The sequence below is a fragment of the Pyruvatibacter sp. genome, from assembly GCF_040219635.1.
GTDB lineage: Bacteria > Pseudomonadota > Alphaproteobacteria > CGMCC-115125 > CGMCC-115125 > Pyruvatibacter.
This window is the reverse complement of the sequence record NZ_JAVJSC010000002.1, coordinates 1-113,647: the sequence shown is the minus strand read 5'-3', so window position 1 is coordinate 113,647 and position 113,647 is coordinate 1. Positions and strand designations below refer to the sequence as shown.

Below are 113,647 nucleotides of genomic sequence, written 5' to 3'. Positions count from 1 at the left end.
CCACATCCATTGTCATGTCGCCGTCAACGAGCTTGCCGCCGATAAGCAGGTGATACTGATCGCTCATGTTTTACGTCTCCCTGTAGCGTGCCGGACTTTCCGCACGCAGTTTTTGTTGGCGGAAAGCCTATCGCGTATTTGAGATACGCAAAACTGTTTTAGAGGTTCGCTAATAGGTGCCGGAGACACCCGGACCAAGTGGCAGGCCAAAGGCCATCCAGCCGACAAACAACGTGGTGGAGGCAATGCCGAACGCAACGGCGAACGGCAGCATGGTGGCCACCAGCGTCCCGATGCCGAAATTGGGATCGTAGCGTTTGCCGACAATCAGGATCAGCGGGAAATACGGTAGCAGCGGCGTAATCATGTTGGTAGAGCTGTCACCAATGCGATAGGCCGCCTGGGTCGCTTCCGGTGACAGGCCAAGCAACATCAGCATTGGTACGAAGATGGGTGCCAGAAACGCCCATTTGGCTGACGCACTACCGACCAGAATGTTGATGGTTGCGGCCAGCATGATGAGAGATACCAGCAGCGGCGAGCCGTCAAACCCGATTGACCGCAGCGCGTCTGCCCCCACCACGGCACTGATGACGCCAAGATTGGACCAGTTGAACATGGCAATGAAATGCGCCGCGATGAACGCGAGCACGATATAGACACCAAGGTCTGACATGGCTTCGGCCATCATCTTCACCACATCCTTGTCGGACCTGATGACGCGGGTGGTGATGCCATAGGTGATGCCTGCAATCAGAAACGTCAAAAACATGATGGTGACGAGGCTGCGCATAAGCGGCAGAAACGAGCCGTCATCGCCACGCAAGGGAAAGCCGGGTGCCCAGGCGAGTGCCGCAACTGCGGCGATGATAGCCAGCAGCGATGCCACAGCGGCCTGTATGCCGCGACGTTCGACAGCACTTATGTCAGCGTCGGGAACATCCAGTTTGGTGTGTGTTGGCGTCCATTTGGGCAAACGTGGCTCAACTATTTTGTCTGTTACCCATGTGCCAACAATGACGAACACCGGCACCAGCGCCAGCATCAAATAGTAGTTGGCGGTCACATCCACCACATAGTCAGCAGCCACCAGGCGGGCGGCTTCCTGAGTTATGCCGGCCAGCAACGGGTCCAGCGGGGTCAGAATGAGGTTAGCGCTGAAGCCACCGGCAACACCGGCAAAGCCCGCAGCAAGACCCGCGACGGGATGGCGGCCTGCACCCATAAAAATCGCCGCACCAAGCGGAATGAGTACGACGTATCCGGCATCGGCGGCCAGTGACGACATGACACCGGCGAACACAAGCGCTGCGGTAATCAGCCGCGGACGCACACCCGCCACAAGCGAACGCAGGGCGACGGTCAGGAAGCCGGTTTTTTCGGCTACGCCGACGCCCAGCATCACCAGCAGCACATACCCAAGGGGCGCGAAGCTGGTGAAGGTTGTTGGCATTTCCACGAACAGGCGCTGTAGCTGTTCTGGTGCAAGCAGGTTTTGGGCTGCCACAACGTCGCCGGTGCCGGGGTGGGGAACGGCGACACCGGCTGCTGAGGCAATAACCGATGCGATGACGACAAACACGATCATCAACGCAAATAACGTGACGGGGTCCGGCAGAGCATTGCCGGTACGCTCCACGCTATCCAGGAAGCGGGTCAGCAGACTTCGGTTTGGCGGTGCGGTGGTCATGGCGTTTCGTCCCCCTGTGCCGTTTTGGCGACGGCTCCCAGATCGAATCCACCAAGTCTAACCTTTTCGCAGCCCCAAAGGCAGGAGGCTGACGGCAAAGATAAAGGCCGCTGCAATCACGATAGACGGGCCGGAGGGTGTGTCGAGATACAGCGACAGAAAAAGGCCGCCAATAGCTGAAGCGACGGCAAGCAGCCCGGCACCAATGGCCATATGTTCGGGCGATGACGCAAACCGGCGCGCAGAGGCCGCGGGAATGATGAGCAGTGCTGTCACCAGCAACACGCCGACAACTTTCATCGCTACCGCAATCATGATGGCCAGCAGCAACACGAGTGCAATCCGCTGGTATGCGGGGTTCACGCCCTCGGCGGCGGCCAGTTCTTCGTCCATGGTGGCTGCCACGAGCGGACGCCAGATATACATCAGGATGGCCAGCACAGCGGCGGCAAGGCCGAAGATAATGGCGAGGTCAGATGCTGTCACCGCCAGCACATCGCCAAACAGATATGCGGTGAGGTCAACGCGCAGACCAGGTGTGAGGGCGATGATGATGACGCCCAGAGCAAGCGATGCGTGTGCCAGAATGCCAAGCAGTGTATCCAGCGCCAGACCAACGCGGTTTTCCAGTGTCAGCAGCAACAGCGCGACTGTGACCGTTACCAGAGCAACACCCAAAGTAAGGTTGATGCCAAGCACGATGCCAAGACCGATACCAAGCAGCGCTGCGTGAGCCGTCGTGTCGCCAAAATAGGCCATGCGTCGCCACACCACGAAGCAGCCTAATGGCCCGGCCATAACGCCCACACCGACGGCGGCCAACATGGCGCGGACAAAAAAATCATCCAGCATGGGAATGATCCTTTGCGCCGTGGCCTTCGATGCTGTCGGAAAGGCCATGTTCATGGTCGTGGCGGTGTTCGTAGAAGGCCAGAGCATCAGCCGCCTTGGGTCCGAACAGGCGGACATATTCCGAGTGTTGCGACACCTCGTGGGGCTGGCCCGTGCAGCACACATGGCCGTTGAGGCATACAACGTTGTCGGTTGCAGCCATCACCACATGCAGATCGTGGGAAATCATCAGCACACCGCAGCCGCGCTCATCCCGGATGCGCTGGATCAACGCGTAGAGCGCCAACTCGCCCGCGTGATCGACGCCCGTCACCGGCTCGTCCAGCACCAGCAAATCTGGCTGACGGATGAGCGCGCGGGCCAGCAATACACGGCGGAACTCACCGCCTGAAAGTGTGTGGACGGAGGCATCTGTCAGGTGTGCCACGCCGGTTTCGGTCAGGGCATCATGCACCTGTGCCCGGCTGGCGCGCATGGTTGCGCTCATCAGGCGGGCGACGCTGACCGGCATCATCGGGTTGAGCGTGAGCTTTTGCGGCACGTAGCCCACAGTTAGGCCGGGCTTTTGCGTTACGGTGCCTGCGCTGAGCGGCACGAGGTTCAGGAGCGCGCGTACAAGGGTGGTCTTGCCACCGCCGTTAGGGCCAATGATCGTGACGATCTGGCCTGGCTCCACGCGCAGATCAATGTCGTGCAGCAGCGTACGCCCGCCGATCGTCACCCCGATTTTGTTCGCGGCAATCAAAGATGGGGGCGTCACGCGCACGCTCCACACAAACCGGAGACTTCAACCGTTGTCTGCACCGGCTTGAAATCACTGTCCTGCGCCACGCGGGTGACGGCCCGCGAAATGGCGGGAGCTTCGAACTCCGCAACCTGGCCACAGGACGTGCAGACCAGAATCATCGGCTTGTGCGCATGGCCGGCGCTTGGACAGGCCATAAACGCATTACGGCTTTCAACCTTGTGGGCCAGTCCGTTGCTGACAAGAAAATCCAGTGCTCTGTAAACAACCGAGGGGGCTGGGCGGCGGCCGCGCCAGTCGATCTGCCCCATAATATCGTAGGCACCAAGAGCCTGATGACCGGCCAGCAACACATTCAGAACGGCTTCCCGGTCGGCCGTGAGGCGGGCGCCGGTTTGCGCCAGTTGCTTTTTCGCACAGGCGAGCGCGCCGCTGCGGCAGCGGGTGTGATCATGGGATTCTGACGGAAAGCCCTGTGGCTGCATCCGGGTGGCCATTGATTGCTCACGGTTGTTTATCTTGCGAAAGACGGTGTGTGATAATATAACACATCCGAACTTAGGCAAGACTGTTGCCAGGAATGTTGCATGGAGAGTAGGCCAATGTTGCTACGGTGTGGGATTAAAACATTGAGTGCGGTTGTGGCCCTCACGGTGTTTTCGGGCGCGGCTGGAGCCGACACATCTGACACCAATGCGCAGAATGCGCCAGGGGTGGTTGCGACCATTCCGGCAGTTCATTCAATCGTCAGCGGTGTGCTTGGTGACAAATCTGAAGCGCATCTGCTGGTTCCCGGCAATGCATCACCACACTCCTACAACCTCAGACCCTCCGATGCGCGCGCGTTAAGCGAGGCAGAGCTGGTTGTCTGGGTAGGGCCTCAGCTTGAGACATTTCTGGACGGACGAATTGAGCAACTTGCGCCAGAGGCGCAGATTATCAGCATGACAAAACTTGAAGATGCCGTGCTGCTGCCGATCCGTGCCGGAGGGTTGTGGGATGCGCACGACCATGCGCACGGCCATTCGCACGATCACGGCGGACATGACCATGCGAAGCATGATGACCATGCTGATCACGATGACCATGCTCATGCAGATGACCATGGGCACAAAAAGCATGGCGATGAACATGACCATGCCAAACACGATGATCACGCACATGACGACCACGCTAAACACGACGACCATGCTAAACACGATGGCCATGCGGATGAGGATCATGCTGCGCTAGACGTTGACGGACATGTCTGGCTTGACCCTCGCAACGCTGTGGCTCTAAGCGCTGCTGTGGCTGATGCGCTGGGCGCAATTACACCCGCTGACGCAGACTATTATGCAGCCAACCATGCACGCCAGGCAGAGCGGCTGAATGCAATGGATGCCTCTCTCATGGAGGCGCTAGCGCCGATCCAGCAGGTGCCGTTCATTGTTTTTCATGACGCATATCAGTATTTCGAGACGCGGTATGATCTGGGGAGCGTTGGCTCTGTCACGGTGTCACCCGAAGTGGCCCCCGGTGCCCAAAGAGTACGCGCCATTCAAACGCGCATTGCCGAGCGTGGTGCAAAGTGTGTTTTTGCCGAGCCGCAGTTTCGGCCGGCAATCCTGGACGCCATCACCGAGGGAACGCCGACACGAACATCGGTACTGGACCCGGTGGGTGCTGATATCACGCCGGGCGCAGACCTGTATGAGCAACTGATGCGCGCGCTGGCAGACAACATGCTGACCTGCCTGAGCCCGGATGCTACGCAAACGCCCTAAAGGCAAACCAGTAACTTCCGGCAATGCACAATACGGTTGCCGCAGCCGTGCGAATGCTGATCGTTGTTGTGCCCGAAAGGCGCGGAGCGACGAGCATGGCGGCACTCCAAACCGCGATCACGAGCAATAGCTGCCCAAGTTCGACTCCCACATTGAAGCCGAACAACGCCAATGCCAGCCGCTCCGCTGGCAGGCCGAGTTCCAACAGTACGCCGGCAAACCCAAAGCCGTGAACCAGCCCAAACACGCCTGTGAGCCATGGCAATAGGCGTAGGGAGTGGTGTTGATCGCGGGTCAGAAAAGCATAGCCGCCTACCAGCAGTATGAGACCAACCCAGACAAGCGTTGGCAGGGCACCACCCATAACCATGCTGATACATGCCAATATCGCCAGCAGGCCAAGCGCCAATGCGGTGGCACCGGCTGCAAGCCCGCGCGGCGCGGCGAGACTTTCAACAGCCACCAGCATGATTGTGAAGGCGATGAGGGCTTCCACAACCGGCGGGTTGGGCACGGCGAGGCCAAGCACGGCCAGGCTGAGGGTAATGCTGTGACCAATGGTGAATCCGGTCACGACAAACACGACGTCGCGCAGGCGGCGGCACAGCAACAGCAGGCCTATCAGGAAGGCCACATGGTCAATCCCTTCCAGAATATGCTGGGTGCCAAGCGAGACATACCGCATGAGCGTTGCCGAAGCCGTTTCGATGATCGGGGCAACCGCACCGTCACTTGAAAACACAAATGTTGCCGTGCGGTTGGTCGCCGTCATCAACCGTTCTTCAAACGCGCCATCTGCAGCGCGGGCGCGGGCAAAGTGGATGTGGCGGCTGGCAACAGGAAAAAATGCATTGTTGGTGACACGCACAGGCGCCTGCGCCTGTGTGGCGGGACATTGAAACGTCAATTCAAAACGCAATTCAGCGGTGCTCGCCCGGCGTGGTGCAGGGGCCCTGGTCAACGCACACATGGCGTCGCCACGCTCAATGGTGACGGATTGCGCCAGGTGCGTGGCAAACAGCGAGGGCAGACTTACCGCCTGCGGGTCCAACACGCCCAGGCGTGTTACTTCGCGGGCGCTGGCCTGAAAGGTGATGGTAACGGTATCGCCCGCCAATGTGAGAGATGACATTGACTGGCTGCGGGTATGTGCCGAGGCAGGCCATGCCAGTGCTGTTGTTAAAGCAAGCAGGACACCAGCGGCGATGCCTCTCAGACGCGCGGCTGACCAGATCACCGGATGACCTGCGGATGTGCCTCAGGTTCGGCGGCATATCCGTCCGCGAAGTCTATTTCCGCGCGTGACCATAACCAGTCAAGGTAGTGGCGCAGAGCTGCGTCTCCGCGTCTGCGGATGAACTCGGCCTCGACCAGAGAACGGACATCAGCAAACGGACGTGGTGTGCCCGGAAGAGTGGCGACAACCTTAAAAACGCTTTGACCGCCGGGAACGGGGAGGGGATCGGATATCTCGCCCTTGCTCAGTGTACTGAGGGCTGTAGCCGCAGTGGGTCCCGTATAGTCTCGCAGCTTCGAATATGGCAGCGGCCCGTCAGGCACAGGCAGGGTTACAGGATCTGCGTATCGGGCTCGCACACTGCTGAAAGTTTCACCGGCGTTCAGCGCCTCACGTATGGCGGCCAGCGTTTGGTCTGATTGTGGACCGTTGCGCACGAATATCTGTTTGACCTGCACACGACCAACACCGGAAAAAAGCGCCGGACTTTCTTCATACAGTTGCCTCAAGTCGGCCTCTGTAGGCTCCATATTGGCAGCGTCATCAATCACTGACACGATCATGGCGTTGACAATGGCCTTGCGGACGGTGTTGTCGCTGTCCACAAGGCCAACCTCAACGCCGCGCTGAATAAGCAGCTCTTCATCAATCAGGCGACCCAAGATGCGCGCGCGGTCGGCCTGTGTCATTTCGTTGCGCTTGTCAGCGGCCACGGCTTCAATTGCGAGCGTCACATCATCTGCCGTTACGACGGCAGCGTTCACCGTCGCCGCAATGCCTTGTTCGCCTCCCCAGGGCGCAAAAGGGTTTTGTGCCAGGGCACCCCACAAACCAAGCACAAGGCCCAGTATGACAGCCGCCCCGGCGATACGTACCCGGCTTGCATCCTTCAGCAGCGTCACTAGCCGCGCCAGTTTACATAGATGGGCGACGACCACGCGCGGTGCCCCACATCCGCCAAACAGGCATCATCAGGGGCAGTGCGGAAGTCGGCGTAGCATGGGTTTACCTTTATGCAGTTGCCGTCGTCATCGTAGTCACACCGCAGATTGGCACCGTTGATGGCAGGCGTTTTTTCCTGCACGGCGCGTGCGTAGTAGAGCGTGTCGCGACCAAGCTCAGCATACTCAGGGTCCGTAAACGTGAATGAGCAACCGCTTTCATCCGCCTCGCACTGGTGGGTGATGAATGCATCATCCACCAGATCAGCAACGTCTTCGGTGCCATCAATCTGCGGACGTATACGGATGATCTCAATGCGATCTATCACGTTACGTGTGTCGGTAGGGTTGTAGCATTCACCCCGGCACAGCATCTCAAACCGGTCTTCAGGCAGCGCGGCCCCGGCATGATCAGGACAGCCGGGTTTTTGCTTGAAGGCACCAACGGCGCGAACGCGGAAAGTGGGGTTTACATCGCTTTCAACGGTTGCGCCCATAGAGGCCACAACAACAGGTTCGGAATCAAAAGCAAGAACTGCGGGCGCTGCAACGTCGGCATCCGGTGCTTCGCTGCCTGCTGTTGTCTCATCAACAGGGGCGGGCGCGGGTGCATTTGCGGGCTCAATCATATCGAACCAGAGCAACATGCGGGGGCCGGATGTGCCGTAGGTTTCCCTGCGCTTGAGGGCATCAAATATGGCGTCGCGATCGCGACCTTCAGAATGTACCGCGGCAAGGCCGCCGGCGGTCCAGAACGAGCCCTGACGCTCGAACTCCACAAGCTGGAAGCCAGGCACATCTGCAATGTCTTCCTGCGTCAGGGGAATGGATTGTGCCAACGGCTCTTCCTGTGGCAGACGCTGACGGTCCATCCACGCCTGACTGCGCGGACCCCGCGCATCTGACTGATTTTCACGGTCAACGGCCTTGTAGCCGGTGCCCGGGCGGGCGCGGTGGGTGTCGCTTGAGGCGATGAAGCCCCAGTTGAACCGCCTGGGGTTGTCGGGATCGTCCAGATTGCTGATCGCCATGCCGTATTGCACCGACGTGCCGGGGCGATGGTTGAACGGCGGCAGGAAGCAATCGCGGCACTGACCCGCATCCAGATACTCGGTGGAGTCTTCGCCGCTGATGGTCATGTGACCGGCGATGGAAAGCTGCGCGAAGTTCTGTCGGGCTTCACGCGCGCGGGTGTCGCATGTGGCATCGTCCTCACCCGCAGCTTCGCAGCGTGCACGGATGATTTCTCCCCCCCGCCAGCACGAGGGAACATAATTGTAGCTGGGTGCAGGGCAGGCAATGTTACCGTCGGCGTCAATGGTTGCGGCGCGCCAGGGGCGATACTCTTCAGAGTTGCCGTGGCCCGACATCACCTCAATCAGTTCCTGTTTTTCAGGGCGCATATCGGCCTTGAGCTGCTTGTCCAGCGTGGTGCCTGTGGGGGTGTAAAAGCCCCAGGCTGTGCCATGGGGAATAATCAGCGGATCAAGCTCAAGTTCGTCAAACAGCTTGCGGGCCAGATCGCCGGGCGTGTCTGCGCTTTCGTAACAGGCAGGGTCCAGTTCGTTGGACGGCACCCCTTCGTCGCACATGGGCACATCGCGGGTTTCGCGCATGTACTCACGGAAGTTCAAATACGGCTCACGGTTTGACCAGTCCACGATGGCAGTGGCCACCGGCAGATTACCTATCGAGCCGCGCAATGCATCGGTTGCCACACCGCCTGCGCCAATGGCGCGCGGCGATACTTCGTCGTCCTCCAGGCCACGGAAAATCACGTTCTTGTGGCCGAAGTGCTCGTCAGGCGTAGCTCCGACCTGCGTCCATTCGAAGCCCATGAACGACACCATGTCCGGGTCATCGGGGTCACCGGCGACCGCGTTGCACTGGCGGATTGTGTCTTTTGCTTCCTGCCAGCGGCGCGGCGTTGAGGCTTCCGCGTGATCGGTGATTGACCAGAAGTCGAGCGCTGAACAATGGCGGGCAAAGTCACAGGCATCTGCCAGCGGGTGCGCGCCGGGGCCGGAGTTCATCGGCAAGGCCCACAGGAAAGCATCTGTTGAAAATGTTGTGTGGACGTGCAGGTCGCCGAACAAAATCTGTTTGGGATCAGCAACGTCCAGAGCAGCGGCGGCCTGTGCCTGTGCAGCCTCGCGGGCTTCGACAACTTCCGGCGGGGTCTCGGTTCCCTCCGGCTCGCCTGCGTGCATGGTTTCACCGGCAAAATTGGCCAGATAATAATAGCCACCCGCAAGGGCAACGCCGATCACGACGACGCCTATCAACAGATACCGCATGTGCTTCATCTCCCCTCAGCCGCCTGTTCTTTGCTGCAGGCAGTTTTGTTTTTCAGGCGGTACGTCCGCCGAACTCGTCAGATAAGTGACGCTGTTCCCGTGAACAGGGCGGCACCAACCAGCAGCACAACAAGGCCGCCCAATCCGCTTATCAGTGTCAGTGTGCCGGACGCTGCGGGCGAAACGGTGCCGCGCGTCCAGATTGTAAGAAGGCCAACGGCTGCGAGCGTTACCCCCATGCCGATGGAGATGGCGGCTACTGTCAGCAGCCCGACAAGCCATGCACCGCTGGCAAGCGCAAACAACACCGCAATAAGTGCGCCGGTGCATGGCACGGCACCGACAGCGAAAGACAACAGCCCGCGCTCACGATTGACTGAGGCTTGTGTCTGGTGGGCGTGGTGCGCATGGGCGTGGTCATGGTTGTGGTCATGGTTGTGGTTGGGCGTGGTGTCGTGGGCATGTCCGCAGCCACATCCAAGTGCCTGCGCGCCGCCGGGCCAGGGCAGGTTGATGCCATCGGCAGCCAGCCAGATGGCGACGGCGCGATAGATCATGGCCAGACCGGCGACCGCGATCAGTGCGTAACTGACGAGTTTGACGACAGTAAAGGCTGTGCCGGAGGCATCGATAACACCGCCGAGCAAAACTGCGGCAACGATGGCAATCAGGGCTGCCGACCCAACATGCAGCGTGGCTATTTCGCTGGCCATGCGCAGGGCTTCGCGCGCGGGCGCAGGGCGACCTGCAAAGTAACCGGCCACCACCAGCTTGCCGTGGCCGGGGCCAAGCGCATGGAGCGCGCCGTAAGAAAAACCGATGCCCAAAGGCAGAAATGCTGCCTGCGAAAACTGTCCTGATTTGGCGGCTGCCTCAGCGTTTGCAAGTGCCACCATCAGGTAGCTGTGCAGATGCTCGACCTGATAGACGAGTTCGCCCATCAACGAAAAATTGCTGTACATTCCCGCGTGCATCGCGCACGCCGACGCTGTGCTCGTTGCCACAAGCAACCAGAACATGACCGATGATATACCGGCAACTGACGTTGCCACGGATTTGCGCATGTGTTGTCCCCACATGGTACATACTATGCCTATTGAATCGCCTAATGTCTCACATTATTTTTATGGCAATGCAGCAAAAACCTTCTTCCTCGCCCGGCAATACAAAAACCAAACTTATTCGCGCGGCTGAGCGGCTGTTTGCCGAAAACGGATTGGGCGCGGTGAGCGTACGCGACATCACGCGCGCTGCCGGGGCCCGCAACGAGTCTGCGCTCCACTATCATTTCGGCAGCAAGGAGGCGCTTATCCGCGCCGTTTTCGCGGATCGCATCCGGGCGATTGATGACCAGCGACTGGCAATCATTGCCTCGCATGATGAGATCGGGACCAGGGGCGATGTCACCAGCCTGATGCAAGCAGCTATCGCGCCGATGCTGGATGCCTGCGCGGAGGAGGGCGGACGACTCTACGCAACCTTCCTGATGCAAATTGCCGCCGATCCACGCTTCGATGTGGACAAGCTGATTGCTGACTTTGCGCCGGACGGCGTGCGCGAAGTGCGCGACAGGCTTGCGCCTGTGCTTGGGCATTTGCCGCGTGCGACCCGAAATGCGCGTATGCGCCGTCTGCCGACATTATGCATTACACTGATGGCTGACTATGCACGCGACATCACGGCAGGCGAGGCGGCACCGCCGCAATGGGCTATCGATGAAGCGGCGGCGTGCCTTGCGGGATTTCTGACGGCAGAACCGGGGCTTACGGCAGAACCGGAGCCGGGTGCCTGATACTGCCTGCATGATCTGCCGGCGGGTTCATCCCACCCACTTGATCACATACTCCAACGACTGACACAAAATAGGGAACACCCCCCATGGCTTTGATTGTTTACGGTGCAGGACCGTCACCCTTCGTGCGCAAGGTACGTGTTTTTCTGGCTGAGAAAGGCGCGGACTACCAGCACAAGAACGTCAATATTTTTCCGATGCCTGACTGGTTCAAGGACATGAGCCCGCTCAAGCGTATTCCGGTGCTGCAGGACACGGACCGCGCGGAACCAAACACAATTGCCGATTCCTCCGCCATTTGTGCGTATGCGGAACACGCATTCCCCGAGCCGTCGCTCTATCCCGCCGATGCCTGGGAACACGGCCGCGCGTGCTGGCTTGAAGAATATGCCGATACCGAAATGGCAAATGCCATCGGCATGGGTGTCTTTCGCCCTGTCGCGCTGGCGGCCCTCATGGGCAAGGAACAGGACAAGGCAAAAGCGGCTGAAACGATGAACGAACGTATGCCCGCCATGTTCGACTACCTGACCACGCAGATTGGCGATAATGAGTATTTTGCCGGCGGTGCGTTTTCAATCGCGGACATTGCCGTGGCAACGCAGTTTGTGAACCTGAAATATGCAGGCTTCACGCCGGACGATGCCAAATGGCCAGCCCTTGCCACCTACGTGGACCGCATACACGCGCGCGCCAGCTTCAAGGTGCTGATAGACGCAGACGCGCCGTTGTTTGCGGCAACGGCTGTGGCCTAGCGTCACTGCGAGCCTAACTGCGCAAATCCAGCCACGCGACCTCATCACTGCTCAGGCCGATGCTGAATACAGCGAGGGACGTGCGCAATTCTGACAGCGTGCGCGGGCCGACCAGTGCACAGGTCGGCATTTTCTGGGCCAGCACATAAGCAAGCGCGATGGTCATTGGCTCGACGCCTTTTTTCTCTGCCAGCTCGTAGGCGCGGCGGCGACGCTCGAAATTGTCGTCGCTGTAAAATGCGTAGACGAGGTCGGCGTCGGTCTTGATGTCGGGGCCGGCACGTTCCGTGAAGAAGCCGCGCGCCTGTGATGACCACGAGAACAGGGCAGTGTTGGTTTCCTCAAGCCACGCGCGGTAGTCATCGTCCGAACACGCCATAACGCCGGGCCAGATGGGGTTATTCATGCGCGCCAACGAGAAGTTGTTGGACAGAACGCCAAAGCCCTGCTTGTTGTTGGCGGCGGCATAGGCGTTGGCTTCGGCCATGCGTTCCTTGGTCCAGTTGGAGCCACCGAAAACGCTGATCCTGCCTTCGTCCTTCAGCTCGTTGAGCAAATCAACCCATTCGCCGATCGGCACCTGCGGGTCATCGCGGTGCAGAAAATAAATATCGGCGCGGTCGGTGCGCAGACGCTCCAGACTCTCTTCGAGTTGCGGGCGCACGGCATCCGGGCGGCAGTCAGGGGTATGGGCCCCCTTGCAGATCAGCACCAGGTCATCGCGGATGCCCCGGTCCTGCATCCAGCGGCCCAGAAGCTTTTCCATGATGCCGTCGCCATACAAATGGGCGGTATCAAAACAGTTGCCGCCCTGCGTGACAAAATCATCAAACTGCACTGCTGCGTGTGGCATGGATGTCTGGTTGTCGCAGCCCATGATGAGCGCCGACACCGGCTTTGCCACGCCCCTGATCGTGCGCATCTGCATGGGCGCATCCGGCGACACCTGCAGGGGCAGGCGGCTTGCCGTTGGCCAGCCCGATGTGATGGCTTCCGACGTATAGCGGAAGCGCGCAGTTTCGCGCCATGCATCAAGCGCGCGCATGTTGCCCAGTGTATCCGCTGTCGGCACCAGCGGGCTTTCGGTCAGGCCTTTTGAAATGCACTCGGCCACATGGTCGGCTTCAATTTCATACAGCCACTTGTCCTGTGTGACCTCAATGAACTCCGGAGCTTTGCCAAAGCGCCGCAACTCAATTTTGGACGTGCCGCCTTCCACGCCCGCAGCATGCCAGGGGCCTTGCAGATGGAGTGATCCGGTTTCGCCATAGACGTTGGCCGTGTTGGGCAACCAGGCTGAAACGCCGGTGGAAAGCTGCGCGATCACGTCGTAGTCAAACGTCATGAGGGCTGCGGCCCATTCGTCAACACCCGTTTCACCCAGACGTGCCGCACCCTTCACACTTGTTGGATTCATAAAGCCGGTCTTGGCATTGGCACCCGCCACAAGGCGGGCGAACGAAACGGGGTATAGCCCCACATCCATAATGCCGCCGCCGCCCAGATCATTGGCAAACAGTCGGCTTTGCGCATTGAACGGCGCATGGTAACCGAAGCTGGCCTCTATCGTCCGCACACTACCTATATCGCCATGCTCAATCATCTCCACCAGCGTGCGCGTTTGCGGAGCCAGCCGATACATGAAGGCTTCCATGAAAAAAACATTTGCCGCGCGGGCCGCTTCCACCATGGCCATTGTGTCGGCGTGATTGAGGGCTGCGGGTTTTTCCACCAGCACGTGTTTTCCGGCCTGGGCAGCGCGAATGGCCCATTGGGCATGGCTCGTATGGGGGGTGGCGATATAGACTGCATCTACCGCCGGGTCGGCCAGCAGTGCTTCATAACTACCGGATGAAGCGAACGCCTGTGCGCCCGCAGCCACACGCGGGTTATCGTCAGATTTCAGCTTCTCGACAAAGGCCTGCGCTGAGGTGCTGGCGCGGCTGCCGGTGCGCGCCAGAGTGCAGGTTTCGCTTTTGGCAACCGCGCGCGCGAATGCATGTGCAATCGAGCCGGTGCCAAGAATGCCCCAAGAGAGACCGGACATGCGCCCTCACTTCAATGTGTGTCTGATGGAAAAATGCCAGCCACTTGGGAGCCGCCAGCGGATGGCTCAATCGCACCTCTTTTGTGGCGCGTCAATTCAAATACGGGGCGGGACTGCAGATCAGGCGTCGCTGCTCAGGCGTAGCTACTGCGCGCGAGCATTGCCGGCTCGGGGAAAAAAAGCTGCGGAAGGCCTTTCAGCGGGCCAGGCACGTAGCTGCGTGCGTCAAAACCCTGCCAGTTATCGCGGTCAGCGACCAGACGGTCTGCAACCGCGAGCAGCACCAGCGGGTTTACGCCCATGCCGATATGCGAACAGACGATCTCGATGTTTTCGCGCGGCACACCGTCGTTGAGATCAAGATATTCCTTCGGAATGGACGTGGTGTCTGCATGGGCGATGCCATCATATGGGCTGAAAATCGCAACCAGCGGCACGCCCGGGGGCGGGCTGTGCAGCGACAGGTTTTCAAGCTCGGCTTCGTTCAGCAATTCTTCGACCGGGCGTCCGGTAAACCAGCGCATGGCGAACCCCACCCCCTTGTTGATGAGGTGCTGCTGATCTGCCTTCACGTGTGCCGGGCTTCCCAGCGTGATGACGCGGTCAACTTCGTCAGGGAACATGCGCGCCAGTTCGCGGGAGTAAATACCGCCGAGGCTCTGACCAATAAGGGACACGGCCTTGCCGTGTTCGTCCGCCATCATCTTGATCCGGTCACCCAGCAGACGACCAAGCGTGGCGATGTATTCCATGCTTTCAGGACCGCGGTTGATGCCCAGGCCCCAACTGTCAGCCACAAAACCGCGCTTGTTCAAAAACCGGTTGAGCGGGCGCAGCGATACTTCAGGGCCAGAGAAGCCCGGCAGCGTAAGAACAGGCGTACGCCCATCGCCGCGCGGGGCCATCTGATCCAGCAAAGGCTCAGTTAGTATTTTCGCGGCGAACTCGCCACCGGCCCACAGAGCGTCGCCCTGAAGGCGGAGAATGTCGATTGTGGTTTTGACTGGCATACGCCTGATCGCGAAAGCCGCGATTCCTTCATCATGGATACAATTCCACGCAAGTGTGACGCCTTTTATATGGGCATGTCATGCCTTTTTCGCAATCGCACTCTGCCTATTTTTTTAGCAGTTTATCGGCCGCCTAATCCTTGGACAAGCGCTGGAGTTGTGCCGCTGCAGAAAGTCTAATTTGTATGTGGAGTCATGTTATGTGGCGGTATTTACGAACATATTCTGCGCAGACGCACGGCGCGCGCTAGAGCGCATCGCCTGAAAAAGCGACAGTTTTGCAGTACACACCCTGCGTCGAGAGCGCGCGACACAGCCCATCAGCGGCGGTGCGCGAAGCAACAGGACCCGCGAGGAGTCTCTGAAATACACCACTTTCACCGGTGTCGATTCGCTGGATTCGCACGTTCAAACCGGACAATTCAGCGGGATGATTAGCCAGAAGTTCTGCCCAGCCGTCCGCCAAACGATCGCGCGACCGGTAAGACGCCAGGTGCAGGCCGATCGCCTCTGCGGTATCTGGCGCAGTTGGAGCAGGGCTCGCGGGCATTTCAGGTTGGGGCGCGGTTGCCGTGGGTGCCGGACGCGGTGGGGGTGGTGACGACGGGTCACTGGTGCGTGGAATTGAGGCGGTAATTGGCCCAAGCGCATCTTCCATGACGGCGAGACGCAGGTCCAAATCCTTCTCGCGGCTGACCAGCATTTCAAACGACGGGCGTACGATTGAATAATCCAGCTTGAGTTGCGCGAGATCGAACTCGAGGCGGGCAAGGCGCGCCTCAAGAGTTTCGCCGGGCACGCCAGGTGGCAGACCGCCGACAGTTGATCCGTTTGGTATCGACGCTGTGGTGATCGGATCAGCCCCGCCATCCGCGCAGCCAATAAGCGTGAGAGCTGAAAGTGAGGCGACAACAGCAACGCGAAGGGCGCCGCCACGGATGCCGGCGGGGGGAGTGACCGACGACCTCGCCATCACGTTACGTCGCCTCCCGATTGTCGCACTGTTCGCGGATATAAGGCTCCTACTCCACATGTAAGCGCGCCTCAAGATATGCGAATCAAGTCAAAAAAACTCTGCTTCGCTGGTAAACCTGCCACTGCGTCCCGTCAAACAGCATGGCAGGCTATTGTCCTCGTATGCCTCGGCCATTCTGGCTATTTTGCATCGCTGCGCGCCAAAATGATTAACAAATGGGCATTTTGGCCTTTTTGCAGCGTGCCAATGCTCCAAAATTAACCAAGAAAATCAATGTTCCTTCGGCATTTTTCCTTATGGCTTCATGGTTTAGGGGGGGTGTGTGCCAGATCGGGTCAGAACGGCCCGGATTGTGCAAACGCTGTAGGGAATTGAAATTGCCGTGCCGTGTCGGCGCGACTTAAGGTTGGGGTCTGGTCGGTGAGATCGGCAGACCTCTGGCTGTCTGGTGGGAAGGAAAGCCAACAATGTTTGAGGCACTACCAATTGAGGGGCTAATCGGCATCGGCGCATTTGTGGTGTCGATCATCCTGCTTGCCTTGATTCACGGGGTCAGCAGCGCCGTGCAAAGCGCGCAGGCATCTCGCCGGGAAGCGGCGAGACTGGTGGACCAGTTGAGTGCGCTGATGTCCGCCATCGACAGATCAGGGACGGACCCCAAAGGCCCCGCAGGTGCTCCTTCGCCGCGGCCGGTCAAACGTCGCCGCGCGGTGGCTGCGCGCCGCGCACCGGCAAATACCAAGAAGCGCTATGGCCCGCGCAGCATGGCCCAAGGTTGATCAAGGGTTGATCAGGGGCTAATCATTGCTCACCCCGCACTGATATTCGGTTTTTGTGTGCTGCCGACCTGCAACCATGTTTTGCAGCGCGAGGCTGGCTCTGCTACTTGGCTGATCAGGAAAGCGCAGTCGGCGACCGACGCGCTGTATCACCGGCCCGGCACCTGGCAGAAGCACCGCAAACCACCCCATGACACTGCTGACCCAAAAGTCCACGCGCCGCGCGGTAATCATTGCTCATGATTTGCTGGCGGCCACGCTTGCGTTTCCTGTCTCTGTTGTGCTGCGACTTGGGGACGAGGCAGTAACCAACGAGCTTTTGCAGCTCACTGAGGCGTGGCTTGTATTTGTGATTGTCGCCATGGGTGTGGTGGGAGCCTCCCGGCTTGACCGCGGGTCGTGGCGCTATGCATCGATAGACGATGCGCTTCGCATCGGGCGTGTGTCGGTCATTGCCAATCTCATTTTCCTGCTTGCGCTCTTTGTGCTGTTTCGCGCAGAGCTGATGCCGCGATCGGTTGTACTCATCAACATGTTTGTGTTCGCAGCGCTGCTGGCAGGCCCCCGCCTGATTTACCGAGCCTACCGCGATGGACGCATGGCGACGCTTCTGGAGCGCGGCACCCACTGGCGCGTGCCGGTGCTTATTGTCGGGGCGACAGACCAGGCCGAGGCGTTTCAGCGCCAGATGCTGCGCGATGCGGATTCTCCGTATCGGGTCATTGGCATTGTGGATGACGACCCGGCCCGTATCGGCACGACCATACGCGGTGTGCGGGTGCACGGACCATTGAACAAACTTCCCGACATCGTGGAGAAACTGGCCGGGCGGGGCGCACGACCAGAAAGGCTGGTGCTGACATCAGATGAGCCCAGCAAATTTAGCACCTCCCAACTGCTGCAGGTGGCTTCCGACCTTGATATGCGACTGGACCGCATTCCCGCGCAAAGCACGCTGCGCAAAGAAGATGGCTCGCGCCTTGAAGTTCAGCCGGTGGATGTGGAAGACCTGTTGAGCCGCCCGCAGGCGCAACTTGATAAAACGGCCATGCGCTCGCTTCTGGCAGGGCGACGGATTGTGGTGACCGGAGCGGGCGGATCCATAGGGTCTGAACTGGTGCGCCAGATTGCAGGCTTTGAGCCCGCGTCTGTCGCGCTGCTGGATTACGGCGAATACAATCTTTACGAAATCGACCGCGTAATGGGCGAGGACTTTCCCGACATTCCGCGTACGGCTTATCTGTGTGATGTGCGTGACGAAAAACGCATTGATGCTGTTTTTTGCGAGGTTAAGCCGCAGGTGGTGTTTCATGCTGCGGCCCTCAAGCATGTGCCGCTGCTGGAGCCGCAACCCGCTGAAGCCGTGCTGACCAACGTACTTGGCAGCCGCAACGTGGCTGATGCCTGCGTGCGCCACGGTGCTGACGTGATGGTGTTGATTTCCACCGACAAGGCGTCTGACCCCGTCAGCATCATGGGTGCGTCGAAGCGACTGGCGGAGGCCTATGCGCAGGCGCTTGATATTGACCAGCGAAACCACACGCACGGCACCCGGTTTGTAACGGTTCGCTTTGGCAACGTGCTGGGGTCGGCGGGCTCGGTGGTGCCGCTGTTTCAAAAGCAGCTTGCGAAGGGCGGACCGCTGACGGTAACCGACCCCGAAATGGTGCGCTACTTCATGACCATTCGCGAGGCTGTGCAACTGGTGCTGTATGCGAGTGCCCGCGAGCAGGGGCCGGAAGGCAATGTAGGGGCCATCGTCGTGCTGGATATGGGCGAGCCCGTGCGCATCATCGATATGGCACGGCAGATGATCAGGCTGGCGGGGCTTGAGCCGGACAAGGATATTGAAATCAGGATTACCGGCACACGACCCGGAGAGCGGTTGTCAGAACCCCTGTTTGACCGGCGCGAGGAACACCTGCCGTCGGGCCATCCGGGGCTGTTGCTGGCGCGGCCTGCCGTCGGGCCACTGGCGCAAATCGGCAATGCCGTTGATCAGATTGTGGCTCTGGCCCGCGACGGCGACCAGCCCGGCGTGCGCGCCTCGCTTGAGGCCCAGGTTGATTTGCAGTCAGCCGTTAGGGCGGCGGCGAAGGCAGGGGAAACCCTGCCTGCAGGCGGGCCATAAATCACGTGCCGGAATTACCTGCCGGTTTGGCTACGTAATGGTAACGCTCGGCAATCATACTTTATTTCGATTAACCGCAGCGCTGCCGTATGCAATGCGCCATAGACCGCCCTGCGCTTTGTTTGTTACCCAGCAGGACATGCAGGCCTGAAACCGGAGACCTAAGGAATGACTGCTGATACAGCGCGGAGCCGCCCCTTTGCCGTGATTATTCTCGCTGCGGGCAAGGGCACACGTATGCGCTCCGACATTCCCAAGGTGCTGCACAAGATTGCCGGCAAAACTGTGCTTGGTCACGCCGCGTCGGCCCCGCAGGCGCTTGACCCGGCCCACTTGGTGATCGTCGTTGGTCCGGGCATGGAGCATGTGGTTGAGGGCGTGCCCGGCGCCATAGCCGCAATACAGACTGAGCGCCTGGGCACCGCGCACGCCGTGCTTGCGGCCCGTGACGCGCTGGCCGGATTCGACGGCAACCTGATGATCCTCAACGGCGACGTGCCGCTGATCCGGACGGACACGCTGCGTGACCTGCAACACGGCCTTGATGGCGGCGCTGCTGTGTCAGTGCTTGGCTTTGAGTGTTCAGGCCCGCACGCCTATGGACGGCTGATTGTTGACGAGGCTGGCGCACTTGACCGCATTGTCGAGAACAAGGATGCGACGGCCGCTGAAAAAACTGCCACGCTGTGTAACTCCAATGCCATTTTCATGGATGGCGCACATGCGTGGGACATTCTCAGCGCAATCGACAATGACAATGCGCAGGGCGAATACTACCTGCCTGATGTTGTAAAGGTCGCCCGCGCGCGCGGTCTGGCGTGCTCTTTTGCTGTTGCACCGGAAGATGAAGTCCACGGCATTAACTCGCGCAGCGAGCTGGCCCGCGCAGAGGGGCTGTTGCAGGCGCGGCTGCGGGCCAGGGCCATGGATGAGGGGGCAACACTGATTGCTCCGGATACGGTCTTTTTCAGCCATGACACGCAGCTTGGCCGTGACGTTGTCGTTGAGCCGCATGTGGTGTTCGGACCCGGCGCTGTCGTGGAAGACGGCGCAACCATAAAAGCGTTTTCGCATGTTGAAGGGGCGCGGGTGGCGACGGGGGCAAGTGTTGGCCCCTTTGCGCGGCTGCGCCCCGGTGCCGATATTGGTTCCGGTGCCAAGATTGGAAACTTCGTTGAGGTCAAGAAGGCCACCATCGAGGCGGGCGCCAAGGTGAGCCACCTTTCCTATATTGGCGACGCACGTATCGGCGAAAACGCCAACGTGGGCGCGGGCACCATCACCTGCAACTATGATGGCTACGACAAGCACTTCACGGATATTGGAGCAGGGGCGTTTATCGGCTCGAACACGTCTTTGGTGGCACCCGTCATCATTGGCGACGGCGGGTTCACCGGCTCCGGCAGCGTCATTACCAAGGATGTAAGTGCGGATGCGCTGGCGGTTGAGCGTGCCCCGCAAAAAGAAGTTCCCGGCTGGGCGGCAAAGTTCCGTGCCCGCAAGGAAAAAGCCAAAAAGAAAGGCGCCTGACCCATGTGCGGCATTGTTGGTATAATCGGTAAAGGCGATGTGGCGCCGATCATTCTGGAGTCGCTGCGGCGGCTTGAATATCGCGGCTATGACAGTGCTGGCATTGCGACCCTGGTGGACGGTGCGATTGAGCGCCGTCGCGCGACGGGCAAGCTCAATGCACTGGCCGGGGAACTGGACGCCTCGCCGCTGGCAGGTCGTATCGGCATTGGCCATACGCGCTGGGCAACCCATGGCGCACCGACACAGGACAACGCCCATCCACATGCAACAGACCATGTGGCTGTTGTTCATAACGGGATCATCGAAAACTTCAAAGATCTGCGCGAGGAGCTTCAGGCGTCCGGTGCTGTATTTTCATCCGAAACGGACACCGAAGTCATTGCGCATCTGATAACCGGGTTTCTCACCAGCGGGATGGGGCCGCAAGATGCCGTGGCGGCCACGCTTGAAAAACTCGAAGGTGCGTTTGCCCTGGCGATTATTTTCAAGGGCGAACAATCCCTGATGATCGGCGCGCGTGAAGGCAGCCCGCTGGCTGTCGGCTATGGCGATGGGGAAATGTATCTGGGGTCAGACGCGTTTGCGCTTGCCCCCATGACCAATCGCGTGGCCTATCTGGACGATGGCGACCGGGTGGTGATTACCGACACCCGTGCGGATGTGTTCAATGCAGCCGGTGAGCCGGTGACGCGCGCCATACAGATTGTGCCTGTGTCTGCCGGACTAGTGGACAAAGGCAACCACCGCCATTTCATGGCCAAGGAAATACATGAGCAGCCTGAAGTGGCGGGCCATGTGCTGGGGCATTATGTGGACCCTACATCGCAGACCACCCGGCTGGCTGACCTGCCGTTTGATCTTGCGACTATTCCCAAAATCACCATCGTTGCCTGCGGCACGGCCTATTACGCCGGCGTGGTTGCCAAATACTGGTTTGAGCAACTGGCACGCGTGCCGGTTGAGGTGGATGTGGCGTCAGAGTTCCGGTACCGCGAAGGTGCAATGACGCCCGGCGGACTGGCTCTGTTCATCAGCCAGTCCGGCGAGACTGCGGATACGCTTGCGGCGCTGCGCTACTGTCGCGACAACGGTCAGCATGTTGCCAGCATCGTCAATGTTACCGAGAGCACGATCGCGCGGGAATCCGATCATATTTTCCCGACACTTGCAGGGCCTGAAATCGGCGTGGCCTCCACTAAAGCGTTTGTCTGCCAGTTGATGGTGCTGTCGGTGCTGGCCATTGCCACCGCGCGGGCGCGCGGCATGATTGATGCCGCCGAAGAAGCCCGGCTGACCGGCGAACTGACGGCAATGCCGCGCCACCTGTCAGAAGCGTTGCGTCTGGAGCCTGCAATTGAAAAACTGTCGCTTGAACTCTCCAACGCGCGTGACGTGCTGTATCTGGGGCGTGGCGTCAGCTACCCGCTGGCACTTGAGGGCGCGCTCAAACTCAAGGAGATTTCCTACATTCACGCCGAGGGGTACCCGGCGGGCGAACTCAAGCACGGACCGATTGCGCTGATTGATGAGGCGTTGCCGGTCATTGTAATTGCCCCCTACGACCGACTGTTTGAAAAGACTGTATCCAACATGCAGGAAGTAATGGCGCGGGGCGGGCGGATCATTTTGCTGTCCGACAAGCGCGGCGTTGAAATTGCCGGCGACGAAGCAAGCGCGCTGTTGCAGATGCCCGATGTTGACCCGTTTACGGCTCCTATTCTGTATGCAGTGCCGCTGCAGCTCATCGCCTACCATACGGCAGTACACAAAGGCACGGACGTGGATCAGCCGCGCAATCTGGCTAAATCCGTCACGGTTGAGTGAGCGGCACACGGGCGCGGATGTCCGCTTGCATTTGAGATATATTTCGACTCATTTGCACGAGAACACGGCTTAACTGCCCTGTTAATGCACCTTAAAACCGAATGCTGTTCCGCACGCTGACGTAACAATCCCATGCCAGGGTGTTCGCTCGAACAGGCAGGCGAACCGTTTCAACGGGCTGCGCGTCTGCTAGGTTCACTCAGCGACGTGGTGGAGCGATTCGTGACAAATATTTGCAACACAATACGCAGGCAGGCATCGGGCATTTTGCTGGCGGGCTTTGCTATGCTTTTTGTCGGCCTTATGCCTGCCGAAAGTCATGCGCAAACCGGCGCGTCTGACCGGCCTTCGGAGCAGGCGCTGGTTGCCGGCGTCAATGACGCCACGCAGGCGCTGATTGACGGGCGACTGGATGATGCGCTGCGGCTATTCAACGATGTGATTGCCACCAATGCGCTGGCACCACGGTTACTGGCGGCATCGCACTATCACCGAGGCATCATTCATCAGAAAAACGGTCGCTTTAACGACGCAGCGGCTGACTATACGACGGCTTTGTGGCTCGAAGAACTGCCGGACAACATGCGGGCGCGCGCGCATTACAATCGCGGTACGGCGCTGGACAATCTGGGCCAGCAGGAGCGCGCGAAGCAGGATTTTGATCTGGCGATTTCGCTAATGCCCGATATGGCCGCAGCCTACAACAACCGCGCCAATGTTCTTCGCCGCATGGGGCAGTATGAAGCGGCAATTGCGGATTACGACAAATCCATAGAGCTGGGCAACCCACTGCCGCATCTACCTCATTTCGGCAGGGCTGCCACGAAGGAAGCATTGGGCGACATCGAAGGCGCGCGGGCGGACCTCAAACAAGCAATGGCGCTTGCACCGGACTATGCCCCTGCGGCGGCGGCACTGGCAGCCTTACCAGCAGCCCCTTCTGCCTTGTTGACCGCGGCAGCACCCAGAGCGGTTGAAAGCGATGCGCCTGAGCCCGTCGCGCAGGTTGCCGAAACAACAGTAAAACCTGTTGAAACTGCAATGCTGCCGCCGCCCCCAGCGCAAGCCGGGTCAGCAGCGCGGGCAATTGAGGTCACTCCGACATTGAGTGCACTGCCACAGGCGGCACCTTCCCCCGTATCGCCAGTTTCCCCCGTATCGCCAGTGTTGCGGGCCGCAGCAGTGCCACAAGGCATGGATGAAGCACGGCGGATAACAACCGCCAGTTCAACTCTGGCGCAGCCCGAACCGCCAGTGCAGACTGCGGCCCCCATGCCGATGATGGGCACGTGGACAACCACCATTCTGCCCGCCGGTAGCCGGGAGGTGCTGACGCTGGACGATGCCTCGCCCGCGCTAACGGTGCCCTCCACGGGCAAAACGCAGGTTGCCGCAGCTACCGTTTCGCCGCGGGCATCAGCCCCCGTGCGCGTGAGTTCGGCGCAGTCAGGCGCGCAACCTCAAACAGGACTGTCGTTTCCAGGTATTTCAGCAGATGCATATCGTGAAGCCGTGCGTCCTGTCACGGCGGGGGTTGCCGTTTCGGTACCGGCCACTACGCCAACACCTGCCGCGCGCACCTATGCTGACTATGCAGGCATAGAGGCGACACCCCGCGCGGCTTCACGTCAACCCGCGCAACAGCAAGTTGCCCAGGGGGGCTTTGGCGTTCAGCTTGCGAGCTTCAGGTCTGAGGCAGAGGCACAGGCGGCATGGGCCGACATTATCGGTCGCCATGGCACAGTCCTGCAGGACCGTGAACATATGGTGCAGCGTGCGCAGGTGCCCGGCAAGGGCACGTATTTCAGGTTGCGGGTCGGACCGATGGCAGCCAAAGGCTCAGCCGCAGCACTGTGCAGTACGCTGAAGGCGCAGGGCCAGGATTGTTACGTCACCAAACTTTAGCGGTGTGCGCGCACGGACGTTTGCGCCGGGATGCTGCCGCGACTAACCTTTGCGATGAAACCAAACAGGGGTTAGTCAAATGGTTACAGCACTCAAGAGCCAGTTTCTGTTCACGATGTCGGCTGATCTGGAAGAGTCTATTCCTGTGGGTGCCGGGCCGCTTGGTATGCGTCTGGTCGCCTATGTGGCAGACGGCACCGTGAAAGGCGACAAGGTCAATGGCGTCATGCTGCCTGGCGGCGGGGACTGGGCGCTGATCCGCAGCGACGGCTGCCTTCAAATTGACGTGCGCGCCTGCATCAAGACCGATGACGGGGCAATCATTTACGCCACCTACGGCGGACGCATGGATATTCCCGCCGACCTTCAGCCGAAAGCCTTTAACCGCGCAACGGCTGAAACAATCGATCCTGGCGAATACTATTTCCGCACCTGCCCGCTGTTTGAAACAGGCGACGAGCGTTATGCGTGGCTGAACCGTATTCAGGCGGTTGGTGTTGGACGGCTCACATCTACCGGGGTGGCCTACGACGTCCATCAGATTTTATAGGTCAACTGGACCTGCCCGGCGCGTGGCCTAGATATCCATCCATGACAGTACGCGATGACACAAGCGACGAAGCGCAGGCCATATCAGCGGCACGCACCCTGATTGCGCAATATGGCGAGGATGCGCAGGTCATTGCCATGATGCGCGTGTCAGAGCTTGGCTTTGCCGGTGACATGGACGGCTATGCGCACTGGGAAATGGTGCTGGCGGCGGTTGAGGTGCTGAGCGAAGAGGGCGGGCCGCGTATTCTTGATTCCTAGGTGGCTTGTTCCTAGTCCGCAATCGCGTGGGACGAGGGGCGGGATGCCACATAGACGGCGCCCACGGCGCACAGGACGATGCCAAGCGCCGCAAGCGCCCAGTGCATCTGCGCCCCGAATGCCATCCATGCGGAGGCAAGCCCCATGCTGCTCAGCGCCAGCACCTTGGCGCGCGGCTTGATAACGCCGTAGGTTTCCCATTCAACAATGAACGGTCCAAACAGCCGGTTGGAAATCAGCCAGCGGTGCAGGGTGGGGGAACCTTTGGCGAAGGCCCATGCGGCCACAATCAGCGGACCCGTGGTGGGGATCAATGGCAGGAAAATGCCGATTGCACCCACCAGCAAAAATGTCACTCCGACCGCTATCCACATGCCGCGGCGGGACAGATGCAACCAGCCGTCCTCCTTGATCAGGGGATCGCTGTCATTATGCCGTAGGGGCATACTGGCCTCCACCTTTGCCAAAGCCTCGTGCGCGGCGGATGCTGCATTCGACATGTTGTGCGGCATTGCTCATTCCCCCTAAACTCCCGGTCAAACGACACTCAACAACACGGGATACGGGAAACGCATTGATGACCCAGGACATCGGTCTTACCTCGATTGGCGGATATATTCCGCGCCTTCGTCTTCAACGTAAGGCGGTTGCGACCGCACACCAATGGCTGGCACCCAATTTAATGGGCAAGGCCAGGGGTGAACGCTCGATGGCAAACTGGGACGAAGATGCCATAACCATGGCTGTTGAGGCGGCGCGCGACTGTCTGGGTCGCGATGATGACCGCAGCCACGTTGATGCCATCTATTTTGCCTCAACCACCATGCCGTTTGCCGACCGGCTGAACGCGGGCATGGTTGCGGCCGCATTAACGCTGGAAAGCGGCATTCAGTCCGCCGACATAACCTCCACAATGCGCGCGGGCACGACGGCGCTTATTCAGGCGCTCAATGCCGTGGGGGCGGGCACTGCTAAAAATGCGCTGGTGGCGACGGGTGAACACCGCCGCACGCGGGCTGCCAGCGCACAGGAAATGGATTTTGGCGATGCCGGTGCAGCACTCACTGTGGGCACGCAGAACGTCATCGCCAGGTTCATCGGCTCACACACTGAAACCGTGGATTTTGTGGATCACTTTCGCGGTGAGGGGGCTGAGTTTGATTACAACTGGGAAGAGCGCTGGATACGTGATGAGGGCTTTTCCAAGATCGTGCCCAAGGCGATTGCGGCAGCTTTGGAAAAGACCGGCGTCAGTGCGGACGATATCGATCATTTCGTGATGCCGTGCACGTTCCCGCGTCTGCCTGAAACGCTTGCCAAAAAGTCCGGCATTGACCCTGACAAGGTGAGGGACAACCTTGCCATGCAGTGCGGTGAGGCAGGGGCGGCGCACGGGCTGGTGATGCTGGTTCATGCGTTGCAGGAGGCAACGCCGGGCCAGAAGATTTTGCTTTTGCAGTTTGGTCAGGGCTGCGACGCGCTGATTTTTGAAACGACGGATCTGATCGGCTCAATCTCAGACAAACGCGGCATTGTCGGGTCGCTGGCTCAAGGTCGGCCTGAAGACAACTACATGAAGTTTCTTGTGTTCAACGGTCTGGTTGAATGGGAGCAGGGGATGCGCGCCGAGCAGGACAACAAGACTGCGCTCACCACGCTTTACCGCAACGAAGACATGATCATGGGTCTCGTCGGTGGCAAATGCTCCAAGACGGGGACGGTGCAGTTTCCCCGCTCGCGCATTTCGGTCAATCCGAACGATCACACAGTGGATACGCAGGAGCCGTACAAGTTTGCAGAGAAGCAGGCAAAAATCCTGTCGTGGTCGGCGGACTATCTGTCAGCTTCCAAGAGCCCGCCAAATCACTACGGCATGATTACCTTTGAAGAAGGCGGACGGATCATGATGTCGTTCACGGATGTTATTCCGGGTACGGTGGATTCAGGAATGGACGTTGATCTGGCGTTCCGCATTCACTCGAAAGATGACCGCCGCGGTTTCACCCGGTACTTCTGGAAGGCCGTGCCGCGCGTATCAGCCCAGGCTGGCGCAACAGCGCAGGCGGCCGAATAGTGGCAACCCTCGTTCTTGTGCACGGCGCATGGCATGGCGGCTGGTGCTGGGACACCCTTGTGCCGCTGCTTGAAGCGCAAGGCCACACAGTGATCGCGCCTGATTTGCCGGGTCATGACACGTCCGACGGGGCACCCGCCACGACAACGCTTGAAGACTATGGTCGCGCTGTTGCGGCTGTGGCGAATGCGCAAAGTGGGCCTGTGGTTCTGGTCGGCCACTCCATGGGTGGCGGCGTCATCACGCAGGCGGCCAGTTACTCAACCAACCTTGCGGGACTGGTGTACGTGGCGGCGTTCGTGCCGCAGCACGGCGACAGCATTGCAGCACTTGCAGGCAGTGGACCGGACTCCGAATTGAACGATTATGTTGACCTTGCCCCCACCGGAACGCACACGACCATTCGTGAAGGCGGCGCAGCGATAGTGTTTTACGGGCACTGCGCACCCGATGCGGCAGCTGCTGCGGCGGATCGGCTTATCCCTCAGGCGATCACGCCGCTGACGGATGCCCTGGAAGACCCGTACAACGCAGCGATGACACTCCCTGCATTTGGCATTATCTGCACTGATGACAAGGCTGTGCATCCCGACCTTCAGCGTGTGATGTGTGGTGAACGCGGGATGCCGACCTTTGATCTGGATACCGACCATTCGCCCTTCATGTCGATGCCGGAGACACTGGCTGACACACTCAGCACGGCCCTATCAGAAATGGACCTTTCATCATGACCCTTCTTGGCATTGTCGGCCGTGTATTGCTCGGCCTGTTTTTTCTTGTCCCCGGCATCATGAAAGCGCTTGATCCGGCGGCAGGCATGGAAATCATGGTGGCCCGCGAGGTGCCGTTCATGGTGCCGCTGTATTGGGCATCAGTCGTGATCGAGATCGTGTTCGGCGCTATGCTGATTATCGGCTACCGCGAAGTGATTGCAGCGCTTGTGCTGGCGGCTTTGACCATGGCCATCAATGTGGGCGTGCATAACTTCTGGGCGGTGCCCGAAGAAATTGTGATGACCGAACTTCAGCTTTTCATCAAGAATACAGCCATTCTAGGCGGGCTTTTGGTTGCCGCCGCATGGGGCTATTCTAAGCGCTGACAGCTATTGAAATCGAAACCGGCCCATCATGTATGTGGCCAACAGGAGGACACGGCAACATGGCAAGCGGCATCAAGGACAAAGTCGCCATTCTGGGCATGGGGTGCTCGAAGTTCGGTGAGCGGTGGGACAGCGACCCCGAAGACCTGATGGTGGAAGCGTATCTCGAAGCCATGCAGGATGCAGGCGTTGAGCCGACGCAACTGGATGCGGCGTGGTTCTCCACCCACATTGACGAAATCGGCACTGGCAAGGGTGGCACGCCGCTGTCCATCGCCCTCAAGCTGCCGAACATTGCGGTCACGCGCGTTGAAAACTTCTGCGCGTCAGGGTCCGAAGCCTTTCGCGGCGCGGTGTATGCCGTCGCGTCCGGTGCCTGCGACATTGCGCTGGCGCTTGGTGTTGAAAAGCTGAAAGATACGGGCTACGGTGGTCTGCCGACGGGGAATATGGGCACGCTCATTCCGCAGTGGGCCCCCACAGGTTCTGCGCCGGGCAACTTTGCGCAGCTTGCGTCTGCGTATCGCGCCAAGCACAACGTCTCCAAAGATGACCTCAAGCGCGCCATTGCGCATGTCTCCGTAAAGAGCCACGAGAACGGCGCGAAGAACGGCAAGGCGCATCTGCAAAAGGCCGTGACTGAGGAGCAGGTGCTGAATGCGCCGATGATTGCGGAGCCGCTTGGGCTGTTTGATTGCTGCGGCGTGTCGGACGGCGCGGCGGCTGCCATCGTCACCACACCTGAAATCGCCAAGGCCATGGGCAAACACGACATCGTAACGGTGAAGGCGTTGCAGCTTTCTGTATCCAACGGTCTGGAGAGCCAGCACAATTCGTGGGATGGCTCGTACTTCCACACAGCGCGCATTGCCGCCAGGAAGGCCTATCAGGAAGCTGGCATCGACAAGCCCCGCGAGCAGGTCTCGATGATGGAAGTGCATGACTGCTTCTCCGTAACCGAACTTGTGACCATGGAAGACCTGTTCATTTCGCCTGAAGGCGGTGCCGTCAAAGATGTGATGGATGGCTTTTATGATGCTGACGGTCAGGTGCCATGCCAGATTGATGGCGGTCTCAAATGCTTTGGCCACCCCATCGGCGCGTCAGGTCTGCGGATGCTCTATGAAATGTATCTGCAACTACAAGGTCGTGCCGATGCCCGGCAACTGGCAGACCCGAAAATCGGCCTGACTCACAATCTGGGTGGCTCGCCATCACAGAATGTGTGCTCGGTCTCGATTATTGGTGCCCACGGAGCCTAGCAACGGCAACCAGAGCCGCGACGATTGAAAAAGGCCGGGGCACGTTCCCGGCCTTTTACTTTGCTTATGCGTGGGAGTGGTGCGACGTCCGGGTCTCGGCATCCGCCAGTGCCTTGATGAACGCGGCGGGTGAGGCGATGTTGGGAAGCGAGATCAGGCCTTCGCCCTTGCCGCGAATATCGATGCGGCCGAAGTTGAAGATGCGGCCGATGAAGCCCTGGTTCAGGTTCACTTCCTCAACACTGTCAATCGCCAGTTCTTCAGTGCTGCGGCTGATCCAGCCGCGCTTGTAGATAACCCGCTCACTGGTAACAACCATTTCTGTGGTCCAGATACGGATCATGATTGACAGGAAGATGAGGATGCCAATGACGACGAGGCCCAGCAGCAGCAGGGAGCCCCAAGCAAAGGCATGGAGATACCAGGGAAATCGGGCCTCATACCGCAACGCTTCCCCGTCGCCCAGCACTTCCCTGACGTAGCTCATCACCAAGTCTCCTCAGACGCAGCCACTGTAGCAATGGAAATGGCCGGAGAAACGAAAAAAGCCGGTGTTTGCACACCGGCTTTACTCTTGTCGGAGTGAAACCGGATGCCCGGAACCACCGCCAACTGCTAGTTGATCTGCCGAATGGCAAAGCCTTCAAAGCTCTCAGCAACCTTGTCGTCCACCACATGGCTGTAGGCAAGTTCAAGGCCGTTATCGGTCAGGGTGCGCTTATACACGCGATAATTGGCTTCGTCGGCCCGCTGAAACGACAGCATGGTGATGGTGAGCGTATCACCGGCAATGCGGGCCCAGGCACAGCCTACGGTTGATACCGGATTACAGTCAGTCTGTGCTTCAAACACTCCCGGCTGGTCCGTTGGGTCAAACACCAGTGTCATTGAATGCTGTTCTTCCTCACCAGCGGACCACAAGACTTCGCGCTGCGAAACGATAAAGCCCGTCGCGCCCTTGGGATAAATCTGCACGTCCAGATCAGTGCCCCGGAAATCCACGTTTTCCATGGCTCCTGTTGAGGCTGTCACGCCTTCGCCCAGCCACTGGCCGAGAAAAGGCTCTATGCCGGTGAACGCATTTGCTGCCGGTGCGCCAAACATCGCTGCAATGGCTGCAAGCGCTGCGGCCAGACGGAGTCTGGCTGGTTTTTTCGTCATGGTTTGTCCTCCCCTTGGCCCGGATGCCTGGTGCACGGGCCGTCCTGCTTCCATCCCGGATGGTCCGTCATGTTTGTCGCGGACACGTTTCCTTGATGGCAAGCCTATCCCCGCTGCGCGGAAACGCCAACGGGGCAGGAGTGCGGTGCAGCAATCGCCATATGGTGGCTATTGGAGGGCCAGATATGCCGCCGCACGCAAGGCAGCGTTTTCACGGATCGAGCCGTAGAACAGGTTGTAGTCATAGACATGATAATCGTCGTTTTCGATGACCAGTTCGCCAAACTCATCAGGTGGCGAGGCATCCATATAGGCAATGCCATCGCGGCACTGGACGTTGAACGCAAGCATCTGCGGGTCTGCAAGGCGGGTGAGCGGCTCGTCGCTTTCAATGCCGGCATAGGGAATGGCACCCTTGTGCTGGTCGCCGCCTGCGGGCTCGCCATCGGTGCGCCAGCTTAGCGGGTTGGTGCAGTTCAGCGCCCGCCCGGCGACGGGCACAAGCTGCGAGCCTTCCCAGATGCGCTGCTGCTCGAACCACACCGTCGGGTTGCCGTCCGGGCCAAACGTGTTCCAGCTTACAAGGCACCCGGTCTGTTCCGGTGTCGCGCAGGGCGGGATGTGACTGAGGTAGGTGTCAAACAGACTTGCCGGAACCGACATGCCCGCAGGATACGCCGCGACCATGCGCGCCAGCAGGTCAGGTCGTTTCATGTAGTCCTGCAACAGCCGCAGCAGATGCAGCGAGCCCTGACTGTGCGCCGCGAGAATGAACGGACGCCCATTGTTGTAAAGGCGGATGTAGGTTTCAAATGCGCGCGCCACGTCCTGATAGGCCAGATCAAGCGCCAGTTGGCCCTGTGGTTCAGCCAGTTCGTCCCACGGCTCCATAAACGAATAGAGCGTGGCCTGGCGGTAGCGCGGCGCGTAGATGCGGCCTGCCAGATTATAGGCGCTGGCCTGATGGCCCATGACGCCAACCTGCATGATGCGCTGGGATTGTTCGTCATCGAGCGGCGCATTCCAGCTTGCACTGGAAAGGTAGGTTGTGGGGTGGACGAAAAACACGTCCACACGCGCAGCATCATCAGACACGGCAGGAGCCATGCCGGGCGGGCTTAAGTCTGCAAGGTCAGCGCGGCCGGGCAGGGCGGCCCAGGCATCGGGGTTTTCATAGTCGGGCGCGGAGGGCGGCGTCATGGCGGCAAACGGCTCACCGGGATTGAGGTAAAACGCCGTCAGTTGCTCGCGAAACAAGAACAGCACCAGCAGCGCCACGGCAATAACAGCAATGACGCCGGCAGCGCCCCAGGCCAGAAAACGCAGCATGATTATTCCTTGTACGTATTATTTTATGCGACCCTAGTCGCTGATTTGCAAAAGTTCGGTCTCAATGATGAGAGCCACGTCATCGGCCACAAAACCCGTGCCGAAGTCCATGCCGAAATCAGACCGCTTTATGGCACCCGTCGCTGAAAAACCCCAGCGTGTTTTTCGCGGCGAAAACGGGTCCGACGCCTTGCCGTTAAAGACCACGTTGAGCGCCACAGGGCGGGTTACACCCAGAAGTGTAAAGTCTCCGGTGAGTGTGCCGGTGGTGTCGTCGGTCGCCTCAAAATCTGTGGCTACGAAGGTCATGGTGGGGTGATCGTCTGCATCAAACCATGAACCGCCCATCAGGTTCTCGTCGCGCGCAGCAAGGCCGCTGTCGAGGCTGGCCACTTCAATGGTGAGTTCGAGAACCACATTTTGTGGGCGGTTGGTATCCAGCACCATACGCCCGTCGAACCTCTCAAACTCACCATAGGTGCGGGCAAGGCCCAAGTGCATCACGGTGAACATGATGTGGGTGTGGTCCGGGTCAAAATCGAGATCGACCGTTTCAGCGTGGGCGGGCAGGGCAAGTGCCAACAGCAAGCCAAGAGATGTCAAAAGCCGTGTCATGCGATTTCCCCGCCACCGGACACAAAATCGCGCATCCGCTGCATGGCTTCCTCATCATCCGCCAGCAGCCGCATGAACTCGGCCCGCTCGTTTGCCAGCCCCTCTGCAAGGGGGAACTGAGTTGCGCCTTTCACCAATTGTTTGGCAGCAGCCAGTGACCGCGGCGTTTTTTGTGCCAGTTCCTTGCCCAGCGCCACGGCTGCCGCAAGCACGTCACCTGAGATGTGCTCGTGAACTAAGCCCAGTTCCGCCGCTTCGCGCGGATCAGCGACACGGCCGCACAAAATCATTTCAAGGGCGCGCGCTTCACCTACAACGCGAGGCAGACGCTGCGTGCCGCCTGCGCCGGGGAAGATGCCGACATTGGTTTCGGGCAGGCCAATCGTGTAATCGCCTGCGCCTGCAAGCCGAATATCGCAACACAGCGCAAACTCGTATCCGCCCCCCATGCACATGCCGTTGATGGCAGCGATGGTTGGCTTGGCGCACTGGTCCACGCGATTGAACAGGTTGGAAATATCGGTTTCGGCTTTGGCGCTTGCCACTATGTCGTCAACGCTGCGTCCTGTGGACTGGACAAAATCTCCGGCAGCCACAATCTCGGCCACATCGTAGTGGCGGATAAACACGTTTGGCAGCCCACCGGTGAAGACGATGGCGCGCACATTGTCGTCGGTCTCATGGGCGGCGACTATGCGGTCCAGCTCCTTCACCATTTCCAGATTCATGTAACCCATGGGTGGGTTTTCAAACGTGACAATCGCGACGGGGCCGTCATCCGACATCATGATCATGACGCACTCTCCTGCATTGCGCGTTTGTAGGCAGCATAGCGTGGCTGATCTATGGCCAGCTTCGTGAGCGTTGTTTTCCAAAGATGGTCTGCAAGGCCGGGCGTTTCCAGCGTTATGTGTCCCTCACGGATTTCATTGCACAGGGCGTCGTTGAGCTCGCGAAGCGTGCCGAACCTGTCGAGCAAACCGTTAAGGCGCGCCGCTTCATGGGCGTCTTCCACCGGGGCGATGGCCAGTTCGCGCTCAACAATCGCCAGCGCGTTTGCAGCAACGCGGGCATGGAACCCCGCATGACCCTCAAGCTTGGGCATGGCGACTGTTTCAATGAACTCGCGCACGGCGGTTACAAGGTCTTTGGCGGCGGGTTGGTCCTGCATGGGTTCTGCCTTTCAGGGGAAGCCACTAGCGTGTGCGGGGAGCCAGCAAATTGAGAAGGTCGATTTCTGTTTCTGACGAGCGTCTGCCAATGGCCGCGCGCTCAACCGAGCGGTCCATGCCGCTGTCAAACGCCGACACCATAATCATGCACATGATGCCCCATTTGAGCGTGCCCAGAACCTCCCAGTATTTGACCCGGTCAGGGTCAACGGGCGCACCGCCTGCAGCTTCATAGCCCGCAAACATATCCTCTCGCGCGCCAAAGCCACCGACGGGATTGTCTATCTCGCCAAAGCGCCACGAGTTGACGCAGATCCAGCCCAGGTCTTCCATCGGGTCGCCGATATGGGCCAGTTCCCAATCAAGCACTGCGCGCACACCCTCCGCGCCGACCATGAGGTTGCCGTTGCGAAAGTCGCCATGCACGAGCGTCAGGTTTTCGTCTGACGGCAGATGATCTTCGAGGTAGCGGAAAGCCAGTTCAAACACCGGATGAGGGTGCTTCATGGATGTGTAGATATCGCGGTATTTTTTGATTTCAGAGGCAGCAGGCGATGTCTGGATATCGGGCAATGTGTCCCGCGGCACCGCGTGGATGCGCGCAAGTATCTCGCCGCACTGGCGGGCCATCTTGGGGCGGGCATCCGCAAACTCCGCGTCACGCAAAATCTTGCGGGCGATTGTTTCGCCGTCCACACGGCCCATCACAAAGCCGTCGCCCAACCCATCAGATGCCTCCAGCACCAGCGTGACCAGCGGCACGGGCACCTGCTGTTTTTCAGCAAGCTGAATGAGGGCTGCTTCGGTAGCAAGCGGCACAGCAGTGTCGCGCTTGGTGTTGGAGCCGCCACCCGGCGTCCGCCGCAATATGAGCGGGTGTGTTTTGTGATCGGCGAGTGCATCAAACGACCATGTTTCCTGGCTGGCACCACCGGACAACCGACGCACGCCGGTCACGCGGGAAATACCCGGCATTACCCGACGCAGGGCCACCGTCAGGCCATCGGTGATCACATCTCGTGGATCAATTTTCTCTGCGGCACTCATGCGGGAATGCTCACCGGCTTGCCGTCCACAATCTGGTCGAGATATTCGGACAGTCCATAGCCCACCTGACCGTTGCAGGTGTATTCGGTCATACCTTCGGTGATGCGGGTCAGCATTTCCTCGCCGTCGGGCGTCTTGCGGCGGTTGCGCAGGGGAATGAGCGACATGACCCTGCCGGTCACTTCATAGTCTGTACCGCTTTGCGTTTTGATGCGGGCGGTGAGGGCAGTCTGATACCAGTTCTCGTCCCAGTCGCTGTCAATTTCGGCATGTTCGATCAGGTCGTATTTGCCGTCTTTCAGCACCATGCCGCCCATGCGGCTTTGACCTTCCGCATTGGTGACGATGGAAATCATCATGGCGAAGTCAGCGCCGAAGTTCATTGGCAGCCAGCGATACCAGTGAATGGCCTGCCAGTAGCGCGGCCCCCATGACTTGTCGCGCAACCCGTGGCCGGAGACCTCAAAGCGTTCATTGCCGATAACGAAGTGACCAGACGCTGCCATGTGCTGCTCGTAGTGCGCCTTGGCAAAGCTCTTTTCCGGGTCGATTTCAAGCGAGGAGCCGTCCTCTTTTACAGTCTCGCCGCCAAACATGGGCGACACACCTTCGTAGTCCAGCACCACTTCACAATCGACAATGGGGTTGTTCTTGAAGGCAGCCGCAGGGTCCGCCATCTCGTTGGGGTCTGTCAGCACGCAGACCTTGCCTTTGTAAGTCACGCGGAGCTTTTTGAACGGCTCAATAACCTCAAAGTGCATTCCGCCGGCTTTGAGTTCGGCGTTGCCACTTATCTTCGGGCGGGCATACATGAAGGCCACGCGTCCGTCCGGCAGATACAGGCAATTTGTCATCTCGGCGTAGCCTTCGTTAGGGCGGTTGCCGAGGCGGAACCAGCCGCCAATTTTCTGGGCCGGGTCAAACATATTGAAGTACATGCTCTCGTTATAGTTCGAGGCGGCGTCGGGCTCGTGGCAGTATTCGTCTTCCGGCTCAAGGCGGATGCGGTATCCGGCAGGTACTTTCATCAGTGTTCCCTCAGTCGTATTTGCAGCAGGTGACGCAAGGTCAGGCTGTATTTTTTAGGTGGCGCAATGCTTTTTCGGTTATCATTCTAAGCCTCACTGCACGGATGACCACCCGGCCCGTTGCGCGCTAGACTTCATGCCTCGTTCCCCCAACAGAATCGCACCGCCATTATGAGCGACGACCCGCAACCGCACATCATTGAACCCGCGCAACGCTCCGGCATTCTGTCGCGGCTGCGCAACTACTTTCTGACCGGGCTTGTCGTTGCCGCGCCCGTCACCATCACAGTAGTGCTGGTGATGTGGTTTGTTGATTTCGTGGACGCATGGTTCACGCCGATGATCCCCGATCAGTACCGGCCGGAACAGTACCTGGGCCTCACGGTTCCCGGCCTCGGCGTCATCATGGCTGTGGTGTTGCTGACGCTGCTGGGGGCGCTGACGGCAAACCTGTTTGGCCGCACTCTGGTCAGCTATGGCGAGCGGCTGGTGGGGCGGATGCCGCTGGTTCGCAATATCTATGGCGCACTGAAGCAGATTTTTGAAACGGTGCTGAGCCAGTCACAGCAATCGTTTCGTGAGGTGGCGTTGATTGAGTATCCGCGCAGGGGGCTTTACTCAATCGCCTTTGTCACAACCACGACCAAGGGTGAGGTACAGGCGCGCGCTGACGACGATATGGTGAGTGTGTTTTTGCCAACAACACCAAACCCCACCAGCGGCTTTTTGCTGTTCGTGCCGCGCCGCGATATCGTCATGCTTGAAATGTCGGTTGAGGACGCAGCCAAGATGGTGATCTCGGCAGGACTGGTGGCACCGGCATTTGATGCGGCGAAGTCCGGTTTGCCCAAGTATCATGTGCATACGCAGGTTGAGGAAGATAGCCTGAACAAGTGAGGCGACCGGCCAGTCGTATCAGCACAACTGCCTGCCGGAGCAAAAACTATCCGGCCCGCAAATAGCGAATGGCTTCGTCGCGCTCGAACAGGTAGAGCAGACCGCGCAGCGCCTGGCCGCGATCAGTCTCCAGTTCCGGGTCGCGGTTCAAGATAAGTTCCACGTCATCGCGGGCGACTGAAATAAGATCGGCGTGGTCCTCCAGCGACGCCAGCCGAAACTGCGGCAGGCCGGACTGGCGGGTGCCCAGCACTTCGCCCGCGCCGCGCAGAATCAAATCTTCTTCGGCAATGATGAAGCCGTCTTCGGTGTCGCGCAGGGTGGCGATGCGTTGCTTCGCCATATTGCCCAGCGGGGCCTTGTAGAGCAGCAGGCAGCTTGAGGCGGCAGACCCACGGCCCACACGGCCGCGCAACTGATGCAGCTGGGCAAGACCGAAGCGCTCTGCGTGCTCAATCACCATGATGGAGGCGTTGGGCACATCAACGCCCACTTCAATAACGGTGGTGGCGACGAGAATATCAATCTCGCCTGCCTGAAACGCGGTCATCACCTGCTCGCGTTCAGCGCCCTTCATGCGGCCATGCACCATGCCGATGTTGGCCCCCAACGTGGCCTTCAGGCCTGCGTACCGTTCTTCGGCGGCGGCCACATCCAGCACGTCCGACTCTTCCACCAGCGGGCACACCCAATACACTTGCTGACCCTCGCGCACCGCGCGGCCAAGGCCTGCGATCACGTCGTCGAGGCGTTCAAGGGGCAGGGCGCGGGTGGTGATGGGCTGGCGGCCTGCCGGCTTTTCCGTCAGGCGGGAAACATCCATGTCACCATAGGCTGTGAGTTGCAGAGTGCGGGGAATGGGGGTGGCTGTCATCACCAGCACATCTGTTCCCGCCACGCCCTTCGACGAGAGTTCCATGCGCTCGCGCACGCCAAATCGGTGTTGTTCGTCCACCACGGCGACCGCCAGATCCCTGAAGGCGACGCTGCCCTGAAACAGCGCGTGGGTGCCCACGAGAATATCAATCTCGCCAGCTTCCGCAGCTGCCACGATAGCCTCGCGCGCCTTGCCCTTGTCACGGCCAGTCAGAATGGCCATGCGGATACCTGCAGCGGCGCACAAAGGCTCAAGGGTCTTGGCGTGCTGGCGGGCGAGGATTTCTGTCGGGGCCATCAGGGCTGCCTGCGCGCCCGCTTCAACCGCCACCAGCATGGCCATCAGCGCCACCAGCGTTTTGCCGGAGCCAACGTCGCCCTGCAGCAGCCGCAACATGCGGTATGGTTCTTTCAGGTCGGCTTCTATTTCCGCGATCGCCACGCGCTGGCCGCGTGTCAGGTCAAACGGCAATGATACTTCCACCTTGCGGCGCAGGTTGCCGTCGCCAGACAAGGGGCGTCCGCGCGCGCGCTTCATCCGGGCACGGACAAGAGCAAGCGCAAGCTGGTTGGCCAGAAGCTCGTCATAGGCAAGGCGTGCACGGGCAGGATGCTTTGGGTCAACACCCTCAGCCGCTTGAGGTGTATGCGCAGCCCGAACGGCGTCATGCCATTCGGGGTAGTGCTGCTGGCGTGCCCATGCAGCGTCCAGCCACTCGGGCAGTTCAGGCACGCGTTCCAGCGCGGCTGCCACTGCCTTGGTCAGCACCTTTCCGGAAAGGCCTGCGGTCAACGGATAGACCGGCTCATAGGGCGGCAACGTGTCAGCGTCTTCCGGTTTCAAAATATGATCCGGGTGAGTCATCTGGATCTGACCGCCATAGGCTTCCACTTCGCCGGAGATGATGCGGCGCTCACCTTCGGGCAGGGTGCGCCGCAGATAATCTTCGCGGGCGTGGAAAAACGTCAGCGTTATCTCGCCGGTATCGTCGCTACAGGCAATGCGATAGGGCGCGCGGCTGCCCTGGGACGGCGGGCGGTGCGGGCCGACGACAATTTCCAGGGTGGCGATCGTGCCGGGCTGCGCTTCACTGACGTAGGGCCGGTGCCGACGGTCGATGACGCCGGTGGGCAGGTGCCACAAGAGGTCCACCACTTTGGGGCCGGTGAGTTTTTCCAGCAGCTTTTGCAGGCGCGGGCCAATTCCGGGCAGCTTGGCGGCCTCGGCAAACAGCGGAAACAACGCCTCCGGCCTACCCTTTGGGGGCGGCGGTTTAGAGGTGGCTGATGAGGCGCTGGATGATGTCATCCGCATGATTTAGCACGATTGAGAAATGGCCGTCATTGTCGGTGAACGTGGCGTGCATGTCAGGTACGCGCGCCGCGTAATAGCGACCGATGGACGACGGCACCACGGTGTCGGCATGGCCATGCCACAGATATGTCGGCACCCGCATTTCAGAAATCCGCCAGCCCCAAGGCGTGCCGTAAATGCGGCTGTCACTCGACATGCCCGCCACCCCCTTGCCAATGGCTTCACGCCAGCTCGTGAGCATCAGGCGGCCCATGTCGCTGGTCATCAGGCCGCGATCCGCCTCGGCCCGGGGTTGCCTTGCCCTGTAGGCCGCCGCGCGGCGCATCATGTTGTCGTCCAGCACAATGGCGCGGCCAATGCCGAACAGGGCATTTCGGGTGATCGGGCGGCGTGCCAGATTGGTAAGCATTCTGAGACGCCCCTGGCTCATGCCCGGTGCTTCGGGCGGGCCGAGCGGGCACACCAGCGCTGCGGCTGCCACGCGCTCCGGCAGCCAATGGGCGCAGGCAGCGGCATAAGGCCCGCCGCCCGAGACGCCCATGATGCTGAACTTTTTAATTTGCAGATGGTCTGCCAGCGCGGCAACATCCTTGGGAAAATCGGCCAGTTTGCGCCCGCGTTTTGGGGACGACAGGCCGTAGCCCGGCCGGTCCACGCCTATCAGTCGCGCGCTTTTTAGGGGCAGGAACGATGCCTCAAGTCGCGAACCAGGAAAGCCGTGAAAATAAAATACCGGCGGCAGTGATTGGTCGCCGGTGTCGCTGTAGCCAAGCAAGCGGCCATCAGGCAGCGCGGCAATCAGCCGGGCATTCTTGCTTTGCAGGACGTCGAAAGCGTTCATGGCGTGGCTTTTTTACGGGTGGCAGAAATGCCGGTGTGACCTAGCTCTGTGAGGTGCTCGTCAACTATGTAGCGGTTGGGGGGCTGACTTTCATCCCCACTGCACGGTATATCGCTGCCCATGACGTATTCCAACGAGCCCAAAGACCCTGAAACGCGCCGCCGCCGCATCACCTTTCGTGCCTGGCATCGCGGCATCAAGGAGAATGACCTCATTTTGGGGACGTTTGCCGACATGCATATTGAAACGCTGAACGACGACGACCTGGATGCGTTTGAGCAGTTGATGGAAGCGCCCGATCAGGACGTATATGGTTGGGTGTCACAAACCAAGGACGTGCCGCCGGAATATCAGACCAATCTGATGACGCGGCTTCAGGCCCATACGGTGCCACCCCGGACACGGCTGGAACGCTAGCGCGCCGGACCACCCCAAGAAGCACTCCATGAGCACATCTCCCACCCACGCGCGCACAAGCATGACGGCGGCGGACAGCCGGTTCGTCAGCGATCGGCAGCACTTGTCCGTTGGCGGCGTGCCTGAAGGCTTTGACGCGATTGCTCTGGGCGATCTGGCGCGGGCACGCAACGCGCTGGTGGTACATATCGCCCGCGACGAACCCCGGTTGGCGCGGCTGAAAGAAGGCCTGCGGTTTTTCTCACCAACCCTGCCTGTCATCGAACTGCCGGGCTGGGACTGTCTGCCGTATGACCGGGTATCGCCCAACAGCGACGTCGTCGCGCGGCGCATGGCGGCCCTCGCCGAGCTTGCCGCGCGCAGCGCCGATGCGGGGCCAGCGGTTTTGATTGCAACCGTCAACGCGGCGTTGCAACGGATGCCATCCCGCACCGTGATGGCAAATACAAGCTGGTGTGCTGAGACAGGCGACCGGATTGATATGGACGGGTTGCTGTCATTTTTGGCGCGCGACGGGTATCTGCGCTCCGGCACGGTGCGTGAACAGGGTGAGTTTGCCGTGCGCGGGGGCATCGTGGATATTTTCCCGCCTGGCTTTGCTGAACCTGTGCGGCTTGATCTGTTTGGCGACACGCTGGAAGCCATACGCACCTTTGATCCCGAAACGCAGTTGACCACCGGCGCGCTGTCGCGGGTTGATCTGGTGCCTGCCACCGAGATCATGCTGGACGAGGACACCATTCGCCGGTTTCGCGCCGGTTATGTGCAGCAGTTCGGCACTGTCACCGGCGAAGACCCGCTGTATGAAGCGGTGAGCGAAGGGCGGCGGCATCAGGGTATGGAACACTGGCTGCCGCTGTTTCATGACGAGATGGCTACGTTGTTTGATTATGCGGGCGACGGCACAATTATCACACTTGATCCGTTGGCGGAGGAAGCAGCGGGCGAACGCTGCGAGATGATTTCGGACTATTACGCCGCGCGTGCTGAAGATGCCGAGGCCCATGCGGCGGTGTTCAAGGCCTCCAAAAAGAAATCAGCTCATGCGGGGTTTGATACGCCCGCCTACAAGCCGATGAAGCCGGATGCGCTGTATCTGACACTGGATGAGTTCAAATCGTCGCTCTCGACGCTGCCGGTACGCGCACTGTCGCAGTTTGATCTGCCGGATGCCCCAGACGCCATCGATATGGGCGCACGGCCGGGGCGTGACTTTGCGCCGGAACGCAAAACTGAAAATGCCAATGTGTTTGAGGCCTTGCGCGGGCACATCAACGCGCTGAAAAAATCCGGTAAGCAGCCCGTAATTGCAGCGTGGTCTGACGGGTCCGCAGAGCGTATGAGCCATGTGCTGCGTGAGCACGGTATTGCACCCGTCGTCATTGCCAATGACTGGCAGGAAACCCAAAAGCTGGACGCAGGTGTTGTGGGCCTTGTGGTGCTGGGCATCGAGACCGGCTTTGAAACGCCGACGCTGGCGGTGGTGGCCGAGCAGGACATTCTGGGCGACCGGCTGGTGCGCACGCGCAAGGCGCGGCGGGCGCAGAACTTTCTGTCGGAAGTCTCCAGTCTGGGGCAGGGCGACTATGTGGTCCATGTGGACCACGGCATCGGCCAATTCACCAGCCTTGAAACCATTGAAGTACAGGGCGCGCCCCACGACTGCCTGCTGATTGTGTATGCGGGTGGCGACAAACTGTATCTGCCTGTTGAAAACATAGAGCTGCTGTCGCGCTACGGCTCTGACGATACGGACGCCCAACTTGACAGGCTTGGCGGCGGCGCATGGCAGGCGCGCAAAGCCAAGATGAAAGAGCGGATTCGCGAGATTGCGAACCAGCTCATTGCCGTTGCTGCTGCCCGCGCGCTCAAGAGTGCTGAACCTGTTGTTCCTGCTGCCGGGCTATATGACGAGTTTGCCTCGCGCTTTCCCTACGAGGAAACCGAGGATCAGGCGCGCGCCATTGGCGACGTTATCTCAGACCTTGCCGAGCACAAGCCGATGGACCGGTTGGTGTGCGGCGATGTGGGCTTTGGCAAAACAGAAGTAGCATTGCGGGCTGCGTTTGCTGCTGCCATGTCCGGTAAACAGGTGGCGCTTGTGGTTCCCACAACGCTGCTGGCGCGCCAGCATACCAAGACATTTGTTGAGCGCTTTGCGGGCTGGCCGCTGAAGATTGCGCAGCTTTCGCGGATGGTGACACCGAAGGATGCAGACGCCACCCGTGAGGCAATGGCGTCAGGTGATCTGGACATTGTGATTGGCACCCACGCGCTACTGTCGAAGTCGATCAAGTTCAAGGATCTGGGTCTGCTGATCGTGGACGAAGAGCAGCACTTTGGTGTGGCGCACAAAGAGCAACTCAAGCAGCTCAAGGCCGACGTGCATGTGCTGACGCTGACCGCAACGCCTATTCCGCGCACGCTACAACTGGCGCTGACGGGTGTGCGCGAACTTTCCATCATTGCCACGCCGCCGGTGGACCGTCTGGCGGTGCGCACCTTCGTCACGCCGTTTGACCCGGTGGTCATTCGCGAGGCCCTGCTGCGCGAGCGCTATCGCGGCGGACAGAGCTTTTATGTGTGCCCACGCATCTCGGACCTCGCGGAGACGGAAGCATTCCTGAAAGAGTATGTGCCGGAGGTGAAGACGGTTGTTGCCCACGGGCAGATGCCGCCGGGCCAGCTTGATGACATCATGAACGCGTTCTACGACGGCAAGTATGACGTGCTGCTGTCTACAACCATTGTTGAAAGCGGGCTGGATATTCCCACGGCCAACACCATGGTTGTGCATCGTGCCGACATGTTCGGGCTGGCACAGCTTTATCAGTTGCGCGGGCGCGTCGGGCGCTCGAAGGCGCGGGCGTTTGCCTATCTGACGGTGCCGCCCAAACGCACGCTGACGGTGAATGCTGAAAAACGCCTCAAGGTTTTGCAGTCGCTGGATTCGCTGGGGGCCGGGTTCAATCTGGCGAGCCACGATCTTGATATTCGCGGCGCCGGCAACCTGTTGGGCGATGAACAATCCGGGCACATTCGCGAGGTGGGCTACGAGCTGTATCAGCACATGCTGGAAGAAGCCGTGGCGCAGGCGCGCGCGGGCGGGCTGGACAAGGACGAAGGCGAGTGGTCGCCACAGATCAGCGTTGGCACCGCGGTGCTTATTCCAGACACCTACGTGGCTGATCTTGATGTACGCATGAGTCTGTATCGGCGGCTGGCATCGCTCGAGGAGCATCAGGAGATTGAAGGCTTTGCCGCCGAGTTGATTGACCGCTTCGGACATCTGCCGGGCGAAGTAAAACACCTGCTGGAAATCGTCGAGATCAAGCGGTTGTGTCGTGCGGCCAATGTGGAAAAAATTGATGCTGGCCCCAAAGGCTGCGTCATCAGCCTGCGCAACAACGAGTTTGCCAATCCGGCAGGCCTGGTGCAGTTCATCAACCGGGCACGGGGCGACGCCAAGCTGCGGCCCGACCACAAGATTGTGGTGAAGCATAACTGGCCGGATGCAGAAGATCGCCTCAAGGGCACCCGCGCGGTCATGGAAGAACTGGCAACGCTGGCTGAGGGCGGCAGCGGGGCTTAACTTTCTGTCCTGGACCGGCTTTGCGTGTCGCCGGATCATCGTGGGTTTCCCGGTCAAGCCGAGGACCATGTGGTTCGGGATTCAGTCTCAAGGATCCCGTCACCCCGGACTTGATCCGGGGCCCACTCGCAGCGCGGCAGACCGCAGCCGAGCATGGCTGGATAAAAGTCTCAGTCTTTGCTGTTAAGCCAAAAAGGTGCGTAGTCAAATTGTGCAGATGAGAGTGGACCCCGGATCAAGTCCGGGGCAGTGGCTTTTTTTCTAATGTGCAGCGACCTGTTCACTGAGTTTGGCCTGCACCTTGTCGATCGCACGCAGGTAGCCTTTGGTTTCCTGGGCGCCAACAACTGCGAACTTGCCTTCAAACAGGAATGTCGGCACGCCGGAGATGCCCATTTCGCGGGCCTGGTTGGCTTCGTTGGCAACCAGTTCTGCGTCCTTGTTGTGGAGCAGCAGATACGCCACCAGTTCGTGATCCATGCCGGCTTCCTGTGCGGCGGCCACCAGCACCTTGCGGTCGCCGATGTCCTCGCCGTCTTCAAAATATCGGCGGAACAAAATCTCGACGATCTCGTTCTGGCAGCCCGCGCTGGCACCCCAGCGGATCAGCCGGTGCGAATCAAATGTATTAGGTGAGCGCTCTATCTTGTCGAATGCGAGGGTAATACCGGCGTCTGATGCGGCCTCACGAATTACGTCGCCAACCTCTTTCGAGCGGTTCTTGCCGAACTTGGCTTCCATGTATTCGCGGCGATCAACGCCCTCGGCAGGAATGGTGGGGTCCAACTGGTAGGGTCTCCAGCGCAGGTCGATTTCCAAGTCGGGGCGCTCGGCGCGGGCCATGTCGAAGCGGCGTTTGCCGATGTAGCACCAGGGGCAGACGGTGTCTGATACGACGTCGATGAACATGATACGGGCCTTTCTGCTTGATCTGGTTGGCCGCAGTATGACGCAGGCAATGGCGTGCGCCAAATCAAGTGCTGTTGACCCGGCCTCGCGGCTCCATAGGATGCCGCTCCCGCACTTTCCTCCCGGAGCCTGCAATGACCGACGCACACACGATTGACCTGACCGGCAAGACCGCCCTCATCACCGGCACAACGTCGGGCTTTGGCCACCACATGGCCATCACGCTGGCCAAGGCCGGGGCGCGGGTAGCGATTACCGGGCGGCGGACCGATCGGCTGGACGCGCTCAAGCAGGAGATTGAGGCATTTGACGGCCGGGCGCTGCCGGTTGCGCTCGACGTGACCGACATGGACAGCATCAAGGCCTGCGTCGAGACCTGCGAAACCGAGTTGGGGCCGATTGATATTCTTGTCAACAATGCGGGCATGAACGTTGACCAGATGGCGTCCGACGTCACCGAGGAAGCCTACGACACCGTCATGAACACCAACCTCAAGGGGTCGTTCTTCATGGCGCAGCAGGTGGCCAACCGCATGATGAAAGCGGGGCGGCCGGGCCGGGTCATCAACATTGCTTCCATCGGCGGGCACACGGTGCTGCCGGGGCTGTCGGTCTATTGCATGTCGAAAGCGGCGATTTTGATGATGACCAAATCACTGGCGCGGGAGTGGGCACGCTACGACATCAACGTCACGGCGATTTGTCCGGGCTTTATTGAAACAGAGTTGAACGCACACTGGTTTGCCACCGAGCCGGGGCAAAAGCAGGTGAAGGGGTATCCGCGGCGGCGGCTGGGCGAGATCGCCGATCTGGACGGGGCGCTGCTGATGCTGGCTTCTGACGCCGGACGCATCATTACAGGTACAGCCATCACCATTGATGACGGACAATCGCTTTAAGCGTTTCAAATTGATGAGGGCCGTCAGATGCGGGCGGGCAGGCGCTTTCTGGCCAGCTTGCCGTTGGGTGTATGGGGCAGGTCATCCACGAACAATATCTGGCGCGGACACTTATAGGCTGCCAGATGCTGCCGTGCGTGGGCAATCAAGAGTGACGGATCAGGCGCTGCACCGGCAGGTTTGACGAAGGCTGCAATGATGTGAACGCCGCTTGCTGTTTCCACTTCGCGGACGGCGACCTGCGCCACTGCGGGGTGCGAGGTGAGGGCCGCCTCAACCTCAGCCGGGCTGACACGATAGCCCTGAGCGTTCATCACATCGTCGGCGCGGCCTTCAAACCAGACGTAGCCGTCTGCATCCATACAGGCGAGGTCACCGCCGCAGAACCAGTCGCCGCGGATCACGCGGGCGTCTTCTTCGGGCCGGTTCCAGTAGCGCAACATCAAGGCTGGGTCCGAGGTGTGAATGGCCAGCAGACCGGTTTCGCCCGCAGGCAATGGTTCAGGCGGCGCACACTCATCTGTGGGCAATACGGCAACGCACCTGCCGGGTTGCGGACGGCCGGGGCTGCCGCTGCGCACCGGCGTTGTTGGGCCTGACGAAATGTAGGTCGAGCATTCGCTCATGCCCAGCGCCTCATATAGCGGCAGGCCCGTAATGGCCTGCCAGTCTGAGGCTACCCGCGCGGGCAGGGGCTCCCCGGCTGTGAGGCCGTGGCGCAACGTGGGGATGCCCGCTGATACATCACTGTCGCGCAAAATCTGCCGATAGAGACTGGGCACCGCCGCAAACAACGTGCCGTTGTGCTCACGGATAAGGCGTGGCCAGGCGTTGATGTTTTTGGGACCATTGTACAAAACGGTTGATGCGCCTGCCGCCCAGGGGTCTGACAGGCCCACGCCCAGCGTGTAGGTCCAATTGACGGCTCCCGCGTGTACCATCACATCGTCACGCGTCAGGCCGTACCAGCCCTCCACCATGGGCTTGCGGCCCCATACGCTACGATGTGCGTGCAGCACGCCCTTGGGTGTGCCGCTGGTGCCGGATGTATAGACAAGAAATGCCGGGTCATCCTTGTGGGTGTCGGCATATCCCCTTGAGGTTGTTTTTGCGAGTGCTGCTATCTCACCAGGCATCAGCACGCGGGCGGTACCGGTATCGTCCATGGGCAGATCATCGGACAGGGCGAGGACGGCTGCACTGCTGTCGTTCAACACAAACGCGGCTTCGTGTGTGGTCAGCATGGCGGATGTTGGCACCGGCACGAAGCCACCGGCGATGGCACCAAAAAACATCAGCGCGGCATCCGGCGTGTTGCCCATGCGGATCATCACACGGTCGCCTTTGCTGAGGCCCATCTGCGCCAGTCCCGCTGCAATGCCCTGAACGGCGCTATCCAGCGCTCCATATGTCCAGCGGTCCGGCGCGCCTGATCCATGGTCAATCGTCAGGGCGGTTTTGGCCGGGTCGCGGTTACCTGCCGGAGCAAGGCAAAACGCTGCCATGTTGAAGCGCTTTGGCGGCAACGGGCCTGTGTAGAAATGCTGCATCATGGATCGCGGTATAAAGTGCGCGGCATTATCACACCAGCGCCCACGGGTTTACGCAGGGTCACGCTGGAACTGGCGGGCGGCATTTGCTGCAGTCCGGCTGAACGGCTAAAACCTGACGCAACAACCTACATCACGCATTGGCATTACAGGGAGAGACGATCATGGGTAAGGGGCCGCTTTCGGGCGTCAGGGTTCTGGAGTTTGCGGGCATCGGGCCGGGGCCGTTTTGCGCCATGCTGCTGTCGGACATGGGGGCCGATGTTGTGCGCATTGACCGCAAGGGCGCGCATGGCGGTTCCAAGTTCGACGTGACATCCCGAGGGCGCAAGTCCATTGCGCTGGACCTTAAAAACCCTGATGCAATCGAGACGGTGCTTAAGCTGGTTGAGCAGGCAGACATTCTGCAGGAGGGTTTTCGCCCCGGCGTGATGGAGCGGCTCGGCCTTGGTCCTGATGTTGTGCTTAAGCGCAACCCGAAGATTGTCTATGGCAGGATGACAGGCTGGGGGCAGGAAGGTCCGCTGGCCCATGCGGCTGGTCATGACATCAACTACATTTCGCTCACCGGCGCGTTGCACGCGATTGGTCCCAAAGACGGCAAGCCCGTGCCGCCTCTCAACCTTGTGGGCGACTTTGGCGGCGGGGCGCTCTACCTCGCAATGGGTATGCTGGCGGCGCTGCACAGCGCAACGGCCACCGGCAAGGGCCAGGTGGTGGACACGGCCATGACCGACGGTGCCACCTCCTTGATGGCCATGTTCTTCGGCTTTCGGGCATCAGGCATGTGGGAAGATGACCGTTACCGCAACATGCTGGACGGCGGTGCGCACTTCTATGACACCTATGAATGCTCGGACGGCAAGTTTGTGTCGCTTGGCTCCATCGAGCCGCAGTTCTATGCGCTGCTGCGCGAGAAGGCAGGGCTGAACGACCCGGCGTTTGACGCACAGATGGACAAAGGCCAATGGCCGGACCTGAAAGAAAAACTCGCCACCGTGATGAAATCCAAGACCCGCGACGAATGGTGCGAGATCATGGAAGGGACGGACATCTGCTTTGCGCCGGTTCTTTCGATTGATGAAACCAAAGACCATCCGCACAACAAGGCCCGCGAAACCGTGACGGTGATTGATGGTGTCGCGCAACCCAACGTGGCACCGCGCTTCTTTGGCACGCCCTCCGAGATTCAGGGTCCGCCCCCTCAGGCGGGCGGTGATACCGACGATGTGCTGGCAGCGTTCGGGTTCTCCGCCGCCGAGATTGAAGGGCTGAAAGCCAAGGCTGCCATCTGACATCCCGCGTGCATCCCTTACGGAGTAAACAAGTATGAGTGCATTGCCGGGAACCACGGGCCGGCGGCGCATCTATTTGATGCGTCACGGCCACGTGAACTATTTCTCGCGTCAGGTCCGCGAGACCGGTGACACCTCACTGGTGCCGCTGACCGAACTTGGACAGGCACAGGCGAAAGCCGCAGGCAAGGCGCTTGCGCATGTCACGTTTGATCGCGCCATATGCTCAGGCTATCCGCGTACGGAGCAAACAGCACAGCACGTGCTGGCTGAACTCGACACACCCGCACCTGCACTGGAATACGACCGGCGGCTGGTGGAAATTCATGGCGGCGGATTCGGTCCGGTGATGGAGCAGGATGACATCGCATCGGTGATGACATTCACGTTTGATCAGGCAGCGGAACCTGGTGCCAAGATGGGGCCTGCCGGCGAGGCATTTGGCGATGCGCTTGACCGCTCGGTGGAAGGGCTGACGGCACTGCTCAACTCACCCAACTGGCACACGGCGCTGGTGGTGGCGCATGAAGGCATTAACCGGCTGTTGCTTGGCTGGTGTACCGGCAACGGCCTCAAGGCCATTCAGGCGTTTGAGCAAGACCCTGCGTGCATCAACATCATTGACATGGACCTTGTCCCGCGCGAGACGGGCGAGGGCACCGAGGTGGTGCGCAAGATCATCAAGGCCGTGAACGTGACGCCTTACAACTACGTGAAGCACGGCATGAACATGACCAGCCTCGAAGCGATTTTTTCACGCGAACCGGCATAGTCTGCCGGGTCTGCCGGCATTTCCTTTTGCATGATCGCGTAAGGCTTGTTGTCCTTGAGAAAGAACCCGGCAACGACAAATCCTGCCTTTAGATTTGCTTCGATCATAGCCCTGTTTTTCTGTTCCACATGGCACTCCACATGGTTGAAACGCGATGCGGTGATCCAGCGATGCTGCTCCCGCATCAACGCGCGGGCAATACCTTGGCGTCGGGCAGAGGGAACCACGCCACCCAGCCAACTGTAATACCGCCTGAGCGCGGTAGCGTATCCGGCCTTGAAACCAACGGGCGCGCCATCTCTTTCGGCAATAAAGACCGTAACATCCGGCATGCTCTCAAGACGCCATGCCAGACTGGCAAGCCACTCTTCGGACGCATCAGCCCCAAACACATCACCACTCAGACGGGTAAACCCGGCAAGATGCTTCGGCGCAAAAGGTGATTGCAACAGTGTGATGTTCAAAGCACGGCCCTGATTTTCCATGCCACAACCATCGGGGCGCACCGTCAGCTTGGCAATAACTTTGAGCCACCTATCTAACTACCCATGAAAAAAATCTCATATCTACAAGCACTTTTTTCGTGTTTCGTCTCCCTGCTCATCGGTCTCCCGGCTCTTGCCCAGATGGCAGAACTGAAGTGGACATACAGGCCTCTCGTCATTGTCGCACCTTGGGCAGACGATGCGGCTTTGAAAGATATACAGATCGTGCTGCGCCAATCTCGTGATGAGATGGCAGATCGGGATATGGTGGTTGTGACAGTTGCCGGAGATACCGCATATGCCTGGGATCCGGCAGTGGATAAGAGACTGGACATACAATTTGATGCTGTCGCGTTGCGCCAAACCTACCAGCGGGCTGATGGTCGGGTTTCAATCGTTCTGATCGGCAGGGACGGGGATGTTAAGGATTACGGCACAACCCCCGGCGATATTCAGAACATGATCGACCTCATTGACACCATGCCCATGCGCCAGCGTGAGCTCGATGCACGTAAACGCGAGGCCGAAAGGCGCGAGGAAATCAACAACCGCATGTGGGGCGACGAGAGCTTTGGCCGCTAATTGCGCAGGTGGGATTTTCACAACCGGACCAACGCGCTAACATGCAGCCTCGTTTACTGGGAGAGACACCATGAAAGAGCTGCTTGGAACCGTTGATCACGTCGGTGACATCAAGACCGCTGCACCGATGATTGCAGGCATTCACCACTCAGCCTTTCGCTGCCGGGACGCCGGGGAAACGCGGAAATTTTACGTGGATATTCTGGGGCTGGAAGACGGTGCCGCGCTGGCGTTTGACAAAGACCCTGCGGGCAACGACCGGCCCTACATGCACCTGTTTTTCAAAATGGGTGACGGCAATTTTCTGGCGTTCTTCGATGAGCCCAACTCCGTGAAGGAAGATCTCTTCACCATGAAGGACGGTATCGAGGACTATCACTTTGCCTTTGAAGTGGCCTCAATGGACGAGCAGGCACAGTTCAAGACACGGCTGGAAGAAGCCAAAGTGCCGGTGTTTGGACCCATCGACCACACCTTCTGCCATTCGATTTATTTCTTCGACCCCAATGGTCTGGCGCTGGAAATTACCGTGCGTGACGCCTGCCATGACGAGTACATGGCCGAAGAAGGCGCTCAGGCGCGCGCGGCCATTGAAAAATGGACGGCGAAAACCCAAGCCATGAAACAGGCCCGGTTGGCTCAGGCAGCCGCGGAGTAATCTCCGCGGTTCAAACAATGTATGTGGCCCCGCAGTATATCCGGGGCATTATGCCTGCGCGTGCCTAGTTGAGGCCCGCCGCCCACCATGTATCAAAGCGGACGAAGTTGGGCTGTATCTGGGGGTGTTCCAGGTCCTGCCAGCGCGCCACCCACTGGTCAGGCGCGTGATATAGCGGGATGACGTAATGGCCGGACAGCAGCACCCGGTCGAGGGCCCGCACGGCGGCAACAAAATCCTCCCGCGCGCGGGCTTCCAGCATGGCGGCGATCATCGCGTCCACGGCCTCCGACTTCACACCCATGTAGTTGCGCGTGCCGTCCGTGTCGGCGCTGTCTCCACCCCAGTAGAATGATTGTTCATTCCCGGGGCTGAGGGACGCTGACCAGAAGTTGAAAATCATGTCGAAATCATAGGTCTGGCGGCGCTGCTGAAACTGGCTTGAATCCACATTGCGAATAGCAGCGGTAATGCCAACACGCTCCAGATTGCGTGCGAATGTAAGGGCGAGGCGCTCGTCTTCAGGGCTGGCCACCAACAGTTCAAACGTAAATGGCTCGCCGGTTTGCGCGTTCACCAGTTTGGCATCGCGCACCTCGTAGCCCGCTTCAGCGAGCAGCGCCATGGCGTCGCGCATCTGGGCGCGGTTGCGGCCTGAACCGTCAGTGCGCGGGGCGACATAGCCCTTTTCCATGATGGCGGGCGTCACGGCGTCAGGAAACGGGGCAAGCAAGGCACGTTCAGCGTCACTTGCCGGACGGCCTGCAGAGGACAGCTCCGAGTTGTCATAGAAACTTTGCGTACGTGTATAGAGGCCATGAAACAGGTTCTTGTTGACCCACTCAAAGTCAAACAACATTGCCAGCGCCTCACGGGTTTTCACATCTGCAAACACATCGCGCCGGGTATTGAAGACCAATGCACGCATACCTGACGGCGTGCCCATTTTGATCCGCTCACGGACAATACGACCGTCCCTTACAGGCGGCACGTCATAACCGGTGGCCCACCGGGTGGGATCATCTTCGATGCGCAGCGTGTAGTCGCCCGCCTTGAACGCCTCAAACGAGGCATTGGCATCGCGGAAATAGTCGTAGCGGATCGTATCGAAATTATCGTGGCCGCGCGTGACAGGAACATCCTTGCCCCAGTAGTTGGGGTTGCGCACAAAGGTGATGCTCGCGCCGGGGTCAACATTGCCGATTGTGTAGGGGCCGGAGCCGATCATCGGCGTCAAGCCCGTGCGGGTGAAATCCTGACCTTCATATATGTGCTTGGGCAGGATCGGCATCAGCCCCATGATGAGCGGCATTTCACGGTCGCCGTCCTCGGTGAAGGTCAGCCGAACGGAGCGCTCACCTGTCTGCTCCATGGACGCCACTTTGCCGTAGTAAAATGCATGATTGGGGCGGCCTTGATCGCGCAGGGTCTCGATTGTGAACATCACGTCATCCACATTGATGACATTGCCGTCCGAAAACCGTGCTTCCGGACGCAGGGTGAACTCAACCCAACTTCGGTCGTCGGGCACTTCGATGGTTTGCGCAATCAGGCCATAGAGCGAGAACGGCTCGTCATAGGAACGACCCATCAGGCTTTCAAACACATGCCAGCGAATGCCGGCAGCAGGTGTGCCGCGCACAATCATCGGGTTGAGGCTGTCGAACCCGCCAATCGCTGCCAGCTTGATGATGCCGCCTTTGGGCGCGCGGTCATTAACATAATCAAACCGGGTGAAGTCGGCGGGATATTTGGGCGAGCCGTGCATGGAAATGCCGTGTGCCGGTTCAGCCTGGGCAGGGCGTACAAATGACAGCGACACCGAAAGCGTTAACGCCAGCGCGAGCATTACAAAGTGTTTAGTCCGCACCATCACAAAAGCGCCCATGTTTACTATCAGCCTCGCAAATCTGGTCGAGTCGCGCGTCGCGACGTTGCTTCACTGTATGACACACCTGACAATGTCACTAGAACCACGGCACTAGAACCACGGCACTAGAACCACCGCACTAGAACCACGGCATCGGGGCTGAATTAGGGCTGTACGCAAACGCTGCATCCGCAAACGGGATTTGACAGACGCAAGCCACGCCGCTAGCGGTGTGGCCACCATACGGGCGGTGCAACAATGGTCGGAGTGCCCGGCACCCCCCCCAGAAACTGAGGACAGATCTATGACCGGCATTTTTCGTGCAGTGACCCGCAAAGCCTTCTCCCGCATAGCCGGGCTTGCTCTTGCCGCGATCGCACTTGGCACCGTTGCTGCAACCGCTCAGGATGCCGGGCAGGAAGCGCCCCTTGAACCAACCATTGTTGAACAGCACGGCGCCTGGGTCTTTGAATGCACCCCCGCAGAGGGCACCGAGTTTTGCACCATTCAGCAGGTACTCTCAAACGCGGACACCAAGGAAGTGTTGCTGCACGTCACCATCGCCTATCATCCGCGCACGGCGGACCTGCTGATGGTCTCCATGACGCCGCTGGGTGTGGAATTGCCTCTTGGTCTTGGTATGCGCATTGACGAAGGGCAGCAGATGGCTGCGCCCTACACGAACTGCACACGCCCGGGCTGCCGTGCCACAGCCCCGCTGAATGACGCGCTTGTGTCGTCGCTCAAGAATGGCAACACGATGACAATTTCATACGGCTATCGGGGTCAGCGTCTGGATGCGCCGGTGTCGCTGTCGGGATTTACGGCAGCGTTTGACCGTCTGGCCTCACGCAAGCCTGTTGCTACGGCTCCGGCAGCAACCGCCCAGTAGTCTTGTGCCTCAGTAGTCTTGTGCCTCAGTCGTTTGGGCCGGGCGAGATTTTGGCGCGCAGCCAGCCCCATAGCGAGTTTCCACGCAACACAAAGCGTTCGAGCTTGTCCATCTCGGCTGCCAGCTTTTCAGGGTCGGCGTAAAGCTCTGACCTGGTTTTTATGGGACGAGCGGGGTCCAGTTCGCGGACCGGGCGCGCAGGATTGCCTACAGCGATGACATTTGCGGGGATCGATCCGGCGACCACCGAGCCGGAGCCGATGACCGAGTTGTCGCCGATGGTGACGCCCTTGCAAATCTTGACGCCATATCCAAGCCAGACGTTTTCTCCGATTACAACCGGCCTGTGTGCATCACACTCCGCGGTGCGGTCATAGACGTCGTGCCAGTCTGAATCTGAAATATAGGTTTCACCGGCAATCATGGTGTTGGTGCCTATGGTTATGTGATCCGATGACAAGATGCGGGTGCCGGGACTGATGAGCACATAATCGCCAATGTCGATGCGGCCCTGGCGGTCGCCGCTGTCCCAGGTGGTGAAGGTCAGGGGATAGGCAGCGGTGGCGCGCAGCGTGGCACAGCGGCCGATTGTAATGTTGGGTCCAAAGAGCTGAATGCATTTGGGGTCGCCCGCATCGAGGTAGGGGCCGACACTTTCAAATTGCGGTTCCAGAAAATGCTGCACCCAGGCACGCTGATAGCGGCGGTGAATGCGCTTGATCCATGCGGGACGTTTCTCGGTACGCACGGTGCTGGCCTCTTGTTCTTGTTCGTGGCGCAAAGGGCATCATAGCCCACGGCACTAATTGCTGCTAAACAACCTGCGACCTTTATCCCGTTATATGAATATGGATTAACATGAGCTCGATCGATACGCTTTTTCGCCCGTTTTCACTTGGAAAACTAAACCTGCCGAACCGCATTGTGATGGCGCCGATGACGCGCAGCCACTCACCCAACCAGGTGCCGGGACAGGATGTGGCGGACTATTACCGCCGTCGCGCCGAGGCCGAGGTGGGCCTCATCATCACCGAAGGCACCACCATTGACCATGACGTAGCCAGCAATGACCCCAACGTACCCGCCTTCCACGGCGAAGCGTCGCTGGCGGGGTGGGCTAACGTTGTGAAGGAAGTGCATTCGGTGGGCGGCAAGATCATGCCGCAGCTTTGGCATGTGGGGACCATGCGCAAGCAGGGTACGGGGCCACACCCGGAGCCGCAGAGTGCAGGCCCCTCCGGCCTGTTCAAGCCCGGCAAGAAGGTTGCCGAGCCGATGACGCAGGCGGACGTCGAGCATGTGATTGGTGCGTTCGCCAAGGGCGCGGCTGACGCGCAGCGACTTGGTTTTGACGGCATCGAGATCCATGGTGCGCACGGCTATATCATCGACCAGTTTTTCTGGGACGGCACCAACGAGCGGACGGATGCTTTCGGCGGCGCATTGCCGGAGCGCACGCGGTTTGCGCAGGAAATTATCAAGGCATGTCGAGCAGCCACCAGCCCGGATTTTCCGATCATCCTGCGGTTCTCGCAGTGGAAACAGCAGGACTATGACGCGTGTCTGGCACCAACACCGGCAGAGCTTGAGGCGTTTCTTGCTCCGCTGAGCGATGCGGGCGTTGACATTTTTCACTGCTCAACGCGGCGGTTCTGGGAACCTGAGTTTGACGGCTCAAACATGAACCTTGCAGGCTGGACCAGAAAGCTGATGGGCAAGCCGACAATTTCCGTTGGCAGCGTCAGCCTTGATCAGGAGTTCATTGCGTCGTTTGCAGGCGTTGAAGCGTCCAATGATGCAGGTCACATGGATGATCTGCTGGAGCGCATGGCAGCGGACGAGTTTGACCTCATCGCGGTCGGGCGGGCGCTTATCAGTGACCATGAATGGGCAACAAAGATCCATCAGGGGCGATTTGATGACCTCAACGCGTTCTCCAAGGATGCGCTGGCCAAATACTACTAGGCCGTCTGGTTCAAGGAAGCTCCGCCCATGCCTCTGCAACGCATCGACCATGTGCTTATAGCGGTCCGCGATCTTGATGCGGCAACTGCCGACTACGAGACGCTGACCGGGCGCACTGTATCGTTGCGGGGCGGGCACCCGGACTATGGTACCGTCAATGCCATTTTTCAGCTTGAGAACACCTATATCGAGCTGATTTCACCGGCGGGTGAGGGGTCATTCGCCACGCAGCTGCGGGCACACCTGGACGACAAGGGCGACGGGCTGTTTGGTATTGCTCTTGGTACGGATGATGCCGCTGGCCTTGCTGCTGATTGGCAGAAGGCGGGTCTGGCGGCAACCGATCCACAGCCCGGTGCGGGTACAAGCCCCGACGGCACGGTGCGTGAATGGCGTAACGTTTTTGTGCCGTCGGCCAATGTGCTGGGGCTGTTCATGTTTGCCATTGAGCATGTGTCGGATGCAGCGACGCGACCACATGCGCGGGCGGTTGGCGACGAGGCTGCAACGTTTCACGCGGTGGACCATGTTGTGATCAATACGCCCGACGGTGACAAGGCCGTGTCGCTGCTGGGGCATACGATGGGCATTCGTCTGGCGCTCGACCGTGACGCACCGCAGTGGGGTGCGCGGATGATGTTTTTCCGGCTTGGCGGCATCACGCTCGAAGTCATCCAGCGCTATGGCGACGACAAGACGCCGCCGATGCCTGCTGATGCGCCATCACAGTATTGGGGCATGGCATTTCGCGCGGCAGATGTGGCGGCGGCGCAAGCAAGGCTGGCAGATGCCGGGGTAAATGTGTCGGAGGTCCGCAAGGGCCGCAAACCGGGAACGCTGGTTGCAACCGTTCGCGACAAAAGCTGCGGTGTGCCAACGCTGATTGTAGGGCCAGACCCGCAAGCGGCAGAAGACTGAGAAGTTACCTGCTACATACCCGCAGTCAACATGGCCAACCGCCAACGCTAATGCGCTGATCCCGGACGAATGGCGTAGATGCCGTCATGCAGATCGCCGAACATTTCGTTCACCTGGGGATGACGGACAGGCTTTCCGCTGTCGTCAATCAGCAGGTTCTGCTCGGACACATAGGCCTCGTATTCAGTCTGATCGTTTTCCGCAAGCAGGTGATAGAACGGCTGGTCCTTGCGCGGACGCAAGTGCTCGGGAATGGCCAGCCACCATTCTTCGGTGTTATTGAACACCGGATCGACGTCAAAAATGACGCCCCTGAACGGGAAAAGCCGGTGCTTTACCACCTGGCCGATGCGGAACTTGGCTTCTCGGTTTTCCATAACTGTCCGTGTTGTGGGGTCGTGGTTTCAGTCTAGTCGGCTGAGGTATCGGCCACTTGATAAACTGTTCGTGTGGGAAAGGGAATGTTGAGGCCCGCGGCGTCATAGCCCTCTTTGATTTCGCGGGTTTTGTCGAAGGTGAACGGCCAGTAGTCAGGCGCCTTGACCCAGACCCGGCAAATGACATTTACCGAGTTGTCACCCAGCGATTTGACCGCCAGCATGGGCTGCGGGCTTGGCAGCACGCGGCTGTCTTCCGCCACCACTTTACGCATGACATCAAAAGCCTTGCCGATGTCGTCGTCATAGGCGATGCCACACTCAATTTCCACGCGGCGGGTGGCGTTGTAGCTGTAGTTGCTGATGGCCGACCCCCAGACGTCGCTGTTGGGCACAAATATCTGCACGTTGTCCGGCGTTGAAAGCTCTGTTCTGAAAAGTGTGACGGCCTTGACGGTGCCCGACACACCGCCGGCCTCAATGTAGTCGTTTACTTTGAAGGGACGCAGAAACAAGAGCATTACGCCGGCAGCCACATTTGACAGCGTGCCCTGCAGCGCCAGGCCGATGGCCAGGCCGGCGGCCCCTAGGACGGCCAGCAGACTTGCGGTCTGCACACCAAACTCAGCGAGCACCGCAAGCAGCGTTACGGCAATTACAATGTAGCGCGCCAACCCCGCAAGAAACGCTGTCAGCGTCTGGTCAATACCGTCAAACCGTTGCATCAGCCGCTCAACGGCGCTACGCACACGATTGGCAATCCAGACGCCGAGAATAAGAATAACGATGGCCCCGACCACGCTGAGGCCGTAGCTGACGGCAAGGGCGCTGAGTGTTTCGGAGGCCTGTTCGGTCATGGTCAGTATGTTTTCGTCCATCGGTACGCTCGCAGTATGTTAGTGTAACAGGCATCAATTCAGACGCTGAATGCGGACCATTCGCGGCTGGCAACCTGGAAAGATACAGCATGAAAAACCCGATTCACGCAAACCTGCACTCCAGACATATTGCACCCTCAGGCTTGGCGGTTTGCATTGCGCTTCTGCTGGCGGGGTGTCAGGCGGGCTATACACCGCCACCTGCGCACGAAGCGCCGGGGCAAGACGCGCAGGGGCAACATCAGGGGCTGTTTGAACGCGGTCCGCGTGCTGCTGTTGTTGGCGAGCATGGCACCTACAACATCGCGTGGATCACCGTGCAGGATCAGGTGCTTTTGCAAAAACCGGTTTACGAGGTGCTTGTGTCGTATCACCCGACCAACCGCGGCCCGGGCGGCGTGAAAGATCATCACTGGGCTGAAATGATGCAGGTCGCCGAAGCAGAAATTGCACGGCGATGCCCGCCGCCAGGTGCACCGCAGGTGCTTGGCTCAAGCAGAGACAACGACGCCCGCCAGCGTGCAATGGGTGCTGAAGTGCGCGTGACATATGCCTGCCAATAATGGTGCCTGCCCAAGACCGGCAGACACGGCAGACCCAGCAGACACTGAGCGCCTCAGTCGTTGATATTCACGTTGGTGGTGTCGGGATTGGCCTGCTGGTTCTGGCGAATAATGGTTGTTTCCTCGCTTCGATCTATGCCCACCGATTGGGGATACGGAAACTCCGTGTACGGCAAAGTGCCCGGCACGCCACTGCCATTCTCTTTCACCGCATCCGTGCCGCAACGTGGCCGCAGGGCATCGCAGTTCCACTGTGCCCCTGACACATGGCCGGTAATGCTGCCGCCGCGCGTGTGCACGCATTCACACAACACGTTATCCATGCAGGCTGTCGCGCCAAGGTTTTTGGCTTCGCAGCGGGGCATGTCGTCGGCACGCGCTGGCACGACGCTGAGTGCCAAAGCCAGCCAAAGCCCGGCGAGAACTGTCGGTAAACTCATAGTGCGCATGGTGCATCTCCTTGAGGAAACCAGTCTAGCCGCGTGCAGATGAACGATGTCTTGCGTCAATGCGCGACCTGCTCCTGCTTACAGTCCCATCTGGCGCACGGCGAGGTCGCGCATGATTTCTTCGGAACCGCCACCGATCGACAGAACTTTCACTTCGCGGTAAATCCGCTCCACCGAATTGCCCCGCAGGTAGCCCGCACCGCCCAAAATCTGCATGGCTTCTGATGCCACAAACTCAAGCGATTTCGTGCCCAGAAACTTGGCCTTGCAGATTTCCGCCACCGGCATTTCGCCTTCGTTGATGGTATAGCAAATCTGCTGGAGATAGGCGTCCAGCGCGTCCGTTTTGGCCGACATATCCGCAATCTTGTGACGGATGACCTGATGGCGGATCATCGGCTGGCCGAATGTCTGGCGCTCCTGCGCCCACTCGATGGAGCAGCGCAGAGCCTCTTTCATCATGCCCAGCGCTTCCGCCGTCAGGCCGACGCGCTCAAGGTTGAAGTTCTTCATGATCTCGATGAAGCCGCGGCCTTCTTCGCCCATCAGATTTTCAGCAGGCACGCGGCAGTTATCAAAATAGAGCGTTGCCTGGTCAGACGCCCACCAGCCCATTTTCTTGCCGAGTTTTGTGCGCTCGAAGCCAGGCGCATCCTTTTCGACGAAAAACAGCGAGATGCCGTTGAGACCTTCGCCGCCGGTGCGCGCGCCGACCACAAAATAATCGCTCTTCATGCCCCCGGTGATGAATGTCTTGGAGCCGTTGAGCACCCAGTGGTTGCCGTCCTTATGGGCGCGGGTTTTCATGTTGGCCACGTCAGACCCGCCGGACGGTTCGGTGATGGCGAGGCTTGAGCCTTTGCGGCCGGCCACCACATCGGGCAGCACGCGCTCACGGATTTCGGGGATGGCGAGTTTTTGAATGGGGTCGAGCGAAATGGTGCGCCCCACCAAAGCCGCGAGCACGCCATTGGCACCGGACTTGCCCATTTCTTCCATCCAGGCCATGCGCAAAAACGCATCGTCAAAGCCCAGTCCGCCATATTGCTCGTCAATGCCAAAGCCGAACGCGCCAAGCGAGCCTGCCTTCTCATGCAACTCCCAGGGAATCTCCTCGGCTTCATCCCATTCATCCGCGTAGGGACGCACTTCGTTTTCCACGAAGCGGCGCACAGTGTCGCGGAACTGGCGGCGTTCCTCGGTGTCGTGGGGGCTTAGCATTGTGGTCTCCCTGCGGTGTGCGTTGGTACGCATTCGATGCACGTTTGTGTAATAGCATACAGCGCGCACAAAACTGTGCCCACACAGATTGCGACGGCTATCTTGTATTAACGCTGCGGTCGGTCGATCATCGGGCCTCAGGATCAAACGTGGCCGTCGCCTGAATGACGCAAAGACCACGTGAAAAAGAATACAGGCAGGACACCAATGGCAGCGGCAGGCAGGCAGAGCATTCGCATTGGCGGGGCGGGTGGATTTTGGGGCGAGGCGCTGCACGCCACACCGCAACTGCTGCGTGGCGGTGACCTTGATTATCTGGTTTTTGATTATCTGGCCGAAATTACCATGTCGATCATGGCGCGCGCCCGCGCCAAGGATCCGGCGCAGGGTTATGCCACTGATTTTGTGACCGGCGTAATCGCACCGCATCTGGCAGACATCGCAGCGCGGGGCGTCAAAGTCATTTCAAACGCGGGCGGCGTTAATCCGGCCGCCTGCGGTGAGGCAGTGCGCGCGCTGGTTCGCGACGCCGGACTTGATCTCAAGGTGGCCGTTGTTGCCGGTGATGATCTGCTTCACCAGGCAGATGAACTGGCCAAAGCCCGGCACCTGGAAATGTTTTCCGGGGGCGCCTTTCCAAACCCCAAAAGCGTCGCCAGCATCAACGCCTATCTGGGGGCTTTTCCGATTGCAGATGCGCTGGCACGTGGGGCTGACATTGTCATCACAGGCCGTGTGGTGGACAGCGCGGTGACGCTGGGCGCTTGCATCCACGCATTTGGCTGGAAGCGCGATGACCATGACCTGCTGGCCGCAGGCACATTGGCTGGTCACATCATTGAGTGCGGACCACAGGCGACCGGCGGCAACTTCACCGACTGGCGTGACGTTGCGGATGATCTTGACACCATCGGCTACCCGATTGCGCAGGTGAACGCGGACGGCACGTTTGTGTGCAGCAAGCCCGCTGACACGGGCGGCAAGGTGAGTATCGGCACGGTTTGCGAGCAGATGCTGTATGAGATCGGTGATCCGCAGGCCTACATCGTGCCCGACGTTGTGTGCGATTTTTCGCAGGTGCAGGTGCGCGAGACCGCGCCCGATCAGGTGCAAGTATCAGGTGCGCGCGGGTTGCCAGCGCCCGACACCTATAAGGTTTGCACTACCTATGCGGACGGGTTTCGCGGTGGGTTGATGATGGCGTTTATCGGCCTTGATGCCGCCGACAAGGCGCGCACCTATGCGCAGACCTCCATTGCCCGCGCGCAACGCATATTGCGGCAGGCCAACGCGGCAGATTTCACCGAAACCAGCATAGAGATCATTGGCGACGACGCGCATTACGGAAATGCATCGTCAAACCCAGCGTCCCGCGAAGTGGTGATGAAACTCGCGGCCAAACACCCTGACGCTCGCGGCATTGGGGTTTTGCTGAAAGAAGTGACCGGTCTGGCGCTGGCGACACCGCCGGGGCTGACGAGTTTTGCAGGCGGGCGGCCCAAGCCGTCCCCGGTCATCCGGCTGTTTTCGTTTTTGTTGCCCAAGAGCGCTGTGACAATCACGGTGGATGTTGAGGGTGACACCACCACGCAGCAGGCGGAGGAGGGCCTGGCATTTACGCCTTCAAGCCTTGAACGCCCCACTGAACCGGCCGCACCCGATATGGAAACCGCCACCAAAGAAGTGCCGCTCATCAGCCTTGCCTGGGCGCGTAGTGGCGACAAGGGAGACAAAGCCAATATCGGTGTGATTGCGCGCAAGGCGGACTATCTGCCGTATATCGCGCAGGCGCTTACAGCGGACGCCGTGGCAAAACGGTTTGCGCACTTCCTTGAGCGACCGGCAGACGCAACGGCTGTTCAACGGTTTTTCCTGCCCGGCTCACATGCGTTTAATTTTTTGCTGCACGACGCGCTGGGCGGTGGTGGTGTCGCCAGCCTGCGTGCTGACCCGCAAGCAAAGGCCTATGCGCAAATACTGCTGGACCATCCGGTGGCCGTTCCTGCAACGCTTGCCGGGCAGCTTTAATGCCACGATCCATCGACCAACCGCCTGAGGGGCAGTGATGCCAGTTTTCCAAAGCAAGATTGATCCGGGTTCGCAAGCCTTTGCGGCCAACCGTGCCGACATGCTGGCGCTGGTTGAGCAGTTGCGCAGCTACGAAGCGCGCGCCGCAGCGCTTTCAGAAAAGCGCAAGCCCCGGTTTGAGGAGCGCGGCCAGTTGACGCCACGCCAGCGGCTCGAACGCCTTCTGGACCCCGGTATGCCGTTTCAGCGGCTCTACAACATGGCGAACTTTCAGGTTGATGACCCCAACCCCGAAACATCCGTACCCGGTGCAAATATCATTGCCGGAATCGGCTTTGTTGGTGGCGTCCGCTGCATGATTTATGTGGATGACAGCGGCATCAGTGCAGGTGCCATGACCACGCAGTCTGTGGGCGTCATGACGGGCATCATGGACTGCGCCATCCGTCAGAAATTGCCGTTTGTGCATCTGGTGGAGAGCGCGGGCGCAAACCTGTTTGAATACACCGTGGAGCTGTGGGCGCATGGCGGGCGCATGTTTTATAATCTGGCGCGGTTAAGCGCGCTGGGCATTCCGACCTTTGTCATTCTGCATGGGCCATCGACGGCGGGCGGGGCCTATCAGCCGGGCATGAGCGACTATGTAATTGGCGTCAAGAAGAACGGCATGGCGGCGCTGGCAGGGGCGGCACTCGTCAAGGCTGCAACGGGCGAGGTGGCGGACCCTGCCGCGCTTGGTGGCACGGAGATGCACGCCAGTGTCACCGGGCTTGTGGAATATGTCGCGGAAGACGACGCGCACAGTATTCTCATTCTGCGCGATCTGATGACGCGCATTGACCACAACAAGCAGATTGCCCGCGCGCCGGCGCGCACCTATGAGCCGCCCAAACTCAGCCCGGATGAGTTGGCCGGTGTTGTGCCGGTGGATTATCGGCAACCTTATGATGTGCGAGAAGTTGCCGCCCGGCTGGTGGATGGCTCTGACTTTGTGGAGTTCAAGCCCCGTTACGGGCCTGCCACAGTGTGCCTTCAGGCAAGCATCATGGGTCATGCCTGCGGGTTGATCGGCAATAACGGGCCGATTGACCCGGCCGGGGCCACCAAGGCGTCACATTTCTTTCAGCTTTGCGACCAGTCCGATCTGCCAATCATTTTTTTGAACAACACTACCGGCTATATGGTGGGTACGGAATATGAGCAGGCGGGCATGATTAAGCACGGCTCGAAAATGATTCAGGCTGTGTCGAATGTGCGTGTGCCCAAAATCTCGCTGTATATTGGCGCGAGTTTTGGGGCGGGCAATTACGGCATGTCGGGTTATGCCTATGAGCCTGAGTTTCTGTTTGCCTGGCCCAACGCCACCACCGGCGTGATGGGCGGCGAACAGGCAGCAGGCACCATGGAGGAAGTGGCGCGAAGTTCCGCCGCACGGCGCGGGCAGGACGTGGATGAAGAAGCTCTGGCAGCGCAGCGGGCGGCTGTCGTCAAGCTATTCGACGATCAGTCCACGTCGTTTTATACGTCGGGACGGTTACTGGATCACGGCATCATAGACCCGCGTGATACGCGCAAGGTGCTTGGCTTCGCGCTGCAGACAATTTGGGAGGGGCGCAACAAGACGCTGCACCCCAACAGTTTCGGTGTTGGACGCCACTAAAGGGCAATACAAAAATGACAACGCTTCCCAACGTTTCTGCGGTTGACCTTGAGCTTGATGGTGGCTGGCTCACCATCTGGTTTGACCAGCCTGACACGCGCAATGCACTGACGGATGATCTGGTGGGCGACGTTCGTGCCACACTTGAGGCCGTGCGCGACGACAGGGCTGTGCGTGGTATCACCCTGCGCGGGCGGCACGGCATTTTTTGCGCGGGCGGCAATCTCAAGCAGTTCAAATCATCGTTTCAGGGCGGCGGGTCGCGTGATGACATTATTGCGATGTCAAAAAACGGGGCGGTGCTGTTTGACCTTATCAATGACATGCCACAGGTGGTGATTGCAGTGATTGAAGGTGCCGCCATGGCGGGCGGCTTTGGCATGGCGTGCTGTGCTGATGTGGTGATCTGCGAAACCTCGGCACGCTTTGCCATGACGGAAACCGCGATCGGCATTTCGCCAGCGCAGATTGCGCCGTTTGTTATTCAAAAACTCGGCTACGCCACCGCCAGGCGACTGATGCTGACCGCAGCCCGCTTCGACGGCGCCGGAGCGCACGAACTGGGCTTCGCTGACTTTGTCGCGAATGGCGTTGACGGCATCAACGCGGTTGAACAGCAAATCAGGTCGCAGGTGCTCAAATGCGCACCGGGTGCCATTGCCGACACCAAGTCGCTTATTCTGGCGCTGCCCGACATGGACAGGATGCAGGCGATTGATGCGGCGGCTGAAAACTTCACCGGGCGGCTGCTGAGTGACGAGGGCAGGGAGGGCGTTGCGTCCTTTCTGGAGAAGCGCAAGCCCGATTGGGCGCAGTAAAGGCGGACACCTACCATGCGTTTCAACTCCATACTGGTGGCCAACCGCGGCGAGATTGCCTGCCGCGTGATGCGCACGGCCAAGGCACTGGGCTATCGCACGGTGGCGGTTTATTCCGATGCTGACGCCCGCGCGCCGCATGTGGCGATGGCAGATCAGGCGGTGTGCATTGGCCCGGCCCCGGTGGCGCAATCCTATCTGGACCCTGAACGGATTTTGACTGCCGCCGAACAAACCGGCGCACAGGCCATTCATCCCGGCTATGGCTTTTTGAGCGAGAACGCAGACTTTGTGCGTGCCTGCGAGGCGCGCGGTCTGGTGTTTATCGGTCCGCGTGCGGACGCGGTGCAGTTGATGGGCAACAAGGCCGAAGCCAAACGGCGGATGATTGCGGCAGGCGTGCCGTGCGTGCCCGGCTATGAAGGCGCGGATCAGGCCGAAACAGCGTTTGTTGACGCCTCCAAAACGATCGGCTTTCCGGTGATGGTGAAAGCGGCGGCCGGGGGCGGCGGGCGCGGGATGCGGCTTGTGCAGCAGGCTGACGAGTTGCCTGAGGCTCTGAGACTGGCCCGCTCTGAAGCTGAAAACGCCTTTGGGTCCGGCGAGCTCATTCTGGAAAGGGCGATCATTCGGCCCCGCCACGTTGAAGTGCAGGTGTTTGCGGATGAAGCGGGCAACACGGTGCACCTGGGCGAGCGTGATTGCTCAGTGCAGCGCCGTCACCAGAAGGTTGTGGAAGAGGCACCATGCCCGGTATTGACGGCTGACTTGCGCCGCCGCATGGGCGCAGCGGCGGTGGAAGCAGCACAGGCTATCGGCTATCGCGGGGCGGGCACGGTTGAGTTTTTGCTTGCCGATGACGGTGCATTTTATTTTCTGGAAATGAACACGCGCTTGCAGGTGGAGCATCCGGTTACCGAACTCATCACCGGCCTTGACCTTGTGGCGCTGCAACTGCGCGTGGCGCAGGGGGAGCCGCTGGGGATAATGCAGGAGGACATTTCGCTGAACGGCCACGCCATAGAGGTGCGTCTGTATGCGGAAGATGTTTCCGACAATTTTCTGCCCAGTACCGGGCATATTGAGTTATGGGCACCACCCACAGGCGAGGGGGTGCGCGTGGATGCGGGCATTGCGACCGGCCTTGATGTATCGCCTTTCTATGACCCGATGATTGCCAAGATCATGGCACATGGCGAAACGCGCGACATTGCGCGGCGACGGCTGATTGAAGCGTTGCGCGGCACGGGCATTTTTGGTCCGAGCACCAACCGGGACTTTCTGATTGATGTGCTGTCGCGCGAAACCTTTGCATCCGGCGGGGCTACAACGGCGTTCATCGCCGAAGAGTTTTCCGACGACGATCTGTGCACAGCAGAGCCTGACGGCGTGAAGCTTGCGGCAGCATCCGTGCTGATGCTGATCGGGGAACGCCAGCGGGCGTGGTCTGCTGCTGTGGGCGTGGATGCGGAGCTGTTGAACTGGAGCAGTAGCGGGCGGCTGGCCACGTCCTATCAGTTTGAAGTGGGCGCGAACGTTGCCGACGTCACCGTTGTGGCAGCGGGCACCGATCAATGGACGGTCGAGTATGCAGGCAACAAGATTGCCGTCGTCGTTGAAACGATAAGCAATGCTCATTGCCGCCTCACCATCGACACGACCAGCTACGACATCTTGTTTGTGCTGCCGACGCCAGGCACGATTTCACTCAGCACCGCTGACACCAGCTACACATTGCGCAACCTTCACGCTACGGCTGGCCTCGATGATGATGCGGCAGGTGGCGGGCGCGTGGTGGCCCCCATGCACGGCCTCATTCTTGAGGTGCATGTGAGCGAAGGCCAGCAGGTGCGCAAAGGCGACCGGCTGGCTGTGCTCGAAGCGATGAAAATGCAGCACCAGATTTTAGCGCAGGTCGATGGCACTATCGCCAGCGTGCGCTGCACCGCTGGTGTGCAGGTGCCCGCTGGCGACGTGCTGGTAGAAATCGACGTGGCCGACGACGACGCGGCCTAGGCCGTCAGGCGGCTTTGGCGGTTGATTTGCGACGACGTGAACGGGCGCGATTGCGCGCAGCACCCGGCGCACCGGCTGTTGGCGATGAACGCTGTTTGCGCTTGCGCGGCTGCTGTTGCTGAACCGGCTCAGCCACCACCTCGACTTTTTCACGACCTGACGGCGGCGGGAAATCACCCACATCCAGCTTGCGCTTGATGAGCCGTTCAATGTCGCGCAGCAGGCTGCGTTCAGTGTTGTCGCACAGGGTCATAGCCTGTCCGCTTTTGCCCGCACGCGCGGTGCGGCCAACGCGGTGCACATAGGCTTCGGGCACGTTGGGCAGTTCGAAGTTCACAACGTGGGATACGTCATCCACATCAATGCCGCGTGCTGCAATGTCGGTGGCCACAAGCACCCGCACATTGCCGTTACGGAATGACGCAAGGCTGCGCACGCGCTGGTTCTGGCTCTTGTTGCCGTGAATGGCCGCTGCCTTGAACCCGTACTGCTCAAGATGCTGACATACTTTGTCGGCACCGCGCTTGGTGCGGGTGAACACGATGGCACGGTCCATGTCGGGCAGGCTCAGATAGTCCACCAGCACATTGCGCTTGGCGGCGGTCTGAAGCTGCAGCACTTTCTGGTCGATGCGGTCAATCGGTTTGGAGTTGGGCGTCACTGTCACTTCGACGGGGTTTTTCAAAAACTCCTGTGCCAGCTTGTGGATGGCCTTGGGCATGGTTGCCGATAGCAAGACCGTCTGACGCTTGGGCGGCAGGGCTGCAAGCAATTTGCGGATCTGCGGCATGAAACCAAGGTCAAACATCTGGTCGGCTTCGTCCAGCACAACGGTGTGCGTGGAATCAAGGCGCACGTTGCGTGAGCCCAGATGGTCCAGCAGGCGGCCGGGGGTGGCGACAATAATATCAACGCCCGTGGCCAGTGCCTTTATCTGCGGCGGTATCTTGGCACCGCCCACAATCACGGCGACAGACGGACGGCTGTGTTTGCCATAGGCGCGAATGTTGTCGGCAATCTGCGCGGCAAGCTCGCGGGTAGGCGCCAGAATAAGCGCCTTGCAGGTGCGGGCTTTGGCTGGCAACGGGTCTTTGGTAAGGCCGTCAAGGATGGGCAGCACGAAGGCGGCTGTCTTGCCGGTGCCGGTCTGGGCAATGCCCAGCACATCGGAACCTGCCATCATGGCGGGAACAACCCTGGCCTGAATGGGCGTAGGGGAAGTGTATCCTTCGGCTTCAATGGCACGAAGGAGCGGCTCGGCGAGGCCAAGCGGAATAAACTGATTCAAGAGAACTCTTTCACATAGGAACTGCGCCACCGCTCGAAATGGTCCGTTCACGGACCGCCGAAACAGGGGTGACGCAAAAGTGGTATCGCGGCCGGCGACAGTCGGGTCTGACCCTCATGCCGAGTGGGGCGGGTCAGCCTGTGCCTCAAAAACGAGGTTTCAGGGACCGGCCTCGCACTTGCGCGAACGCCAATGCCGCACCAAAGCGCGGCTTACGCAACAGGACATGGCACCGAACCCGGAAGAATGCAAGTCATGCCACCTATGCGCAACGCTGGCAGGCTAGGTGGCCATCCGGCGAAAAGCCCCCTTGTGGCCATCAATGAACTGGTGCTTGAGGGCACCCAGCACATGCGCGCCAATGACAAGGAAGAACACATAAGGCAGCACGATCTTGTGCAGCAGGCCCCAAATAACAATAGCCTCCTCACTCGGCGCCCAGAACAGCGGCGTGTCCCAGATGAAGAAATGCGACAGCTTGCCGGCATAGGTGGACATGACAAAGCCGGTAACCGGAAAGCCGATCATCAGCACATAGAGCAGCACATGGGCGCTATGGGCAGAGCGGCGCTCCCAGGGCTTGAGGGATGCATCAAGATGCGGGCGCGGCGCATAAAAGTGCCAGCCGAGTCGGGCAAGGGCGAGCGCCAGAATGATCAGGCCGATGGTCTTGTGCGCCACGTAATAGCCCGGTCTGAATGAGGTATCGTCGGGCACCATGGACATGAAAATACCCATCGGCACCAAAGACAGAAACATGACCGCAATGGCCCAGTGCAAATAGCGCGACACCCGGCCATAGGTGTCAGGTGTATTTGTGTCGGGCAGGGCCAACTTGTCGGTGCGCTTCATTTGCGCACTTGCAACCAGCAACAGAATAATCCCCGCCGCAAGACCTGCCGCGGCCTGAAGCCAGAGCAAGGTCGGTTTGGCCCCATCCGTCGGCACAACATGGGGTCGGGGGTCGGACACAAACCCGGTGCCATAAGCCCAGACGAACCACGAGGTGACAGCAAGGCAGCCCAGCGCGGCCAGCACAACGCCAATGGATCTTACGGTTGGCCTTGCAGCATTGAGCGCACCGGCCACCAGCACAGACGACACGATGATGCCCAGCGCCACCCAACTGCCTTCATGGTGAGGCATGCGCTCGGTGTTGGTTCCAATGCCGTCCTTCAAAAAATCGCTGGTGGCTTCTGCCTGCGCAAAGGCTGCATCAGGAACCATGCAGATGGCGAGCGCTGCCGCAGCAAGTACTGCGTTTATTGGCGTCGGAGCAAAGCGTGTCATGGCGTTCTCCTGCTTATGGACAGTGATCTGCGTCACGCAGCCTTCAGATAGTGGGCAATGCCTGAGCGGTTGAGCCGGCGCATGATTGAGTACGCTGCGAAGACTATTTTGACGGCGGCGGGCTCGTAGCCCGTCACCGCCTTTTGAAATGCCGGGCGGGCATACATGCGGGTCAGCCAGCCTGCCAGGTGCGGATGACGCGCTATCGGGTAGCGCATGGCAGCAACGCGATGCACATTCACCACCCAGGAAATATCGGCCAGCCCATAAGCCTGCCCCGACAGCCATGGGTTGCTTTCCAGACGATTGTCCAACGCTGCAAAAATCGCATCCACCTCATGAACGGCAGCGCGGATTTTGGTGTCGCCAAAGCCCTGCCTGGAAGAGAACTCCCGCATGAACGCAACCAGCTTTTCGTCTGCGCGGTTTTTCTCAAGATCGTCTAGCTGCTGTTCGCTCATGCGCCGAACCGGCTTGAACAGAAACTCATGGCTGAGGAGCTTTATAGTGCCCTGCAGGGATGATGACGCCGCGAGGGAGCTGGTCAGGTAGTCAGCATCCGCTTCGTTTTCAGGGCAGAGTGTCGGGCCATCGAACGTGTGGTCCACGTAATCAATGATGTCGTTGGACTCCACGATTGTTCGCCCATCGTGAATGAGCACCGGCACAACACCATTGGGGTTGAGCGCCTGAAACTCCGGCGTCACATGCTCGTTGTCGGGCAGCGACACATGATGCGATGTCCAACGCACTGCTTTTTCTTCCAGCACAAGACGCACACGCTGGGAGCAGTTGGACATAGCGAAATGAAACAGATGGACGCCGGTCAGCGCCTTAATGTCATCGCGCCGGGTTTCAATCTCAGCCACGGGGCACCTCCTGCGGATCAACCAACAAAGCGGCCGTAATAATGCGCTCCACATCATCCGGGTCCGGACTGGTATTGGTACCGGTCAGCAGATGCATTTCGGGGGCCTGGCTATACACCGTGCCGGCAATGGCAATGGCGCTGTAATACAGAAGCACCGGGTCGCCGTCGCGCACCACACCGGCACGCTGCCCGTCACGGATCAGTTGGATGGCGGTGTCAAAAAAATCCTGCACGTAGGTTTTGACCAGCCAGCGCAGCCGGTCGCTGGGGGCGCGGGCCTCGATGGTCATCAGACGGTGAAAGTCAGCATCTGCGGCACACATGCGGATGAGCACCCGAAGCGTACCGATCAGTTGATCGGCCAGTGTTTTGCCCGGTGCCGGATTGAGTGTTTTCGCTATGTCGGGGGCCATGGCGGTGAAATAGCTGTCCATCACCGCCTGCCACAGCTCGTGCTTTGACCCGAAGTGATAGCGCAGCAACCCCTGCGTCACGCCGGCCATGGCGGCAATCTGGCGGGTGGATGCACCGTCAAATCCCACAGACGCAAAGCAGGTTTTGCCGGCGCTCAAAATGGCGTCTCGCGCTTTGACACTGGCGGCGGTGGCTTGTTTGGGCACGGTTCAACCTGCTGCGGGAAGGTGTTCCAGAGCAGCGGTTATGACACCATGTAAAAAACTATTCAATCGAATAATTTTTGATACGCGCTATTCCATCTCAAGATCCGGCGTCTGAAGCACGGAGCGCAGCAGCGGGTTGGGGAAGCGGCGCTTCATGGTGACGGCGTAAAAGACCTCGGCGATGCCGGTCAGTTTTTCAGCTTCCACAAGCAGGCCCGATGCCAGTTCATCCCGCACCACGATGGGGGGCAGCACGGCAAGGCCCACATCTTCGCGCGCGAGCAGGCGCATCATCGCCATGTCATCCACTTCTGCGGCAATCTGCGGGCGGATGCCCAGGCGCTGGGTGAGGGCGTCAAACCCTGTGCGCACGCTGCTGTCGGATGTGGGCAGGATAATGGGGTGGCTTACGAGCAGTTGCGGGAGGGTATGTTTTTTGCCGATGCGCTTTGGGGCGCCCACAAGGCTCACCTCCTGTTCGGCCAGACGATGCGCCACAAAAAGCGTCACGGCATCGCGGGCGGGAGCCTGATTGGTCAGCACCACATCAAGCGTGAGCGCTTCAAGCGCGCGCAGAAGTTCGGTCGGGCTGCCTGACCGCAAAATCACCTCAACGTCTGGCCGCGCGAGGACTGGACGCAAAAAGCCGATCTGGAAGTTGCGTGAGAGCGTGGCCAGCGCGCCGACGCGCAATGCCTGGCGGGTGGTGCCGGTTTCACGCAGGGTGCCCAGCAGTTCATCGCCGGTGGAAAAAATGGTCTCCGCGTGGTCGAGCGTGATGCGGCCGGCTTCCGTGAGGTGAAGCTGTCGGGCGTAACGGTCAAACAGCCGGTGGCCCAGACGCTCTTCCAGTTTCCTGATCTGCACCGACAGCGTGGACTGCGACACGTTCAGGCGCTCGGCGGTGCGGGTAAGGTTGCCATCAAGGGCAACGGCCCAGAAATAGCGCAGGTGGTTATAATTGAGATCGTTCATTCGTTCTATAAATCAGAATGAAATTGCGTAAACAATGTATTTTTTTCATTGAAATGCGCCTGCTAGGTCACGGGCACGTTTTGCCCCACCCTTGGAGCTGATTCACCAGCTCACGCCTCATCGGGATATTTGCATTGCTGACTTATCTGCTTGCGCTCACAGCGCCGCTCGCCTTGATCGCGGTTGCCTTCCTGGCCTCCAAATCTCCGGGAAAGCGCCCCGGCAGTCTGCCCCGTATTGCGGAGGGGGTAACGCTTGCCACGTTTGTTGTGGCGCTCCTGTGCACGGCGTTGTTGATCTCGAACGGGGCGGCTACCAGCCCGCTGCTGGGGGTGTTCGGCGTCGGCTTCTCGGTGCGGCTTGATCTGGTGAGCAGCGTCATGATGCTGCTGGTGTCGTTTGTCGGCTGGGTGGTGGTTCGGTTCTCGGTCACCTATCTGGATGGCGAAGAACGGCAGGGAGCGTTTACCGGGTGGCTGTGCGTCACGCTGGCCGCCGTTTTGCTGCTGGTTATGTCCGGCAATCTGGTTCAGCTCGTGGGCGCCTGGATTGCTACCAGCCTGGCGCTGCACAAGTTGCTGCTGTTTTACCCAAAGCGGGTGGCGGCACAGCGGGCCGCGCGCAAGAAATACATCACCGCGCGCCTTGGTGACGGCTTTCTGGTTGCGGCCGCTTTGGTGTTGTGGGTCGGCTATGGCACCAGCGATATCTCAGCCATTCTGGGTGCCGCCCGCCTTGGTGAAGGCGCGAACTATGCCCCTTGGGGTGCGGGCCTGCTGGCCTTTGCAGCATTGCTGAAGTCGGCGCAGTTTCCCACCCATGGCTGGCTTACCGAGGTGATGGAAGCACCGACGCCCGTTTCAGCCCTGCTGCACGCGGGTGTCATCAATGCGGGCGGGTTTTTGCTGATCCGGTTTGCCGACGTGATGCTGCTGGCACCCGGCGTGCTGGCCATGCTGGTGATGTTTGGCGGGTTCACGGCACTGTTCGGCGGGCTTGTGATGCTGACGCAGCCGGCTGTGAAAACATCACTGGCCTGGTCCACGGTCGCGCAGATGGGGTTCATGATTTTGCAGTGCGGTCTGGCGCTGTTTCCGCTGGCGCTGCTGCACATCGTGGCGCATTCGCTCTACAAGGCACACGCATTTTTGGCGTCAGGCAGTGCGGTTGATCTGATTGCCGCCATCCGCAGACCGGGACCGATTGCCATTCCCAATGCGGTTGCGGTGGGACGCGCCTTCGTTGTGGCGCTGGCGATATATGCCGCGATCGGCTTTGCGTTTGGATATTACGACAAGTCCGCTCAGGCGATTGCGCTGGGAGCCATTCTGATTTTCGGCGTCGCCTATTTGCTGGCGCAGGGGCTTGCAGATGCCGCACCCAAGGCACTGACATTGCGCACGGCAGTGTATGCGGTGGCCGCGTCCATCGGCTACTTCGCGCTTCAAACAAGTGCCGTATGGCTGGCGGCGGGCACATTGCCGCCAACGCCCGCGGCAGGGCCGCTTGAATGGGTGCTGATTATTCTGGCCGTTATCAGTTTTGGCCTGGTGGCCATCGCACAGGCAATGTTTCCGCTATGGGCCTATCACCCGGCGGCGGCGGGGCTGCGGGTTCACCTTGCCAACGGGCTTTATGCCAACGCCATATTTGATCGACTGGTTCACAGTTGGTCGCTGCGCAAATCTTTGTAAGGACGCCTTTCATGAGCACGACCCTCGGCAGTGACCCTGACCTTCTGGCACACAGCATTGATGCAGCCACGCGGGCGATACCACCGGTGTGGCCGCTTGCCTCCAGTGTCGCCGTCAATCCGTTTTTGGGGCAGGCCGACCAAACGCTGGCAGAAGTTGCCAGCCGCCTTGGCCGCGTTGCCGGTGTGGCCGTCACCATGCCGCGCCAATGGTATGCGCAGCGTATCGACGCCGACACCATCACGGATGCTGATCTGGCCGATGCGCTTGCTGCCTGCGCAGATGGCCCCGCATCAATTGAAGCCCTCAAAAAAGCGGCACACGAAGACGCACCGCCAGCACAGGCGCTTGCGGCAATCACCGACCTGGCCGCCGAGGCGTCCGGTGTTGACTGGTCCAGCCTGTTCATCGAACGGTTTGGCGCATGGGCTTCAGGATATTTCGACGAAGGGCAGGCGCTGTGGGCGGCCCCCAGGGGGCGCGGGGCCTATACCGCGTGGCGGGCCGTTGCAATCTATGATCTGACGCCGGAAATAAACGGGCTGACGGGCTTTGCCGCGCATGTGGATGGTGCGCCGGAAAATGCCGGTCAAGCCATCGCGCGCGTGTGTGACCGGCTGGGCATTACAGCCGCAGGCGCAGAAACCTATTTTCACCAGATGCTGATGACCCTTGGCGGCTGGGGCCATTATGCCCGCTACCGGCTGTGGCAGGCTGAACTTGCCGGAGACTCTGACACCATCCTGACGGATTTTCTCGCTATCCGCCTTTTGTGGGAGGAGGCGCTATATGATTTGTATGCGGATGAAATAGCTTCGAAATGGCAAGCTGTGCGCACACAGCACGAGGCACCTGTCGCTGCGAGCGCTGAGCAGGTTATTGATGCGCTGTTGCAGGACGCTGCCGACCGCGCCGCCCAGCGTGGATTGGCACAGACGCTTTCAATGCCTGGCCCCATCGCCAAAGGGGAACGGCCGCTCATGCAGGCCGCGTTCTGCATTGATGTGCGCTCTGAAGTATTCCGGCGCGCGCTTGAGGCGACGCACCCGTCTGTTCAGACGCTTGGGTTTGCCGGTTTTTTTGGTCTCACAGCGGCGCACAGGCGGTTTGCCTCCGACGTGGTTGAGTTGCGCCTGCCGGTGTTGCTCAATCCCGGCGTTACCACGGTGTCAGGCACGCAAGACCAGGCCGATGATGATCTGTCGGCGCGGTTCAGGGCGCGCGCATCGCGGGCATGGGGGCGGTTCAAGCTGGCTGCCGTTTCATCGTTTGCCTTTGTTGAAGCCACCGGCCCGCTTTATGCCGCCAAGCTGGTGCGTGACGCGCTGGGCCTGCACGCGGAACCTGCGCCCAATGACCCGGCCCCCCGGCTTGATCCGGCGCTTGATCTGACCGCACGCATTACGGCGGCTGAAACCGTGCTGCGCGCCATGTCGCTTACCACCAACTTTGCCCGCGTTGTGCTGCTGGCGGGGCATGGAGCAAATGTTGTCAACAATCCCCATGCCAGCGGTCTGCATTGCGGGGCGTGCGGCGGGTATTCCGGCGAAGTGAACGCGCGGTTGCTGGCAGCACTGCTGAACGACTCTGACGTTCGGGCAGGCCTTGTGGCGCAGGGCATCACCATTCCGGCTGATACGCTGTTTTTGGGCGCGCTGCACGACACCACAACAGACGCAGTAACGATCTACAATGCTGACCATCCGTCCACGGATCACCTTCAGGATCTCGACCGTGTTCGCGGCTGGCTCGCCACAGGGGGCAGGGTGGCGCGGGGTGAACGGGCGTTGCGGTTGCCTCGGGCTGACGGTGCAAGCGCAATCCCCGCGCGCAGCCGCAACTGGGCCGAAGTGCGGCCTGAATGGGCGCTGGCAGGCTGCAAGGCTTTTATTGCCGCACCGCGTAGCCGCACAACCGGTCGCAGCCTCGAAGGCCGCGCGTTCCTGCATGACTACGACTGGCAGCAGGACAAGGGCTTTGGCGTACTCGAACTCATCATGACGGCCCCCGTTGTGGTGGCGAGCTGGATCAGCCTTCAATACTACGGCTCAACCGTCGCACCCGATGTGTTTGGGGCCGGCAACAAGCTGCTGCACAACGTGGCAGGCGGCATCGGAGTGGTGGAAGGCAATGGCGGCGCGCTGCGTCCTGGTCTGCCGTGGCAATCCGTCCATGACGGCGACGACTACGTGCACGAACCGCTGCGCCTGAGCGTGTGCATCGAAGCCCCGCGCGACGCCATGATCGACATCCTCAAACGCCACGACGGCGTGCGCGCCCTGTTCGACAACCACTGGCTGCACCTGTTTGCCCTCGACGACAGCGGCCGCATGGCATGGCGCTATGCGGGCAATCTGGAGTGGGAAGCGATGCCGGATGTAGCGCAGGCGGAAGCGGCAGCCTAGGCGCTTTCAGGGGTCATGACATTGTGACGGAGGAGGGATTCAAACCCAGCCGGCACCGTTAGGTGTCAAACAAAAAGTCCGGCTGTTCGGCGGATATGCCCTGGTGCCGATGCCGGACACAAAAATGGCGGAGAGGGAGGGATTCGAACCCCCGGGACCGTGAAGCCCAACGGTTTTCAAGACCGCCGCATTCGACCACTCTGCCACCTCTCCGCGAAGCGCATGGGTTTTGGCCGTGCGGGCACAGCATTAGCGGGGTCTGGCGGGTTTCGCAATAAGCTGAACGTTGCTGCGGTATTTGCTGACAACGCTACTGCTGATAAATGCGCGGGCGAGGGGCGTTAACCGTGTTTTCGGCGCGGGTTTGCGCTTGGGCGGCATCGGCGCGAGACTTTTTGCTGAATGGGGCGGGTGCAACCGCAATTGCTTGCTTTTCAGGGCTTTCCCGTGCTTTTAAGCTAGTAAGGAAAAGCAAAAGAGCCTGGAAAAATCCGGGCATGTCAGGTGTGTCTGCGTGGACTAGCCGCGTAGAGCACGACCACAAGGGGAGTTCTGAATGACACTTACAGAATACGATCTGGTTCAGACATGGATTCCGGCGTCTATGATCGCCGTGCTCATGTTGCTGATCCTGCTGGACAGCATGTGGCTGTCGCGCAAGTCCCGCAAGGAGATGGCCAGGTCCGGCGGTGACGGCGGACCCAGCACAGGTGGCGGCGGCGGTGGTGGCCGTGACAGCGAAGCCAAATGGCATGAGCAGAACAAGTCTGATTTTGCGGCGCGCCAGTGGCACGAAAAAAACCGTGAAATCCTGCGCAACAAGCAGGGCACAGCAGCTCAGGCGGTGGGGGCAGCCCCCACCGCTGCGTTTGCCATGGGCGCCTCCAATCAGCCGTCAGCGAAAGCTGGCGGTTATTGGGGGCCGTGGATTGTGCTGACCAGCCTCATTCTGGGTGCCGGGCTGGCGTTCTACGCGATTTTCCCGCTTACCCAGCAATAGGCTTACCCAGCAATAGATACACGCTTACGTCTAACCTGACCTGAACGCTGCTTCACGCAAATACCGGCAGTTCCGGCAGAGCCTCCGCCAGCGGCAACGCGATGAGCGCTTCTGCCAGCGCCTGCGGCTCCGCAACTCCCCCAAACTCCATAAGGCCAATCGCTTTGGCCACAACGTCCGGCGGCATCAACGGTGCCTCAGGGTCTCCCTTTGCGCAGTCGCGCGCGGCGCGGTGCACGGTACCATCGGTCATCACCACTTCAACGGCACTTCCCCAATCACGCGGATAGGCAGAGGCGTAAGGATCCACCACCTTCACTTCAATGCCGGACGCCATGCGGTGTGCCTTGAGACGGGCCGCATCGTCAAACGATCCAAGCGTTACATCGCCGTCGTGCAGCGCTGTCGCGATGCAATGTTGCAGCGAGAACTTGGCTTCGTATTCGCTGTTCGCGTGGGGGCGGTCACACACATCAAACGCGGCGCGATAGGTTTCAACGGTAATGGCGTGAATGTCGTCCGGGCCTGCGTGGTGAAGCGTTTGGTGCAGCTCCAGCGCGGCGTCAATTGCCGGGTGCGTATGGCGGCACGAGGGCCACGGCTTCATCGAGGTCAGCACGAGTTGCCACGGGCCGTCGGCGCGCGACATCACCTGCGTCACGTCCCCATCAGGGCAGGCGGCGGCGAAAAACCCGCGCGGACCTTCGAGGATTTTTGGCGGGCCGGTAAAGCCCAGTGCGGCCAGATCTGCGGCCTGCACGCCGGCCTGCGCGGCGTGGCCTGCATGAAGGTGCTTGGTCATGGCCCCGGTATCCAGAAACTCCCACAGTCCTGACGACTGGCTGCCGGCGTTGCCCAGCGCATCCACCGTTGCGTCTTCGTCGAGGCCCAAAAGTGTGGCGGCGGCCATGGCGGAGCCGTAGGGGCCGCAGGTGGCGGTGTTGTGCCAGATGCGGTAATGCGCCGGGCCGACGCCCATGCCGACGCGGGTTGTGAGTTCAAACCCTTCCAGCACGGCGCGCAAGAAATCCGGCCCCGTGGAGCCTTCGCGCATTGCAACCGCCCATGCGGCAGGCACAACCACGCAGCCGGGATGCACCACCGAGGCGCGATGCAGGTCGTCGGTCTCCAGAATGTGAGTGAGAGCGCCCATCAGCAGCGCGTGCGCGCCGGTATCAAATGGTGCTGTTGGCTTGTGAGGGCCATTTCCCGCCCAGCGCAGCAGCTTGCGGCCGGGCTCACTGTTGCGGCCGCCCAGCATGTTGGCCACAGCGTCCAGCACAAACAGCGCGGCCATGGCCAGATCGTCGCTGCTGGCGGCCTTGGCACGGGTGTGGCGCACAAGTTGGCGGGTGAGGGGGATGTCGCTGGTCGGGGTCATCAATTCGTAAACACCTCGTTTACCTTATTGCGGGCACTATGAGTGCCATAATTGGGGACTGCCATGATGGGGGCCGGTGCGCTCCTTACATTTACAGTGTAGCGAGGATAATGGGGCCATGAACCGGATGATGTCACGCGCGGGACTTTTGCTGGGCGCCTGTCTTGTGGTTGCGGGTTGTGCGGAAACACAGCTTGCCGGAGCCGTGATGAAGGAAGTGAGCCGCAGTGAGATTCCGTCCGGGCAGGGCGGTTACTGGAAAGTCGGCAACCCTTATCAGATTGCCGGTGAGTGGTACTACCCGCGCGAAGACGAGCGCTACGACAGCACAGGCATCGCCTCGTGGTATGGCCCGCAATTTCACAAGAAGATGACCGCCAACGGCGAGATATTCGACATGCATCAGGTATCGGCCGCGCATCCAACTCTGCCGATGCCGACCATGGCGCGGGTGACAAATCTTGAAAACGGCCGCTCGCTGATTGTGCGCGTCAATGACCGCGGCCCGTTCGCCCGTGGCCGCGAAATTGATATGTCGATGCGCGCGGCAGAGCTGTTGGGCTTCAAGGAACAGGGCACCGCCAAAGTGCGTGTGCAATATCTCGGCAAGGCTGAGGGCTGGACCGGTGAGCAGGGTTTGCAGACGGCGGATGCAGCAGCCCCTGTTGCGCCTGCGGTTGCTCAGGCAGCAACATACATGCAGCCGGTGGAAGAAAACAACGACGACGACGGCATTGCGACGGCAGGTCTGCCGCCACTGCCGGGCTCTGCGGTTGATGTATCGCTGCTGGCCGGTGCCGGTTCAGCGGCAGCAGGCGGGGCTTCCGCAGTTGCACCGTCTGCCCCTGCGTCGCAGAGCAACATGATGGCACCGGTGGCGGATGCATTTTTTGTACAGGCGGGGTCTTTCCGCAGCGCAGGCAATGCCAACGCGCTGGCCTCGCAATTATCCGACCTTGGTCCGGTGGATGTCACCGAATCAGTGGTGGACGGCACGTCGTGGTATCGGGTGCGGGTTGGGCCGGTGACCAACAGCCAGGGCGCGGACGGCCTGCTGCAGTCGGTGATTTCACGTGGCCAGAATGGTGCCCGCGTCGTCATAAAATAGGCGCTTTGCTCACCTAAAACTGCCGGTTACTGCGTCGTTTTGGGTGGCTATGCCTGCCTTTTGTGCGCGCCCTCTGGCACCCGCCGCCAAGACGCGGTACTCCAATCAGTGCGCACATTTTTGAATCGGGTGCGCGCCGATGGAGCCTCTTGCCGATGATCGCCCGCAACGTTTTTTTTGCCGCTTTTCTTGTTCTGGCCACACCCCTTGGCGTGCCAACCGCGCAGGCTATTGAAACACCTGCCAGCTATCTGTCGCTGATGGACTACGAGACCGGCGAGATCATTTACCAAAAGCAGGGCGACGCACTGATGGCACCCGCCTCAATGTCCAAACTCATGACCATGGTTATGTTGTTTGACGCCATCAACGAAGGCCGTGTCACGCTCGAAGATGAGTTTGTGATCTCTGAAAATGCGTGGCGGCGGGGCGGAGCGGCGTCGGGCTCCTCCACCATGTTTGCCGAGTTGAACAGTCGCGTGCCGGTGCGTGACCTCATTTATGGTGTCATCGTGCAGTCGGGCAATGATGCGTGCATTGCAATCGCAGAGGCGCTGGCAGGGTCTGAGGCGGTGTTTGCTGATCGCATGACGCAGCGCGCGCGCGAGATTGGCCTTGCGACGTCCACATTCAAAAACGCAACCGGATGGCCGGATGAGGGCCACTTGATGACGGCCAATGAACTGGCCATTCTGGCGCGCTACATCATTGAGACGTACCCGGAGTTTTACGAGATTTACGCGGTGCGCGATTTTGAGTGGAATGGCATCAGCCAGTCCAACCGCAACCCGCTGATTTACATGAATATGGGCGCCGATGGCCTCAAGACCGGGCATACGTCTGTTTCAGGCTATGGCCTCACGGCCTCAGCGGTGCGGGACGGGCGTCGGCTTATTCTGGTGGTCAACGGCCTGTCGTCGGAGCGCGAACGCGCCAACGAGACACAACGCCTGATGGACTGGGCGTTTCGCGAGTTCCGCCGCTATGAGTTGCTGAAGGCTGACCAGGTGCTGGAACGCGCGCCGGTATGGCAGGGCAGCAGCCGCACCGTGCCGCTGGTGCTTGCGAATGATCTGGCGCTCACCATGTCGCGGGACGGGCGCAAGGGGCTTGATGTCAAAGTGCGGTATGACGGTCCGTTGCGCGCGCCAATTGCGGCGGGCGACACGGTAGGGCAACTGGTTGTCACCGCACCAGGAATGCCTGAACGCACGGTGCCGCTGGTTGCCGGTGCAAGCGTTGAGGAACTTGGGCTGTTCGGCAAGGCAATGGGTGCTTTGACGACCCTTGTTTCCGGCCAGTAACAAACCAGCATGATGCGGGGAAAGTTCATTACGTTTGAAGGCGGCGAGGGGGCCGGCAAATCCACGCAGGTTCGTCGGCTGATTGCCGCACTGGACAAGCGCGGCATTGAGGCACTGGCAACGCGCGAACCAGGCGGCGCACCGTCTGCGGAAGAAATCCGGTCGCTGCTGGTCAGTGGCCCACCAGACAGATGGCGACCATTGTCGGAAGCGCTGCTACTGAATGCGGCGCGCAACGAACACCTTGAACGCCTGATCCGGCCCGCGCTGGAGGAAGGGCGCTGGGTCATCTCAGACCGGTTCGCGGATTCAACAACCGCCTATCAGGGATACGCGCAGAAACTGGGGACGGATGTGACAGCCGCGCTTGAGGCGCTGGTGGTGGGGGACACGAAGCCTGACCTCACGATTATTCTGGATGTGCCGGCCGACAGAGGGCTTGAGCGGGCGGCGGTCCGCGAGGGCCGCAACCCGGAAGGCGAGACGCGCTATGAACGCTTCAGCATGCGGTTTCACGAGACGCTGCGGCAGGCTTTTTTGGAAATCGCCAAAGCTGATCCGCAGCGTTGCGTGGTGATTGATGCCGTGCAGCCCGAAGCCGACGTATCGGCGCAGATATGGCACGCCGTTACGGCGCGCTTTGCCGAAGTGGCAACCTAGCCATGGCACGCGCACCGGCCCCCATGGACCTGCCCGAACCCGACCAGCTTGAAGGCTTTGCCCATCCGCGCGAAACAGAGCTGCTGTATGGCCACGCGGACGCGGAAGAAGCGCTGCGCACGGCCTTCATGTCGGGCCGGTTGCATCATGCGTGGCTGGTGACGGGGCCTGCGGGCATAGGCAAGGCCACGCTGGCCTACAGGTTTGCGCGGTTCCTGCTCAAATACAGTGACCCGCGCATCGCCGAGGCCGCCAACGTCAAGACGCTGCATCTGCCGCCTGAAGACGCTGTGTTTCGCCGCGTTGCTGCACGCGGCCATGCCAATGTATTGACCCTGCGCAAGCCGTGGAACGACAAGACCAAAAAGTTCATGACCGTGCTGTCGGTGGATGAAGTACGCCGGACGCACGACTTTTTCGGCATGAAGGCCGGTGAGGGCGGCTGGCGCATCTGCATTGTGGATACGGCAGACGACATGAATGCGAGCGCTGCCAATGCGTTGCTGAAAGTGCTGGAGGAGCCCCCCGCGCAGACCGTGTTTTTTGTGCTTGCAAATCATCCCGGCCGGTTACTGCCCACCATCCGCTCGCGCTGTCGCCAGCTTGCGCTCAAACCGTTGCCGCATGACCAGTTGATGGCTGCCGTGCAGGGTCATCTGGGGCATATGGCGGATGGCGATATGGAAGCCGTGGCCAAGCTGGCGCAGGGCAGTGTGGGCCGCGCCCTGCAACTGGCGGGCGGGGGTGGCATTGAGCTGTATCGTGAGGTCAGCGGGCTGATTGCAGCACTGCCAAAGCCGGACGTTCCGGCCATTCATGCGCTGGCTGAAAAACTGGCACGACGCGGCAATGACCAGGCCTACAGCATGTTTCGCGATCTGTTGTCAGACTGGCTGGTTCGGCTGGTGCGCAGTGGCGCACTGCCGCCGGGCAGCGATGACGAGGTGATTGCCGGGGAGGGCCAGGTGATGGCGCGGCTGGCTGCGGGCACGTCGCTTGATCGGTGGGTAGAGGTGTGGGAAAACACGGGCCGCACCGCTGACCGGGCGGAGGCGCTCAATCTTGACCGCAAGCAGGTGATCCTTGGCACGTTTGCAGCGCTGGAAGCTGCAGCGCGCGGATAGCCTGCACTTGCGTTGACCGAAAGAAAAACCGCCATGTCCGGCGACAAGAGTTTTTATATCACCACCGCCATTTCCTATCCCAACGGCGCGCCGCATATCGGCCACGCCTATGAGGCGCTGACCACTGACGTGCTGGCACGCTTCAAGCGGCAGGACGGCTATGACGTGTTTTTTCTGACGGGTACGGATGAACACGGTCAGAAGATGGTGGAGACGGCAGAAAAAGAAGGCATTAGCGTAACGCAGCTTGCCGACCGCAACACGCCCAAGTTCAAAGCACTTGTGGAAGCCCTCAACTGCTCCAACACCGATTTTATTTCCACGCGTGAGCCACGTCACCACACAGCGTCTCAGGAAATATGGAAGCGGCTGGCTGACAAGGGCGATATTTATCTGGGCAAATATGAAGGCTGGTACTCGGTGCGCGACGAGGCGTTTTATACCGAGACCGAACTGACCGAAGGGCCAAACGGCGAGAAGCTGGCGCCCACGGGCACCGAGGTGAAGTGGATGGAAGAAGAGAGCTATTTCTTCAAGCTCTCTGCCTATCAGGACAGGCTGCTTGAGCTGTATGAAATCCAGCCGGGCTTTGTGCAGCCGGACGCCCGGCGCAACGAAATCATGTCGTTCGTCAAAGGCGGGCTCAAGGATCTGTCGGTCTCCCGCAAGACGCTGACATGGGGTGTGCCGGTGCCCGGCGATGAAAGCCACGTGATGTATGTGTGGATTGATGCGCTGACCAACTACATAACCGGTGTTGGCTTTCCCGGCATTGATGATGCGACGTTTGCAAAGTTCTGGCCCGCAGACCTGCACATTATCGGCAAGGATATTTTGCGGTTCCACACGGTCTATTGGCCGGCGTTTTTGATGTCCGCTGAGATTGCGTTGCCCAAGCGTGTTTTCGCACACGGCTTTTTGTACAATCGCGGTGAGAAGATGTCGAAGTCACTGGGCAATGTGCTGGACCCGTTCGGCATGATTGACGAATACGGCGTGGATGCGTTCCGCTATTTCTTTTGCCGTGAGGTGCCGTATGGGCAGGACGGCAGCTATGGCCACGAAGCCATGGTCAACCGCATCAACGCGGACCTTGCCAATGATCTTGGCAACCTGGCCCAGCGCTCGCTGTCGATGGTGGCAAAAAACTGCGATGGCGTGGTGCCGCAGCCGGGTGATCTTTCTGACGACGATCGCGCCATGCTGCGGGCGGTGGACGGCCTGCTGCCTGCAGCGCGTGAGGCAATGGACGCGCAGGCTATTCACACCTATGCGGGCGATGTCTGGAAAGTAGTGGCGGATGCCAATCGGTATTTCGCGGGCCAGGAACCTTGGGCGCTGAAAAAGACGGACCCGGAGCGTATGGGCACCGTGTTGTATGTGACCGCCGAGATTATTCGGCAGGTGGCAATACTAGCGCTGCCCATCATGCCCGCATCGTGTGCTGCGTTGCTGGACCAGGCGGCGGTGGATAGTGATGCGCGGACCTTTGCACATCTGGGTGAGGGCGGGCGGCTGGTGCCGGGCACGGCACTGCCAAAGCCCGAAGGTGTGTTCCCGCGCTATGTGGATGCAGAAAAGGCTGAGTAGGTTTCATGCTTGTTGATAGCCATTGCCACCTTGATTACCCCGGCCTTGCAGAAGACCTGGACGGCGTTGTGGCGCGGGCAGGCGCTGCGGGCGTGCAGCGTATGCTGACGATCTGCGTCAAGCTGTCGGAGTTTGAGCGCGTTCATGCGGTGGCCAAGCGGTTTGACAATGTGTGGTGCACCGTCGGCGTTCATCCCCATGAGGCCGACAGCGAAACCGGCGTGACGGCGCAACGCATCGTTGAAGCCACGCAGGCACCTGAAGTGGTGGGCATTGGCGAAACGGGGCTGGATTACTTCTATGACAATGCACCGCGCGATGAGCAGCGGACGTGCTTTCTGGCCCATATTGATGCGGCCCGGCAAACGCAGCTTCCGCTGATTATTCATGCGCGTGACGCAGATGATGACATGGCCGAGATTCTGGAAGCCGAACACGCAAAGGGCGCGTTTCCGTTTTTGCTGCATTGTTTTTCGTCAGGGCCCGAACTGGCCCAACGCGCGGTGGCCATTGGTGGCTACGTGTCGCTGTCGGGCATCATCACCTTCAAGAAGGCCGACGACATTCGCGAGACAGTGAAAGCCTTGCCGCTGGAGCGGCTATTGGTGGAGACGGACGCGCCGTATCTGGCGCCCGTGCCTCATCGCGGGAAAACCAACGAGCCTGCGTTTACCGCGCACACCGCCGCCAGGCTGGCGGAGATCAAGGGCGTGACGCCTGACGAAATTGCGCAGGTGACAACAGACAACTTCCATCGTCTGTTCACAAAAGTACCAGCCCCGGACACCGCAGCTCATGGCTGAATATCTCAAAGTGACAATACTGGGCTGCGGCTCGTCGGGTGGTGTACCGCGCATCGGCAACAAGTGGGGCGACTGTGACCCCAATGAACCAAAGAACCGTCGTCGCCGCTGCTCGATACTGGTGCAGAAGTCGGCCAAGAAAAATGGTCCGACGACGGATGTTCTGATTGACACGTCGCCCGACATGGCCGAGCAGTTGAACCGGGCCGATCAGCCGCGCCTCGATGCCGTGCTGTACACCCACGCCCATGCCGACCAGGCACACGGCATTGACGACCTGCGCATGGTTGCCATGAACATGCGGGCGCGGGTGGATGTGTATATGGATGAGACAACCGCCAGATGGATTACCACGCGGTTTGATTATTGCTTCAGGACACCTGAAGGCTCCAGCTATCCGCCGATACTGAACCCGCATCCGCTGGAGCCGCATGTGCCGGTCACGATTGACGGGCCGGGCGGGCCGGTAACGTTTGAGCCGCTGCTGCTTGAGCACGGCGATATCCCAGCGCTTGGCTTCAAGGTCGGCCAGGTTGCCTATTCGCCGGATGTGGTGGGCGTGCCGCCGCGTGCGCGCGATGCCATTCGCGGGGCTGACTGCTGGATTGTGGATGCGTTACGGCGGATGCCGCATCCTTCGCACGCCAACCTTGATATGTCGCTTGGCTGGCTGGCCGACGTAAAGCCGAAGCTGGGCGTGCTCACCAACATGCATGTGGACCTTGATTACCAGACACTGGTGCGCGAGCTGCCTGAGGGTGTGGTTCCGGCCTATGACGGCATGGTGCTGGAGTTTGACCTGTGAGCGGCGCAGATGATGAAGGGTGGCAGGGTGGTTTGTTCACCGCCGGTGCGTTTGAGGTTTCAACAGACCGCAACCGCCTCGACCGCACGCTTATTCTCAACACCCTGTCGGACACCTACTGGGCGGGCGACCTGTCGCCGGACCGGCTGATGGAAAGCGTCGCCAACGGGCTGCCGTTCGGGCTCTACCAAAGGTCCGACTCTGGCAGTGTTGCCCGGCAGATCGGCTTTGCGCGACTGGTCACGGACATGACCCGGTTCGCCTGGGTCTCAGATGTGTTCGTGATCGACAGCCACAAGGGGCAGGGGTGCGGCACGCTGCTGATGCGCGCCATGCTCAGCTACCCGCCGCTTGAGCACGTCTATAACTGGACGCTGGCCACCCGCGACGCGCACGGATTTTACGAGCAGTTTGGCTTCAGGCTGGCTGACGGCAAGGATGCCACGATGCAACTCAAGCGCCCCAAAAAGCCGATCAGCTAAGGGCGGCATCCGCCTAACAGTCCATTAACGCCCCTGTGCGACACTCAGACCCTGAGGGAACTCCATCGGGTTTCCAGCAAGGAGGGTGCGCCCATGGTGCGCTATTCAGGTGTGATCGAAACACGCAAAATTGACAGGTTGCTGACCGGTGCTGAACTGGACCGCGAAAAGCGCCGTGCGCTGCAGGAGTTCGCCGAGCGCATGGATCGCACGATCCTTGAGGCCAACTATGAAGTGCTGCACGCCAAGTTGCCGGATGTAACACTCAAGACCATGACGCGGCTGGCTGTACGCATTGCAGAGCTTCGTGCAGCCTACCTTGCCAAGGCACTGGCTGTGGCGGACCAGCCCGGCGTGCCGACCGCCAGTGCGCTGGACGACCTGCAGCGCCACCGCGTGGCCTTTGAAGAGCTGCGCGAGGCGTTTGAGGCCCTCGAACGGGTTATCGAGCGCGGCTACACAACCGCCGTTTAGGCCGTCATTTCAGCACTTTACAGACCGTTGTGCTTACCGTCGCACAGCGGCGCGTTTGCGGTGTGTTTGCACTGGCAGAAATAGACCTGCCGGTCCTCCTCGGCTTTGTATTCCATCGGCTCAAAACCCGTGCCTTTATGGCTGCCATCGCAAAACGGCTGCGCCTTTGAGCGTCCACAGCGGCACCACCAGTAGGTTTTACCGGCTTGGACATCAACCTTGGCGGGTGCTTTTGCGGCGATAACGGGCTCGGACATATGGTTTTCCTCAGGTTTACGATGCGGCGGTAGTGCCAGGGGCCGGGAGCGGTGGCGGTGGCGGGGCTAACTCATCCAGCCCGGTTGAAATCACGGCATTCATCACGCTGGCTGCGTGCCGGTGTTTGACGATCGCCTGGTAGCCGTCGGAGTTATACCACGCCATGACCGCATCGTGGCTGGGGAAGCTGATGAGCACAAAGCGGGTGGCTTCCCAGTTGCCTTCGAGCACCGTGGGGGCTTCGTCAACACTCAGCAACGTGCCGCCGAATGTCTCAAACACCTCCATGAAACCAGCCTCATAGGCTGCGTATTCTGCGCGGTCATGTATGGTGATGTGGCCGGAGACATAAACGGTCATGGGGTGCGCTTTCCGTCAGATTGCATTTGTTTTTCTGCGCTGACTATAGGCACTCCGCCCACTGGAACACCAGATATATATTTTCCATAATATATATTATGCGCTAAATTGATATTGCCGGAGAGCCCGATGAGTGATGCTGCACCCGCCACCAAACCCACCACTGAAAATCATCTGCGCGAGACCTATTTGAAGCCCCATGACGTTGCTGTGTCCAAGGACATCAGACACATTGATGCCCATTGCGCGCGGTTCATCGAGTTGTCGCCGTTTTGCGTAATCGGCACCTCACGGACGGATGGTCTGGGCGATGTGTCGCCGCGCGGTGGCGAGCCGGGCTTTGTGCATGTGCTCGACAAAACGCATCTGGCCATGCCGGACCGTCCCGGCAACAACCGGCTCGATTCACTCACCAACGTTGTGCATAACCCGGCTGTTGGATTGCTGTTCTTTCTGCCGGGCCTCAGCGAGATGTTGCGGGTGAACGGCACGGCGACTATCAGCCGTGAGCCGGAGTTGATGGCGCGGTTTGTGGCAAACGGGCGCCCTCCTCTGTCGGTGCTGGTCGTGGAGGTGAAGGAGGCCTATCTGCACTGCCCCAAGGCCGTGAAACGTGCGGCGATCTGGGATCAGGAAACGCACATAGACCCCAAGGATTTTCCAAGCCTCGGCCAGATCATGCGTGACCAGCTGGCGCTTGATATCGACGCTGAACTTATCGACCAGGCGTTGGACAAGGACGCCAAGGACAACCTTTACTAAACGGCACGCCCACCCGACATTCCCCTCATCTACCTGCGAGATACCCATGCCTCTTCCTGACCTTCGAGCTTTCACATCCGGCCAGACTGCCGTCATCACTGGTGGTGCTAACGGCATTGGGCTCGCCACCGCACAACGCCTTGTCGCTGCGGGACTCAAAGTGGCGTTGATTGACCGCGACGAAGAGGCGCTTGCTGCGGCCACAGAAACGCTCTCAGGCGGTGGAAAAGTCATCTCTCACTCCTGCGACGTAAGCGATGCCGAAGCCATGAAGGCGGCCGCAGACCACATCATCAGTGAGCTGGGTCCGGTGTCGGTTCTCATGAACAATGCCGGTGCGGGCATGAACCCCGGCAAGCCGTGGGAGAATGGCGACGGGTGGCGTCAGCTTCTGGGCATCAATCTGGGCGGCATCATCAATGGCGTGCAGGCTTTTGTGCCGGGCATGATTGAGGCGGGCGCGTCGGGCGTTGTCATCAACACTGGCTCCAAACAGGGCATCACCCTGCCGCCGGGCAACAGCGCCTACAATGTTTCGAAGGCAGGCGTCAAAGCCTTTACGGAAACGCTGGCACACGAGCTTCGGTCGCTCGATGGCTGCCGGATCACAGCGCATCTGCTGATCCCCGGCTTTACCTACACCGGCATGATCCGGCAGTTTCTGCCCGAAAAGCCACCGGGTGCGTGGACGTCTGAACAGGTGGCGGACTTCATGTTCGACAGCCTGGCGCGCGGCGACTTTTACATTCTGTGCCCCGACAATGATGTGGACCGGCCGACTGACGAAAAGCGCGCTGAGTGGACCGTTGGCGACCTCACCAACAACCGGCCCGCCCTCTCCCGCTGGCACCCGGATTTTGCGGATGCGTTTGAAGCCTTTATGAAGGGCTGACACCACAACACACATCTGCCGGACAAACTTTCATGCCTCTCAAGATTGCCATCGTGCCTGTCACACCGCTTCAGCAAAACTGTTCGCTCCTGTGGGACGACGAGACAATGATGGGCGCTATCTGCGACCCCGGCGGCGACATCGGCCGCCTCACCGACGCCATTGCGGAGGCGGGCTTCACACTTGAAAAAGTGCTGCTGACCCACGGCCACCTTGACCACGCGGGCGCAGCGGGCGAACTGGCCCGCACCTACAATGTGCCCATTGAAGGTCCGCACAGGGATGATCTGTTTTTGCTGGAAACACTGCCTGAACAGGCTGAGCGCTATGGCATGCCGCAATATGATCTGTTCGAGCCAACACGCTGGCTGGACCAGGGCGACACGGTGCAGGTGGGCGGGCTGACGCTGGACGTCATCCACTGCCCCGGCCATACACCGGGACACATCGTGTTTCACCATGCGCCCTCGCGGATTGCGCTGGTGGGGGACGTGATTTTTCAGGGCTCGGTGGGCCGCACGGATTTTCCGCGGGGCAACCCGCAGCAGCTTGTGGACTCGATCCGCAACCGGCTGTTTGTGCTTGGGGATGAAATCGGGTTCGTGCCGGGCCACGGGCCGCTCTCAACGTTTGAGCATGAGCGCAAGACCAACCCCTATGTGTCAGATCAGGCGCTGGGGCTTGGCTGATGGCACAACCGCAACGGCCGTTTGATCTCACTGGCAAAGTTGCGCTCGTCACCGGAGCCGCGCGCGGCCTTGGGCTGGAAATGGCAAAGGCGCTGGCAGCAGCGGGCGCGCATGTGTTTGTCGGCGGGCGTGATGCGGCTACAACCAACGCTGCGGCTCAGCAGATTTGTGATGCAGGGCACACCGCCACCGCCCTCACCTTTGATGCGTCAGACGCAGCGCAGGCGGCAACTGCCATCGCCGAACTCGTCACGCAGACCGGACGCATCTATATTCTGGTGAACAATGCAGCCGCGCGAGACCGGCGCGATCTGTTTGCGTTTGAGCCCGAAGCCGTGACGCAGCTTTTGCACACAGACCTTGTGGCGCCATTCGAACTGTCACGCCTTGTGGCGCGGCATATGGTGGACGCGGGCACGGGCCGCATCATCAATGTCACATCCATCGGCGCGCATATCTCGCTCAAGGGCGACCCGGTGTACGGCATGGCCAAGGGTGGCCTTGCTGCTGCCACACGTGCGCTGGCTGCCGAGCTTGGACCGAGCAACATAACGGTCAACGCCATTTGCCCCGGCTTTTTCGCCACCGAGTTCAACGCACCGCTGGTGGACGTTGAGGAGATCACGCAGATGCCGCGTGACCGCTCGTCGCTGGGCCGCTGGGGCGAGCCGCACGAAATTGGCGGGGCTGCCGTGTTCCTCGCGTCAGACGCTGCCAGCTTCATCACCGGCCATACGCTGGCGGTGGATGGCGGCTACATGACACACTACTAAACATATGGTTCAGGCCCTCATCAAAGCTCTGGTTTCAGGCATCCTCATTCTGGTGGTGTCGGAAACTGCCAAGCGCAGCCCGGCTTTTGCCGCGCTCATTGCATCGCTGCCGCTGATCTCGATCATGGCTGTGATCTGGCTTTGGAACGATACCGCCGATACAGCGCGCATTGCCGACCACATGCAGGCGACGTTCTTTTATGTGTTGCCGTCGCTGCCGATGTTTCTGGTTATGCCGGCACTGCTACGCGCCGACTATGCATTCTGGCCGGCGCTTGGATTGTCCGTTGCTCTGACGGTCATGCTCTATGCTGCGGTGGTGTTTGTCGCGGCGCGGTTCGGGCTGCATCTCTAGGGTGTTTCCAACCTGATTTTTTGGCGGTTCGCAACATTGTATCGCCCTGCCCGCCGCTCTAGTCTCGCGCGCGGATCAGCAATCAGCCGACGACAAATCGTAAGGATGACAGTGCTCATGGCCAAAGGCCGTATCTCCAAGTGGCAGCTTGGCTCCTTCGCCCTCCCCGCCATTCCCATTGCAGCGCTTGGATTACCCATCGTGGTGTATCTGCCGCCGTTCTATGCGGATGATATGGGACTGTCATTGTCCGTCGTCGGTACGATTTTCATGATCGCGCGGTTCTGGGATGTGTTCACGGACCCGGTGCTTGGCACCCTCTCCGACCGCATTCATTCGCGCTGGGGCCGTCGCCGCCACTGGCTGGTGATCTCCGCGCCGCTGCTGATGTTGTCGGCGTGGATGCTGTTCATGCCCTCGGCACCCGTGACATGGGTGTATCTGCTGTTCTGGATGGTGATCCTGTATATCGGCTGGACGCTCATCACCATCTCGCACATGTCGTGGGGCGCTGAACTGTCAACAGATTATGACGAGCGGTCGTCCATTCAGGGGTGGCGCGAGTTTGCGCTTATCTTCGGGTCATTCACCGTGCTGGCGCTGCCGGCAATTTTGCAGACCACCGGCGCGAGCACCGGCCTTGCAGACGGTGTGGCGGCCATGGGCTGGTTCGTCATCATTTTGCTGCCGCTCACCATTGGCCTTGCGGTGTGGGTGGTGCCGGAGTTCAAGAGCGTGCCGCAGGCCAGCATCAACTGGAAAGAGTCCGGTCGCCTCATTCTCAAGAACACGCTGTTGCGCCGGGTGCTGCTTGCCGACCTCATGGTTGGCATCGCGCCGGGCATCACCGGCTCGCTGTATATCTTCTTTGCGTCCTACGTGATGGGCCTGCCGGAAACCGCCAGCCTGTTGTTGCTGGTGTATTTTGTTGCTGGCTTTGTAGGTGTACCGATCTGGCTGCGCATCGCGCACCGCATGGGCAAGCACAAGACGCTGGCCATCGCCATGTATTACGGTGCGCTGGCGCTGCCGCTGGTGGCGTTCATGCCGCGCGAGGAGTTCTGGTGGCTGTTCTTCGGCAACACGCTGTATGGGCTGGCCTATGGGGCGGGTTCGTTTTTGCTGCGCGCCATAATGGCGGATGTGTGCGACCGCGACCTGATTGACTCAGGCCAGCAGCGCACCGGGCTGTACTATTCGCTGCTGACCATGACCAACAAGATCGGCTTTGCGGTGGCAGTCGGCATCACCTACATCATGCTCGATATGATTGGCTTCGTGCCGGAACCGGGGGCCAACAGCCCTGAAACGCTGAACCAGCTCATGGCGCTCTACGTCACCCTGCCCGCCATCTTCATGGCCATCGCGGGTTTTGTCATGTGGCGATATCCGCTGACCAAGGAAGCCCAGCAGGAACTGCGTGACAAGCTGGCCGAGCGGCATCATGCGCACGAAACCCCGGCAGATGCTGCCGCTGCGGTGAGTGCTGTTGCCACCGGCGTTCACGACAGAACACCGGACTAGATGATGCCGTCAGACCTTCCCGATGACACTCGCCGCATCGAGACGCTGCTGGCCATCATGGCCCGGTTGCGTGACCCGGATGGCGGTTGTCCATGGGATCTGGAACAAACGTTTGAGACCATAGCGCCTTACACACTCGAAGAAGCCTACGAGGTGGCCGACGCCATTGAGCGCGGCGACCGCAATGATCTGAAGGATGAGTTGGGCGACCTTTTGCTGCAGGTGGTGTTTCATGCACGCATTGCCGAAGACGAAGGCAGCTTTGCGTTTGGCGATGTTGTCGAGGCGATTTCCACCAAGATGATACGCAGGCACCCGCATGTGTTCGGTGAGGACGCTGCTGATACACCCGGTGCCGTTAAAGACAGTTGGGAAGCCATCAAGGCGCAGGAGCGCGAGGCCAAGTCCGGCGACAGCACACCCGGGACGCTGGACGGCATTCCCAAGGCCCTGCCCGCCCTTGTGCGTGCTGTGAAGTTGCAAAAGCGCGCAGCGCGGGTCGGCTTCGACTGGCCGCAGACGGCGCAGGTGCTCGACAAGCTGGCCGAGGAAACCGCCGAGCTTAAAGCCGAAGTGGACAAAGGCGCGGATGCCGCCCGCGTGATGGATGAGCTGGGCGATATTCTGTTCGTCTATGCCAATCTGGCGCGGCATCTGGATGTTGACCCTGAACAAGCGCTGGCAGGCACCAATGCAAAGTTTGCGCGGCGCTTTGGCCAGATCGAGGCATGGCTGGCGGCGGACGGTCGCACGCCGGACCAGTCAACGCTGGAAGAGATGGATGCTCTGTGGACCAGAGCCAAGAACGAAGAGCGGCGTTAGACCGCATACGGAGGAACAACCCATGTTCAAAACAACTTTGCTGGCGGCTGTTGCTGCGCTCGTCATCGGCTGTGCTGCACACGCTGAGCCGCTGACAGCTATCGAGGATATGTCTGAGGGCTGGAACACGCTTGCACCCGGCGGCGACACAAAATGTGCAATGGGAACGCCCTACACGTTTCATGTGAAGCCGGGTGCACGTGAAAAAGTAATGGTGTTTTTGAATGGCGGCGGCGCGTGCTGGTCCGGCCAGAACTGCGACGCCAGCGTTGAGCCAACAACCTATGTGCCGCTGGCAGAGCTTCCCCACAACGACCCACGCACCCGCGGTGGTGCGTTTGACCAGGCCAACCCGGAGAATCCTTTCAGCGCGTGGACGCAGGTGTTTGTTTCCTACTGCACCGGCGACGTGCATATGGGCGCCAACGACAAGACCTACACCAAGCCCGATGGCAGCGAGGTGACTATCTTTCATCGCGGCAAGGCCAATGCCATGTCGGCGCTTGGCTGGCTTTTTGACAATGTGACGTCACCGGAAACGGTGTTTGTTTCAGGCGGGTCTGCGGGTGCTGTCTCATCGCCGGTTTATGCGGGCATCGTGCAGGAAGCCTACCCTGATGCTCAGGTCATCCAGTTTGCGGGTGGCGGGGGCGGGTATCGCGTGGGGGCAAATCCGGAGCTGAGCGAAAATCTGGGCATCTATACGGGTCTGCCCGACTGGCCATCCATGCAGGTGCTATCCGCTGACGCCTCGAGCTTTGATGATTTCTATGCGGCAACCGCTGTTCGGTTTCCACAGATAAAGTTCCATCAGTTCAACACCGCCTATGACAGTGTGCAGAAGCAATTTCTGACACTGCTTGGCTCCGACAGCGAGGTGTATCCGCTGCTCAAGGCCAACCTTGCTGACCTGACAGCCACCATCAGCACGTTCCGCAGCTTCACGGCGTCGGGTACATTCCACACGCTGCTGCGGTTTGACGAAATGTATGCGTTTGAAGCGGAGGGTGTACGGGCGGTTGACTGGGTGCGTGACGTGGCAGCGGGCAAGGATGTGGCGAACGTGACCTGCGCCAATGATGAGGGTGGGTGCACCGGCGGGCCCACTGACTAGCCGCCGCTAGAGCGCCACAGCCTCGGGCAGCAAGTCGGGGTAAAGCTTGGCGATGCGGCCGATGTCGGCGGACGACGCCTTGATCCGTATACGGATGATGCCGTCACTGTCGGCCGCATCCTCGCCGGACACGGTGCAGTTTTCGTGCAACCATGCACGGGCTGCAGCATGCTGGGGGCCAAGCGCAATTTCGATAGCAGTCAGGTGCGCCGTGACACGCGCTTCAACAAGAGCGCTGAGCGCGCCCAGCCCCTCCCCCGTTATGGCGGAGACGGCAAGCTGGTTGGGGTCTTGCGCCGCGGTGAGGTCAAGCACGGCGCGCGCCTGCGCGTCCATAAGGTCAATCTTGTTGGCGACCTCAACCACGCGCGTTGTGTTCTGCGGGTCCACGCCAAGTTCGCGCAACACGTCATGCACATCCTGCCGCTGGGCGGCTGTATCGGGGTGCGAAATATCGCGCACATGTAAGATCAGGTCTGCTTCCAGCACCTCTTCCAGCGTGGCGCGGAAGGCTGCCACCAGCGATGTAGGCAGGTCGGAGATGAACCCCACCGTGTCTGACAAGATGACCCGCTGGCCGCCGGGCATATCAAGGGCGCGCATGGTGGGATCAAGCGTCGCAAACAGCATGTCCTCGGCCAGCACGCCGGACGAGGTGAGCCGGTTGAAAAGCGTCGATTTGCCGGCATTCGTGTAGCCGACAAGCGCCACTATGGGATATGGCACCCGGCGGCGGGTCTTGCGGTGCAGCTCGCGGGTACGGGTGACACGTTCAAGCTGGTTTTCCAGCTTGGTGATGCGGTCCTGAATGTGGCGTCGGTCGGCTTCGATCTGGGTTTCGCCGGGGCCACCCACAAAGCCAAGCCCGCCGCGCTGGCGCTCAAGGTGGGTCCATGATCGCACCAGACGGCTTTTCTGGTACATCAGGTGCGCGAGTTCCACCTGCAACGTGCCTTCGCGGGTGGCCGCGCGTTCGCCGAAAATTTCCAGAATGAGCCCGGTGCGGTCCAGCACCTTGGCTTTCCATGCGCGCTCCAGATTGCGCTGCTGAATGGGCGTCACAACGCCATCAATAATGACGAGGCCCGCCTCCTCAAGCTGCACCAGCTCTTTGATTTCCTCAACCTTGCCCTGCCCGAACAGCGTGCCCGGCTTGGGGCCGGCTACCGGCACAACGGCTGAATGGGCAATATCGAGGTGAATGGCGGCGGCCAGCCCCACAGCCTCTTCCAAGCGGTCTTCGGGCGCGCGCGCACCTGACCGGGCTTGAGCACTTTGCGGCGCAGATTTGATCCACGGATGCAGCACAATCGCACGACCGCTATCGGTCGCAGCGATGCGATCATCCATGGGGCCTGTGACGGCGTCTTCACTCATTATGGTGGCCACGCGCTGCTGGCTGGTTTTGGCGTCTTTTGGTGTCGTCAAAATGCGGAAACGGTCCTGGCGTTGAAACTACTCGCCGGACCCCTCGCCTTCATCATCAAAGAGCTGAACCGGGGCCGACGGCATAATTGTGGATATGGCGTGCTTGTAAACCAGTTGCGAGTGCCCGTCACGCCGCAGCAGCACACAGAAGCTGTCGAACCATGTGACCACGCCCTGCAACTTCACGCCGTTTACCAGAAATACCGTGACCGGCATTTTCTGTTTGCGGATGTAGTTCAGGAAGGTGTCCTGAAGGTTCTGGGGCTTGTCTGACATTTATGTGGGCCTTTCTTTTGTTCTTTTTGCTCTTCTGTTTTTTTGCGGTCCGACTGTGAGACCAACATCATATCAGGCGGGCCGTCTCACACGTATTTTGCCTATCAGATAAGTGATACAGATTTCTGACGTGACAAGGGCAAATGTTTGGCAATTTGCGAAACTGCTCAAATTGAGGGCAACTGCCTACCGGAAACCACCGAAATGGCGCGAGAGGCAGCACGCAGTTTGTGGGTTAGTCGGCCCGGCAGCCCCTTGCCTATGGGGTGCGAGTCGATCCGGATGACCGGCAGCAGGATGGCGGACGAACTGGAAAGGAACGCTTCAGCCGCGTCACAGGCTTGTGCCACGGTGAAGGCGCGCTCTTCAACCGGCATATTCAACTGGTCGGCAGCCTGCAAAATGACCTCACGACTGATGCCGGGCAGAATGTCATGGCTTAGAGGCCGGGTGATGAGCGTGCCCTGCGCATCTATGATCCAGGCGTTGGTGGATGCGCCTTCGGTGATGTATCCCGCCGCGTCAACAAGCCATGCCTCATAGGCACCGGCCTCGCGCGCCGTCTGCTTTGCCAGCACGTTGGGCAGCAGGCTTATCGACTTGATGTCACGCCGGTGCCAGCGTTCGTCCGGCAGGGTTGTGACGGTCACCCCGTGATCGGCCTTTGCCTCGCGGGTGGCGACATGCGTTGACGTTGCAAACACAACGAGCGTCGGCACAACGCCGGGATCGGGAAACGCATGGTCACGACGCGCAGCACCGCGCGTTACCTGCACATACAGGATTCCGTTTTGCACGCCGTTGCGACGCACGACTTCGCGCAGCACAAGCTGCAAAGCGCGACGCGGCATTGGTGCGTCAATGCGCAGCGCGCGAAGCGAGCGTTCATAGCGGTTGAGGTGCCGGTTTTCATCCACCAGCCCGCCGTCGCGTATCTCGCATACTTCGTAGATGCCATCGGCCAGGTTAAAGCCACGATCCTCGACAGATATGCGGGCATCCGCGCGCGGCATATAGCTGCCGGGGGTGGTTGCATCCCTTACAAAGGCGATACGGGTCATGGAGCTAACTGTCCCGCGTTGAGAGGCCAACGAGAATGCCGACAAAGGCCAGGACCTCCACACGCCCGGCGATCATTGCAACACTCAGAACAAGTTTGCTGGCGGCCGGCATGGCCGCATACACCTGTGCTGTATCAAGCCCGATGACACTGCCGTCAGCCCCCGCAGCAAACCCAAGCACCGGGCCTGCATTGGCAAGCGCGCCAATGGCTGCGGTTATTGCCTGAACAAACGGTACGCCACCGGCGGTGAGGGCCAAAGAGGCCAGCAGCGCCAGCGCCAGCATGATGATGAACATGGTCCATACCCCGCGCATAAGCGCCATGGTGTAGGGGCGACCACCAAAGTCGGTGTGAACAATGCCGTGAGGATGCGCCAGCCGGGAAATCTCGCGCGCCCCCTGCTTCATCATCAATGCCAGGCGCATGAGCTTGATGCCACCGGCAGTGGACATGGTACTGCCGCCAACGAACACCAGGCTCAGTGCAACCAGCAGCGGAATGGTTGCAAAACCGCTCTGGTCCACCGGGTGGACTGACGTTGAAAGCAGCGACAGCACCCACAGCATACCGCGGGCAAGTGATAGATCCGCGCCTGCCCACACAGTCAGCAACAGCGCAAGCACAATGCCGCCGACGATGACCGCCAGCGTGATGTAACGAAACTCGGGATCTTCCCAGTACGCTGACACAGATCTTCGGGCCATGCCTGAATGGCGCATATAGTTTGTGGCCCCGGCAAACAACATGAACGCCACAATGATCGCGGGCCAATAGGTGACGCCGGTCACGAGCACACCCCCCTGAGGCATAACACCTGATGTGGAAACTGCCGAGAACGCCAGTCCCATTGCCGGTATCAGCGGCATTCCGGTCAGCAACAGGCCGATGAGGCCCACCAGCGTGACACTGCCATAGGTCGCGCCCAATGCCAGCATGGCAGGCCAGTAGCGGCCAAACGGGCCGGATGTATTGCCCGGCGGCATAGGTGTCCGGCGTAACGACAGTCCGGCAAGCCCAAGCTGCGCGAGCACCACCATCGCCATCAAGAGCGTGGCAAAGCCGCCAACCCATTGCAGGGTGGCCCGCCAGATCATCACCGCCGGTGACTGGGATATTTCGTTGATAAGCGAGACTGAGCCGGTTGTGGTGAGCGCAGACACGGCATCAAAATATGCATCCGCGTACAGAACATCAGGGTCAACACCCACAAAGGCTATGGCTGCGAACGCCGGGGCAATGAGCCACGCAACGCCCAGCGCCGCCAGACGTTGCGTCACCATGGGGCGCTTTACCTGGTCGCGGGTAGCAAGGCCCAGAGCGCCCGCGACAAAGGCCGTGAGCAGGCCGGTCATGGCGAACACAACCGCCTGGTCAGTCTGGCCGACGGAGTAAGCCACCAGCACCGGCAGCAGGTGCGCTGCTGCGATGACCGACAAGGCGGCTGCCAGAACTATGCCGACAACGGCAAACGACATGCGCGGGGGTTCCCTGATTCAGTGGTGTGGCTCAGCCCGTCTAGAAGAACTCAATACTAACCCGGAACATACGCTCGACATGGCTGACCTCATCTGCCAGCGCAAATATCACAACCCGGTCACCGGCATGAACCTCTGTGTCACCCCTGGGCACAATCACCCTGGTGCCGCGCAGAATGGCACCAATGCGCATACCGTTTGGCAGGTCGGCATCGCGCAGCGGACGGCCCACCAGCGTGGATGTCGCAAGCGCCTCTGCCTCAATGACTTCAGCCTTGCCGTCCTGTACCGACGACACGCCGCGAATACGGCCCCGGCGCACATGGCGCAACACAGTCGAAACCGTAGTGGCGCGCGGGTTGACGAAGGCGTCAATATCCATCGGCCCCATCAGGTTTGCATAGCTGCGATTGTTGATGAGGGCGATGGCGCGCCCGCAGCCAAGCTGCTTGGCCATGACGCTGCTGAGAATATTCACCTTGTCGTCATTGGTAAGCGCAATCAGTGTTTCAGCGCTGTCGGCACCCGCTTCACGCAGCACTTCTTCGTCCAGTGCATTGCCGTGGAGCACAACCGTGCGGGACAGCTCGTCCGCCGCAATAACAGCGGTTGCCTTGTCGGCCTCAATGATCTTGACCTTCACTTTGGTGTGCTCGGTTTCAAGCTCCTGCGCCACGTGACGGCCGATATTGCCCGCGCCGACAATCACCACGCGGCGGGCAGCCTTTTCCTCGTGGCCGAACAGCGACAAGACGCGTCGCGTCTGTGTGGTGTCCGACACGACATAGGCGATGTCGCCGACCATCATCTGGTCGCCTGAGTCTGGCACGAACAAACGGTCGCCGCGCTGGATGCCGGTGACAACCGCAGTCAGATCGGGAAACAGATCCGTCAACTGGCGTAGCGGTGTGTTGACCACGGGGCAGTCATCTTCCAGGGCGATACCCAGAAATGTGATGTGGCCATCGCCAAACGGAATGGCTTCGAGCGCGCCGGGCATTTTGAGACGACGCATCACAGCGCGACCCACTTCAAGCTCGGGCGAAATAATCACATCGATCGGCATGTGATCGCGGGTGAACAAATCCTGCCAGACCGGCCTCAGGTAGCTTTGCGCGCGAATGCGGGCAATTTTTGTGGGCACGTTGAACAGCGAGTGTGCCACCTGGCAGGCCACCATGTTCACTTCATCGGCAAATGTGACGGCAATGATCATGTCGGCCTCGCGGGCTCCGGCGCGCTCCAGCACGTCAGGGTGCGAGGCGTAGCCGACGACTGTGCGCACATCGAGCGAATCCGCTATTTGCTGAATCAGCGCAGGCGAATTGTCGATCACGGTCACGTCGTTGTGCTCGTTGGAAAGCTGGCGGGCGATACCAGACCCCACCTGACCGGCGCCACAGATGATGACTTTCATAGGCTAATGCTTTCGAGAGATGCCTGAAGCATGTATTACGCGCTGAGTTCGGAGCGGTTGGATGTTGTCACGCCCAGCGACTTGAGCTTGCGGTGCAGCGCAGAGCGCTCCATGCCGATGAAGGCTGCGGTACGTGAGATGTTGCCACCAAAGCGCCTGATCTGTGCCAGCAGATATTGCCGTTCAAAACTTTCGCGCGCTTCACGCAGCGGCAGCGCCATAATATTCTGGCCCGCGTCCCCCTCGCCTACCTGCGGCGTGGTGCGTGATACTTCGGATGGAAGCATGTCAGCGGTGATGGCACCTTCTTTCTCGCCGGATGCCAGTATGAGCAGGCGCTCAATGTTGTTGCGCAACTGGCGCACATTGCCGGGCCAGTCATGGGCCTGAAGCGCTGCCAGCGCATCCTCGCCGATGCGGCGCGTGGACAGCCCGGCGGACGCTGCGATGCGTTCCATGAAATGCTCCGCCAGCAGCGGAATATCATCACGCCGTTCTGACAGAGCAGGCACGGTGATGGGCACAACATTGAGCCTGTGATACAGGTCCTGGCGGAACCGGCCTGCGGCAATTTCCGCCGTCAGGTCGCGGCTTGATGATGAGACAACGCGCACATCCACCTGCACACGCGGGCCACCGCCGACGCGCTCAAAGGTCTGGTCCACCAGCACGCGCAATATCTTGCCCTGGGTTTCCAGCGGCATGTCTGCCACCTCGTCAAGAAACAGCGTGCCTTTGTGGGCCTGCTCAAACACACCGACCTTGGCCGGGCGGCCTTCGGCGGCTTCGGTGCCGAACAGCTCTTCTTCCATGCGCTCGGGCGCCATGGTGGCTGTGTTGATGGCGACGAAACTCGCACCTGCCCGCAGCGAGCGAGCGTGCAGCATACGCGCCACAACTTCCTTGCCGCAGCCGGACGGGCCGCAGATCAGCACACGGCTGTTGGTGGGTGCCACGCGGTCCAGTGTCTGGCGAAGCTGGTTGATGCTGGTTGAGGTGCCGACAAGTTCGGCTTCATCGGTGCTGCGTTGGCGCAGTTGCTCGTTTTCCTGCCGGAGTTTTGTCGCCTCGATGGCACGCTGCACAATCAGTACCAGGCGATCTGCCTTGAACGGCTTTTCGATGTAGTCGTAGGCGCCCTTCTTGATGGCGGTCACTGCGGTTTCCACGTTGCCGTGGCCGGAGATGACGACGACCGGCAGATTGGGATGTTTTTCCTTGATCGCATCCAGCAGGTCCAGCCCGTCCATGCGGCTGCCCTGAAGCCATACGTCAAGCACAACCAGACGCGGCACGCGCGCCTGAATGGCGCGCAGGGTTTCATCGCTGTTGCCCGCCAGCCGGGTTTCGTAGCCTTCATCGTCCAGAATGCCGGCCATCAACTCACGGATGTCCAGCTCATCATCGACAATCAGAATATCAGACGCCATCAGGTCCCCCGGTTAGCTCGTCAGGCCGACGGACGCGCGGGCCGCGAACGGCTGTGCTGCAGTGTCGGTATCATTGGTATTTTCGGTGTCAATGTCGGGTGTTGGGTCCGTGTCGCTGACCTGACGCCGCGGCATCAGCATTTTGATGCACGCCCCGTGACCGCCCGTCGCCACCCATGGCGCGTCTTCCAGCAACAGGCTGCCAGCGTGATCTTCCATGATCTTTTTGACAATGGCGAGACCAAGGCCCGTCCCTTTCTCGCGGCGCGTGACGTAGGGCTCCACCAGCCGGTAGCGCTCACCACGCGGCAGGCCAATGCCGGTATCAGCAATGTCGATGCTCACCATTTCGCCGCCATTTTCAGTTGTGTCATCGACTGAGATGACAATACGGTCAGGCAGCGTGTGGTCATCGGCAGGCACCTGTTCGCGCCGCGTCGCAATCGCCTCGATAGCGTTTTTTATGAGATTGGTGAGTGCCTGACTCAGCTGCCTGCGGTCACATTCAACCATCACGGGTTGCTGCGCGCCCTCGACTTCAAAGCTGATGTCGGGTGCTGCAACGCGTTGCAGAAACACTGCCTCACGCACGAGGGCGCTGATGTCTTCGGGCACCATAACGGCCGTCGGCATCCGCGCGAAGGACGAGAACTCGTCGACCATGCGGCCCAGATCTTCCACCTGCCGCACAATGGTGTTTGTGCATTGTTCAAACACTTCCGGGTCATCGGTGATCTGCGCGCCGTATTTACGTTTCAGCCGCTCGGCGGAGAGCTGGATTGGCGTCAGCGGATTTTTAATCTCGTGAGCGATACGCTGGGCAATGTCTGCCCAGGCTGACGCGCGCTGGGCGGACACAAGTTCTGAAATATCGTCCAGTGTCACGACATAGCCGTGAGCATCATCACCGGATTTCTCCGAGGTGACGCGCACGGTCATTGTGCGCTGGCTGCCATCGTCGCGGGTCAGCGTAATCTGGCTTTCCGCCGGGCGGTCGCGCCGGGCCATCGCCTGACGCACGCAGGTTGCCATTTCAGGCACTGTTGCCACCAGTGACTGGCCGATGAGTTCGTCGCGGGTGCGCTCAAGCAGCGACAGGCAGCTCTTGTTGACGAGGTTGATGCGGCCCTTTGTGTCCAGCCCGATAACACCGGCACTCACACCCGACAGCACGGTTTCAGTGAACCGTCGGCGGCGATCCAACTGGTGGTTGGCTTCCATCAGTTCGTTGCGCTGACTTTGCAACTGGCCTGTCATGCGGTTGAACGTGCGGCCCAGCGTCGAGATTTCGTCCGCGTCGCTGCCTATTTCAACGCGGGTGCTCAGGTCACCATCGGACACGCGCTCCGCCGCCCCCACCAGGTCGCCGATGGGTGAGACCAGGCGGTTGGCCGCCCACAGCCCAAGCCAGATGGCTGCCAGAAGCACCAGCAGCGCGACGATCACATAAATCAGCGCGAAGGTGAGCTGCACCGTATAGCGGCGGCTTTCCAGGTTGGCATATTCGGCGGCCGCCGCGCGGGTTCGCGCCAGATGGTCCAGCACCCGCCCGTCGACCTGGCGCGACACCAGCAAAAAAGCGTTGCCGAAGCTTGTCAGCCGCACCAGTGCCTGCACCTGATCGCCGTCTTCACTGGCCGTCAGATGCGCTTCGCCCTCGCCCAGCGATTGCAACACTTCAGGCGACGGCGGCGTCAGGCGGGTGCTGGTTGACCCTTCCGCATAGGCCATGAGCTGGCCGTTTGCGTCCGCCACAAACCCGCCGGACAGCGAACGCAGTGCTACTTGGGTGGTCATTACTTCGCGGAACCGGGCCGGGTTGCTGAAGAACAGCGGTGCATAGCGGTTAAGGTCGGCGGCCATGGCCAAAGCATCCGCGCGCAGCACCTGACGGTGTTCGTTGAAATAGGCTTCGGCCACCGTTGAGGCGTTGTCGATGATGGTCCGTGTACGTTCGGAGAACCACGAATCCAGGCTACGGTCCAGCGTGGTGGCGGCAAATACGGCAACGATGATGGCCGGCATCACGGCGACGAAGCTGAACATGCCCACGAGACGCACATGCAGCCGCGCACCCGCACTTCCGGCGCGCCGTGCAATCCACAGCCGCACCAGCCTGTAGGCGATCAGCGCGAACAGTGTCAGCACAATGGCCATGTTGAACAACAGCAGCGAGATCACCATCACGCGGCTGGGCACAAAGTCCGTGGCGCCGGTGAGGGTGAGATAGGTGGCTATGCCGCTGACCACGGCCATGATGGCGAGGCCAATGCCCAGGAATGTGGGCCACTGGATGCGCCTCAGCAGCCAGGCCACCCGCGCAAACGCGGTGCGGTAGCTGCCCTTGAGGTGCGTCATCTGGTCTGCGGACGCCATTGCCGGTGATGCCTTGTTGCCAGTGCTGGCATGAGTGGCTCAGCACTTTGGGGTCGCACTATTGTGACCGGGCAACAGATGCAAATCAACAACAATGTTGCTGGAAAGTGACAGGCTGTTTTTCGCCTAACGCCTTGTTTTTGCTATTTTATTCCGCGCACAACCTGAATATCCAGATCACGGATCTTCTTGCGAAGAGTGTTGCGGTTTAGGCCCAGCAGGTGAGCGGCCTTGATCTGGTTGCCACGCGTGGCCCCCAACGACATGGAGATCAACGGGCGCTCGATTTCCTTCAGCACACGGTCGTAAAGGCCCGGCGGCGGCAGGGTATCGGAAGTTTCAGAGAACAGTTTTTGCAGGTGACGCTCAACGGAGGCAGCAAGACTTTCGTCGCCACCGTCGTCGTCGGCATCCTGAGCCACCATTGGCTCGGCCAGTTCGGCGTGGATGACTTCCGCATTGATGGTGTCTTCGGTGTAGAGCGCCGCCAGACGGCGCACGAGATTTTCAAGTTCACGCACATTGCCGGGCCAGCGGTGCCGGCGCAGCAGGTCAAGCGCCGGCGTGTCAATGTTCTTGGACGGCAGACCTTCCTCCTCACACAAGGTGAGGAAGTGGCGGACAAGATCGGGAATATCTTCGGAGCGTTCGCGCAGGGGCGGCAACCGGATGGGCACCACGTTCAGCCTGTAGAACAGGTCTTCGCGGAACAGGCCCTGATTGATGAGCTGGCGCAGGTCGCGGTTGGTGGCGGCGACAATGCGGACATTGGTCTTGATCGGTGAACGACCACCCACGGTGGTGTACTCGCCTTCCTGCAACACGCGCAGCAACCGGGTTTGTGCTTCCATCGGCATGTCGCCGATTTCGTCCAGAAACAGCGTGCCGCCTTCGGCCTGCTCAAAGCGTCCGACCCCGCGCCCGCTCGCGCCGGTGAACGAGCCTTTTTCGTGGCCAAACAGTTCCGCTTCAATCAGTTCGCGGGGGATCGCCGCCATGTTGATGGCAACAAACGGTCCGTTGCGTCGCTTGCCGTAGTCATGCAGCGCGCGCGCCACCAGCTCTTTGCCGGTGCCGCTCTCCCCGGCAATCATCACGGTCAGGTCCGTGCCCACCAGTCGTGCCAGCACGCGATAAATATCCTGCATGGCAGCCGACCGGCCGATCAGCGGAATGCGGTCTTCGTCGTCCGGTCGCACGCGCTTGGGCGCGGGCGTTTTGGGTTGTGACAGGGCGCGCCGCACAATGCCGGTCAACTCGTTGAGGTCAAACGGCTTGGGCAGATATTCATACGCACCGCGCTCTGCTGCGGTGATTGCGGTCATCAGCGTGTTCTGCGCACTCATCACAATGATCGGAAGGTCCGGACGCAGCTTCTTGATGCGCGGGATCAGGTCAAACGCATTTTCGTCCGGCATCACCACATCCGTGATGATGAGGTCGCCCTCCCCCTGATTGACCCAGCGCCACAGAGTTGAGGCATTGCCGGTTGAGCGCACATCAAACCCGGCACGGCCCAGTGCCTGGTTCAGCACCGTGCGGATCGCGCCGTCATCATCGGCAATCAGAATGGTCTCACTGGGCATCTGCGTCTCCATCACCGATTAAAGCACCGTGTACGGAGCGTTCACCGGCAGTGATGTCTTTGAGGGGAATGCGCTTGATGGGGAGAAGCACACGAAAAACGGTTCTGCGCGGCTGGCTGTCACACTCGATGACGCCGCCATGATCGCCGACAATTTTTGCCACCAGCGCCAGCCCCAGGCCGGTGCCTGCCGATTTGGTGGTGACGAACGGGTCAAACAGATGTGGCATCAAGTCCGGCGGCACGCCTGCGCCATTGTCGCGCACGCACACTTCAAGGGGCAGGCTCACACGCTCGCTGCTGCCGGGCACGGAAAGCCGCACGCCGGGGCGGTAGGCCGTTGAAATGACAATCTCACCGTCAGCCTCGTCCACAGCTTCGGCGGCGTTCTTGATGAGGTTCAAAAACACCTGCACCAACTGATCGCGCGAGCCGGGCACGGGCGGCAATGACGGATCATATTCCTCCGTGACCTTCACATTCCTGGCCACGCCGGTTGCCGCCAGCCTGCGCACATGGTCCAGCACTTCATGGATGTTGACAGGTTCTGCTGCCAGCGGACGCTGGTCGGAGAACACCTCCATGCTGTCCACCAGCTTGCAGATACGATCCACTTCGTCCGTGATCAGCCGCGTCAGATGCCGGTCTTCGGGTGCCACGCCCATTTCAAGCAGTTGCGCGGAACCGCGAATGCCCGACAGCGGGTTTTTGATTTCATGCGCCAGCACCGCGGCCATGCCCATGACGGAGCGCGCTGCACCGCGATGAGTGAGCTGCCGGTCCATCTTGTGCGCAATGGTGCGCTCCTGAAGCATGGCCACAACGGCGCCGGGCTCTTCCACAATGGGCGCGACCTGAATATCGACTTCGCGCTCGCCCATGCGCGGACTTCCAATGCCTACGCCATATTCCGTTACCGACGCGCCGGTTGCCTGCACCTGATCTATCAACGCCACAAGCGGGCTGCTGAACGACACAAGTTCGCCGGGCGGCCTGCCGACAATCATCGACGCGCCGGCTGCAAAAAACTGTTCAGCCACCGCATTGACGAATGAGACGTTGCCGTCAGCGGCTACCTTGACGACGGGGTGCGGCAGTGCATCCAGAATATTCTCATGCGCCGAGTGCGCCCCGGCTTTCCCTGACGATATGCGTACTGCCCCCGCCATTACGCCGCCCGCCCTGCTGCCGCGCCATTTCGCAGGGATGTGCGGATGGTTGCGTCGGTGAAAACCTCTTTGAGGCCCGCGACAACGTCAGCGGGGTCTGACATGCGGCACAGGCTGGCTCTGGCACCGCGCAGGCTGATACCGTGGGTGTGCTCAAAATCCTCCACATACCAGGCAATGTGCTTGCGGGCACAGCGCACGCCCAGCTCAGCACCGTAGTGCTCAAGCATGGCGGCGTAGTGAGTGAGAATGATATCGAGCCGGCGTTCCGGGGACGGATCAGCGGGCACGGTCTGGTTTGCAAGGGCTGCTGCGATTTGGGCCAGCCGCCACGGTGCGCCCTGTGCGCCACGGCCCACCATCACACCATCGGCACCTGACTGTACCAGCGCCTGCCGGGCATCCTCAGGCGTGCAGATGTCACCATTGATGATGACAGGCACATCAACGGCGGCTTTCACCTGCTGCACAAATGCCCAGTCGGCGCGGCCGGTATAAAACTGGTTGCGGGTGCGGCCATGCACCGTCACCAGCGATATGCCTGCCGCCTGGGCGCGGGCTGCGAGTTCCGGCGCGTTGCGGCAGTCCATGTCCCAGCCGGTGCGCATCTTCAGAGTGACGGGCACATCCACGGCGTCAATCGTTGCCTCAATGAGAGACACCGCATGGTCGAGGTCGCGCATAAGCGCTGAGCCTGAGAGGCCACCAACAACCTTTTTGGCCGGGCAGCCCATGTTGATGTCAATCAGGCGGGCGCCGGATGCCTGAGCGATTTTCGCGGCCGCCGCCATCCAGCGCGGTTCGCGCCCGGCAAGCTGCACGGCCATGGGCTCCTCATCCGCCTCGCGGCGGGCGCGCAGCACCACGTCTTCTTTCTGGCGGACAAGGTCTTCGCTGGCGATCATCTCAGAGATCACAAGCCCCGCGCCGCAGGCCCGCACGGTGCGGCGAAACGGCAGGTCCGTAATGCCCGACATGGGCGCAAGAAACACCGGATCAACGTCTATACGGGTTGCGCCGCGCGTGATCGGCACGCGCGAAAGCCCCGGAATGTTGCCATTCCGATCGGGGTCTGCGTCTGAATGCACGTTTGTTATGCACATGATCCTGATGCCTATTTGTTGGTCAACCTACACTTGTAGCCGCAATGTCACAAGCGCCGGGGCTGTTTTTGTCGATCGGCCCAAAAGGCTGCATTGAGCCAGCCGCTTGGCAGAGGGTTGGTTAGACAGGTAGCTTGCGGCGCCGCCCCTCTCAGCCTGTGTCTGGCCAGCCATAAACCGGTTTTTCTTCATGACCACATCTCCTGTGTCCGATACATCATCCCCGGTTGCCGTTCTGGTGGTTGCCGCCGGACGGGGGCATCGGTTTGGCGGTGATCTGCCCAAACAATATGCGCCCCTTGGGAGCGCTCATGTGCTGACCCATACGCTGGCCGCATTTCTGGCTCATGACGGTGTGAGCCATGTGCTGACGGCCATCCACCCCGACGACCGTGAGCTTTACGACGCTGCCGTTTTGCCCTTGGGCGCACAGCCAAAGCTGCTGTCGCCGGTGCACGGCGGCGCGGAGCGGCAGGACTCGGTGCGCAAGGGGCTTGAGGCACTGGAAAAACACGCTCCTTCCAAGGTTCTTATTCAGGACGGGGCGCGACCGCTGGCAACGGCTGCGCTGATTACCCGCGTAATCGACGCCCTCGATGCAGCACCTGCCGCCCTGCCCTGTGTTGCCGTGACGGATACGCTCAAGCGCGTGGCCGACGGTCAGGTCGGTGAAACAGTTGACCGCAGCGGGCTGGCGCGGGCACAGACACCGCAGGGGTTTCGCTACGCTGATATTCTGGCGGCCCACAAAAGGGTTGCCGGGCAGGCGCTGACGGATGACGCGGCGGTGGCCGAACACGCGGGGCTGATGATAGCGCTGGTTGAGGGGGGCGAGGATAACTTGAAGATCACGACGCAGGATGATCTGGCGCGGGCCGCAACCCTGATGGCTGCACGGCTTGGCGACGTACGCACCGGCTCAGGCTTTGACGTGCACAGGTTTGACGCCCCGGGCACCGCCACCGGCATCATGCTATGCGGCATCAACGTGCCCCATGATTGCGACACGGTTGGGCATTCGGATGCGGACGTAGGCCTCCATGCGCTGACCGATGCCATTCTGGGGGCCATTGGTGCGGGCGACATTGGCGAGCATTTTCCGCCCAGCGATCCGCAATGGAAAGGCGCCGCCTCGTGGAAGTTCCTGGCCCACGCAGCCTCGCTGGTGACACAGCGCGGCGGGGTGATTGCCAATGCCGACATCACCATCATTTGCGAGCGCCCCAAGGTCGGCCCGCACCGCCCGGCCATGCGCGCGCGGGTGGCTGAGATTCTGGGGCTCGACGAAGAGCGCGTTTCGGTCAAGGCCACCACCACCGAGGCACTTGGGTTTACCGGACGGCGCGAGGGTATTGCGGCGCAGGCGATTGCCACGGTCAGGCTGCCGTCATGAGCCGCTTCATCACGCCACTGCCCTACGGCCTGCGGTTCGCTGACCCCATCGTAACCGTCGCAACCTTTGGCGGCTCGGGCCTGCTGCGGCCCGCGCCGGGCACATGGGGGTCGCTGGCGGCCGTGTTTGCCGCGTGGCCGCTGGGGGTGATCGGCGGGCCGGTGGCGTTGTCCATTGCGGCTGTGATTGCGTTTCTGGCGGGGCTGTGGGCGACCGAAAAATACATTGCAGCGTCGGGCAATCACGACCCAAGCGAGGTGGTGATTGATGAGGTCGCCGCCATGTGGCTGGTGATGGCTGCGCTGCCGCCAACGCCGCTGGCCTATCTGCTGGGGTTCCTGTGCTTTCGGCTCTACGACATCTGGAAGCCGTGGCCGATCAAAGGCATTGAACGGCGGGTATCGGGCGAGATGGGGGTCATGGTGGATGACATCGTGGCGGCGATCTATGCCATCATCACCGCCTGGATCATCGGCATTGCTCTTTTCTCAGTCTGACGGGCGGCACACGCACTCATGTTTCCCATTCCCCTCACCCAACTGGCGCAGCTTGTGCTGTCTGATGCGCAGGCGGCGGGGCTTCGTATCGCCACGGCTGAGTCGTGCACCGGCGGGCTTGTGGCGGCCTGCCTGACCGAGATTGCCGGGTCGTCCGCAGTGGTGGATGCAGGTTTCGTCACCTACTCCAACGAGGCCAAGCGCGACATGCTGAACGTGCCCGGCGACCTGATTGCCGATGCGGGCGCTGTGAGCGAGCCGGTGGCGCGGGCCATGGCTGAGGGTGCCATCAATAATTCGCGGGCAGATATTTCGGTTTCCATTACCGGCGTTGCAGGGCCGGGCGGCGGTACGCCGATGAAGCCTGTTGGTCTTGTGCATTTTGCATCAGCCCGGCGCGGCGGGCGGATTCTGCATGACAGCCATCGCTTTGGCGACATTGGCCGCCACGAGGTGCGGATGAAGAGCCTTGAGGTGGCGCTTACGATGTTGCTGGCACGGGTTGCGGACTAGCTGCACCCTCGTTTTGCGGCTGGGCATACAGCTCATGCGCGCGCTCAACGAAGGCATCCCCCATCTTGATGACAGCCTCTGAGAACCGGCTTTCAATCATTTTTTGCAGCGTGCGGCTTTTGAAATCGAAATCGACGAAGAAGCCGACGCGGGTTCCGCGCCTGCCATTTTCATCTGTATACGGAGCAAATGCCCAGCGGTTGATGAGGTGGGTAAATGGCCCATCCAGATATTCAACCTCGATGCGGCTTGTGTCGTTGCCTTCATCCAGCGTGACGCGGCTGGTGAAGCGTTCGCGGAACACTTTGTAGGCAACAATCAGATCAGCCGTCATCCGGTCCACACCCTCGATGCGTTCGCGGGTGCGGATACGCGCCCCGGCACACCAGGGCAGAAACTCCGGGTAACGGGCAACGTCAGCCACCAGGGTAAACATTTGCTCCGGTGTGTAAGGCACCAGCCGCTGTTCGTCGTGCACCGGCATCAGACAGATGCACCCGACTGTGACAGCAGCCGCGCGCGGGCATCGCGCAGGGCGGCAAAGTCCTTATCGGCGTGGTAGCTGGAGCGTGTCAGCGGCGTGGCGGACACCAGCAAAAACCCCTTGGCGCGCGCGACGCGCTCGTAGGCGGCAAACTCGTCCGGGGTCACAAAGCGTGCCACCGGATGGTGCTTGCGGGTGGGCTGGAGATACTGGCCGATGGTGAGAAAATCGACGCCTGCCGAGCGCAGATCGTCCATCAGCTGCAGCACTTCATCGCGCTCCTCGCCCAGCCCCACCATGATGCCGGACTTGGTGAACACCTGCGGGTCAAGTTCCTTGGCGCGTTCTAAAAGACGCATGGAATGGTAGTAGCGCGCTCCGGGCCGCACACGCAGATAGAGCGACGGCACGGTTTCAAGATTGTGGTTGAACACGTCCGGGCGCGCCTCGATGACGGTTTCCAGTGCACCGTTTTTGCGCAGGAAATCGGGCGTCAAAATCTCGATGGTGGTGTTGGGGGCCTGGGCGCGAATGGCGCGGATGACTTTTGCAAAATGGTCTGCGCCGCCATCCGCCAGATCATCGCGATCCACGCTGGTGATGACGATGTGCGCCAGGTCGAGCTTGGCCACTGCCGCGCCCACATTGTCGGGCTCGGCTTCATCAAGCGCGCCGGGAAGGCCCGTTTTCACATTGCAGAACGCGCAGGCGCGGGTGCAGGTGTCGCCCATAATCATCATGGTGGCGTGGCGCTGTTCCCAGCACTCGCCGATATTGGGACACGCGGCCTCCTCGCACACGGTGGTGAGGCCGTGCTCGCGGACGATATTTCTGGTTGCCGCATAGCCTTTGGACACGGGCGCCTTGACGCGAATCCATTCAGGTTTGCGCAAAATGGGCGTGTCAGGCCGGTTTTCCTTTTCAGGGTGCCGGGGCCGCTGCCCGCCTTGTTTGGTGTCTTGCTCGGTGCTTGTGAGCGTGTTGAGAACTGTAACCATCAAAAATCAAGCCTGCGAATGAGCGCCAACTGTCACTCTATCATATAGCGCTGCGGGCGTGGATTTCATCATGGGGTGTCTAATCGAAGGCGAACTGGCCACCCAGAATGCCGCGTGTGCCATTGGCGAACTCAAGCGGCAGATGCAGCACTTCAAAGCGGATGTGCTCCAGATTGTCGCCCTCGTAATGTCCCTGCAGCACCCGCGGCGTGCAGGTGGTGGTGATGCGGTCATAGATCGCGATCGTTTGCGGGCCGAAATTGTCGCCAAATAGTTCAGTCAGGGTCTTGCCGGTGACTTTGCGGCGCATGCGCTCCTCAACAAGGCTGCCTGCAAGCCGGAACCGATAATCATGGGTGTTTTCGCCACACGGCTCGGCCAGAAAAATGCCGGGAAGCAGGCGCGGGATATCCAGCGGCTCAAGGGCTGCGCGCGGCAACGCGGGCGCTCCGGCACGCTGTTTATCCCAGTAGGCGGCGAGCGCCTGATTGTTGGGGTGCTCCGGGGCCGCTACTTCCTCATTGGAATAGCCCAGAAACTCCGATTTTTTCTGTAACATACCGGAATTACCGCACAATTCCGGTTTACCAATCGCTAACGACTGACGGCAGGCCTGCCGGCAGACAGTGCGCTTTACTCGGCCGCTTTCAGCGCCATGGCGTAGGCGTCAGCATTCCAGCCGGGGTAGCGCTCGCGGGTGCGCTCCAGCGTGCGCGGTGTCCAGAACGGATCGCCGGGTTTGGGGATGCCGATCAGGGCCAGTTGCTCCGGCGTGGCGTTGTCAAAAATCGTGTCCCACGGCTTCATGAAATGAAACGGCCAGGCGGACCAGCCGATCATCTCGTTGCCCGCCCGCTTGAAGCTGGCGGTGAGCGTAAACCGACGCCCGCCCGGAGCTGTGAGGTTGGTGCCGCGGTGAAACACGTCAATGCCATAGGCGAAGATCGAGCCTGCGGGGGCCGCGCCTGATTTTTCCAGCGGCTTGAGTTTGGCCTGATCCGTGTCTTCGGGAAACTGCGGGCGTCGGCCGTCCATCACAGTGTCGCCATCAGGCTGGGTGACATAGTGAATGGCCCCGTGGGCGTCCGTCACGTCGGTTGCGTAAATCATGATGTTGATGGTGCGTTCACGCACATCATCTGACGGCGCAATCAGGGTGTGATTTTTGAAGTCACAGTGAAACGTCTGATCGTAGTCGGCACCGCCGGTGTATTTGGCCCATGAGTGGCTTTGGTACAGATGCACGTCCTCCACCTGCAAGGCGGCGCGCGCCAGTTCAGCCAAAGCCGGGTGCATCCCCAGCAGATTGAGTGCCGGAGAACACTTGAACGGCATGTCGTCGAAATGGGCGAATTGCTCAATTTCAAACTGGCCGATGGCGCCGTCTTTTTTGTTGTTGCGTGCCTGTGTGTCGGCGCCGGGGGCCTTGTCGGCATACAGCGTTTCAAAATCCTTCACCACGGGGGCCAGTTCGTCAGCGGTGAAGAAGTTCCTGATGAGCACGGCGCCGTCGCGGTTCCATGCCGCGATGTCGTCGTCGGTAAAACGGCGATCTGCGTTTGCAAGCGCTGTGACTGACATGGCCGGGGTTCCTCGTACATATAATCTTGTTGGCAGCAGCGTAGCCAACACGCAGGTGTTTGTAAAAAGCGCGCACGGCCTTTTCCCCACACGGCGCACGGCCGGGCAGTGGTGAACATCGGCGTGAACGCCCCGCAAAAATGAGGGCGCGGGAGCGCTGGTCAGCAGCGGTCCTTGGGTAGAAAAAGAGCCGCCTCACAGCGCTCCACGCACGACGTTTTCCGGCAGACTGCACCACCACTCATCCTTCGGGACGCATACGCGGCATTACCCCCGCAGCGAGCCGTAGTTTCGCCATCGCGGCACGGATACACGTCAGTCCGTCCGCGCTCGAAACCCCAAGCAGTCCACCGCCCTTGCAGATGAGATCCGGTGGGTCTCATCCACGCACGCACGGGGTCAAGCCGCACACACATCCAGGCGTCGCCCTCCCGCCAGAGCCGGGCCGGCCCCGGATGCCCTCAGCGGAAGGTGTGCCAAGTATGCGGGCGGGTATGGGGGGCGTGGATAAGTTTTTTTGGATTTTTGTGTGGGATGGGATTGTGGAGGATCACTGCCTTTGCTCCCGGCAGCTCTGGGCCCCGCGGTCAAGCCGCGGGGAAGCAATAGAGTAGATGCCTCCCCGCGGCTTGACCGCGGGGCCCAGGGTGTGGCGGAAGGCGCTAGCGCAGAAGCTCATCCCACAGGTCACGCCACTGCGGATTGTGTTCTTCAATCAACGCCAGCTTCCAGGCGCGTTGCCATTCCTTCAGGCGGCGTTCGCGTTGCAAGGCTTCACGCACATCTGAAAATGGTTCGGCGTGTACCAGCGTATGA

The 113,647-nt window shown here is 60.2% G+C and carries 108 protein-coding genes and 1 tRNA gene (1 of these 109 cut by a window edge); 53 read left to right on the top strand and 56 right to left on the bottom strand.

The genetic code is table 11. The features are described 5' to 3' along the window. The 5 genes from RIB87_RS01510 to RIB87_RS01490 all read right to left on the bottom strand — a co-directional run. A protein-coding gene (locus RIB87_RS01510) for an aldehyde dehydrogenase family protein (RefSeq protein WP_350142777.1) crosses the window boundary here: on the bottom strand, positions 1-67 show its 5' end (the start). Its footprint begins 1,340 nt before the window's first position; only the first 67 of its 1,407 coding nucleotides appear in the window; the start codon lies at positions 65-67; the stop codon falls past the left edge of the window. 102 nt (positions 68-169) lie between these two features. Then, entirely contained in the window at positions 170-1,690 is a 1,521-nt protein-coding gene (locus RIB87_RS01505; protein ID WP_350142775.1) for an AbgT family transporter, read from the bottom strand. A gap of 57 nt (positions 1,691-1,747) precedes the next feature. Further along, on the bottom strand, positions 1,748-2,542 hold the full coding sequence (locus RIB87_RS01500) for a metal ABC transporter permease (RefSeq protein WP_350142773.1): 795 nt from the start codon (positions 2,540-2,542) through the stop codon (positions 1,748-1,750). Continuing rightward, positions 2,532-3,302, bottom strand: coding sequence for an ATP-binding cassette domain-containing protein (locus RIB87_RS01495; protein WP_350142771.1), 771 nt, complete (start codon positions 3,300-3,302; stop codon positions 2,532-2,534). Before RIB87_RS01495 ends, RIB87_RS01500 begins: the two co-directional genes overlap by 11 nt. Further along, positions 3,299-3,784, bottom strand: a complete 486-nt coding sequence (locus tag RIB87_RS01490; protein ID WP_350142768.1) for a Fur family transcriptional regulator — start codon at positions 3,782-3,784, stop codon at positions 3,299-3,301. The genes RIB87_RS01495 and RIB87_RS01490 overlap by 4 nt, the downstream gene beginning before the upstream one ends. Before the next feature lie 132 nt (positions 3,785-3,916). Between RIB87_RS01490 and RIB87_RS01485 the strand changes: the two genes are divergently transcribed. Further along, a complete protein-coding gene (locus tag RIB87_RS01485) occupies positions 3,917-5,053 on the top strand; it encodes a zinc ABC transporter substrate-binding protein (protein WP_350142764.1) in 1,137 nt (378 codons plus the stop codon). Here the strand turns inward: RIB87_RS01485 and RIB87_RS01480 are convergent. The 4 genes from RIB87_RS01480 to RIB87_RS01465 all read right to left on the bottom strand — a co-directional run bounded on the left by RIB87_RS01480 (position 5,037) and on the right by RIB87_RS01465 (position 10,592). Further along, positions 5,037-6,185 (bottom strand): HupE/UreJ family protein, encoded by a 1,149-nt coding sequence (locus RIB87_RS01480; RefSeq protein WP_350142762.1) that lies wholly within the window; start codon positions 6,183-6,185, stop codon positions 5,037-5,039. The two genes, RIB87_RS01485 and RIB87_RS01480, sit on opposite strands and share 17 nt — an antisense overlap. Before the next feature lie 101 nt (positions 6,186-6,286). After that, the gene (locus tag RIB87_RS01475; RefSeq protein WP_350142760.1) at positions 6,287-7,192 is read right to left on the bottom strand and encodes a peptidylprolyl isomerase; all 906 of its coding nucleotides are present in this window, start codon (positions 7,190-7,192) and stop codon (positions 6,287-6,289) included. Continuing rightward, a complete protein-coding gene (locus tag RIB87_RS01470; protein WP_350142758.1) occupies positions 7,192-9,528 on the bottom strand; it encodes a DUF3604 domain-containing protein in 2,337 nt (778 codons plus the stop codon). The genes RIB87_RS01475 and RIB87_RS01470 overlap by 1 nt, the downstream gene beginning before the upstream one ends. A gap of 77 nt (positions 9,529-9,605) precedes the next feature. Further along, positions 9,606-10,592 (bottom strand): HoxN/HupN/NixA family nickel/cobalt transporter, encoded by a 987-nt coding sequence (locus RIB87_RS01465; protein ID WP_350142756.1) that lies wholly within the window; start codon positions 10,590-10,592, stop codon positions 9,606-9,608. A 44-nt stretch (positions 10,593-10,636) separates the two neighbouring features. Here RIB87_RS01465 and RIB87_RS01460 point away from each other — a divergent pair, with 44 nt between their 5' ends. Both RIB87_RS01460 and RIB87_RS01455 read left to right on the top strand, forming a co-directional pair. Continuing rightward, positions 10,637-11,320, top strand: coding sequence for a TetR/AcrR family transcriptional regulator (locus RIB87_RS01460; RefSeq protein WP_350142754.1), 684 nt, complete (start codon positions 10,637-10,639; stop codon positions 11,318-11,320). An 86-nt stretch (positions 11,321-11,406) separates the two neighbouring features. Further along, entirely contained in the window at positions 11,407-12,075 is a 669-nt protein-coding gene (locus tag RIB87_RS01455; RefSeq protein ID WP_350142752.1) for a glutathione S-transferase family protein, read from the top strand. Between the two features lie 13 nt (positions 12,076-12,088). Here RIB87_RS01455 and RIB87_RS01450 read toward each other — a convergent pair whose 3' ends face one another. From RIB87_RS01450 to RIB87_RS01440, 3 genes are all read right to left on the bottom strand, one after another. After that, positions 12,089-14,122 carry an aldo/keto reductase gene (locus RIB87_RS01450; protein WP_350142750.1) on the bottom strand — a complete coding sequence of 678 codons (2,034 nt, stop codon included), beginning with the start codon at positions 14,120-14,122 and terminating at the stop codon, positions 12,089-12,091. A gap of 134 nt (positions 14,123-14,256) precedes the next feature. Next, complete coding sequence (locus RIB87_RS01445; protein WP_350142748.1) at positions 14,257-15,132, bottom strand: esterase/lipase family protein; 876 nt, start codon at positions 15,130-15,132, stop codon at positions 14,257-14,259. 247 nt (positions 15,133-15,379) lie between these two features. Continuing rightward, on the bottom strand, positions 15,380-16,105 hold the full coding sequence (locus RIB87_RS01440) for an SPOR domain-containing protein (RefSeq protein WP_350142746.1): 726 nt from the start codon (positions 16,103-16,105) through the stop codon (positions 15,380-15,382). 470 nt (positions 16,106-16,575) lie between these two features. Between RIB87_RS01440 and RIB87_RS01435 the strand changes: the two genes are divergently transcribed. The 7 genes from RIB87_RS01435 (at position 16,576) to RIB87_RS01405 (ending at position 25,090) form a co-directional block, all read left to right on the top strand. Beyond that, positions 16,576-16,887 carry a hypothetical protein gene (locus tag RIB87_RS01435; protein ID WP_350142744.1) on the top strand — a complete coding sequence of 104 codons (312 nt, stop codon included), beginning with the start codon at positions 16,576-16,578 and terminating at the stop codon, positions 16,885-16,887. A 190-nt stretch (positions 16,888-17,077) separates the two neighbouring features. Next, entirely contained in the window at positions 17,078-19,018 is a 1,941-nt protein-coding gene (locus tag RIB87_RS01430) for a polysaccharide biosynthesis protein (protein ID WP_350142742.1), read from the top strand. A 168-nt stretch (positions 19,019-19,186) separates the two neighbouring features. Next, entirely contained in the window at positions 19,187-20,548 is a 1,362-nt protein-coding gene (gene glmU, locus RIB87_RS01425) for a bifunctional UDP-N-acetylglucosamine diphosphorylase/glucosamine-1-phosphate N-acetyltransferase GlmU (RefSeq protein WP_350142740.1), read from the top strand. A gap of 3 nt (positions 20,549-20,551) precedes the next feature. Continuing rightward, positions 20,552-22,375: a glutamine--fructose-6-phosphate transaminase (isomerizing) gene (gene glmS / locus RIB87_RS01420; RefSeq protein ID WP_350142738.1), complete on the top strand. Its 1,824-nt coding sequence runs from the start codon at positions 20,552-20,554 to the stop codon at positions 22,373-22,375. A 222-nt stretch (positions 22,376-22,597) separates the two neighbouring features. Continuing rightward, complete coding sequence (locus RIB87_RS01415) at positions 22,598-24,280, top strand: tetratricopeptide repeat protein (protein WP_350142736.1); 1,683 nt, start codon at positions 22,598-22,600, stop codon at positions 24,278-24,280. Between the two features lie 79 nt (positions 24,281-24,359). Continuing rightward, the gene (locus RIB87_RS01410; RefSeq protein ID WP_350142734.1) at positions 24,360-24,830 is read left to right on the top strand and encodes a DUF3237 domain-containing protein; all 471 of its coding nucleotides are present in this window, start codon (positions 24,360-24,362) and stop codon (positions 24,828-24,830) included. A 41-nt stretch (positions 24,831-24,871) separates the two neighbouring features. Continuing rightward, positions 24,872-25,090 carry a hypothetical protein gene (locus RIB87_RS01405; RefSeq protein ID WP_350142732.1) on the top strand — a complete coding sequence of 73 codons (219 nt, stop codon included), beginning with the start codon at positions 24,872-24,874 and terminating at the stop codon, positions 25,088-25,090. Positions 25,091-25,101: 11 nt separating this feature from the next. Here the strand turns inward: RIB87_RS01405 and RIB87_RS01400 are convergent, their stop codons facing one another. Continuing rightward, a complete protein-coding gene (locus RIB87_RS01400; RefSeq protein WP_350142730.1) occupies positions 25,102-25,602 on the bottom strand; it encodes a YbaN family protein in 501 nt (166 codons plus the stop codon). 65 nt (positions 25,603-25,667) lie between these two features. On the opposite strand from RIB87_RS01400, the gene RIB87_RS01395 reads away from it, so the two are divergent. From RIB87_RS01395 to RIB87_RS01380, 4 genes are read left to right on the top strand one after another with little or no spacing between them, the layout of a single operon-like run. Further along, complete coding sequence (locus tag RIB87_RS01395; protein ID WP_350142728.1) at positions 25,668-27,164, top strand: hydroxymethylglutaryl-CoA synthase family protein; 1,497 nt, start codon at positions 25,668-25,670, stop codon at positions 27,162-27,164. Beyond that, positions 27,164-27,895 (top strand): alpha/beta fold hydrolase, encoded by a 732-nt coding sequence (locus RIB87_RS01390; RefSeq protein WP_350142726.1) that lies wholly within the window; start codon positions 27,164-27,166, stop codon positions 27,893-27,895. Before RIB87_RS01395 ends, RIB87_RS01390 begins: the two co-directional genes overlap by 1 nt. Then, positions 27,892-28,263, top strand: a complete 372-nt coding sequence (locus RIB87_RS01385) for a DoxX family protein (protein WP_350142724.1) — start codon at positions 27,892-27,894, stop codon at positions 28,261-28,263. The genes RIB87_RS01390 and RIB87_RS01385 overlap by 4 nt, the downstream gene beginning before the upstream one ends. Before the next feature lie 59 nt (positions 28,264-28,322). Continuing rightward, entirely contained in the window at positions 28,323-29,525 is a 1,203-nt protein-coding gene (locus RIB87_RS01380; RefSeq protein ID WP_350142722.1) for an acetyl-CoA acetyltransferase, read from the top strand. A gap of 64 nt (positions 29,526-29,589) precedes the next feature. On the opposite strand, the gene RIB87_RS01375 is transcribed toward RIB87_RS01380, so the two are convergent. The 8 genes from RIB87_RS01375 to RIB87_RS01340 form a co-directional block, all read right to left on the bottom strand. After that, positions 29,590-30,012 (bottom strand): PH domain-containing protein, encoded by a 423-nt coding sequence (locus RIB87_RS01375; RefSeq protein WP_350142720.1) that lies wholly within the window; start codon positions 30,010-30,012, stop codon positions 29,590-29,592. Between the two features lie 128 nt (positions 30,013-30,140). Further along, on the bottom strand, positions 30,141-30,686 hold the full coding sequence (locus RIB87_RS01370) for a hypothetical protein (RefSeq protein ID WP_350142718.1): 546 nt from the start codon (positions 30,684-30,686) through the stop codon (positions 30,141-30,143). A 168-nt stretch (positions 30,687-30,854) separates the two neighbouring features. Further along, the gene (locus tag RIB87_RS01365; RefSeq protein WP_350142716.1) at positions 30,855-32,015 is read right to left on the bottom strand and encodes a DUF3089 domain-containing protein; all 1,161 of its coding nucleotides are present in this window, start codon (positions 32,013-32,015) and stop codon (positions 30,855-30,857) included. A 33-nt stretch (positions 32,016-32,048) separates the two neighbouring features. Next, the gene (locus RIB87_RS01360) at positions 32,049-32,630 is read right to left on the bottom strand and encodes a YceI family protein (protein ID WP_350142714.1); all 582 of its coding nucleotides are present in this window, start codon (positions 32,628-32,630) and stop codon (positions 32,049-32,051) included. Further along, on the bottom strand, positions 32,627-33,424 hold the full coding sequence (locus RIB87_RS01355) for an enoyl-CoA hydratase/isomerase family protein (RefSeq protein WP_350142711.1): 798 nt from the start codon (positions 33,422-33,424) through the stop codon (positions 32,627-32,629). Before RIB87_RS01355 ends, RIB87_RS01360 begins: the two co-directional genes overlap by 4 nt. After that, positions 33,421-33,801, bottom strand: a complete 381-nt coding sequence (locus RIB87_RS01350; RefSeq protein WP_350142709.1) for a DUF6285 domain-containing protein — start codon at positions 33,799-33,801, stop codon at positions 33,421-33,423. Before RIB87_RS01350 ends, RIB87_RS01355 begins: the two co-directional genes overlap by 4 nt. Before the next feature lie 25 nt (positions 33,802-33,826). Further along, positions 33,827-34,777: a phosphotransferase family protein gene (locus RIB87_RS01345; RefSeq protein WP_350143509.1), complete on the bottom strand. Its 951-nt coding sequence runs from the start codon at positions 34,775-34,777 to the stop codon at positions 33,827-33,829. Between the two features lie 68 nt (positions 34,778-34,845). Next, a complete protein-coding gene (locus tag RIB87_RS01340) occupies positions 34,846-35,877 on the bottom strand; it encodes a DUF7064 domain-containing protein (protein WP_350142707.1) in 1,032 nt (343 codons plus the stop codon). A gap of 171 nt (positions 35,878-36,048) precedes the next feature. Here RIB87_RS01340 and RIB87_RS01335 point away from each other — a divergent pair, with 171 nt between their 5' ends. Further along, a complete protein-coding gene (locus tag RIB87_RS01335; protein ID WP_350142705.1) occupies positions 36,049-36,774 on the top strand; it encodes a DUF502 domain-containing protein in 726 nt (241 codons plus the stop codon). A gap of 46 nt (positions 36,775-36,820) precedes the next feature. On the opposite strand, the gene recG is transcribed toward RIB87_RS01335, so the two are convergent. Together recG and RIB87_RS01325 are read right to left on the bottom strand one after the other, a co-directional pair. Continuing rightward, on the bottom strand, positions 36,821-38,959 hold the full coding sequence (recG, locus tag RIB87_RS01330) for an ATP-dependent DNA helicase RecG (protein ID WP_350143507.1): 2,139 nt from the start codon (positions 38,957-38,959) through the stop codon (positions 36,821-36,823). Beyond that, the gene (locus tag RIB87_RS01325; protein WP_350142703.1) at positions 38,925-39,806 is read right to left on the bottom strand and encodes an alpha/beta fold hydrolase; all 882 of its coding nucleotides are present in this window, start codon (positions 39,804-39,806) and stop codon (positions 38,925-38,927) included. The genes recG and RIB87_RS01325 overlap by 35 nt, the downstream gene beginning before the upstream one ends. Before the next feature lie 120 nt (positions 39,807-39,926). On the opposite strand from RIB87_RS01325, the gene RIB87_RS01320 reads away from it, so the two are divergent. Beyond that, the gene (locus RIB87_RS01320) at positions 39,927-40,223 is read left to right on the top strand and encodes a succinate dehydrogenase assembly factor 2 (RefSeq protein WP_350142700.1); all 297 of its coding nucleotides are present in this window, start codon (positions 39,927-39,929) and stop codon (positions 40,221-40,223) included. Positions 40,224-40,284: 61 nt separating this feature from the next. Further along, positions 40,285-43,815, top strand: coding sequence for a transcription-repair coupling factor (mfd, locus tag RIB87_RS01315; RefSeq protein WP_350143505.1), 3,531 nt, complete (start codon positions 40,285-40,287; stop codon positions 43,813-43,815). Positions 43,816-44,076: 261 nt separating this feature from the next. On the opposite strand, the gene RIB87_RS01310 is transcribed toward mfd, so the two are convergent. Continuing rightward, positions 44,077-44,724: a DsbA family oxidoreductase gene (locus RIB87_RS01310; protein WP_350142698.1), complete on the bottom strand. Its 648-nt coding sequence runs from the start codon at positions 44,722-44,724 to the stop codon at positions 44,077-44,079. A 134-nt stretch (positions 44,725-44,858) separates the two neighbouring features. On the opposite strand from RIB87_RS01310, the gene RIB87_RS01305 reads away from it, so the two are divergent. After that, the gene (locus RIB87_RS01305; protein ID WP_350142696.1) at positions 44,859-45,623 is read left to right on the top strand and encodes a glucose 1-dehydrogenase; all 765 of its coding nucleotides are present in this window, start codon (positions 44,859-44,861) and stop codon (positions 45,621-45,623) included. Between the two features lie 23 nt (positions 45,624-45,646). Here the strand turns inward: RIB87_RS01305 and RIB87_RS01300 are convergent, their stop codons facing one another. Beyond that, positions 45,647-47,176 carry an acetate--CoA ligase gene (locus RIB87_RS01300; RefSeq protein ID WP_350142694.1) on the bottom strand — a complete coding sequence of 510 codons (1,530 nt, stop codon included), beginning with the start codon at positions 47,174-47,176 and terminating at the stop codon, positions 45,647-45,649. 161 nt (positions 47,177-47,337) lie between these two features. On the opposite strand from RIB87_RS01300, the gene RIB87_RS01295 reads away from it, so the two are divergent. After that, a complete protein-coding gene (locus tag RIB87_RS01295; protein WP_350142692.1) occupies positions 47,338-48,468 on the top strand; it encodes a CaiB/BaiF CoA transferase family protein in 1,131 nt (376 codons plus the stop codon). Positions 48,469-48,502: 34 nt separating this feature from the next. Continuing rightward, complete coding sequence (locus RIB87_RS01290) at positions 48,503-49,240, top strand: histidine phosphatase family protein (protein WP_350142690.1); 738 nt, start codon at positions 48,503-48,505, stop codon at positions 49,238-49,240. On the opposite strand, the gene RIB87_RS01285 is transcribed toward RIB87_RS01290, so the two are convergent. After that, on the bottom strand, positions 49,177-49,725 hold the full coding sequence (locus tag RIB87_RS01285; RefSeq protein ID WP_350142688.1) for a GNAT family N-acetyltransferase: 549 nt from the start codon (positions 49,723-49,725) through the stop codon (positions 49,177-49,179). The genes RIB87_RS01290 and RIB87_RS01285 overlap by 64 nt on opposite strands. 63 nt (positions 49,726-49,788) lie before the next feature. On the opposite strand from RIB87_RS01285, the gene RIB87_RS01280 reads away from it, so the two are divergent. Together RIB87_RS01280 and RIB87_RS01275 are read left to right on the top strand one after the other, a co-directional pair. Beyond that, positions 49,789-50,307 carry a DUF4174 domain-containing protein gene (locus tag RIB87_RS01280; RefSeq protein WP_350142686.1) on the top strand — a complete coding sequence of 173 codons (519 nt, stop codon included), beginning with the start codon at positions 49,789-49,791 and terminating at the stop codon, positions 50,305-50,307. A 70-nt stretch (positions 50,308-50,377) separates the two neighbouring features. Beyond that, a complete protein-coding gene (locus RIB87_RS01275) occupies positions 50,378-50,965 on the top strand; it encodes a VOC family protein (RefSeq protein WP_350142684.1) in 588 nt (195 codons plus the stop codon). A gap of 64 nt (positions 50,966-51,029) precedes the next feature. Here RIB87_RS01275 and RIB87_RS01270 read toward each other — a convergent pair whose 3' ends face one another. Continuing rightward, positions 51,030-52,853, bottom strand: coding sequence for an extracellular solute-binding protein (locus tag RIB87_RS01270; protein ID WP_350142682.1), 1,824 nt, complete (start codon positions 52,851-52,853; stop codon positions 51,030-51,032). Positions 52,854-53,139: 286 nt separating this feature from the next. Between RIB87_RS01270 and RIB87_RS01265 the strand changes: the two genes are divergently transcribed. Continuing rightward, positions 53,140-53,727, top strand: a complete 588-nt coding sequence (locus RIB87_RS01265) for an invasion associated locus B family protein (RefSeq protein WP_350142680.1) — start codon at positions 53,140-53,142, stop codon at positions 53,725-53,727. A 25-nt stretch (positions 53,728-53,752) separates the two neighbouring features. Here RIB87_RS01265 and RIB87_RS01260 read toward each other — a convergent pair whose 3' ends face one another. Continuing rightward, on the bottom strand, positions 53,753-54,475 hold the full coding sequence (locus tag RIB87_RS01260) for an acyltransferase (protein ID WP_350142678.1): 723 nt from the start codon (positions 54,473-54,475) through the stop codon (positions 53,753-53,755). A 110-nt stretch (positions 54,476-54,585) separates the two neighbouring features. Between RIB87_RS01260 and RIB87_RS01255 the strand changes: the two genes are divergently transcribed. Together RIB87_RS01255 and RIB87_RS01250 are read left to right on the top strand one after the other, a co-directional pair. Continuing rightward, a complete protein-coding gene (locus tag RIB87_RS01255) occupies positions 54,586-55,692 on the top strand; it encodes an NADH:flavin oxidoreductase (protein WP_350142676.1) in 1,107 nt (368 codons plus the stop codon). A gap of 27 nt (positions 55,693-55,719) precedes the next feature. Next, entirely contained in the window at positions 55,720-56,610 is an 891-nt protein-coding gene (locus tag RIB87_RS01250; protein ID WP_350142674.1) for a VOC family protein, read from the top strand. A gap of 47 nt (positions 56,611-56,657) precedes the next feature. On the opposite strand, the gene hspQ is transcribed toward RIB87_RS01250, so the two are convergent. Together hspQ and RIB87_RS01240 are read right to left on the bottom strand one after the other, a co-directional pair. Then, positions 56,658-56,987, bottom strand: coding sequence for a heat shock protein HspQ (hspQ, locus tag RIB87_RS01245; RefSeq protein WP_350142672.1), 330 nt, complete (start codon positions 56,985-56,987; stop codon positions 56,658-56,660). Between the two features lie 32 nt (positions 56,988-57,019). After that, a complete protein-coding gene (locus tag RIB87_RS01240; RefSeq protein ID WP_350142670.1) occupies positions 57,020-57,865 on the bottom strand; it encodes a mechanosensitive ion channel family protein in 846 nt (281 codons plus the stop codon). 89 nt (positions 57,866-57,954) lie between these two features. On the opposite strand from RIB87_RS01240, the gene RIB87_RS01235 reads away from it, so the two are divergent. Then, positions 57,955-58,428: a hypothetical protein gene (locus RIB87_RS01235; RefSeq protein ID WP_350142668.1), complete on the top strand. Its 474-nt coding sequence runs from the start codon at positions 57,955-57,957 to the stop codon at positions 58,426-58,428. Between the two features lie 53 nt (positions 58,429-58,481). On the opposite strand, the gene RIB87_RS01230 is transcribed toward RIB87_RS01235, so the two are convergent. After that, on the bottom strand, positions 58,482-58,877 hold the full coding sequence (locus RIB87_RS01230) for a hypothetical protein (protein ID WP_350142665.1): 396 nt from the start codon (positions 58,875-58,877) through the stop codon (positions 58,482-58,484). A gap of 78 nt (positions 58,878-58,955) precedes the next feature. Continuing rightward, entirely contained in the window at positions 58,956-60,098 is a 1,143-nt protein-coding gene (locus RIB87_RS01225) for an acyl-CoA dehydrogenase family protein (RefSeq protein WP_350142663.1), read from the bottom strand. 180 nt (positions 60,099-60,278) lie between these two features. Between RIB87_RS01225 and RIB87_RS01220 the strand changes: the two genes are divergently transcribed. The 4 genes from RIB87_RS01220 to RIB87_RS01205 are packed head-to-tail and all read left to right on the top strand — an operon-like array spanning position 60,279 to position 66,620. Next, positions 60,279-62,126, top strand: a complete 1,848-nt coding sequence (locus RIB87_RS01220; protein WP_350142661.1) for an acyclic terpene utilization AtuA family protein — start codon at positions 60,279-60,281, stop codon at positions 62,124-62,126. Positions 62,127-62,163: 37 nt separating this feature from the next. Beyond that, entirely contained in the window at positions 62,164-63,786 is a 1,623-nt protein-coding gene (locus RIB87_RS01215; RefSeq protein WP_350142659.1) for an acyl-CoA carboxylase subunit beta, read from the top strand. 14 nt (positions 63,787-63,800) lie between these two features. Beyond that, entirely contained in the window at positions 63,801-64,604 is an 804-nt protein-coding gene (locus RIB87_RS01210; protein ID WP_350142657.1) for an enoyl-CoA hydratase/isomerase family protein, read from the top strand. Between the two features lie 15 nt (positions 64,605-64,619). Beyond that, a complete protein-coding gene (locus RIB87_RS01205) occupies positions 64,620-66,620 on the top strand; it encodes an acetyl/propionyl/methylcrotonyl-CoA carboxylase subunit alpha (protein WP_350142655.1) in 2,001 nt (666 codons plus the stop codon). Between the two features lie 4 nt (positions 66,621-66,624). Here RIB87_RS01205 and RIB87_RS01200 read toward each other — a convergent pair whose 3' ends face one another. The 5 genes from RIB87_RS01200 to RIB87_RS01180 all read right to left on the bottom strand — a co-directional run bounded on the left by RIB87_RS01200 (position 66,625) and on the right by RIB87_RS01180 (position 71,664). Beyond that, a complete protein-coding gene (locus RIB87_RS01200; RefSeq protein WP_350142653.1) occupies positions 66,625-67,908 on the bottom strand; it encodes a DEAD/DEAH box helicase in 1,284 nt (427 codons plus the stop codon). A 282-nt stretch (positions 67,909-68,190) separates the two neighbouring features. Then, positions 68,191-69,198, bottom strand: coding sequence for a cytochrome b (locus tag RIB87_RS01195; protein ID WP_350142651.1), 1,008 nt, complete (start codon positions 69,196-69,198; stop codon positions 68,191-68,193). A 32-nt stretch (positions 69,199-69,230) separates the two neighbouring features. Continuing rightward, a complete protein-coding gene (locus RIB87_RS01190) occupies positions 69,231-70,067 on the bottom strand; it encodes a glutathione S-transferase family protein (RefSeq protein WP_350142649.1) in 837 nt (278 codons plus the stop codon). Continuing rightward, entirely contained in the window at positions 70,060-70,689 is a 630-nt protein-coding gene (locus RIB87_RS01185; protein ID WP_350142647.1) for a TetR/AcrR family transcriptional regulator, read from the bottom strand. The genes RIB87_RS01190 and RIB87_RS01185 overlap by 8 nt, the downstream gene beginning before the upstream one ends. Before the next feature lie 87 nt (positions 70,690-70,776). Beyond that, the gene (locus RIB87_RS01180; protein ID WP_350142645.1) at positions 70,777-71,664 is read right to left on the bottom strand and encodes a LysR family transcriptional regulator; all 888 of its coding nucleotides are present in this window, start codon (positions 71,662-71,664) and stop codon (positions 70,777-70,779) included. Between the two features lie 134 nt (positions 71,665-71,798). Between RIB87_RS01180 and RIB87_RS01175 the strand changes: the two genes are divergently transcribed. Both RIB87_RS01175 and RIB87_RS01170 read left to right on the top strand, forming a co-directional pair. Next, entirely contained in the window at positions 71,799-73,358 is a 1,560-nt protein-coding gene (locus RIB87_RS01175; protein WP_350142643.1) for a proton-conducting transporter transmembrane domain-containing protein, read from the top strand. An 11-nt stretch (positions 73,359-73,369) separates the two neighbouring features. Then, the gene (locus tag RIB87_RS01170) at positions 73,370-75,763 is read left to right on the top strand and encodes a YbcC family protein (RefSeq protein WP_350142641.1); all 2,394 of its coding nucleotides are present in this window, start codon (positions 73,370-73,372) and stop codon (positions 75,761-75,763) included. A gap of 125 nt (positions 75,764-75,888) precedes the next feature. Here RIB87_RS01170 and RIB87_RS01165 read toward each other — a convergent pair. Next, positions 75,889-75,976 (bottom strand) — tRNA-Ser (locus RIB87_RS01165). A gap of 97 nt (positions 75,977-76,073) precedes the next feature. Then, a complete protein-coding gene (locus RIB87_RS01160; protein WP_350142639.1) occupies positions 76,074-76,262 on the bottom strand; it encodes a hypothetical protein in 189 nt (62 codons plus the stop codon). Between the two features lie 57 nt (positions 76,263-76,319). On the opposite strand from RIB87_RS01160, the gene RIB87_RS01155 reads away from it, so the two are divergent. Continuing rightward, positions 76,320-76,763 (top strand): hypothetical protein, encoded by a 444-nt coding sequence (locus RIB87_RS01155; RefSeq protein ID WP_350142637.1) that lies wholly within the window; start codon positions 76,320-76,322, stop codon positions 76,761-76,763. 52 nt (positions 76,764-76,815) lie between these two features. On the opposite strand, the gene RIB87_RS01150 is transcribed toward RIB87_RS01155, so the two are convergent. Continuing rightward, positions 76,816-78,144, bottom strand: coding sequence for an MmgE/PrpD family protein (locus tag RIB87_RS01150; protein ID WP_350142635.1), 1,329 nt, complete (start codon positions 78,142-78,144; stop codon positions 76,816-76,818). A 118-nt stretch (positions 78,145-78,262) separates the two neighbouring features. Between RIB87_RS01150 and RIB87_RS01145 the strand changes: the two genes are divergently transcribed. The 9 genes from RIB87_RS01145 (at position 78,263) to RIB87_RS01105 (ending at position 86,494) form a co-directional block, all read left to right on the top strand. After that, positions 78,263-79,252, top strand: a complete 990-nt coding sequence (locus RIB87_RS01145) for a septal ring lytic transglycosylase RlpA family protein (protein WP_350142633.1) — start codon at positions 78,263-78,265, stop codon at positions 79,250-79,252. Between the two features lie 155 nt (positions 79,253-79,407). Next, positions 79,408-80,556 carry a D-alanyl-D-alanine carboxypeptidase family protein gene (locus RIB87_RS01140; protein WP_350142631.1) on the top strand — a complete coding sequence of 383 codons (1,149 nt, stop codon included), beginning with the start codon at positions 79,408-79,410 and terminating at the stop codon, positions 80,554-80,556. Positions 80,557-80,565: 9 nt separating this feature from the next. Then, entirely contained in the window at positions 80,566-81,216 is a 651-nt protein-coding gene (gene tmk / locus RIB87_RS01135; protein ID WP_350142629.1) for a dTMP kinase, read from the top strand. A 2-nt stretch (positions 81,217-81,218) separates the two neighbouring features. Beyond that, positions 81,219-82,340, top strand: coding sequence for a DNA polymerase III subunit delta' (locus tag RIB87_RS01130; protein WP_350142627.1), 1,122 nt, complete (start codon positions 81,219-81,221; stop codon positions 82,338-82,340). A gap of 33 nt (positions 82,341-82,373) precedes the next feature. Beyond that, positions 82,374-83,930, top strand: a complete 1,557-nt coding sequence (gene metG, locus RIB87_RS01125; RefSeq protein ID WP_350142625.1) for a methionine--tRNA ligase — start codon at positions 82,374-82,376, stop codon at positions 83,928-83,930. A gap of 5 nt (positions 83,931-83,935) precedes the next feature. Continuing rightward, the gene (locus RIB87_RS01120) at positions 83,936-84,733 is read left to right on the top strand and encodes a TatD family hydrolase (RefSeq protein WP_350142622.1); all 798 of its coding nucleotides are present in this window, start codon (positions 83,936-83,938) and stop codon (positions 84,731-84,733) included. After that, positions 84,726-85,538, top strand: coding sequence for an MBL fold metallo-hydrolase (locus RIB87_RS01115; protein WP_350142620.1), 813 nt, complete (start codon positions 84,726-84,728; stop codon positions 85,536-85,538). Before RIB87_RS01120 ends, RIB87_RS01115 begins: the two co-directional genes overlap by 8 nt. Beyond that, complete coding sequence (locus RIB87_RS01110) at positions 85,535-86,020, top strand: GNAT family N-acetyltransferase (RefSeq protein WP_350142618.1); 486 nt, start codon at positions 85,535-85,537, stop codon at positions 86,018-86,020. The genes RIB87_RS01115 and RIB87_RS01110 overlap by 4 nt, the downstream gene beginning before the upstream one ends. A gap of 93 nt (positions 86,021-86,113) precedes the next feature. Further along, positions 86,114-86,494, top strand: a complete 381-nt coding sequence (locus RIB87_RS01105) for a hypothetical protein (RefSeq protein WP_350142616.1) — start codon at positions 86,114-86,116, stop codon at positions 86,492-86,494. 17 nt (positions 86,495-86,511) lie between these two features. Here RIB87_RS01105 and RIB87_RS01100 read toward each other — a convergent pair whose 3' ends face one another. Next, positions 86,512-86,751 (bottom strand): CDGSH iron-sulfur domain-containing protein, encoded by a 240-nt coding sequence (locus RIB87_RS01100; RefSeq protein ID WP_350142614.1) that lies wholly within the window; start codon positions 86,749-86,751, stop codon positions 86,512-86,514. 16 nt (positions 86,752-86,767) lie between these two features. Then, positions 86,768-87,112 (bottom strand): DUF1330 domain-containing protein, encoded by a 345-nt coding sequence (locus RIB87_RS01095; protein ID WP_350142612.1) that lies wholly within the window; start codon positions 87,110-87,112, stop codon positions 86,768-86,770. A gap of 129 nt (positions 87,113-87,241) precedes the next feature. Here RIB87_RS01095 and RIB87_RS01090 point away from each other — a divergent pair, with 129 nt between their 5' ends. The 8 genes from RIB87_RS01090 to RIB87_RS01055 all read left to right on the top strand — a co-directional run bounded on the left by RIB87_RS01090 (position 87,242) and on the right by RIB87_RS01055 (position 94,043). Continuing rightward, a complete protein-coding gene (locus RIB87_RS01090; RefSeq protein WP_350142610.1) occupies positions 87,242-87,874 on the top strand; it encodes a pyridoxamine 5'-phosphate oxidase family protein in 633 nt (210 codons plus the stop codon). Positions 87,875-87,920: 46 nt separating this feature from the next. Beyond that, positions 87,921-88,766, top strand: a complete 846-nt coding sequence (locus RIB87_RS01085) for an SDR family NAD(P)-dependent oxidoreductase (protein ID WP_350142608.1) — start codon at positions 87,921-87,923, stop codon at positions 88,764-88,766. A gap of 32 nt (positions 88,767-88,798) precedes the next feature. Then, entirely contained in the window at positions 88,799-89,455 is a 657-nt protein-coding gene (locus RIB87_RS01080; RefSeq protein ID WP_350142606.1) for an MBL fold metallo-hydrolase, read from the top strand. Next, entirely contained in the window at positions 89,455-90,228 is a 774-nt protein-coding gene (locus RIB87_RS01075; protein WP_350142604.1) for an SDR family oxidoreductase, read from the top strand. The genes RIB87_RS01080 and RIB87_RS01075 overlap by 1 nt, the downstream gene beginning before the upstream one ends. A gap of 4 nt (positions 90,229-90,232) precedes the next feature. Next, the gene (locus RIB87_RS01070) at positions 90,233-90,583 is read left to right on the top strand and encodes a DUF3147 family protein (RefSeq protein WP_350142602.1); all 351 of its coding nucleotides are present in this window, start codon (positions 90,233-90,235) and stop codon (positions 90,581-90,583) included. Positions 90,584-90,700: 117 nt separating this feature from the next. After that, positions 90,701-92,107, top strand: a complete 1,407-nt coding sequence (locus RIB87_RS01065; protein WP_350142600.1) for an MFS transporter — start codon at positions 90,701-90,703, stop codon at positions 92,105-92,107. Beyond that, positions 92,108-92,929, top strand: coding sequence for a nucleoside triphosphate pyrophosphohydrolase (gene mazG, locus RIB87_RS01060; protein WP_350142598.1), 822 nt, complete (start codon positions 92,108-92,110; stop codon positions 92,927-92,929). 22 nt (positions 92,930-92,951) lie between these two features. After that, a complete protein-coding gene (locus RIB87_RS01055) occupies positions 92,952-94,043 on the top strand; it encodes a pectin acetylesterase-family hydrolase (RefSeq protein WP_350142596.1) in 1,092 nt (363 codons plus the stop codon). A 6-nt stretch (positions 94,044-94,049) separates the two neighbouring features. Here RIB87_RS01055 and hflX read toward each other — a convergent pair whose 3' ends face one another. The 10 genes from hflX to dusB form a co-directional block, all read right to left on the bottom strand. Continuing rightward, positions 94,050-95,420 carry a GTPase HflX gene (gene hflX / locus RIB87_RS01050; protein WP_350143503.1) on the bottom strand — a complete coding sequence of 457 codons (1,371 nt, stop codon included), beginning with the start codon at positions 95,418-95,420 and terminating at the stop codon, positions 94,050-94,052. A gap of 78 nt (positions 95,421-95,498) precedes the next feature. Next, entirely contained in the window at positions 95,499-95,747 is a 249-nt protein-coding gene (hfq, locus tag RIB87_RS01045; RefSeq protein WP_350142594.1) for an RNA chaperone Hfq, read from the bottom strand. Between the two features lie 167 nt (positions 95,748-95,914). Continuing rightward, a complete protein-coding gene (locus RIB87_RS01040; protein ID WP_350142592.1) occupies positions 95,915-96,808 on the bottom strand; it encodes a D-amino-acid transaminase in 894 nt (297 codons plus the stop codon). Positions 96,809-96,812: 4 nt separating this feature from the next. After that, entirely contained in the window at positions 96,813-98,285 is a 1,473-nt protein-coding gene (locus RIB87_RS01035) for a potassium transporter TrkG (RefSeq protein WP_350142590.1), read from the bottom strand. Positions 98,286-98,325: 40 nt separating this feature from the next. After that, positions 98,326-99,702 (bottom strand): Trk system potassium transporter TrkA, encoded by a 1,377-nt coding sequence (trkA, locus tag RIB87_RS01030; RefSeq protein ID WP_350142588.1) that lies wholly within the window; start codon positions 99,700-99,702, stop codon positions 98,326-98,328. A 35-nt stretch (positions 99,703-99,737) separates the two neighbouring features. Next, the gene (gene ntrX, locus RIB87_RS01025; RefSeq protein WP_350142586.1) at positions 99,738-101,132 is read right to left on the bottom strand and encodes a nitrogen assimilation response regulator NtrX; all 1,395 of its coding nucleotides are present in this window, start codon (positions 101,130-101,132) and stop codon (positions 99,738-99,740) included. A gap of 12 nt (positions 101,133-101,144) precedes the next feature. Further along, the gene (locus RIB87_RS01020; RefSeq protein WP_350142584.1) at positions 101,145-103,508 is read right to left on the bottom strand and encodes a sensor histidine kinase NtrY-like; all 2,364 of its coding nucleotides are present in this window, start codon (positions 103,506-103,508) and stop codon (positions 101,145-101,147) included. Between the two features lie 143 nt (positions 103,509-103,651). Then, positions 103,652-105,094, bottom strand: coding sequence for a nitrogen regulation protein NR(I) (gene ntrC, locus RIB87_RS01015; protein WP_350142582.1), 1,443 nt, complete (start codon positions 105,092-105,094; stop codon positions 103,652-103,654). Further along, a complete protein-coding gene (locus RIB87_RS01010) occupies positions 105,084-106,262 on the bottom strand; it encodes a two-component system sensor histidine kinase NtrB (RefSeq protein ID WP_350142580.1) in 1,179 nt (392 codons plus the stop codon). The genes ntrC and RIB87_RS01010 overlap by 11 nt, the downstream gene beginning before the upstream one ends. Continuing rightward, the gene (gene dusB / locus RIB87_RS01005) at positions 106,262-107,365 is read right to left on the bottom strand and encodes a tRNA dihydrouridine synthase DusB (RefSeq protein ID WP_350142578.1); all 1,104 of its coding nucleotides are present in this window, start codon (positions 107,363-107,365) and stop codon (positions 106,262-106,264) included. The genes RIB87_RS01010 and dusB overlap by 1 nt, the downstream gene beginning before the upstream one ends. A 190-nt stretch (positions 107,366-107,555) precedes the next feature. Here dusB and RIB87_RS01000 point away from each other — a divergent pair, with 190 nt between their 5' ends. Genes RIB87_RS01000 through RIB87_RS00990 form a run of 3 tightly spaced genes read left to right on the top strand, consistent with a single transcriptional unit; the run spans position 107,556 to position 109,768 of the window. Further along, on the top strand, positions 107,556-108,758 hold the full coding sequence (locus RIB87_RS01000; protein ID WP_350142576.1) for a bifunctional 2-C-methyl-D-erythritol 4-phosphate cytidylyltransferase/2-C-methyl-D-erythritol 2,4-cyclodiphosphate synthase: 1,203 nt from the start codon (positions 107,556-107,558) through the stop codon (positions 108,756-108,758). Beyond that, complete coding sequence (locus tag RIB87_RS00995; protein WP_350142574.1) at positions 108,755-109,255, top strand: phosphatidylglycerophosphatase A family protein; 501 nt, start codon at positions 108,755-108,757, stop codon at positions 109,253-109,255. Before RIB87_RS01000 ends, RIB87_RS00995 begins: the two co-directional genes overlap by 4 nt. An 18-nt stretch (positions 109,256-109,273) precedes the next feature. Continuing rightward, positions 109,274-109,768: a CinA family protein gene (locus RIB87_RS00990; RefSeq protein ID WP_350142572.1), complete on the top strand. Its 495-nt coding sequence runs from the start codon at positions 109,274-109,276 to the stop codon at positions 109,766-109,768. Here the strand turns inward: RIB87_RS00990 and RIB87_RS00985 are convergent. The 4 genes from RIB87_RS00985 to RIB87_RS00970 form a co-directional block, all read right to left on the bottom strand. Further along, positions 109,737-110,252, bottom strand: coding sequence for a type II toxin-antitoxin system RatA family toxin (locus RIB87_RS00985; protein WP_350142570.1), 516 nt, complete (start codon positions 110,250-110,252; stop codon positions 109,737-109,739). The two genes, RIB87_RS00990 and RIB87_RS00985, sit on opposite strands and share 32 nt — an antisense overlap. Continuing rightward, positions 110,252-111,250 carry a lipoyl synthase gene (gene lipA, locus RIB87_RS00980; protein WP_350142568.1) on the bottom strand — a complete coding sequence of 333 codons (999 nt, stop codon included), beginning with the start codon at positions 111,248-111,250 and terminating at the stop codon, positions 110,252-110,254. The genes RIB87_RS00985 and lipA overlap by 1 nt, the downstream gene beginning before the upstream one ends. 79 nt (positions 111,251-111,329) lie before the next feature. Further along, positions 111,330-111,809: a PAS domain-containing protein gene (locus tag RIB87_RS00975; protein ID WP_350142566.1), complete on the bottom strand. Its 480-nt coding sequence runs from the start codon at positions 111,807-111,809 to the stop codon at positions 111,330-111,332. Between the two features lie 74 nt (positions 111,810-111,883). Beyond that, complete coding sequence (locus RIB87_RS00970; RefSeq protein ID WP_350142564.1) at positions 111,884-112,831, bottom strand: phytanoyl-CoA dioxygenase family protein; 948 nt, start codon at positions 112,829-112,831, stop codon at positions 111,884-111,886. Positions 112,832-113,647: the final 816 nt, after the last annotated feature.

Excerpts from the sequence above, each read along its gene's own strand:
- RIB87_RS01500 (WP_350142773.1), bottom strand. The coding sequence starts at position 2,542 with ATGCTGGATGATTTTTTTGTCCGCGCCATGTTGGCCGCCGTCGGTGTG.
- RIB87_RS01270 (WP_350142682.1), bottom strand. The coding sequence starts at position 52,853 with ATGGGCGCTTTTGTGATGGTGCGGACTAAACACTTTGTAATGCTCGCG.
- RIB87_RS01120 (WP_350142622.1), top strand. The coding sequence starts at position 83,936 with ATGCTTGTTGATAGCCATTGCCACCTTGATTACCCCGGCCTTGCAGAA.
- mazG (WP_350142598.1), top strand. The coding sequence starts at position 92,108 with ATGATGCCGTCAGACCTTCCCGATGACACTCGCCGCATCGAGACGCTG.
- mfd (WP_350143505.1), top strand. The coding sequence starts at position 40,285 with ATGACGGCGGCGGACAGCCGGTTCGTCAGCGATCGGCAGCACTTGTCC.
- RIB87_RS01380 (WP_350142722.1), top strand. The coding sequence starts at position 28,323 with ATGGCAAGCGGCATCAAGGACAAAGTCGCCATTCTGGGCATGGGGTGC.
- RIB87_RS01230 (WP_350142665.1), bottom strand. The coding sequence starts at position 58,877 with ATGCGCACTATGAGTTTACCGACAGTTCTCGCCGGGCTTTGGCTGGCT.
- RIB87_RS01130 (WP_350142627.1), top strand. The coding sequence starts at position 81,219 with ATGGCACGCGCACCGGCCCCCATGGACCTGCCCGAACCCGACCAGCTT.
- RIB87_RS00990 (WP_350142572.1), top strand. The coding sequence starts at position 109,274 with ATGTTTCCCATTCCCCTCACCCAACTGGCGCAGCTTGTGCTGTCTGAT.
- RIB87_RS01195 (WP_350142651.1), bottom strand. The coding sequence starts at position 69,198 with ATGACACGCTTTGCTCCGACGCCAATAAACGCAGTACTTGCTGCGGCA.
- RIB87_RS01335 (WP_350142705.1), top strand. The coding sequence starts at position 36,049 with ATGAGCGACGACCCGCAACCGCACATCATTGAACCCGCGCAACGCTCC.
- hfq (WP_350142594.1), bottom strand. The coding sequence starts at position 95,747 with ATGTCAGACAAGCCCCAGAACCTTCAGGACACCTTCCTGAACTACATC.
- RIB87_RS01295 (WP_350142692.1), top strand. The coding sequence starts at position 47,338 with ATGGGTAAGGGGCCGCTTTCGGGCGTCAGGGTTCTGGAGTTTGCGGGC.
- glmS (WP_350142738.1), top strand. The coding sequence starts at position 20,552 with ATGTGCGGCATTGTTGGTATAATCGGTAAAGGCGATGTGGCGCCGATC.
- hflX (WP_350143503.1), bottom strand. The coding sequence starts at position 95,420 with ATGAGTGAAGACGCCGTCACAGGCCCCATGGATGATCGCATCGCTGCG.
- RIB87_RS01490 (WP_350142768.1), bottom strand. The coding sequence starts at position 3,784 with ATGGCCACCCGGATGCAGCCACAGGGCTTTCCGTCAGAATCCCATGAT.
- RIB87_RS01275 (WP_350142684.1), top strand. The coding sequence starts at position 50,378 with ATGAAAGAGCTGCTTGGAACCGTTGATCACGTCGGTGACATCAAGACC.
- RIB87_RS01205 (WP_350142655.1), top strand. The coding sequence starts at position 64,620 with ATGCGTTTCAACTCCATACTGGTGGCCAACCGCGGCGAGATTGCCTGC.
- RIB87_RS01285 (WP_350142688.1), bottom strand. The coding sequence starts at position 49,725 with ATGGAAAATCAGGGCCGTGCTTTGAACATCACACTGTTGCAATCACCT.
- RIB87_RS01440 (WP_350142746.1), bottom strand. The coding sequence starts at position 16,105 with ATGGCGAGGTCGTCGGTCACTCCCCCCGCCGGCATCCGTGGCGGCGCC.
- RIB87_RS01470 (WP_350142758.1), bottom strand. The coding sequence starts at position 9,528 with ATGCGGTATCTGTTGATAGGCGTCGTCGTGATCGGCGTTGCCCTTGCG.
- RIB87_RS01340 (WP_350142707.1), bottom strand. The coding sequence starts at position 35,877 with ATGAAAGTACCTGCCGGATACCGCATCCGCCTTGAGCCGGAAGACGAA.
- RIB87_RS01255 (WP_350142676.1), top strand. The coding sequence starts at position 54,586 with ATGAGCTCGATCGATACGCTTTTTCGCCCGTTTTCACTTGGAAAACTA.
- RIB87_RS01310 (WP_350142698.1), bottom strand. The coding sequence starts at position 44,724 with ATGTTCATCGACGTCGTATCAGACACCGTCTGCCCCTGGTGCTACATC.
- RIB87_RS01105 (WP_350142616.1), top strand. The coding sequence starts at position 86,114 with ATGGTGCGCTATTCAGGTGTGATCGAAACACGCAAAATTGACAGGTTG.
- RIB87_RS01020 (WP_350142584.1), bottom strand. The coding sequence starts at position 103,508 with ATGGCGTCCGCAGACCAGATGACGCACCTCAAGGGCAGCTACCGCACC.
- ntrC (WP_350142582.1), bottom strand. The coding sequence starts at position 105,094 with ATGCCCAGTGAGACCATTCTGATTGCCGATGATGACGGCGCGATCCGC.
- RIB87_RS01080 (WP_350142606.1), top strand. The coding sequence starts at position 88,799 with ATGCCTCTCAAGATTGCCATCGTGCCTGTCACACCGCTTCAGCAAAAC.
- RIB87_RS00970 (WP_350142564.1), bottom strand. The coding sequence starts at position 112,831 with ATGTCAGTCACAGCGCTTGCAAACGCAGATCGCCGTTTTACCGACGAC.
- RIB87_RS01145 (WP_350142633.1), top strand. The coding sequence starts at position 78,263 with ATGAACCGGATGATGTCACGCGCGGGACTTTTGCTGGGCGCCTGTCTT.
- RIB87_RS01140 (WP_350142631.1), top strand. The coding sequence starts at position 79,408 with ATGATCGCCCGCAACGTTTTTTTTGCCGCTTTTCTTGTTCTGGCCACA.
- RIB87_RS01155 (WP_350142637.1), top strand. The coding sequence starts at position 76,320 with ATGACACTTACAGAATACGATCTGGTTCAGACATGGATTCCGGCGTCT.
- ntrX (WP_350142586.1), bottom strand. The coding sequence starts at position 101,132 with ATGGCGTCTGATATTCTGATTGTCGATGATGAGCTGGACATCCGTGAG.
- RIB87_RS00995 (WP_350142574.1), top strand. The coding sequence starts at position 108,755 with ATGAGCCGCTTCATCACGCCACTGCCCTACGGCCTGCGGTTCGCTGAC.
- RIB87_RS01095 (WP_350142612.1), bottom strand. The coding sequence starts at position 87,112 with ATGACCGTTTATGTCTCCGGCCACATCACCATACATGACCGCGCAGAA.
- RIB87_RS01320 (WP_350142700.1), top strand. The coding sequence starts at position 39,927 with ATGACGTATTCCAACGAGCCCAAAGACCCTGAAACGCGCCGCCGCCGC.
- RIB87_RS01115 (WP_350142620.1), top strand. The coding sequence starts at position 84,726 with ATGGCTGAATATCTCAAAGTGACAATACTGGGCTGCGGCTCGTCGGGT.
- RIB87_RS01345 (WP_350143509.1), bottom strand. The coding sequence starts at position 34,777 with ATGCCGGGTATTTCCCGCGTGACCGGCGTGCGTCGGTTGTCCGGTGGT.
- RIB87_RS01355 (WP_350142711.1), bottom strand. The coding sequence starts at position 33,424 with ATGATCATGATGTCGGATGACGGCCCCGTCGCGATTGTCACGTTTGAA.
- RIB87_RS01225 (WP_350142663.1), bottom strand. The coding sequence starts at position 60,098 with ATGCTAAGCCCCCACGACACCGAGGAACGCCGCCAGTTCCGCGACACT.
- RIB87_RS01250 (WP_350142674.1), top strand. The coding sequence starts at position 55,720 with ATGCCTCTGCAACGCATCGACCATGTGCTTATAGCGGTCCGCGATCTT.
- glmU (WP_350142740.1), top strand. The coding sequence starts at position 19,187 with ATGACTGCTGATACAGCGCGGAGCCGCCCCTTTGCCGTGATTATTCTC.
- RIB87_RS01070 (WP_350142602.1), top strand. The coding sequence starts at position 90,233 with ATGGTTCAGGCCCTCATCAAAGCTCTGGTTTCAGGCATCCTCATTCTG.
- RIB87_RS01505 (WP_350142775.1), bottom strand. The coding sequence starts at position 1,690 with ATGACCACCGCACCGCCAAACCGAAGTCTGCTGACCCGCTTCCTGGAT.
- RIB87_RS01000 (WP_350142576.1), top strand. The coding sequence starts at position 107,556 with ATGACCACATCTCCTGTGTCCGATACATCATCCCCGGTTGCCGTTCTG.
- recG (WP_350143507.1), bottom strand. The coding sequence starts at position 38,959 with ATGACATCATCCAGCGCCTCATCAGCCACCTCTAAACCGCCGCCCCCA.
- RIB87_RS01010 (WP_350142580.1), bottom strand. The coding sequence starts at position 106,262 with ATGGCGGGGGCAGTACGCATATCGTCAGGGAAAGCCGGGGCGCACTCG.
- RIB87_RS01435 (WP_350142744.1), top strand. The coding sequence starts at position 16,576 with ATGTTTGAGGCACTACCAATTGAGGGGCTAATCGGCATCGGCGCATTT.
- RIB87_RS01090 (WP_350142610.1), top strand. The coding sequence starts at position 87,242 with ATGAGTGATGCTGCACCCGCCACCAAACCCACCACTGAAAATCATCTG.
- RIB87_RS01035 (WP_350142590.1), bottom strand. The coding sequence starts at position 98,285 with ATGTCGTTTGCCGTTGTCGGCATAGTTCTGGCAGCCGCCTTGTCGGTC.
- RIB87_RS01465 (WP_350142756.1), bottom strand. The coding sequence starts at position 10,592 with ATGCGCAAATCCGTGGCAACGTCAGTTGCCGGTATATCATCGGTCATG.
- RIB87_RS01480 (WP_350142762.1), bottom strand. The coding sequence starts at position 6,185 with ATGTCATCTCTCACATTGGCGGGCGATACCGTTACCATCACCTTTCAG.
- RIB87_RS01265 (WP_350142680.1), top strand. The coding sequence starts at position 53,140 with ATGACCGGCATTTTTCGTGCAGTGACCCGCAAAGCCTTCTCCCGCATA.
- RIB87_RS01400 (WP_350142730.1), bottom strand. The coding sequence starts at position 25,602 with ATGCCGCACAACATGTCGAATGCAGCATCCGCCGCGCACGAGGCTTTG.
- RIB87_RS01450 (WP_350142750.1), bottom strand. The coding sequence starts at position 14,122 with ATGTCCGGTCTCTCTTGGGGCATTCTTGGCACCGGCTCGATTGCACAT.
- trkA (WP_350142588.1), bottom strand. The coding sequence starts at position 99,702 with ATGAAAGTCATCATCTGTGGCGCCGGTCAGGTGGGGTCTGGTATCGCC.
- RIB87_RS01365 (WP_350142716.1), bottom strand. The coding sequence starts at position 32,015 with ATGCTGCGTTTTCTGGCCTGGGGCGCTGCCGGCGTCATTGCTGTTATT.
- RIB87_RS01405 (WP_350142732.1), top strand. The coding sequence starts at position 24,872 with ATGACAGTACGCGATGACACAAGCGACGAAGCGCAGGCCATATCAGCG.
- RIB87_RS01410 (WP_350142734.1), top strand. The coding sequence starts at position 24,360 with ATGGTTACAGCACTCAAGAGCCAGTTTCTGTTCACGATGTCGGCTGAT.
- metG (WP_350142625.1), top strand. The coding sequence starts at position 82,374 with ATGTCCGGCGACAAGAGTTTTTATATCACCACCGCCATTTCCTATCCC.
- RIB87_RS01430 (WP_350142742.1), top strand. The coding sequence starts at position 17,078 with ATGACACTGCTGACCCAAAAGTCCACGCGCCGCGCGGTAATCATTGCT.
- RIB87_RS01160 (WP_350142639.1), bottom strand. The coding sequence starts at position 76,262 with ATGCCCGGATTTTTCCAGGCTCTTTTGCTTTTCCTTACTAGCTTAAAA.
- RIB87_RS01455 (WP_350142752.1), top strand. The coding sequence starts at position 11,407 with ATGGCTTTGATTGTTTACGGTGCAGGACCGTCACCCTTCGTGCGCAAG.
- RIB87_RS01215 (WP_350142659.1), top strand. The coding sequence starts at position 62,164 with ATGCCAGTTTTCCAAAGCAAGATTGATCCGGGTTCGCAAGCCTTTGCG.
- RIB87_RS01170 (WP_350142641.1), top strand. The coding sequence starts at position 73,370 with ATGAGCACGACCCTCGGCAGTGACCCTGACCTTCTGGCACACAGCATT.
- RIB87_RS01100 (WP_350142614.1), bottom strand. The coding sequence starts at position 86,751 with ATGTCCGAGCCCGTTATCGCCGCAAAAGCACCCGCCAAGGTTGATGTC.
- RIB87_RS01240 (WP_350142670.1), bottom strand. The coding sequence starts at position 57,865 with ATGGACGAAAACATACTGACCATGACCGAACAGGCCTCCGAAACACTC.
- RIB87_RS01460 (WP_350142754.1), top strand. The coding sequence starts at position 10,637 with ATGTCTCACATTATTTTTATGGCAATGCAGCAAAAACCTTCTTCCTCG.
- RIB87_RS01445 (WP_350142748.1), bottom strand. The coding sequence starts at position 15,132 with ATGCCAGTCAAAACCACAATCGACATTCTCCGCCTTCAGGGCGACGCT.
- RIB87_RS01325 (WP_350142703.1), bottom strand. The coding sequence starts at position 39,806 with ATGAACGCTTTCGACGTCCTGCAAAGCAAGAATGCCCGGCTGATTGCC.
- RIB87_RS00975 (WP_350142566.1), bottom strand. The coding sequence starts at position 111,809 with ATGTTACAGAAAAAATCGGAGTTTCTGGGCTATTCCAATGAGGAAGTA.
- RIB87_RS01235 (WP_350142668.1), top strand. The coding sequence starts at position 57,955 with ATGAAAAACCCGATTCACGCAAACCTGCACTCCAGACATATTGCACCC.
- RIB87_RS01040 (WP_350142592.1), bottom strand. The coding sequence starts at position 96,808 with ATGACCCGTATCGCCTTTGTAAGGGATGCAACCACCCCCGGCAGCTAT.
- lipA (WP_350142568.1), bottom strand. The coding sequence starts at position 111,250 with ATGGTTACAGTTCTCAACACGCTCACAAGCACCGAGCAAGACACCAAA.
- RIB87_RS00985 (WP_350142570.1), bottom strand. The coding sequence starts at position 110,252 with ATGCCGGTGCACGACGAACAGCGGCTGGTGCCTTACACACCGGAGCAA.
- RIB87_RS01210 (WP_350142657.1), top strand. The coding sequence starts at position 63,801 with ATGACAACGCTTCCCAACGTTTCTGCGGTTGACCTTGAGCTTGATGGT.
- RIB87_RS01350 (WP_350142709.1), bottom strand. The coding sequence starts at position 33,801 with ATGCAGGACCAACCCGCCGCCAAAGACCTTGTAACCGCCGTGCGCGAG.
- RIB87_RS01280 (WP_350142686.1), top strand. The coding sequence starts at position 49,789 with ATGAAAAAAATCTCATATCTACAAGCACTTTTTTCGTGTTTCGTCTCC.
- RIB87_RS01150 (WP_350142635.1), bottom strand. The coding sequence starts at position 78,144 with ATGACCCCGACCAGCGACATCCCCCTCACCCGCCAACTTGTGCGCCAC.
- RIB87_RS01085 (WP_350142608.1), top strand. The coding sequence starts at position 87,921 with ATGCCTCTTCCTGACCTTCGAGCTTTCACATCCGGCCAGACTGCCGTC.
- RIB87_RS01290 (WP_350142690.1), top strand. The coding sequence starts at position 48,503 with ATGAGTGCATTGCCGGGAACCACGGGCCGGCGGCGCATCTATTTGATG.
- RIB87_RS01375 (WP_350142720.1), bottom strand. The coding sequence starts at position 30,012 with ATGAGCTACGTCAGGGAAGTGCTGGGCGACGGGGAAGCGTTGCGGTAT.
- RIB87_RS01300 (WP_350142694.1), bottom strand. The coding sequence starts at position 47,176 with ATGATGCAGCATTTCTACACAGGCCCGTTGCCGCCAAAGCGCTTCAAC.
- tmk (WP_350142629.1), top strand. The coding sequence starts at position 80,566 with ATGATGCGGGGAAAGTTCATTACGTTTGAAGGCGGCGAGGGGGCCGGC.
- RIB87_RS01360 (WP_350142714.1), bottom strand. The coding sequence starts at position 32,630 with ATGACACGGCTTTTGACATCTCTTGGCTTGCTGTTGGCACTTGCCCTG.
- RIB87_RS01055 (WP_350142596.1), top strand. The coding sequence starts at position 92,952 with ATGTTCAAAACAACTTTGCTGGCGGCTGTTGCTGCGCTCGTCATCGGC.
- RIB87_RS01075 (WP_350142604.1), top strand. The coding sequence starts at position 89,455 with ATGGCACAACCGCAACGGCCGTTTGATCTCACTGGCAAAGTTGCGCTC.
- hspQ (WP_350142672.1), bottom strand. The coding sequence starts at position 56,987 with ATGGAAAACCGAGAAGCCAAGTTCCGCATCGGCCAGGTGGTAAAGCAC.
- RIB87_RS01305 (WP_350142696.1), top strand. The coding sequence starts at position 44,859 with ATGACCGACGCACACACGATTGACCTGACCGGCAAGACCGCCCTCATC.
- RIB87_RS01180 (WP_350142645.1), bottom strand. The coding sequence starts at position 71,664 with ATGAACGATCTCAATTATAACCACCTGCGCTATTTCTGGGCCGTTGCC.
- dusB (WP_350142578.1), bottom strand. The coding sequence starts at position 107,365 with ATGTGCATAACAAACGTGCATTCAGACGCAGACCCCGATCGGAATGGC.
- RIB87_RS01370 (WP_350142718.1), bottom strand. The coding sequence starts at position 30,686 with ATGACGAAAAAACCAGCCAGACTCCGTCTGGCCGCAGCGCTTGCAGCC.
- RIB87_RS01385 (WP_350142724.1), top strand. The coding sequence starts at position 27,892 with ATGACCCTTCTTGGCATTGTCGGCCGTGTATTGCTCGGCCTGTTTTTT.
- RIB87_RS01395 (WP_350142728.1), top strand. The coding sequence starts at position 25,668 with ATGACCCAGGACATCGGTCTTACCTCGATTGGCGGATATATTCCGCGC.
- RIB87_RS01065 (WP_350142600.1), top strand. The coding sequence starts at position 90,701 with ATGGCCAAAGGCCGTATCTCCAAGTGGCAGCTTGGCTCCTTCGCCCTC.